Here is a 115,343-nt window from a genome sequence, read left to right as displayed (position 1 = left end):
ATATTTTGGCCGTGACACTGCCGACCTTTGTGCTGGAAACGCTGCATGGCAGCCAGAAGGGCATCGGCCTTGTGACTACGGTATTCGTTATCGCTGCGGTTATCTTCCGGCCCTTGGCCGGCAAGTGGCTGAACGAGCTGGACAACCGCAAAATCATGAGTGCCTCGCTCATTCTGTTTGCGGTCTGCAGCGCCCTATATTTGATTGTACGCGGCATTGCGCCGCTGCTCGTCCTCCGCGTCATTCACGGGGCGGCTTTCGGCGTCGCGGCGACGACCACCTCGGCGATCGCGATCAAGCTGATTCCGGAGAATCGCAAAGGTGAAGGGATCGGCTATTTTACGCTCTTCATGAGTCTCGCAATGGTTTTCGGGCCGTTCCTTGGCTTAACCATCGTCACCCACTTTAATTTCCCCGTGTTATTCATCATGTGTCTTATATTCTCGGCGCTCTCTTTGGTCTGCGGCCTGCTGCTGCAAATCCCTGGCGATCCAGAACCGAAGAAACCTGGCGCTGCCTCATCATGGCATTGGAGCAACTTCATCGAGACGAAGGCGATTCCGATTTCCATTTCCGGCTTTATGTTGGCCTTCTCCTATGGCGCGATTTCTACGTTCATTTCGGTGTATGCCAAAAGCCTGGGAATGGAGCCGTTCGCCAGCTATTTCTTTATCGTGTTCGCCGCCCTTATTCTCATTTCCCGGCCTTTCACCGGGAGGTTGTTCGACCACAAAGGCGAGCATGTGCTGGTGTATCCGGGCATACTCTTCTTCGTCATTGGCATGGTTTGGCTCAGTCAGGCTGATACCACCTTTGCCTTCCTGGCGGCCGGCGGCGTGATCGGTCTTGGTTACGGCGCTCTGCTGCCCAGCTTTCAGGCGATTGCCATCAAATCGTCGCCGATTCAGCGCAGCGGGCTGGCTACGAGCACCTATTTTGTGTTTTTTGACGCGGGTTATGGGGTTGGCTCCTATGTCCTGGGTGTGGTAGCCGCGATGACCAGCTACGGAACGATGTATTTTGTCGGTGCGATGGTGGTCGCTTTCACCGCATTGTTGTATTATGCGCTGCATCACCGGAGACAGCGCAGAGAGCGGTTGGATGAGACATCTGCATAGGCGCGGACAGGATAGGAATAGCTGCTCCCAGATTCAAAGCTTTGGCTTATAGGGTAAAAAGAGGTCAATACCGTAAGCCAAGGGAGGGAGCGTTTGATGCGCAAGAGAGCGTCCCAATTGCTGCAGCAGATCATTTTTGTCGGACCATCGACTATATTTTTTATATTGATCGTGGCTGCGCCTTTTGTGCTCGGCCTGTATTACTCATTTACGAGCTGGAACGGGATTTCGCGCCATGCCGACCTTGTCGGTGTGAGCAATTATCTGCATATATTCACGCGAGATCTCGCTTTCCGCAGTTCGTTTGTGTTTACCGCGAAATTTACGCTGCTTAGCGTCCTTCTAACGAATGTCACAGCATTTATCCTCGCTTATTTGCTGACGAAGCCTTTCCGAACGCGGAACGTCATGCGTACCGTATTTTTTATGCCCCATGTCATTGGCGGTTTGCTGCTCGGTTTTATCTGGCAGTTTATTTTTGTGCGGGGTTTTAGCTCGATCGGCGAATGGACCGGGCTAAGCTTCTTCCGGCTGTCGTGGCTGGGCACGGAATTCACCTCGTTCTGGGCCATCATTATCGTATTTGTCTGGCAAAATGCTGGATATTTGATGGTCATTTACATCTCTGCAATGAACAACGTGCCGAAGAATCTGATGGAGGCGGCGCAGGTGGACGGCGCTGGCAAACGGCAGGTGCTCGGCAAAATCATCGTGCCGCTGATCATGCCTGCGGTGACAGTCTGTCTGTTCCTGGCGATTTCCTGGTCGTTCAAGCTTTTCGATCTCAATTTGTCCTTGACCAAAGGCGGGCCGTTCAAATCAACGGAATCCGTCGCGCTTAATATTTATAATGAAGCTTTCAACATCAGCCGGTTTGGCATGGGCTCCGCGAAAGCGATCCTGTTCTTCCTTATTGTGGCGATCATTTCCATACTTCAAGTATGGGCGACAAAGAGCAAGGAGGTGGAGATGTGATGGAGACGGCAAAGCGATATAACGGAAAAATCGTGCTGGTCGAGCTGTTGATCATCATCGGCGGCCTGCTGTTCCTTGTTCCGTTTTATTTTCTGCTGGTCAACTCGCTCAAGAGCTTTGGAGAGATTCTGACCGATGCGGCCGGCTGGCCGTCGGCGTTCCAATGGGGGAATTACGCCGGAGCATGGGAAAAGACATCTTTTCCCAAAGCCTTCGGGAACTCGCTGCTCATTACCGTCCTCAGCAATCTGCTGCTCGTGCTGATGTGCGCGATGGCTGCTTACCGGATGGCCCGCAGGCCAACCTGGTTTAACCGCATACTGTACATGGCTTTCGTGGCGGCGATGATCATTCCGTTCCAGGCGATTATGATTCCGCTCGTCAAAGTGACGAGCATGCTTGGCATCATGAACTCGCGAACGGGGCTGATCCTTTGCTACCTTGGGTTCGGCGCGCCGCTGACGGTGTTTCTGCTCCACGGATTCGTGAAGTCAGTTCCGCTCGATATCGAGGAAGCCGGGCGGGTGGACGGCTGCTCGCCTTACGGCATCTTCTTCCGGATCGTCCTGCCGCTGATGCAGCCGATTGCGGTAACCGTCGTCATTCTCAACACGCTGTGGATCTGGAACGATTACCTGATGCCTTCGCTGATTTTGCAGAAGCCGGAGCTGTTTACGATTCCGATCGAAACCTTCGCATTTTTTGGACAGTTCACGAAGCAGTGGGATCTGGCCTTGCCTGCGCTCGTACTGGGCATTACCCCGATCGTGATTTTCTTTCTGTTTATGCAGAGATACATCATCGACGGCATCGCCCAGGGCTCGGTCAAAGGATGATGATATGAAGATCATGATCGATGGACGGGAGGTTGAGCTGATATGAGAGCTAGAAAATACATCGGCAGGTCGGTCCTATTACTTCTGCTGGCCGCATTGCTTGCAGCGGGCTGCGGGAGCCGGAAGGAAGCCGAAATGCAAGACGGGCGCAAGGTGCTGCATATTTTCCAATTCAAAGTAGAGATTGCCGAAGCGTTGGAAGGTCTGCAGAAGGAGTTTGAGCAGGAGCATCCGGACATCAAGCTGGAAATCCAGACGGTGGGGGGCGGCAGCGATTACGGCGCGACACTCCGCTCCAAATTCGCCTCTGGGGAAGAGCCCGATATTTTCAATATCGGCGGATACCGTGAGATGGAAATGTGGGAAGAATACCTGGAGGATTTATCCGATCAGCCTTGGGTCAAGGATGTCAAGGAGCTGGCCAAAGAGCCGATGACCAAGGACGGCAAATTATACGGACAGCCGATGAACCTGGAGGGCTACGGCTTTATTTACAACAAGGAGCTGTTCCGTCAGGCCGGCATTACCGAGCGCCCGATCACGCTCAGCGGGCTGCGGGAGGCGGCACAAAAGCTGGAAGCTGTGGGCATTATCCCGTTCTCCAACGGGTATCAGGAGTCGTTCGTGCTTGGCAACCATAACATCAATGCCGCCTTTGCGTATCAGACAGACCCAGCGGCATTTATTCAGCAGTTAAACGAAGGGACGGCGAAGTTCGCAGATGATCCGGTCGTGCAGCAGTGGTCGGATCTGTTGGAGCTGACGCTGGAATACAGCAATCCGAACCCGCTCACCACGGATTACAACACACAAGTGACGCTGTTCGCCAGCGGCAAAGCCGCGATGATGCAGCAGGGCAACTGGACGCAGGGGCAGATCGATGGGATCAACCCGAATCTCGACCTGGGAATACTGCCTATGCCGATCGATGATACGGCCGAGGATAATGATGTACTGTTCGTCGGGGTGCCGAACAACTGGGTCATCAACAAGAATTCCCCTGTCAAAGAGGAAGCGAAAACCTTCCTCAACTGGCTGGTCTCCTCCGAGACAGGCAAGAGGTACATTACCGAGGAGTTTCAGTTCATTCCGGCCTTTGACAGCATCGAAGGCAAAGAAGAGGATCTCGGGGCGCTCGGCATCGAGGTTCTGAAATACACCGATGCAGGTCAAGCGCTGACCTGGAACTGGTTCCGGTTCCCGAATGGCATGTCGGGCGAATTCGCCAGCAGCATTCAGGCCTACATCGGCGGCAAAGTCACAAAACCCGAGATGTACGAGCAGTTCCAGCAGAACTGGGACAATTTGAGCGTGGAATAGGTAGACTCAGAAGCGTTGATTGCAATCGATCAATGCTTCTTTTTTTTGGCGAAAATGAGGAGAGTCTATTCATCTGCTTTGTTCTTTTGCTAAAATGCATTAGGATGAATAGGGAGAATGATCAGCTATTGAGGGAGCTATGTATGAACAGAATACTGCGATTTTTACGCCGTTTCATGCTGCAAAAAACGATTTATCGGACGTTCCTCGTTTACTATTTGCTCGGTAACCTGCTGCTGCTCGTGCTGCTTGGGATGTTATCCATTCGCGATTCGACCCGGATGATTACGGAAGAGGTGATCCGGTCAAGCAACAAGGTAATGGAGCAGGCTGCTCAAGGCTTAAGCTTCAACCTGGAGGAGACGAAGCGTTCGCTGCTGGTGCTGGCAAGCAACCAATCCGTCGGCGCAATCATGCGGCATGCTGAAGTGCCTGATATGGCCTATTTGCTCCAGCATGAACGAAATATTTCCGAAATTACGCAGAGCATCAATACGTACCAGTCGTTAATCAGCGATGTACTTATTCTGGGGAAAAACGGATATGTCAACAATTTGAACGGGCGGAGCTCGCTTTGGTGGGAATATTCCTTCGGGGCGCAGCCGTGGGCACAGGAATCCTTTCAGCTCCGGCAGGGAGATTATTTTTTTAGCCTGGGCATACATCAGCAGGATTATTATTTGAGCTCGGACATTTCTCGATATGGACGTCCTACCTTGTCCGTAGCTATGCAGGTCAAAGGCTTTCGCCGCGAGGTCATCGGCTCGGTCATTGCCAACCTGGATTTGCAGAAAGTAAACAGTATGTTCGAGCGCAATAACTATCAGAACAGAGGGAGCATCTTTCTGATCGACGAGAACAGGAGAATCATCGTTCACCAGAACAACGAAGAAATCGGCCAAATCATGGACATTGCTGGAATCGATGAGATATACGAACAGAAGTCGGGCAATTTCCGCACGCCATTATACGGGGAGGAGCATTTGATTATTTATCAACCGACGGCTGTTGAAGGCTGGATGATGATCTCCGCCGTGCCGATGAGTGAAATCACGAGCCAATCTGCTCCGCTAAAATCGAACCTGGCGCGAATTCTTTACCTGTGCCTGATTCTAAATGTGCTGATTAGCCTGGCGGTCACCTTTCGCATTTCCCGGCCGATGCAGGGCCTGCTGAAGACGCTCGATAAAATCGGGACCGACGACATGCTGTACATTCACGATAAAAACTACCAATATCACGAAATCAATCAGATTGGCATGAAATTCAAAGAGCTTATGGACCGGATCGACCTGCTCATTCAGCAAAACTATCTGACTCAGATCGCGCTGAAAGAAGAAGAGCTGAAGGCGCTGCAGGCTCAGATCAATCCTCATTTTCTGTTCAATACGCTGCAGTTGCTGCAGACGGAAATTGTATGCGGTAACATTGAGTCCTCCAATCATATCGTGCTTTCCTTAAGCCACATGTTCCGTTATTCGATGAGGCAGTCGGGTGAGCTCGTGGAGCTTAGAACGGAACTGGAGCACGTACGGAATTATCTTTATATTATGAATAAAAAATACGATGACCGCTTGCAGGTCGACGAGTACATTCCAGATCAGCGCGTATTACCGTGCAGAATACCCAAGCTGCTGCTGCAGCCTGTCGTGGAGAACTGTATCCGGCATGGATTCGGTGAGGATCGGCGGGAGGGTGCGGTTCGCATCAGCGTCACCACAGTGAAGAGAGGACTGCTTATCGCCATTTGTGACAGCGGCAAAGGGATGGATGCAGATGAGCTCAAACGGTTGAGACGGCAGCTGAACAAGCCGGATGAGAAAAACGGCAATATCGGACTTTATAATATCAATCACCGGATTAAGCTGAATTTCGGACAGGATTTCGGAATCCGGGTTCGCAGCACAAGAGATGTCGGCACCTACGTGTATTTAGTTGTGCCGAGAATCGAATAAGCTCGCCTTTACGAGGGGGACATGCCATGAAATTGCTAATAGCGGATGACCAAACTTCCCTGCACACTTTTTTGGATAAGACGATGGACTGGACAGCCTTGGGGATTACAGAGATCAAACATGCCTACGACGGCCGGGAAACGCTGCAGCAGCTTGGAGAGTACCTGCCGGATATCGTCATTCTGGACATTCAGATGCCATTTATGAGCGGGATCGAAACCTTGCAGCAACTGGATCATTCCGTAAAGAAGCCGAAAACGATCATTGTAAGCGCTCATGATGAATTCACCTATGCGCGGGAGGCGCTGCGTCTGGACGTCTATCAGTATTTGCTGAAGCCCGTGGATGTCGTATTGCTGAAGAAAACCATTCTTGAGCTTACATCCGCCATACATGCAGAGCAGCAATCTGTTCTGGCCCATGAATTCGGGAAGCTGGTGCACTCCAGGTCTGCGTATGCCAATAGCCTCGCCGTCGTCGAGCGGGCCTGCTGCTTGCTGAAGTTCCAGCAATGCGCCGTCCTCCAGATCGAAGGGGAGGGCCTGAGCGAGCCGATGCTTGCGGAATGGCTGCTGCAGGCGCAGTCGTCGCTGATTCCGGTAGTTTACCGAAAGAGCCGGAATAAATACAGCTGCCTGCTGGGAATAACCGCTCCCATGCCGGAATCCCGGTTGCTGGAGCTATGTCAGGAGACGTTACCCCGTATCCAAGCTCATACAACCGAACTTGCGGTGAGCATCGGGGTAAGTCGCATGATGGAAGGATGCCATGCTGATAAGCTGCCGCAGCTGCTGGAGGAGAGCGAGGAAGCCGGACTGCTGAGCTTTTATACCTGTGAGCCCGTGAGTGCCTATCAGGAGGAGGCATTCAACGTGGCATGGGGCATGCAGCACTTTCAGACCTACGAACAGGCCTTTCGGGAGATGGTAGTCCGCGAATTCGCCCCGGAGGCCGCCAGGAAGCTGACCGCAGAAATGTTCGATTATTTCCGCAGCTCGCGGATTCCGCCGGAGGATGTCTATTCTCTAGTTCTTCATTTTCTGTACGTCATTGCCCAATCGATTCCGTCTATGGGCAGGTCAAGTGCGAAGCTCGACAACATCACGATGGATGACCTCAGGAGCTGTCGCAATGTCCAAGAGCTGGAGCGATTTTTTATGAGCTTAATCGACCATATCGCCAGCATCATGAAAGGCCCAAACCTGACGGAAGATATCGTCATGAGAGTGAAGCAATATGTCGACCTCAACTATGGAGAGGACCTATCTCTGCAAATGGTGGCGGATCGCTTCGGTTTAGACCGCTTTCAGTTAAGCAGGCTGTTCAAGCAGGAAATGAATGTGAACTATTGGAATTACGTGATTCAGATTAGGATGGAAAAGGCCGCCGAATTGTTGCTCCGCACGGAGGAGAAGAACAGTGTGATCGCTTCGGTAACCGGATTTGTGGATGAGAGTCACTTCAGCAGGACGTTTAAAAAACACTACGATGTGTCCCCCAAGCAATATCGTCAGCTTCATCGAGGCGAGAAATATTAGGCCGTGCAACGAAATACAAGAAGTTGCGCAACAATATGAATTCCGCCACGAAGGGAATCAGAGTAAGCTTTGAAGTGAATGTAAGTGCTTACAATGTTGAAATATAAGGGGGAACTACACGTGAAAAGAAAGTCACTGCTGTTGATTATGGTTATGATCGTCACGATGGTGCTCAGTGCCTGTGGAGGCAAAGACAGTTCTGAAAGCGCAGCCAGCGGTGCTGAGGGCGGGCAAAGCAAGCAAAAAGTGAAGCTGAGCATTCTAGCTTGGAACAATGAGTCCGAAATGAAGCCGGTGCTGGAAGGATTTAAGAAGAAATACCCGCATATTTCTTTCGATTTCCAATTTGCTCCGCCGGTCAAAGACTATATTTCGAAATTGCAGACGATGCTGCTGTCGGATTCCGCGACGGATATTTTTATGATCGCTGCCGAGAACCGCAATGAAATTATCGATGGCGGACACGCGATCGATCTGACGGACTACCCGTTCATGGATGTAATGCTCGACAGTAATAAACCGATGCTGAGCAAGGACGGAAGAACCTACGCCTTTACGCAAAACGGCTGGGTAGGCGGTTGGTTCTACAATAAAGCACTATTTGAGAAAGCAGGTATTACGGAGCTCCCTGAAACCTGGGATGAATTCATCGCCGTGTGCTTGAAGCTGAAAGAGGCAGGAATTGTCCCGATTTATGATACTATGCAGGATTTGACGCAAATCCATTCTGCTCTATACGGGAACATGGTTCTGTCCCAAGACCCTGAGTTTGATGAGAAGATCTTTGCTGGCGAAAAAACATTTGCCGATGGATGGACAGAAGTGTTTAAAGTGTGGAAAAGAGATTTGATCGATACGAAAATTTTGACCTCCGATATGATTGGCCTGACTGGAGATCAAGTCGAAAGCGAGTTTGCGCTTGGCAATGTCGCGATGTTCTTCAGCGGTCCATGGGTGATGGATAAATTGACGCAGGTGCCGGACCTGGATTTCGGAGTTATGGGTCTGCCTGGATTCGAGAAAGGCCAGAGCTACTATGTCGGGGCGCCAGGTGTAGGGTTTGCGGTGAATAGCAAGACAAAAAACAAAGAGGAAGCGCTGCTGTTCCTGGAGTACCTGAGCAGTGAAGAAGGCCTGCAGTTGTTCTATGAGGGCACGAATTTAATTATGACGGCCAAAGGCTTCGAGGCGGAAGTGCATCCTGCCCTGCAAAACGCATATGAGGAAGGCCTGATGCAAGGCAGAATCTATTTGCCTATGGTGACTTGGCCAAGATACCAGGAAGCGCTCAGAAACCAATTCGTGGTTTCGACCCAGGATATGGCTGTAGGTAAGATTACGCCGGAGGAAGCTGTTCAAGCCATTGATAAGAAATTCATTGAGATGGAGAGTTACTAAGATCTAGCTCACTGAAAGGAAGATCAAACTTGGGTAAATTCATGCGACAGCTGCAATACCAGGTGTTTCTGATTCCGATTCTAATCATCTACACGTTGTTTACGATTTACCCGTTAATCCGCTCATTTATGCTTAGTCTGACTAACTTTAACGGGTATTCCAAGAACTATGACTTTATCGGCTTGAAAAATTATGCGCGCTTGTTCTCCGACAATGCGATCGTATCGGGAATATCATTTACGATATTGTTTGCGGTCGCAACAACGGTGCTGGTCACTTTACTTGCGATTCCGCTAGCGCTTGTTCTGGATCAGAATTTTTTCAGCAAAAATGTGCTGCGGGCGGTTTTTTTCTTCCCGTCCATTCCGAGCGGCCTGCTGTTGGCCTTTATCTGGGGCTTTATCTTCGCGCCGATCCCGTCGGGGATTCTAAACACATTCCTGCGCGAACTGTTCGGGATGTCGGCACAGCCCTGGTTATCCGATCCTTTGCTGGCCAAGATTTCGACGATTGTCGTCGCTGTTTGGGCCACGACCGGATGGCACGCGGTCATTTATCTAGCCTTCCTTCAGTCGATTTCCAAGGACTTCTTCGAGGCAGCGGCGATCGATGGAGCCAACAAGTGGCAGCAGATCCGCTACATTACCATTCCGCTGCTGGCTCCGGCGATGACGGTGAGCGTGCTGCTCTTAATCACTAACGGCTTGAAGGTTTATGAGGTCCCGTTTGCATTAACGAACGGTGGACCTGGTTTTGAGACGCATACGATTACGCAGGTGATCGTGCTCCGGGGGATTTCCGAAGCTCAGTTCGGCCTCGCGTCTGCGATTTCAGTCATCTTCTTCCTTATCGTGCTAGTGATTGGCTTCGTCCAATTCAACCTGATGCAGAAAAGGGAGGAGCGCATGCAATGATAGGATCCAAACGGAAATTATGGATACTGGATGTTCTTATGCTTCCTTTCGGACTGCTCACTTTTTTCCCTTTTTACATTATTATCGTCAATACGTTTAAAAGTGAGTTCGAGACAGCAACGAAGCCGGTCAGCTTGCCTACAAGCTGGAACTTCTCGAACTATGCCAGAGTCTTTGAGGAGACGCCGATACTGCGCAGCTTTGGCAACAGCTTGTTTCTGACCGTAACGGCCGTTATCCTGATGGTGCTGATCGGAGCCATGGCAGCGTATCCAATCGTTTATAACCGGACTCGCGTAAACCGGGTCATTATGGGATACCTGTTACTTGGGTTCATGGTTCCTTTTCAGACGCTGCTCGTGCCGCTGTTCCAGTTGATGACCAACTTGAAGCTGGTGGATAAGCTGTATGGATTAACGATGATGTATTTAGGGGGCTCGGTGTTTGTCTTCTTCCTGATCCTGGGGTATATGAAGACCATTCCGAAGGATTTGTCGGAGGCGGCCATTATCGATGGCTGCTCGATCTGGGGCATATTCTGGAAGATCATCCTGCCCTTGCTGCAGCCGATTACAGTCACCTGTGCCGTGCTGCAAACGATGTGGATTTGGAACGATTTCCTGTCCCCGATGCTATTCCTTAGCTCCCGGGAGAATACGACGCTCGTTCTGGAGATTTATAAAGCCAAGGGAGAGTTCGCGGTCAATTGGCCGATGTTCATGACGATGACGGTCATTACGCTTGCTCCTGTCTTTATATTCTTTATCGCCATGCAGAAGCAAATCGTAGAGGGGATCGTAGGCGGGGCTGTGAAAGGGTAAACCCGAGTAATACGACCAAATTCAGCTGAACTGGGATAATAAGAACGTGGAAATAGGCTAGAAATTGAATAGGAACTACAAGCTGGAAGCTACCTTCAACGTGATGTTGGGGTAGCTTTTTTTTGTTAATCCAACCAGATAAGGGACTTTATGACTATACATGATCAAATGTAAGTTAGCCGATAAACATTATACATATTAATAAATTTGGGAAATGGAGGAAATGAGTTGAATCTTAGAAAAATCGTTTTGCTTGTTTTGACTGTCCTGCTGCTTCTAGGAAGTTTGGGTCCTGTCTCAACATTTGCTGAAGGAGAAGCACTGCCTATAAAGGTGCATGGTCAGCAAATGGCAGAGCATGCAGTTCAACCTTTAGATGAAGGAGTACTTGCTGAGAAATTCATTCCTATTGATGATGCTCCACTATTAACAGAAGAACTGACGGTAACAGACAGCACCTACATGTCTTTGCTCGCCGCTGAGAAAGTCAGCGTGATCATTTATCCCGGGGAGAGCGTCCAGTTTACGAATGACACATCCACCACAACGACCTTAACGACAGATGCTAAGTCGACGAATAATATTCGCGTTGATTATGTCTCTTACAACGCAGATGGAAAAGTAGTTTCGGATGATATGTCGTTCACGGGTAATCCGCTTGTTTACTCTAAAGGGGGGTATACTGTCGTTTCTGCGGATTACGGTTACCCGGTAACGGTAACTTTTAATGACGTACTTACTTATTCTTACGTACAGGTTCCCGCTTTACTAAAAACAACATTGAATCGTGGTGAGAGTTATTTATTCTCTAACGAATCGCTTGCTGTGAGAAGCATCATAAGCGACGCAACATCCTCCAACGGGATGCGTTATGACTTTGCCGTCTATAAAAGCGATGGCTCCTTAGAAAAGTCGAGTTTTGATGCATATTCCAAGCCTTCTTTTAGTGTAGGAGACACGATTGTACTTACTGGAGCTTCCGACATAACGGTTACTATTGCCGTTCCATACGAAGGCTTTTATGGCTATGAAACCGACGAGCCGGCATACGATAGCCTCGTATTATATCCCGGAGAGAGCCACGAGTTTACCAATGTCGGGACGAAGTCCGATCGTCCGGAGCATGCGGGAACCTCCAAAGATAAATTTGATTATGTCGTCTACTCGCCAGATGGTTCAGAGGTTTCCAGGGGAACGAATACGACCACTTTACCGTTGGTAGCGGTAGGAAGACGCGTAGCGATTACTTTGGTTACCGAGAATCCGATTCGCGTCGGTGCTCCATTCCGCACCTTTATGAGAGGAAACCGTGCGGATGAGGCACTCAGCAGGGTTACTGTATCGCCAGGGGACTCATATATCTTCACGAATAACGGTACGCTTCGAAATAGCGTTAAGAATGATGCTAGAGCAGTGAAAGGCCGATACGATTACGTCGTATACAACGTAAATGGAAGTTATGTTTCTCAAGGCTTTAACTCTTTGGCTACACCAACTCTATCACCCGGGTCGATCGTCATCTTTACGGTTCGGGACAGCACCCCGGTTACCTTCGAGTACGCCGACGATTTCTCAGCAGAGTTTAGCGATGAGCCATCACATTTCAGGGTGACTCTATCCAGGGGAGAGAGCTTCGAGTTTAGAAATATCAGCTCCGCTGCCAGATATTTGTACAGCATTGCTTCTTCCAGCAGCCGCTTCGACTGGGCGGAATACTACCCGGATGGCACGCAGCAAGGGAGGAGAGCTAACACCTATACTAATCCACAGGTTGCGAAAGGCAACAGCATCGTTGTGACTGCGGTGTCCGATATACCGGTTACGTTTGGTGCCATATACCGCTTGTTTGATTGGAAGGACAAGGAAGGCGTAGCCATTTCCAAGCAGGTCGTGCATAACGGGGAATCGTACCTGTTCATAAATATCGGCTCCAGGTCAAGAGCGATTACTAGTGATACCGCTCAAAGCGGCGGAAAATTCGACGTTGCGATATACAACAATGACGGGAGTGTGGATCGGGGAGGCTTTAACGATACAGGCAGCGTATTGATACCTGCCGGAGGTTATGCAATTGTAACCGGACAATCTGTGAACCCGGTAACATTCTCTTTTACCGATTCTTTTTCAGCCGATCAGTCGGCATTTCCTGCGATGCTGCGGGCTACTGTACTGCCGGGTAATTCCTATACTTATGTGAATATTAGCGGTCAGTCGGAATACTTGTACAGCGATGCAACCTCTTCGAAGGAATTTGCATATGTCCTAAGACGGCCAGATGGAACGATTCGGGGAGATAATTCAAGCCGTTATACTCCCGTCTCAGTTCCTGCGGAGCATTCTATTACAGTTGCACCATTAACAGAGGCCATCACCTTTGGAGGAGTCTATACGTCCTTTACGGGAATGCCTGGGGAAAACCCTGCGGTCAACAAAGTGACCCTATCTAAAAATGAAAGCTATTTATTTGTGAATTTGCAATCCTCATCGCAAACCCTAACCAGCGACGCATCTAATAACACGCTGTCTATGTTTGATTACGCTATTTACGCTGCAAATGGGGAGCCGCTGGAAGCCGGGTTCGACCAGCAAGGCAACCTTTCCGTTCCTGGCGTGGCGGAAGTGGTCGTAACGGTCGTATCGGATCAGCCAGTCACGTTTACGTACGGGCAATCCTTCCAGGCAGTACCAAGTCTGGAGCAAGCGTTGCTGAAAAGCACATTGTCCACAAATCAGAGTGCAGGATTTAAGAATATAGGCAGCTTTGCCGCGAAGTTGACTACAAATGCGAGTACATCGGGAAATCGTTACTTTGATTATACGATCCTGGATGCAAACGGGACAGTGATCAGGGAAGGTGAGAAGGCGACGGTATCTTATCCGATCCCTGCTGGTGGAACTATTCAGGTGAGGACAGCACTAGGGAACCCGGTCACATATGCAGCTCCTTACCGGACATTTGAAGCGGTCGACGTACAGGAGTATATCTTTGAAGATCTTTTGCATCGTCAAGTTGCATACGTGTATAAAGCAGCCGGACAAAACGGGTATTATCGCTTTGTCGCACCGGAAACGGGACAATATCGCTTCGCCACCAAGGAATTGCGGAATTACTCCCAGCAGCCTGAACTGACATTATATGATCAGCCGGAGCTGACAACGCCTATATCGCCGAGGGAGAATAGCGAACAGGAATTCGGTGTGGATTACACGGTATGGGAGTTCGACTTAGAGGGCGGAAAGACCTACTACTTGAAGCTAGCTGAGAAAAACTCGCTGCCATTCGAATTTCAAATCATGGTGGCCCTAATGGAGATAAGACCTGAGGCATCTTTTAAATATAGACCGGATGGACGGCTGACTCAAATCATTTATCCGTCAGGGGATATTCTCATTTACGACTATGATTCCAAGGGCAATTTGAAGCAAAGAACGAAGAAAATATATCCGTTTTAAGGTTAGGGCTTTTTTAAGAGAAAAACTGAGGTGAAATCATGAAAAGAATAATATGTTTCGTTCTGTGCTTGACCTTGATCAGCGCCAGTCTGCTGGAAACTGTCGTATATGGAGCATCGGAACAAGGCAATACATCTGCAGTTGAAGCGCAATCCGCTAGTGGAAGTGTACTGACGGTGTCAGGGATTCTCCGGCAATTTGATGTCAGCGAGGATTGGCTGGATGAACAGTTGTCTAAAGGTTATACGTTGTACCAAATTTACACGGCTTTACAAGGAGGAAAAGCGGGTTATGAGGCGGCTATTTCCCGTTATGAAGTAACACGTGCTATCGGGGAAGCAGACCTTCTTGTGCCGCAAGCGGAGGGCAGCGCCAATTACTCTGCGCTAGTCCATGATTTTTCAGCGGCTGCCCAGTCCCTTGAGTATGATCAAGCGGCGGTAGAGCATTATTCCTTACAGGATGATTCCTCTTTATATGAAGTAGGGTATGGGGCGGATTCAATTTCTACGGCGACCGGTGAAATGAAGCTCCGTTATATGGATTTCTCGCTGCCGGGGGCGCTATCGTTTCCATTGATCCGTGTATATGACAGCGCCAGAGCTCATGATGAAATCGGCGTTAAGCACGAGAATGGGGTCTACATCAATGAAATCCGCATTCGCAGGGATGAGCTGGACACGGCTATTGGCCGAGGATGGAGATGGGAGATTCCGTATATTGATACTTATGGCGATTCGCGGATTCTAGATTTCCCGGGAGTAGGCCGTTACAAGCTGTCTGAAGATTTACATCTGGAAGGCTACTTATGGAACGATCTTAAATTGACAACAGACCGCACGCAAACGGTTGGAAATTCTACAAGCGAAATAAAACTGTCCGTCCGCAATGGAAATCAATATTATTTCAATTCCTCAGGGTATCTGATCCTGACTGCGGACAACTACGGGAATAAAGTATATTTCCACTATGCTGCGCAGGGCGAAGGTACGGCTTTGTCACGAGTCGTCAATAGCGACGGCAATGAATTGGTCTTCTCCTATTCGGGAGAACAAGTAACAGTAACCCAATCCGGTACGAATCGAAAAATGGAATACTTCCAGAAGGAAGAGTACGGACAGAAGATTCTCAGCGAGGTAAAGGACGCCGCAGGACGTAGCACGAAATATTACTATTCCTACCCGGAGTCCCGATTTAACTTCCTGGCCTCGTTAATCAATCAGGGGGAACTTCAGCCGGTCAAATCATCTGCGCTGCTGTTCAGAATCGTTCGCCCGGGTTCTGGGATGACCGATTTCAATTACACTCCGGCACGGAAGCAGATCGGGGATTACGCAACCGACTTTGTATTTAAAGTTAGTACCCGTCAGGACTCATACTCTACTACGGCTGGCGACGAAGTTCTTCATCCGGTAACATTCCGTTATTCGGGTGAGGATTTGAACAGCTACGGAGCAACGGCAGCCTGGACGACGACGATGGAAGCTTCGCGTTCCAAGGATACGCGAGTCTTTAATAAAACCTTCCAATCGAGCCGCAAGCCGGATATCCACTACTTAGGCGAGCAGCGCAGCGAAGAAGGGAGCATGCAGTACAAGCAGCAATTCACTTACGATGAAACGAAGGGCTGGAACGCTCCTGTTCAGATCACCGAAAGCTACGTGCAGGGAGGCCGTGCTTCAGAGCCATTCTCCGTTAATTATCAATACAATGATGAGGGACTGGTGAAGGCGGAGAACTGGAGTACGGGACAGGAAATAAGCTATGAATATGCTGTATCCGCTGCTCCGTTCTTCTGGGCGCAGCCAAGTAAAATCAGCACCAAGCTCAGCAGTAGTCAGTCAAGGGTGGAACAATATCAATACAATAACCAGGGGAGCGTACTGCAATCCAGTGTTAGAGAGAATAGCGCAAGCGGTAAGCTGTTGGCTCAAACCGATTTCACCTACGATGCTTACGGAAATATCGCCTCCTCCAATGTGAATGATGATAAAAGAACGAATACGGTGAACTATGCGTACCAATCTCCTTATGGGAAGCATTTGCCGACAAAACGCTCGATGATCGTTCATTCCGTGGATGGTTTTTCTACTGAAATTAGCCAACGTTATGAATATACTTCAGCGGGTGAACTAAAGTCGGCAGAAGATGCGGCGGGAGCGGTGACCTCATATACTTATGATGTACTTGGCCGCCTGATCGAAACACTTTACAGTGATCGGACCAAGAAGACGGTGAGATATGAGGATGAGCTGAACACGGTCACGACTACGGGCACGGAAGGCATTGTCATCGTCGAAAAATTTAACCCGCTTGGACTGCTCGTTCAGGAGAAGGTAGACGACGCTCTTTTCCAATACGTATATGACCAAGAAGGGAATATGAAGGAGTCTGTAGACGCCGAACGAAATAAAACCAGTTATGTCTATGATGGCTTCAATCGCCTTACGGGTACTATCTTTGCAGACGGTTCTCAGGATAGAATCGAGTACGATATGGTTGGCCGTACGACGACTTACACCGACCCTGCTGGCGTGAAGCATCAGGAGAAGACGGATCTGCTCGGAAATGTACTGTCGTTCGAGGAATCGAGAAACGGGGCATATGTTCCTTTGGAGCAGACGTTCTACGATTTGGAAGGCCATCCGGTGATCGTCACAGACGGAAATGGCGGACAGACTCGATATGAATATGATGCGCTTGGGCGTATCGTATCAGTCACCGATCCTGAGCAGCGTTCGACACTTTATACGTACAGCCTGGCAGGTTATCTGACCAAAATTCAGTATCCGGATAATACGTATGTGGAGAGAGAATACAACCAAGCAGGCAACCTGATCCGGCAAATTAATGAGGAACGACTGGTTAAGGCTTTCTTTTACGATTCGCGAGGAAACCTGATCAGGTCGCTGGATCACGCGAGTCAATTTACGGAATACGAGTATAATAGCGATAACTTGCTCACCCAGATCAAAGCGCCTGGCCAGCAGATAAAATATAGTTACGATGCGATGGGGCGCCGTACCGGAATGACCGATGGTACAGGGAATACGACGTATAACTATGATCCACAAAGCGGGTTGCTAACGAAGATCGCCTATCCTGACGGCATGCAAATCGAATATTCCTATAACAAGCAGATGCGGACGGGATACACACTGAAGGATGCGTCCGGTAAAACGACAGGCGCTCAGTATACATTGGATGCCATGAACCGGGTTAGCGCTCTGGATGTAGTCCATGATGGCTCAGGCAATGGAAGAATGGCGGCTTTTACTGCCGGGTCCGGGTCACCCGTTGATCGGATGACCTTCGACTACCAAGCGAACGGACTGCTGCAAATCCAGTCTTCCAGTAATGGACTAAGTACCTCATACACGTATGAAGGCTATGATTTAACGGCGATGACTCTCACGCCTGGGGCGGCGGGGAGAACGCTGAGAAGCGGCTCTGCAGCTCTTATGGGCGAGGTGAACGGGAATGCAGAAGTACAGCGTGCTGCGGGTTCGCAGTTCACTTATCAATACGACGACAACAAGAACATTATTTCCCGCAGCCAGGACGGAGCTGCCGATACCTTCGCTTATGATTCGTTGAATCGAATCCAAGAGGAGAATGGGCAAGACCTCAGCAAGAAGTACGTCTACGATGAGCGCGGCAATCGCCTCGAGGTAGAGGGCCAGCAGGTTCGGGGCATGACGAATGCCGAATTCACCTTCGATAGCCTCAATCGTCTAACGAAGGTAACAGGCGAAGACGGCACAGCAGTCAGCTACAGCTATAACGGCGACGGCTTGCTCTACGAGCGGGCTGAAGGTACCAAGCGTACCCGCTATTACTATGATGAACAAGCGAAACTGATTGCAGAAGCGAACGTAAGCAATGGTACACCAAGCTTAACCTACACCTACATCTACGATTTAGCCGGCCGGCTATGGTCCCGGGTTGATCAAGCAACCGGAGCAGTCCAGTATTATCAGTTTAATGGTCATGGCGATGTAGTAGGTCTGGTCGATAGCGCGGGGAACCAGCTGAACAGCTACACTTACGACATTTGGGGCAACCCGGAGCTTGAGGAAGAGACCGTTCCGAATATCTTCCGCTACTCTGGCGAGTACTGGGATGAAGCGACGGATTTGCAGTATCTCCGGGCCCGCTGGTATGACCCGAACGCGGGAAGATTCGTATCGAAGGATAGCTATGAGGGGGACATTACTAACCCGCTGAGCCAGAACTTGTACACGTATGTGCATAATAATCCTTTGATTTATACGGATCCTAGTGGGCATTATATAATGCCCATGGCACCAACTCCTTCGTTGATATGTGCAGCAGATATAGAAAATTGCAAAACAAACATTGATGCACAAGTAGAGGCTTCAAAGAAGAACATTGAAATTTTTTATCTCGATGATGTTAGAACATTAATAGATAAAGAAGCCAGTAGTTTTGACAAGGGAGTAATCATCGTTGAAAATTTACCTCCTGTTAAAGCGTTAAAAGTATTCAAAAAAACGCATAAAATAGCGGAGGAAGCCCAGGACATAAAAAAAGCAATAAAACGAATTGAATGTAACTGTTTTACTGCGGGGACAGAGGTGTTAACAGATGAAGGGGAGAAGAATATCGAAGACATTGAAGTCGGAGATAAGGTTCTCGCCAAGGATGAGAATAACCCTGACGGGGAGTTGGCTTATAAGGAGGTCACTAATCTTTACCGTAACCAACGTGATGATATAATTAAATTGCATGTTGGTGAGCAGATCATTGAGACGACAGACAACCATCCGTTCTGGGTAGAAGACAAGGGTTGGGTCTTCGCGGATGAGCTTCAAGTAGGCGATAAACTACAAAAAGCTGATGGAAGCAATCCGACGATTGACAAGGTAGAGTTTGTTAAACTGGATGAGCCAGTTACGGTTTACAACTTTACGGTTGCTGACTTCCATACGTATTATGTAACGGATATTGGGATTTGGGTGCATAATACGAATTGTCCTTTTGGAAAGTATGAAGATGCACCATATCATGGTGCTACCAATAGTGGGAAGAAAAATAAAGCACCAATAGACGGACAAACTGCATTAAATAATTCATTGTCTATTGGACCAAACACTGATCGAAGAATAGGTATAAGTAAGGGAGAATTCGTTGTCCTTGATAAAACGAGCGATGGGCTTTACCATGGACATGTAAGGTCATGGAGTGAGCTTGATCAAAAAATGCAATCTATTCTTAGAAAAGCAGGTTTGGTCGATAAGAAAGGGAATATTAAATGAGTATCTATTGTTCCATTAGTTTGACCGATGAAATTCAACTTGAATTAATATCAAAACATCCAATAAAAACCAGATTCGATGAAATATCTGTATTATTTCGAGACAAATTCGATAAAGTGTGTATTTTTGAAGATGTAATTCAAGAAGCTGTAATTACACTTTACAATGGTTTATCAAAGTGTATATCTAATCAAATAACACTTACATCTGAATTGGAAGTGGGATTGGTTGGTGAAAGATGGAATAGTTGGACATATAGCTTATCAGATGAAGTAGCAGAAGATGAAGAGGATATATTCCAATATTATTGGATTTGGTCAACCAGAGACTTCCAAACATGGGTTTACCAGAAAGATGGTAGGTCATATATTGAAGTCAGTCCTAGTTACAGGTGGCACTTTGTAGAACCAACTGAAAATGAGAAAGTAACACCTTTTGATGAGTTTATGCAAAAGTACAATTCTTTAATCGTTGAACTTTCATTGGACCAAATTAAAAAAATTCTTAAATCACTAGAAAAAATCAAATGTGATTTAGAGATTTCTTAGTTATTTAGGCCTTGGGTGCGATAATCCTCAAGGTCTTCTTCTTATACCCCGACCTAGTGCCGAATGGATCGAGCGGTGCGTTCGAAAAGAACTTAACCCTCATCACCTCCGAGGCCCAGGATATAAAAAAAGCAATAAAACGAATTGAATGTAACTGTTTTACTGCGGGGACAGAGGTTTTAACAGATGAAGGGGAGAAAATTATCGAAGACATTGAAGTCGGAGATAAGGTTCTCGCCAAGGATGAGAATAAACCTGACGGGGAGTTGGCTTATAAGGAGGTCACTAATCTTTACCGTAACCAACGTGATGATATAATTAAATTGCATGTTGGTGAGCAGATCATTGAGACGACAGACAACCATCCGTTCTGGGTAGAAGACAAGGGTTGGGTCTTCGCGGATGCGCTTCAAGTAGGCGATAAACTACAAAAAGCTGATGGAAGCAATCCGACGATTGACCAAGGTATGAAAAAAGTTAAAAATAATAAACGTTCAACATGGTTAGATGGAAAAGGGAATTATTGGCAGTGGATAGTAAGAGAGGTACATTAGAACGATGGCATAAAAAGCAGAAAAAACATTTAGGGGAATACGACCCTGTGACTGGTGAAAAAATTAATGATGGAATTCCGAGTAGAAGATTTGACGAATAGAGGTGATTTTAGCTTTGCACGGACAACGATTTATTGACGAATATCCTGATTACGGTGAGAAGTTGTCAAAGCTTTACCTAGAAAGGCAACTTGATGATTGGTATAAGGAAAAGTGTAAGTCCGAATTTATCCTACCTGATGAAATGTATGAGATACAAGGTGTCAGCAGAATAGAAGTTAGAAATAAAAACTGGCCGTCTACAGAGATTTATATTTCTTTGAATGAACTACCTGAGGATTCATTCACGTTCTTACAAGAGATACAAATTAGATTATCCAAAGTATTACCACTCTATGAAATGTCATTTCTTCATAGTATAAAACACGAGTCACTAGAATCTAACTTGGACTTATGGGGCCCACCTCAAACATTCGAGCTATTAAAAGTTGTTGATGTTATTCGGGATATTTTATCGAACTTAGGGTATCAAGAATTAAGTGAACTATATGATTTGCATGATACAATATTTGAATGGCATGAGTTAAAAGGTATTGACGAGGTAAATAGACGGTTGATATTGAAAGACGCTATATTCACTGACGTACTAGAATTATGTAATTAAATTTATTGACCTTGGGGCGACCTCAAGGTCTCTTTTACCTACCAACGCATAGCAACAACTTAGGCGGGATAAGACAACTGAAGGGTGGTTAGAAAGGGAAGGAAGTATGAACAATAGTCTCCTTTTAAAAATAAGCGAATCATTGGATAGTGATCAGCTAAGTTTAAGTGAACTGGCTGCTGAAATTAATGATATCATTTCGGAGCATGAGCTTAGTGAACAGCTAGAGCTAAATGGAAGTATTAATAAGAAACAATTAGCTCGACTCTATAGTGTTCTTCACTTAGTTGATTTGGATTCATCAGTGAAAGAGCATATAGCATGGGATTATTTTAAGAATAAATATGAGGAAACGAATACAAGGTATATCAGCGAAGATTTGCTTGAAGAAATCGTTGAGACTTATACGAAAAGTAAGTATTTAGGGCTGGAAAGTGTAATTATTGATGCATTGAAAACAGACAGAATTCAATTAAATCAAATCTTAAATTTAGAAAAAATCTTTTTTAGTAAGGCATTTATAAAAGAATCGGTTGCTTTTAAGTATAGAGAAATTGTCCGAAATGGAGGAATCCTTGACAAGGAACAGGTCGTAACACTATTAAAATACCGAGCGTATACATCGCTTGAATTTGCAATAGATCAGCATGCAGTTTCTAATGATGCCTTACTTGAAATTCGCAAACCAAGCCCTCAAGAAAATGATAGAAAGCTGAGAGAAAAATTATTTTATAAGGCTCAAAAACTCTACAGCCTTTATGATTGCAGAGGTGATTAAGATGCAGTATTTTACAGACGAATTGTGGTCTAAGATAAACAGTGAAGGTGAAGAAGAACGAAACGAAGCGAACCGCAAATGGGATGAAAACGAAGCTCTATACAACCAGCGATTTCAAAAGTTAAAAGATAAATTGCCAAGACAGGTATTTGATTTATATAACTCTAGGAGCTTTCATGATTCCAATCTGATCGAAGTTAAAATTATTCAACTAGATACAAGCATTAAAAGACCGATGAATGTAGAAATAACATTAACGGACGGAGAGAGTTGTTGGCGTATTCTTTATAAGAAGATTATCAAACTTCAAGTTGATTATTCTGAGAATGATGCTGCAGTTAGACCTCATGGATTTGGTGATTGGGGGTACGAGGAAATACTAGATGTAAACGAGGATGTCCTGTCTCACGAAATTCTATTTTCATCAGGATCTAAGATTCTCGTACACTTTAGCAATAAAATGATTGAAATATCTAAAATATAGAGAGGGATGCCAATTTGAGTCTAAAAGGTAATTGCACGATTAGTTTTATTGATAGCTCACTAACTATGGACGAAATACATAACATACTAAAGATAACCCCTTCAAAAATTATTACAAAAGGACAAGTCATTAGTGAAGCAATTAATACAAGAGCTGATTCAAATAAATGGATGTATAAAGAAGTTTTAAATGAGGGAGAGGAGCCTTCCGAAGTAATCACAAGACTTCTCAATCAGCTACAAAAAGAAAACGTACAACGCATAACACAAACCTGTAATGATGCTGTTATAGGATTATATCTTAACTCTGAGTATGGATAAATGGGATTTGAGCTATCCATAGAAAACATTGCAATATTGTCTGAGCTAAAGATTCGGTTTGAGGTTCATATACTTTCTTTTGGTAAGATAGATTAGTCGCAATAGTCACAATATAGTTTACTATTCCCTTGCACGGAAAGAACGATTTCTGCCTATACCTTTGAGATGAGGCAGGTAGTTATTAGTGGAGTTGATAAGAAAATATGAATAAGGATGTATTACTAAAATTATCAGAAAGTTTAAATATTGAATATGAGATAGGGATTTGGTCAGAGACAACGGACCTCCTTGAAAGGCAGGATAATATCGCAGACTATTCTGTTAAATATAATGATGGTCAGTATAATATTGTGATTAAACTAAAAGAGTTTAACTTAAATGCGTCTAGAACAATTTTCGCTACACTAGTAAGATTTATAGAGTATAAATCGACATTCTATGTGAGAGAAGATAAAAAAGATTCATTCGTATACTACCTACTCTCTTCAACTGATAACAAAAAAGCTTTCTTGTTTTATATTGTTTTTCAATAAGGTTAAGATGGGGGCGGCAATCCTCAAGGTGTTCTTTTATCCCCACCCAGTGCCGAATGAAACGGGTATTTGTTACTATAATATTCCCCCTCTTAACCCTGAGGGTGAGGTTATGGACGATGTTTTAAGTTTTGAAGATAAGTGAGAATAAAAGATGGTAAATCCTCGGACATATACTTGAAGTGTTTGAAAAAACACATATATAAACTTCCGGAGGTACTTTATGGAGAGTCTCATTGAAGTTACATCTATGAAATTATGGATGGATAAAATGCAGGTCGTAAGGAGAGCAATTGAGGGTTTTTGGAAAAATATTAAATTGTACAGTGAGGAGGATCCCGAAGAATTTGAAGAGAATTTCCCGAATTATGATCCAGCGTTTTTAGAAGTCGAAGTTCAATCAGTATCAATTACATTTGATAATTTTCCAGAACTTAATTACAATCATGTTCATGTTGTCATCCCCATAAGATACAAGGGTAAGAACATTGGCATGTATAAGATCTTGTTTACTTTTGATGGTCATATAGAAGATGATTTTTTTATAATTGATTAGTAATAAATTTTAAATTAATTATAACATCGGAACTATTTACAAGTGGTGAGAGAAACCAGTAGAAAGATTACACCCTTAGTCTACACTTGATTGAAAATTTTTGGTCATGCTCGCTTACAGCCACAACAGTATGAATCAGAGACAAATACAATACTTTATTAGGTTATCGGTGTGCTCTTACTTAAATAAAATCTGACGAAGTAAGAGTAAGTGTAAGACTTCAAAAGAATAATACAGATGCGAGCGAAAAGCCTGCCCCAAGGGTCGAACTTGGGACAGGCTTTTTGCCGTAAAATTGCCCCTCAAGGGTGCTGGGATTCTGGCAATCCCATCGATTTATAAATGCCAAGTGCGCTCATTCGGGTGAGCTGAAGGGCCATATGGTGCGGTGAGTAGATTTTATCGTCCGATAACCATTTTTCCATAATGCCGCCGGTGGACAGGCTGATATAATCGAGCAAAAGATCAAGCGGCACCTGCAGCTTCTGATCCAGATCCAGCTTCGACAGCCGCTCAAAAAAACCTTCGCGGATAATTTCGATGAATTTGCTCCGAAAATCGCCAGCGGGGGATTTCGAAAGCATCACCCGATAGAAGTAGTCATGTTCGGACACATGCTCGAAAAGAGTCAAAAAAATCGGATCGGGCGCATGAAACGACGGAACAACTGCGGAAGGAGCCGCGCAGCTTCTAATGGATTCGGTGAGCAAATCCAGCTTATCCGCCATCATTTTTTGCAGCAGGTCGGCTTTGTCAACGAAATGGGCGTAGAACGTCGACCGGTTGATATCCGCTTTTTCCGCAATATCGATCACACTGATTTCCTCATACGCCTTCCTATGCAGCAAACGCAAGAACGCCTCATAAATCATCATCCTTGTACGGATAATCCTCCGATCCCCCGCCCGAAGACTACTCATCCCAATCACCTCATAGACAACCGTTTAGTTTTTTGACCCGCGGCCCCCACTTTGCACCGAATTGTGGATTATTGGGGCGAAAACCGACGGAATGCCGATATCTGTTCGGTAACCGTCAAATCCAGAAATACTGATTATTGATAGAAATTGGATGATAGCTATAATAATCAATAAATACGTAAAAATCAATCGGAATAATTAAGTTTAAAAAGGAAGGAGGGTTCATTTGCGGGGAGATCAGTTTATAGAGAGCCTTCATGACGGACGCAGTGTGTGGCTGGAGGGCAAGCAAATCGCTCACGTTCCCGAGCACTCGGCCTTCAAAGGGACGTTGTCCACCATTAAAACCTTGTTTAATATGCTGGATGATCCTTCACAGCAAGATAAAGTAGGTTACTGGGTAACTGAAAAAGAGCGGTATGCCCACAGTGCGTTCCTCGTTCCGTATACGCAGCTGGAACTGCAGCAGAGAAGCCGTTCCTTCTCTTGCTGGTCGGCGGAAACGAACGGCATGATGAGCCGATTATCCGATTATGCGCGGTCTCTTATTACGGGATGGTACGCGGCACGGGAACAGCTTTCCACGTTGGACCCGGCGTTTGGGGTGAAAATTTCGGCGTACTATGAGGAAGCTAGGGACCGTGATTTGTTTTTGACGACGGCTATCATCGATCCGCAAATTGACCGCTCAAGTGGGCTCGACGATCAGCGCATTGCCGAGCGATTCCTGCATGTCGTGCGGGAAACATCGGAAGGCATCGTAGTCCGGGGAGCCAAGATGATCGCAACGGGCGCGCCATATACACATGATTTTGTCATCTTTTCCTTTCTGCAGTTTCAAGCCGAGCACCAAAAACATGCCCACGTCTTGATCGTGCCGGCGAACTCGCCGGGATTGCATATCGTCTGCAGGGAATCCTTCGCCGATGCGGGCGAACAAAATCATCCGCTTAGCTACCGGTACGACGAAATGGATGCGGTGCTATTTTTCGATGATGTCCTCATCCCGTGGGAAAGGGTGCTGCTGTACGGCGATCCGGAGAAAGTGCTTGCCCTTCGGGCCAATCGGACGGCTAACGGACTGGCATTCCACCAAAATGTCGTGCGTTTTGTCGCCAAGCTGGAGTTTGTCGCCGGCATCACGTTCGCAATCGCGGAAGCCATCGGGGTCACGGGATTTCTTCATATCCAGGAGAAGTTAGGGGAACTGCTCACGCAGATCGATGCGATCAAGGCGCTGACTATTGCGTCTGAAGCGAAGGCGGTGCCGGATGAATCAGGGGTATTGGTGCCGGACTTGTCCTATATCGAAACCGCCCGAAGTCTGGGAACCAAGTATTATCCTAGAGCGATCGAAATTTTGCAGCAAGTGGGAGGCGGCGGCTTTGTCCAAACTCCGTCGGGGATCGAAGATTTTTACGGACCGATCTCGAAACTGATGCATCTTTACTTCGAAGGAGCGAGCGTGAGTGCGGAGAAAAAGGTCGAGCTGTTTAAGCTGGCCTGGGATCTGATCGGCAGTCCGCTCGGGGCAAGGCATCTTTTGTACGAAAAGTTTTATGCCGGAGATCCGATTCGGGGCTTGGCCAATCACTACAACCGCTTCGACAAGGAGGCGTTGACCGATCCGATCTGGAGGCTCTTGAAAGCCAACAGCAAGGGCAGCTTGATGATCTAGTAAAAACCGGAAGGCCGGAAATAACCGCATATCCTATGCCGATTAGTCCACTAAAGGCGCCTGAAGCAAGACGGTCAGGTGTCTTTTCTTTGCCGCTTTGTTAGAAAAGGGCTGATGCTCTTGTCTATAAGTTTTAATTCAAAGGAGAGGTGATTCGTTATGTCTTTAAAGTTTGCTTATTGGGTACCGAATGTAAGCGGGGGCTTGGTCATTTCTAAAATTCCGCAAAAAACGGGCTGGTCCTTCGAAGACAATGCGAGGTACGCGCAGTTGGCCGAGCAGGCGGGTTTTGAATATGCACTGCTTCAGACCCGATTTATCGCCAGCTATGGGGCAGAGAACCAGCTGGAAGCCATCGCGCTCGCGTCGGCGTTGGCTCCGGTCACGACGAAGCTGAAGCTGATCGCGGCCGTCCTGCCGGGCTTATGGCATCCCGGAACGATTGCCAAGGCGATATCCACCATCGACCAGATCAGCAAAGGAAGAGCGGCTGTAAATATCGTCAGCGGCTGGTTCAAAGGCGAATTTCATGGTTTCGGCGAGCCTTGGCTGGATCACGACGAGCGGTACCGGAGGTCGGAGGAATTTATCCGTGTGCTGAAGGAACTGTGGACTGAGGAGGAAACGAACTTTCAGGGGGATTTTTACCGGATCCGGTCGGCTCCTCACAAGCCTAAACCGCATGTCGTCCCTCCGGTGTTTCAGGGCGGAAATTCCGCGGCGGCTCGCCAGATGGCGGCCAATGTGTCGGACTGGTATTTCATGAACGGCAACACGCTTGAAGGATTCCGCAGCCAGGTTGAGGAGGTGAATCGTTTGGCTGCCGCGCGGAATCGCAAGTTGAATTTCGGTGCGAACGCCTTCGTCATTGTTAGGGATACGGAGGAGGAAGCGCGGCAGGTTCTGCGCGAAATTATCGCCCATGCCGATCCCGAGGCGGTCGAGGGCTTCCGCAGCCAGGTGCAATTCGCGGGCAAAGCTTCCCCGGAAAGGGAGGGCATGTGGGCGAACTCGAATTTCGATGATCTGGTCCAGTACAATGACGGGTTCAAGACCGGGCTGGTCGGGACGGCCGAACAGGTGGCGGACCGCATCATCGAGCTTAAAAAAGCCGGCGTCGATCTCATTCTTACGGCCTTCCTGCACTACGATGAAGATATCCAGGCGTTTGGAGAAAAGGTACTTCCACTCGTAAGGGAGAAGGAAGCGGCTTTGCTTAGTGCGTCGGCTACTTGAGCTTGTAGTAAAAATAAAACGTTAGGAGGAATTCATGTATGAGCACACATCTTCGTCAAACCGGCGCAAGTGGCATTCAGCCGGATTATGAACAGCTTCGCGATGAAATCCGTACGATTGTCGATGGGGTCATCAAGCCTCGCGCGGAGGAAATCGACCGGGAGGGGAAATTCCCGAAAGAAAATTTGGAGGCGTTGGCGGAGGCCGGCTGGAACGGTGTCCTCATTCCCCAGCGTTTTGGGGGAAGAGGTCTCGATCATGTTGCCTTTGCAATCGCCGCGGAGGAAATCGGCAAAGGCTGCCCTTCGACTTCGCTGGTCTATGTCATGCATGTCGGAGCCGTGCAAACCATAGCCTTATACGGCAATGAAGACCAGAAAGAACGCTGGCTTGGGCCTGTCCGGGCAGGCTCGATCGGTACTTATTCGACCAGTGAACGAGCTTCGGGCGGACATTGGTGGTTTAATTTCAGCGAAGCTTCGCGGGACGGCGAAGACTATATCCTGAATGCGGAAAAATCGTTCACGACCAGTTCCGGTCAAGCGGATTTCTATGTATTTCAAACGAGGTCTCCGGGGGCGCAAACACCGACGGATGTCAGCTTTTTTATTGTCGACAGCAAGCTTCCGGGAATTAAGCCGGGGGTTTGGGAAGCGCTCGGCGTGCGCGGCAACCACAGCGGACCTATTACGTACGAAGGGGTTCGGGTCTCTTCCCAGGATAAGCTTGGAACGGAAGGGCAAGGCCGCGAAATTTTGGAAAGCGGCGTCTCTCCGGTATACCTGATCGGGCTGGGCTCGACTTGGCTTGGGGTCGCGGAAGCCGCATTGGAAGCCTCGGTCAACTACGTAAAAGGAATGGTCCACCGTGATTTCAACAAGCGGCTGGCGGACTATCAGATTATTCGCCAGCAGCTGGCGGAAGTAAAAGTACTAGTCGAAAGCTTGAAGCCGTGGCAAATTTCGCTCGCGAAGCAGTTGGATGAGCTGCAGGCGCAGGGACGTCCGCAGGTCGAGCTGCTCCTCCCCTTGGTGGAATTCAAAATCCATGCGGCTGAAGTAGCCAACAAAGCGACGAAGGCCGCCCTTGACGTGACGGGAGGCTATGGATATAAAAAAGGCATCTTCGAAAGATTGTTCCGGGATGCGCGGGCGGGAATCGCGATGGGGCCCTCCAATAACATCGCAAGGGAATGGATTGGAAAAGCGTTGGTCGGTCTGCCGTTGGAGCTGTGGCACGAGGGAGGAGATTAAGTTATAAGATGACTATTAGGCTTAATTAGAAATCTACACAAGCAAACGCCCGTTACCACGGCTAATGTGGAAACGGGCGTTTGTGCTTTATATATTTACTGTTCTCCTGTACACGGGAAGAACAACTTTGGTTCCTGCTCAGACTACAACCACAATCATTTTCTAAAACAACAAAAGCCCTACCTCTCTTTTGTCCTTGCGGCTCCGATGACCGCGCCAGTGTGAATCAGAAATCCATTAAATCCTTACTTTGGGTCATTCAAAGGAATTTTCATACCTGGTCAGGTATAGGAGGGCTATAATCTTGTGAGGAACTACATTTTAAAAGCGGTTTGCAACTCAAATTATCATTATACTATAGTTCAACCGTTAAAGCAAGAGTGTTTCGTGAAAATAAAATCCCGCTCCAGTCATAACTGAAGCGGGAAGGTGGGATGCGGGCATTCCGCTTCAGTCATGCACTGTACACTGCGTATTCAGCATGACGATGGTCTGCCGACGCGCAGGCTGAGCATGGGCATTACGAGTCTATCATCGGGCCATTCATCCCGCGGCTAGTTGGCAAAGGAATAGCTGTCGTTCGTTTTATTCAACATGTCCTTGAAACCGGACGTAGCATACAGCTTCTTCTCCTTGGATATGAACAAGGCCTCCGTATCCGGCGTATCTTCGATGAACTTCAATCCGTCCTCGATGCCGAGTACGAATAGCGACGTGGACAGCGCATCTGCATCGGTAGAGTACTTTGTCACGATGGTAACGCTGCTGATGCCATTGTCTACCGGATAGCCGGTCCCTGGGTCGAGGATATGCTGATAAAGCTTACCTTCCTCGATAAAAAAGCGCTCATAGATGCCTGAGGTGACGATCGTCTTGTCGGCCACCTGAATTGTGCCGATAGAGTTACCGCGTTCTTTGCCCGGGTCCTGGATACCGATGTTCCACATCTTGCCCCCTGGTTTCTCGCCCATAGCAAAGATGTTGCCGCCGAGATCGATGATCGCGCTGCTGAAGCCTTGCGCCTCCAGATACTCGTAAATCGCGTCTGCCGCGTAGCCTTTGCCGATGGAGCCGAGGTCGATGGCCATGCCTTCTTTTTGCAAATAGATTTCGTGCGTATACTCATTCATTTCTATTAAATGATAGTCGCTAAGCGCTTTGGCGGCTTCGATCAGATCAGCGTCTGGTACCTTGGCGCCTTCATGGCCGATATTCCACAGCGTAACCAGATTGCCGATGGCGGGATTGAACTTTCCGTCCGTCCGCATCGCGTAGTCGAGTGCTTTCTCGACCAGCTCGAACGTCTCGGGGGAGATCTTTACGGGCGTCTTCCCGGATTGGCTGTTCACCTGGTAAATTTCACTGCTCTCCAGCGTGCGGCTGATTTTGCCGTCGATGTCATTCAGCAAGGCTTCAATCTCGTTAAAATGCTGCCGTGTTGCGCGATCATCGTATATTTTCACGTTGACGACGGTGTCGAATATGAAGAACGTCTCTCCCATTGGCTTCATAGTCTCATGCGCATTTGCCGTCTTATCGCCGGATGCGCCGGAATCCTTGGGCAGGCCTGAATTTGTGCCGCAGCCAGCCAATAGAGCCGTTGATAGTAGTAGCGTTAATCCTAAAGTAAGTAGTCTATTGTGCTTCATAAACGCCGCCTCATTTCATTTGCTTCTAAATTGATTCATTCAAATTTATTGTATCAAGGGTGGGAAAATGTTTAAAGTGCTTTTTTTCACAAAGTAATGATTATTCCATTAAAATCCTTATAAAGTGAGGGATTTGTGACAACTGGGAAAATGAGAGAAATCGCACAGGTTAGTCATTGAACAGGGGTTATAATGAGATCATCTAAGATTTATATAATCAAAAAATAAGGGAGTTTTCTCTATGAAACGTGGAGATATCCTGCTGATCGGCTTGATTGTTGTCATTGCCATGGCATTTCTTGTTCCAAGGTGGTTTTTAGGAAATTTAAGTGAAAACAATCACAATGACAATCCGCTTGTCGCAAATATCAAGGTCGATGGCAAGCTGGTACGATCCGTGGAGCTCACGGAAGAGGAGCAAATCATTGAAATTGAAACCGAGGATGGCCTCAACATTTTGAAGGTGCATGATTATGGCATAGAAATGATTGAGGCGGACTGTCCTGATCAGGTATGCCTGACCTTCGGGTTTGTCCAGCGCAACGGAGGCACGATCGTCTGTCTCCCGCACAAAATGATCGTGGAAATTGAAGGAGCTTCCGGGGAAGGAGATGAGATCGATGCCATCGTTAAATAAACCAGCCGCGCCGAAAACGCTTGGCGGCGAATCATCCACTCTCCTGTTGAAAAGAACGGTAATCGTTGCGATTTTCGCCGCCGTTGCGGTCGTACTGAGCCTGATTGAATCGCTGATTCCGATCAATATGGGCGTGCCTGGCGCCAAGCTGGGGCTTGCGAATATTATGGTGCTGACTTGTCTTTATTTCCTGCGGGCGAGGGACGCCTTGATGATGGTGCTGCTAAAAACGCTGCTAACCGCGTTTATCTTCGGTACGTTTTCCAGCTTCTTGTTCAGTATTATGGGTGCGCTATTCAGCTTCGCAGCGATGTGGTTTCTGCTCTTGGTAGGACGTAAGAGACTTAGCATGATTGGCATAAGTATCGTCGGGGGGATTGCCCATAACATCGGGCAGCTTACCGCCGCATCACTGTATTTCCTGACAACGAAAATATTCTATTACTTGCCGATGCTTCTCATTACAGGGGTACTGACGGGTATTGCGGTTGGGATCGCGGTTCGTTATTTGATTCCTGCGCTTTCCAGATTGTCGTTGTTTGAAGCTTTTTTGACGGATTAAGGGGGTGAGGAGATGGCTGCAGCAACATTCGCTTACGAGTTGAACGGAGTTTCCTTCGCGTATGCGCCGGATGCCCCGGTTCTGGATGAGGTGACGCTCCGCATTGGCTCCGGAAGCTGGGTGTCGATCGTCGGGCCTAATGGCTGCGGCAAATCGACCCTTGCCAAACTGCTGGGCGGTCTGCTGGCCGCAAATAGCGGCACGATCATGGTAGAAGGGCACGAGCTGACGCAGGATTCGGTCTGGGATATCCGTCCCCGGATCGGCATGGTGTTCCAGAACCCGGATAACCAGTTTATCGGCTCCACGGTGGAAGAGGATATCGCTTTTGGTTTGGAAGGGCGCTGCCTCTCCCGCGAGGAAATGATCGACCGGGTCAAGCGTTACGCCGAGAAGCTGGAAATCAGCCATCTGCTGACCAAGCACCCGGCGGAGCTGTCCGGGGGGCAGAAGCAGCGTGTAGCCCTCGCCTCGATCCTGGCGATGGAGCCAGGCATCGTAATTTTCGATGAAGCATCCTCCATGCTGGATGAGAAGGCGCGCGGCGAACTGCTGCATATTTGGCGGGACATGCGCAGCAGCGGTGATTACACGCTCATCTCGATCACGCATGATGCGGAAGAGATTATGGCCTCGGACCGGGCGATCGTGTTCCGGAGCGGGGCCATTGCTGCCGATGCAGCTCCGGCGGAGCTGTTCGAGGATGAGGAGCTGCTGCAGGCTTGCCGCTTGATCGCGCCTTACCGGATCAGGTTGCTGCAGGAATTACGGAAGCGTGGGATGGATGGAGAAGGCATTCTCCATGGCCGGCAAACGAGGAGGCGGTGACTATGGCTATTACATTCGAGGAAGTCAGCTATGCATACGATGACCGCAGCTTATGGCGAAGCGGGGCGTTGGAGGGTGTCAATCTCCATATACAGCCCGGAACGTTTATGGGGATTGCCGGCACGACAGGCTCCGGCAAGTCAACGCTGCTGCAGCACTTCAACGGTATCCTGAAGCCGACCGCAGGGTGCGTGCAGGTACTGGATTTGCTGATAGGCGCCCAGGAGAAGGCGCCGAAAATGCGCGAGCTGCGCAGGCGGGTCGGGCTCGTGTTTCAATTTCCTGAACAGCAGCTGTTCGAGGATACGGTGGAGAAGGATATTTGCTTTGGACCGCTCAACTTCGGAATGTCTCTCGCGGAAGCGAAGGAACGGGCGAAATGGGCCTTGTCCCTGCTTGGGCTGAATGAATCGATTCTGCTGAGGAATCCTTTCCAGCTCAGCGGCGGCCAGATGCGCAAGGTAGCCATTGCCTCCGTCTTGGCCATGGACCCGGAGGTCATTGCCCTAGACGAGCCGACGGCTACCCTTGATCCACAGAGCCGGGCCGAGCTCGCAGCTCTGTTGTCGAAGCTGCACCGGGAGCAGGGCAAGACGGTTATCGTCGTGACGCATCGGATGGAAGAACTGCTGCCCTACGTGGACGGGTGGATCGTGATGAAAGGCGGCCGGACGTTGTTTCAGGGGCCGACCGATGCCATGGTCAGGGAAGCCGCCTTTCTGGAGCAGGAAGGGCTGGCCCTTCCGGAATGCATCATGCTATGGAATAGGCTGGCGGCCGAGTACGGGTTAGAGGCGGAGAAGCCGTGCTTAACGCCGGAATTACTGGCTGAACGTCTTGCCGAGGTATTCTCGGGGGGAGGCGCCTTAAGAGACAGAGGGGAGAGATTGGCATGAGGGGAAAACTGCTGATCGGCCGGAGCATCGATACCGGTTCATGGGTTCACGGCCTCGACCCGCGGGCGAAGCTGACGGCTATGGTGCTGTATCTCATCGCGATCGTTGCTGTCGGCTCATGGCCTGTGCTTGGCGTCGCCGCTGTTTTTTCCCTCGCTTATATGACGGCAACGAAGATTCCTCTCAAGTATTACGTCAAGGCGGCGAAGCCTCTCTGGGTGCTGATGGTGTTTATCTTTGCCGTGCAGTGCTTTACGGTGACTGAGGGAACGGCGCTGTGGCAGATCGGCTCATGGACGCTGTATTCCGGAGGAGTCAGCCTTGGGCTGATCTCGGCTTCGCGGATGGCGCTGCTCGTATCTTTTACCGCGATTCTTACGTTTACGACGACGCCCGGGCTGTTGAACCAAGGCATGGCTGGCGTACTGAAGCCGCTTGAGACCGTAGGATTATCCGCGCAGCGTCTGACCTTAATGATGAGCATTGCGCTGCGTTTCATTCCAACGATTCTCGATGAGGCGCAGAAGATTGTGAAGGCACAGGCCGCCAGGGGCGCCGATTTGCGGGAGCTGCCGTGGAAAGAGAAAGGGAAGATGCTGGTGTCCCTGCTCGTTCCGGTGACGGTAGGGGCTTTTCGCCGGGCCGAGGAACTGGTGCTGTCGATGGAATCGAGAGGCTACCGGATCGGTGCGCCGCGCTCGGAATATCACTTGCTCGTCTGGAAGCGCCGCGACACCTGGTTCATTCTTTCATTTGCAATACTGGCAGCCGGCGTGCTGGCGTATAGAATTTTGATGTAAAAAAGGATGGGGGCGAGGGATAAACTGTGACCGCGTTCGCGAAACAAAGAGCTATTTAAATGACAGTTTTTTAGTGAAATAAATTACAAATTTACAGCTTAGATGCAGGTAGGAAGGGGAGGAACGCTGTGGCACGTTATTTTAATGGAAAAGAAGTCGAGCTGCTTGCGCCGGCGGGAACGTTTGAAATCTTCAAGGAAGTAATTCGCGCCAATTGCGATGCCGTTTATTTCGGTGGACCGAGCCTCAATATGCGCATGATGCGCAAAGGCTATAATTTCAGCCGGCCGGAGATGGAGGAGGCGATTGAGCTAGCCCATGGCTTGGGCAAAAAAGTGTTCGTCACGGTAAACAACCTGCTTAACGAAGGGGAAATTGAAGAGGCGCGGGAATATTTGTGTTTTCTGGAGCAGGCAGGGCCGGATGCCATCATTGTGCAGGATTTTGCTGTACTGGCGCTTATTCAGGAAATGGGCTTGAAGCTTCCCGTGCATTCCTCGGTCATGATGAACGTGCATAATCGCGAGATGATTGAGGCTCTGAGCCAGATGGGCGTCACTCGGGTCGTCACGTCTAGGGAGATGGATCTGATGACCACGCGGTATTTGCGGGAGACGACCGGCATGGAGCTGGAATACTTCATTCACGGCGACATGTGCTCCGTGCATGGGGCGAATTGCTACTTCAGCTCGCTTGTGTTCGGGATGAGCAGCAATCGGGGCAAGTGCCTGAAGCCGTGCCGCTGGGACTACCGGGTGAAGAAGGACGGCTTCGTGTATCCTTCCGAATATCCGCTAGCCGTGAAGGATATGTTCATGTACGAGCACATTCCTGAACTGATTCATGGCGGGGTGACGTCTTTTAAAATCGAAGGGCGCATGCGCGACACAGAGTTTGTGCTGATGCTGGTTAATGCGTATGGAGACGCAATCGACCGGTATATCGATGATCCGGCCGGTTTTGAACGGAGCCGGGATACTGAGCTGCTGTACGACAACCGCAAACGTGATTTGTCTACCGGTTATGCGTTTGGCCGTCCGGGGCTGTCCTACATTAATAAACGCTATGAGGGGACGGGTAAATTTTATAGCACGGGTAAGGTATTCAGCACGCCGACGGAAGAGCGGAGGCTCGGAGACAAACGGCTGGGCGAGGTTGCAGCGTATCTCGCCGAGGCTGCGGCAAGCAGTGGAACGGGGCAGTATGAGGGTAAACGGAGTAATTGGAACAAACAAACCGATCTAGCCAAACAAACCGAACGTGGTAAACGAATGGAACGAGGCAGACAAATGGAGCTGTCCGTGCATGTGAACAATGCGGCCCAAGCGCGAGCAGCGTTCGAGTCCGGGGCGGATCATGTTTACCTGTCGGGCGATGTGTTCGAGCCGGATCGTCCGTTCACGAAGCAGGAGATCAAACAGCTGGCTGCGATCAAAGGGAAAGCCAAGCTGTATTTGGGTCTGCCGCGAATGATGACCGAGCTGCACTTCGAGATGTACGACGGGCTGCTGTCTGGAGAACGCCTGCCGATTGACGGCATACTCGTGACGAACCTCGGGGCCATCCATAAATTCGCCTCCAAGGGATATCCGCTCGTGGGCGATATCAATTTGAATATTTTCAATCATTTGGCCGCGAAGATGTATGCGAAGCTTGGCGTAGAGCGGTTTACAGCTTCCCTCGAGCTCCCGCTCTATGATTTGGCCAAACTGCTCGGGAACGCGGCGGCTCCAATGGAGGTCGTCGTGCACGGCTCGCCAGCCCTAATGTACATGGAACATGATTTGTACGAGAACACAGAGGTGTTCGAGCCGATAGCCGAGGAGGACAATCGGTACGTCGATAACCGCATTTTGGTGCTGATGACCGACAAGGGAGAGAACCCGGTCTACCGCGACGTCCATGGCCGCTGCCATTTGATGCTGGCCAAGGAGCTGTGCTTGCTGCCCGTGATGAAAGAGCTGCAGGATGCGGGGATGGCAGTTTGCCGAATTGAAGGCGCGACCTATCAGCCGGAGCAGTTGAAGTCGATCGTTAGCGTTTATAGAGCCGCTATAGAGAAGCCTGAAACTGCCGGGGAGTTGTTTGCCGGAATGCCCCCGTTTTACGCGGGATATACGCTGGGAGCGCTGCAGTTCGACGGCGGTGCGGCGGGGCAGGCTGAAACTGCTGCAGGAGGAGCTTGTGAAGGGGAGGAAGAGCAAGAAGAGGAGCAAGAGCGAGTACAGGTGCAGGTGTAGGTGTAGGTGTAGGTGTAGGGTCAAGAACGGACAAAGGATCCAGCCAAGATGCGATAAACTAGCTGTATTTTATACAGTTAGTTTATGAGATTTCTACGATTTGGGCGGGACTAACTGCATTTCGTACATTTAATTTAGGATATATTCATTCATTTCTATCGGAAACCTGATTTTAACTGTAAGAAATGCATCTAGATAGGCGGAAATACCACAATGATTCATTTTTAACTACCTAAAATGCAGTTAGTAATCTTGCAGTCACAGCATAACGCGTATGGTAAAGGGGTAGCCCAAGGGCCAGGCTGAGCAATAAGTGACGAAAATCGATAATCCTACAAATGTTAAGTTCAAGCGCAATGTTATGCCGATGTTCTCAAGCGGAAATTAGGCAACAAAGCCAAGTACTGCAGCGAAAAAGTGATTGCCAACGTCAGTGTTAAATGCCAAAGCAATCTAAAGCGCAAAATGTTTATTGTATTGGGCCTAATATTCACCACCAAAAGAAAAGGAGTGGAAACGAAAATGGTGCAATACAGCGGACCAGATCACATACTTCAACAACGTCAGCAGCATTTCTACCCGTGCACGAGTCATTTTTACCGCACTCCGCCGCAAATCGTCAAAGGGGAAATGCAGTACTTATATGATCACGAGAAGCGGAGGTATACGGATTTTTTTGCGGGAGTATCTGTCGTAGCCTGCGGCCATTGCAACCCCGACATCGTTAGACGCACGGAGGAGCAGCTGAGAACGCTCCAGCATACGTGCACCATCTATTTGACCCAGCCGAACGCTGACTTGGCGCAGCGCATGGCGGAGGTGCTGCCTGGCGAGCTGAAGCGTACCTTTTTCGTAAACAGCGGTTCAGAGGCCAATGAAGGTGCTCTGCTGCTGGCCCGTCTGCACACGGGAAAAAGGGGCTTTATCGCGCTGGAGCAGGGCCTGCACGGCCGTACCTATTTAACGATGAGCGTGACCGGGCTGCGCATGTGGCGGACCGATCCGCAGCTGGAGGCGGATCGGGATGTGACATTCATTCCTCGGCCTTATGAACGGGGAATGAGCGGGGACGAGGCGGCACAGCGCTCCCTCGCTGCCCTGAAGAAGGTGCTCGAGGAGCAGGGCGGTGAAATCGCCGCCATGATCGCCGAGCCGATTCAGGGCAACGCGGGCATTATCGTGCCGCAGGCAGGGTATTTCGCCGAAGTGAAGGCGCTGCTCGAGCAGCACGGCGTGCTCTTCATCGCGGACGAGATCCAGACCGGCTTCGGCCGGACGGGGGAGATGTTCGCGATCGAGCATTACGGCGTGCAGCCGGATATCGTCACGATGGCGAAGGCGCTCGGCAACGGCGTGCCGGTTGCCGCATTCGCCACGACGGACGAGATCGCCGCCAGCTTCAACCGGCCTTCGGCGTCCACGTTCGGCGGTAACCCGGTATCGGCCGTAACCGCCCTGGCGGTGTTGGACTACATCGAGTCGCACCGATTGGTGCAGCGTTCAAAGCAGCTTGGGGGCATCCTGCAGGAAGGACTGCGCAGTCTGGCCGCTCGCTACCCGGAATCCATTACGGAGGTACGCGGAGCCGGCCTGATGATCGGTGCCGAGTTTCACGGGGAGGATACGGCGTGCGGTGCAGCGCTGGTAGATGATGTATTGGAGCTGATGAAGGATAAAGGATTCATCATCGGCAAAAACGGCGTGGATCGCAACGTCCTAGCCTTTCAGCCGCCGCTTGTCATCACGGAGGAGGATGTCGCAAGCATCCTGACAGCCTTGGAAGAGACGCTGCGCTCGTTAATGTGATCTCATTGAAATGAACGATCGATTTTTCTCAATATATGGCGTCATTATCAATAGAATAAGGCGGAAACGGCCCGTCTCGTGGACGGAATGGCGCCCGATGCCTACTGTGTCAAGGAGTGTGGATACTATGCAATACGCCCGCAGAGTCGGGTCCAAAATCAAGCTGTACAGCGAACTCGTTATGTTCTCGCATACGCTGTTCTCCCTGCCCTTCGCCATCATATCGATGGTCTGGGCGGCGAACGGGCTGCCATCCGCGCGTGTCATGATCTGGGGTCTTATCGCCCTGGTCGCTGCGCGCAATGGAGCCAATGCCTTTAATCGCGTCGTGGATCGGGTATACGATGCTCGGAACCCGCGCACGGCGCACCGCCATTTGCCGCAAAGGCTATTGGAGGCGAAGGAGGTGCTGCTGTTCGTCGTTATTAACTACGGCATCTTTATCGTGGCCTCCGCGATGTTGAATTCGCTGTGCTTTTTGTTGTCCCCTGTGGCGATTTTCTTGATCTCGTCGTACTCCTACACGAAGCGCTTTACATATTTAAGCCACTTGTATCTGGGATTCACAATCGCTTCTGCGCCGATCGGCGCCTGGTTTGCCGTGACCGGCAAATTCGCGTTTACACCGTTCGTGCTTGGAACAATCGTCATGCTGTGGATCGCGGGCTTTGATATCATCTACGGCTCACAGGACATCGAATTCGACCGAAATTACGGGTTGTGGTCGATTCCTAGCTTTTTCGGCCTGAAGAACGGCCTACGCATCGCTGCGGTGCTTCATCTAACGATGATCCTGCTGCTGCTCGCCCTTATCCCTCTGCGGGGGCTCGGTTGGACGTACGGCATCGGGATCGGCATTGCCGTTGTTCTCCTGCTTACGGAGCACCGCATCATTAAGCCGGGCAACCGCCAGGTGATGAAGATCGCCTCCTACAATTTGAATCAAGTGATCAGCATAGTTATTTTATTCACGACATTAATCGACTTTTATTTGGGATAATAAATAGCCTGAATACAGCAAGAGCTCCCCTCCGGCATTGGAAGGGAGCTCTTTTTTATAGTACGCCCAGCATATACATCATTCTTTATAACTTTTAAGCTCCTTCTTCTGATTCAAAAAAGTATATGAAATTATATTTTTTTTGCATGGACAGCGATGGGACTGGTCATATATTCTAATTAATAATGATTATCATTATTGGTGGTTTGTTGGAGGGATTGTTTTTATGTTAAGTCGGATGCACAGATTCATCTTTTTTATAGCTTTGCTGACATGCGGGGCCATTATTGTCGCAGGCTGTGCGAAAGGGAGCACTACAGCACTTCAGTCAGCACCGGATGGGGGGAACAGTGGGGGGAATAGCCCATCCAGCAGCATACAGGCCTCTCAGATTACTATACAGGATGCCTATGGCGAAGTGAGCATCCCTGCGAATCCTGGCCGCATTGTCGTGCTTGATATCGGTGCGCTGGACAATCTTCTGGCGCTTGGAATCAAGCCAGTGGGGGCGCCGTCCGTATTGGACCCCGGAACTCCGTATCCGGCTTATTTGTCTGACGCAAGCGGGATCGATAATATCGGCTCCGTCAACGAGCCTAATTTGGAGAGAATCGATAGTTTGAAGCCGGATCTCATCATTGGAAATAAAGACACCCATGACCAGATTCATGATCAGCTGCGCCAGATTGCCCCTACGGTATTTGTGGAAACCTTGGGGGTCACTTGGAAAGAAAACTTGCAGCTTCATGCTAAGGCTGTAGGCAAAGAGGACGCGGGAGAGAAATTACTGGCGGATTATACCCGGCGTATCGAAGAGCTCAAGGAGAAGGTAGCTGCGAAGCCGGCGCCGGTTGTAGTCTCCTTGTTCCGTACCCGTGAGGATAAAATTCAAGTATATCTGGAGCAAACCTTTAGCGGCAGCATCATGAAGGATGCAGGCATTCAGAGACCTGAGTCTCAATTGGCAGAAGGCTTCTCCAAGGATGTGACGGAGGAGCAGCTGGCGGAGCTGGATGGGGATGTCTTGATCTGGTTCTCCAGAGAGCCGGATAGCTTCGAGAAACTGCAGAAATCAGCTCTTTGGAGCAAGCTGGAAGGAGTACAAAACCAGAACGTGCATCAAGTCGATTGGGAGACTTGGATGAGCGGATTAGGCATGCAGGCTGTGAACAAGGTTGTCGATGATTTGTTTCGTTATGTCGGGGAGTATTGATTCAATTGAATATGGGGTCCGCAAGAGATTGGGTTGCCTAACGGTCAATCCAATCTCTTGCGTGTTGAACAAGTGAGTGGATGGGGTGTCAGGCAAAGTATGTTCAGATGGTTTGGAATTGGGGGACTATGTTTACTTGTTGCTGCCGCTTTTACGGCGAGTTTGATGTACGGCATTGTACATATTCCGGCAGTGACTGTATGGAATGCTTTTATTGATTTCGATGGCTCCATGGAGCAGTTAATCATTCGTGATATACGCTTGCCCCGCGCGCTGATTGCGCTTATGGTTGGCAGCTCGCTCGCGATCGCCGGAACGATCATGCAGGCGCTGAGCCGCAATGCACTGGCCGGTCCAGACTTGCTCGGGGTTAATAATGGGGCCGCACTGGCCGCAGTCATCATGATTTTTTTACTGCACTATTCTTCGCTTCAGCTTTATATCTGGTCGGCCTTTCTAGGAGCAGGAGCCGCTGGTTTGACGGTATTTTTGCTAGGATCAATGGGAAGCGGACGATTGACTCCCACGAGACTTGTGCTTGCCGGGGCCACATTGAATTTATTGCTGGCCGCACTCACGCAAGGAGTATTGATTCTGAACCAGCAATCGATGGACACGATGCGCTTCTGGCTGGCAGGTTCCCTAACAGGGCGGGATATGGGGCTTTTTCTGCAGGTGCTGCCTTATATGCTGGTCGGAACAATGGCCGCCTTGATGATGGGCAGATCGCTCAACTTAATTAGTTTGGGGGAAGAGGTAGCGGGAGGGCTGGGCCAACGCGTCGTTGCTTCCAAAATAGTACTTATCGGTATTGTTATGCTGCTGGCAGGCAGCTCTGTAGCCATCGCCGGACCGATTGGCTTTATTGGGCTGGCGGTTCCACATATCGCCCGTGCTATCGTCGGGAGTAACCACTATTGGCTTGTCCCTTACTCAGCTTGCCTTGGTGCCGCCCTATTATTGATCGCTGATGTGGCTGCTAGATTTGTTCTCCCTGGACAGGAGATTCCGGTCGGCGTGGTGACCGTTTTTTTGGGAGCGCCTTTGTTAATTTATTTGACGCAAGCAAAGGAGGTCGCATCACCATGAGGTGGAGTATATTCGCACAAAGATGGCCGTTGGTGCTGATATTGCTAATTTTACTGAACCTTGCGGTTCTGCTTCTTCATCTCATGTTGGGCGAGCGGCTGATTCCGCCTGTTGAGGCAATAAGAACAGCGCTGAGCCTGGGAAGCGGGGAATACGATTTTGCGATTCGAACGGTTCGACTGCCCCGGGCCTGCGTCGGATTACTGGCTGGCTGCGGTTTGGCTCTGTCAGGCACTATACTACAGGGCATTACGAGAAATCCGCTCGCTTCTCCGGGCGTGCTTGGACTTAATGCCGGAGCTGCCGCTGCCGCCGTGGCCGTCATTGTCTTGCTTCCTTCTTTACCTATGCGAATGATGCCTTTTGCTGCCTTTGGCGGAGCATTATTGGCCGCCGCGCTCATTTACATATTCTCCTGGAGAAAGGGAAAGGCAGGGGTCTCCGACCGTATTCTGCTTGTAGGCATCGGCATTTCAGCGATGGCAGGAGGGATCGTATCCTATTTACTGACCTTGGGCGAGGTTTTACGTGTAACACAGGCGACGATTTGGATGGCGGGGAGCTTATATGGCCGAACATGGGTTCATGTATGGCCGTTATTGCCCTGGGTCGCCGTTTTACTGCCAGTACTTGTGTTGATGTCGCGGTCGCTTGATTTATTTCAATTGGGTGAAAATACAGCAATCGGACTCGGCCTTCGTCTGGAGAAGATGCGCTTCTTGTTCATCCTGATCGCTGTTGCGTTGGCCGGGGCTGCGGTCTCAATGGCTGGAACGGTGACCTTTGTAGGGTTAATGGGACCGCATATCGCAAGAGGGCTGGTTGGCAGCCGGAGCTGCAGATTAATTCCTACGGCCGCGTTATGCGGAGCATTGCTCGTGCTGCTGTCTGACCTCGCGGGCCGGCTCGTATTTCAGCCTTATGAAATCCCTGTCGGTATCGTTACAGCGCTTATCGGCGCTCCTTATATGCTTCGTATGCTATGGCAAAGGGCTGGTGCATTCAAATGATCTTCAGGAATAAAGAAAATCATCCTATATATTTATTATCTTCGGTGCGCAAGCGCGTTCTTGCTCCGCTGTCCAAGCGCAGTCAATACCGGGTTCCGACGCATACCCTCCTCTATATTACGAAAGGCGGCGGGAAGGTACTGCTTGATGGGGAAGCTGAACAGCTTCTTTCTTATGAGCTGTATTATCTGCCTCCGGGGACAGACGTACATATTCTGGAATTATCCGAACCTTCCGAGTTATACCTCATCATGTTTAGAGCTTGCTTCATTCAAGAAAAAGCAGGGGCGCGTTCTACAATAGAGATGCTTCCTCTTATGACACAAGTACTTCCCGTTCGGAATGGATTGGATGATCCCTGCCGGACTCATCGATCCATATTAGAGATGTACCGGCAGTATAAGGGCCGTTCCGGCATGGATACGGAGGCCGCTTATTCGCTGCGCATGGAACTGGAGAAGCTGATATATGAGCTCAAATGCCAGGATCAGAAAGGTCGTCATGACATGGATCCCCGTATTGCTCGCAGCATTGCACATATGGAAAGCATGTACCCAGAGAAAATGAATATTCAGCAGTTAGCTGAAGTTGCCGATATAAACGCAGCAGCGTACTCCCGTCTTTTCAAGAGAACAATGGGGCTAGGTCCTGTAGAGTATCTTACCCGCTTAAGGATCGAGAAAGCCAAAACGTTGCTTGCAGATGAGACGAACAGGGTTAAGGAGGTTTCCGTTGCGGTAGGTTTTAGCAGCGAATTTTATTTCAGCCGTATTTTTCAGCGTATCGTAAAAATCTCTCCAGCCATCTTCATGAAAAGGGACAAGCTGAGGGTAGCTGTCGCTTCATCGTTAGGATTCCAAGAATATGTATCCTCGCTAGGAATCAAGCCGGTCAGTGTTATTGATTTGTATCCGTACCCCGGTCTTGATGCTGAGGAGCAGAATGCGATAGCGCAAAAGCAATGGGCTCAACTGCAGATGTCCCGGCCCGATATTATAATCGGCGATCATTACCATGCACCGTTCAAGGACCGGCTATCCGCCGTTGCACCGTTTGTACATATTGATTCGCCTAACTGGGATTGGAAAGCTAATTATCTAGAGGTAGCTGAGTTGGTTAACCGGGAGACTGCGGCTAAGAAGACATTGTCGCTGCTTGAGCTTCGCACGGTACAACTGCGCGGAATGCTGCATCATCAGCTGGAGGAGCACCGGGTGACCGTGATGCAGGTGACACATGATTCTGTTCGCATCCAAGGGAAGCTTAATCATCCACTCAACGAATTGCTGTATCATGAGCTTGCCTTATTGCCTGGCGCCCAAGTGCCGGTTGATGCATGGAGATGGGAGGGAAGCCCGGATGCACTGCCGCAGTTGGATACGGAGAGGCTGTTCATTCACAAGCACCATCTTCAAGCGGGAAGCGAGCAAATGTTTCGGAGGATCGCTGGAAGTCAGGCTTGGCAGAACAATGCTGCAGTACGTAACAATAATGTTAGTTTTGTATCCAACTGGTTTTTGTGGAGTTGGACACCTGCGGGAAGACTCAGAATATTAGATGATTTATCCGCCTTGAACCCTTGAACCCTTGAACCGTAGACACATTCAAATATGGCCCAAAGGTGCATAAATAAAACCAAAGCTCGCTTTGAACAAGGAAAATCCTTGATACAGGCGAGCTTTGGCTATGAACAATATAGCTGATGCTATTTTTTCACCGTTTTATTATAGTTGCCGATTTTATCTGTAATCGCTTTGGCAGCATCGTCCAGCGCTTGCTTGGTAGATTTGCTGCCGCCGAGCGCTTCTTCGATCGCGCTCTCCACAATTTGGCGGGCTTCCGGGAATACGCCCATAACGGCGCCCTGCGTTGCCAGACTTGGTTTGCTGGCATGAAGCTGATCGACCGCCGTCTGGAACTGCGGATATTTGGCCAGGTTATCCTTCACAATTTGCTCGTCGTAAGCCTTCTTCGTGATCGGGAAGTACCCGGTCGCGATATGCCATTTCGCCTGTGTTTGCGGCTCGGCGAGGAACTTAATGAACTCCCAGGCGGCCAGCTGCTCTTCTTCCGGCTTATTATTGAGAACCCACAAGCTTGCGCCGCCGATAATGACGCCTCCATCAGAGCTGCCGTCCGGCTTAGGAAGGAACGCGGTGCCTACCTCGAATTTGTCGCCCACGCTGTCCACGATGCCCCGCAGCCCTGCTGTGGAGTCGAGCGTCATGCTGACCTGTCCGGCTACAAAGGCCTTTTTCGTGTCATCGGTTTTACGGCCAAGGTTAATGGCAGCCTGGCTGTCGACGAGGCTCTTCCACCATTCCAGCGTTTTTACGCCGGCATCTGCGTTGACGAGAGAATTGGCTGCCGCAGCGGTACGGCCGTTGCCGTTGTCGACGTACTCGGCCCCTTGATTCGCAAAAAACTGCTCCATAAACCAGCCGTAAATGGCGAAGGAGGCGGGGGCTCCATTCTTGCTCAGCGCTTCGGCTGCTTTTTTCAACTCCTCGTAAGTGGCTGGAGCTTTGTCAGGATCAAGACCTGCGGCTTTGAACAAGTCCTTGTTGTAGTATAGAATCGGGTTCGAAGTGTTAAAAGGCATGGAGTACTGTTTGCCATCGAAGGTATAGTAATTCATAATATTCTCTTCCAAATGGCTGAGATCGTAGTTCTCTGCATCGATGAACTGCTGCACCGGGGTAATGGCACCCGAGTCGATCATGAAGCGGGACCCGATCTCATACACCTGAATGAGGGACGGACCCGATTTGGAGTCCATCGAAGCTTTCATTTTATTCAAACTCTCGTCGTAAGTGCCCTGAAAAATCGCTTCAACCTCTACGTTGTCCTGGGAGGCATTGAAATCGGCGACGAGCTGATCTGCAGCTTTTCCGAGCTCACCACCCATCGAATGCCACCATACCACCTTTGTTTTTCCGGCGTTGCTCTTCGAATTACCGGGACCAGCCGTATTGCTAGCCGAGGCATCTCCTCCCGTGCCGGTACTTGAATTTCCTCCGGCTCCGCCGCAGGCGGATGCGAGCATCGATAGCAGCAAAATCGTGATCAGCAAAAATGAGTGCTTAAGCTTGAACGGTTTCGGTTTCATTAGGTTTCTTCTCTCCCTTTTTGATCTGCATTAGAATCATTTATAATCATCCGCCCGTCAGGACGGGAGTTGCTATATAGAAGAGAAGAGCTATCCTTTGATCGCCCCGGCCGTTAACCCCCGTACAAGCTGCTTGAGCCCGAGGACGATGAGCAGCAGGGAAGGAAGCAGCACGAGCGCGACTCCGGCAAGAACGACATTCCAGGCGGTCATTTCCTCAAACTGCAGCATGCTGATGCCGATTTGCACGGTGCGCATATTGGCGGTGTTCGTAATGAGCAGCGGCCATAAATAACTGTTCCACGTGTTCAGGAACACGTAGACGGCCAGCGTTGCCAAGCCGGGCCTGGCCAGCGGCAGAACGATGCCGGCGAAGTAGCGCGTATGCCCGCATCCGTCGATGCGTGCCGCCTCGAACAGTTCCCGGGGCAGCTGCAGGAAAAATTGCCGCAGCAGGAATACGCCAAAAGCGGAGGCGAGAAAGGGAAAGACGAGACCCGGGTAAGAATCGAGCCAGTTCCATGATTTGATCAAAAGGAAATTCGGGATCATCGTCACTTCCCAAGGAATCATCATCGTTGATAGAAAGACCGCGAACCAGAATGCTTTGCCGCGAAAAGCGATGAAGGCGAAGGCATAGGCCGCCAGGCTCGCCGTAACCAGCTGTCCGATCATGACGAGCGTCGAGACGAGGAAGCTATTGGCGATAAAGCGAAACACCGGGATAAGCCGGACGACCGCCTCCAGGCTGCCTAAATATAAACTGGACGGGAAGAGGGCCGGGGGGAACTGGCTTGTCTCTTCCGGCGTCATGAAAACCGAGAGAAAGGTGTACAGCAGCGGATAGATAATGAACAGCGACAGCAAGCATAGGAAGAAATATACTGTGCCGTGGCGCAGCAGTGGACGGAACAGCGTCATTGATAATGCACCCTCTTCTCCAAAGTGGTGAACTGAATGAGCGTCAACGCCAGAATGAGCAGAAACAGGACGATGGCCATGGCGCTGCCCGTACCGAATTGGTAATTCACGAAGGCTTCCTTGTAAATGGAATAGACGAACACCTCGGTCGAGCCCGCTGGGCCGCCTTTCGTCAAAATATGCATTTGTCCAAACGCCTGGAACGAACCGATGACCGACACGATGAGCAGAAAAAACAGCGTAGGCGACAGCAAGGGCAGAATGATGCGGATAAACGTGCGGATAGGTCCTGCTCCGTCGACTTTGGCGCTGTCGTACATATCCTCGGGAATGCCTTGCAGGCCGCTGAGCAGTACGATGAAATTAAAGCCGGAATTCATCCAGATCGTCATGACAGAAATCGACATCAGCGCCCAGCGCGAATCGGTCAGCCATTGCACTGCGGGAAGCCCCGCCAAATCGAGGAAATAATTGAACATCCCTAGCGTAGGATGGAACAGCATCATCCATATGACCGCCGAGGTGCTGACCGAGACGGCGAGAGGAAGGGAGAATATAAACTGAAACAGGCGCATCCCTTTGAGTCGGGAATGGGCGAGCGCAGCCATGATCAGGCCGAGGGCAAGCCCGCCCGGTACGGTGAGCAGCACGAATTTTCCAGTTACCTCCAGGCTGTTCCAGAACTGGGCGGAGCCCAGGAGCTGTCTGAAATTGTCCAGCCCGACGTAAGCCGCGATATTGCCCCGCGGGTCGGTCAGGAAGAAGCTGAGGTATACCGATTTGACGAGGGGATATAAGAGAAAGAGACCGAATGGCACGATGGAAGGAGCGAGGAAAAGATAGGCCAGCATATGCTCCTTGAAGCTTGCCGTCAACCCCCGCCGATAAGCTGTTTTGTATGAGCGAGCGGTAACTGTGGCTGGAGCCGATGCGTTTCTAACGGTGGTGTTCATGTGATTCCCTCCTTGACTAGCGACTAGCGTACCAAGATCATCCCTAGTTTAGACAGGAGGAGTTAACATGGCATCAACGCAGGGTTAAGCGGCCGTTAAATTTCGGAAGAGAACGATACATAAATAGAAAAAATAGAAACTATTTTACGTATTTGCCCCGCATTCAATTCCATAGTTCAACTTATATAAATGGATTTTTAGCAGTTAGTTTCTGCGGAAAGGAAGGGAAAGCAGATTTAAATGCATTTCATGTCATTAAAAGAAGAGAGATGGCCATCCTGGGTTGGATTCTTGATTTTAGCTGCATAAAATCCATCTAATTCCATGAGACATTCGTTTAGGGCGTAATTAGATACATGAATTCCATTTAGTGTACGACACAAAGCTTAGTCTGGCATCTTAGTGTAAGACAGCTTGATATACGCATCTTAGTGGCACGCAGCTTTATATACGATGAACTACAGACGAAGGGAAGAAATGAATCCGAGGAAACGGAAAAGCCATCTGAACGAAAGCTGCATTGGGAGCATAAGCTTGTGATCGCCCATGTGCCCTTGTGCCCAGATTTCTGCCTCATATCATCCTATATCATCCTATATCATCCATGAAGTCTGAGAGAACCAGCGCAGCGAATACAGCAGCATTTTACGTACATGCCCTGCATTCATTTCAATAGTTTATCTTATATAAAAAATAGAAAAAGACACCTCAATCCCTGACAAGAGGTGTCTTCATATGAATTTAGCAGCGGGGCCGGCGCTTTATTTCTCACGGCCGCCAAAGAAGCCGAGCAGGGCCTCTAAATCCCGGTGGGCCGGGTAGCCGCCGCTTAACCGATTGATGATTTGCTGCGCCTCGTCCAGATACTGCTTACTTAACGCCTCGGTTTTCTGAAGCGCCCCGCAGCTTTGGATCGCGGTGATGACTTCGTTCGTATACCCGGCCGGTGTGTGCGCGCCGATCGCCCGAATTCTAGCGGCAAGCCCTGCATCCTGCAGGGCGAACAGGACGGGAAGCGTCACTTGGCCGCTGCGCAGGTCGCTTCCCGCAGGCTTACCCAGCTTCTCCGAAGACTGGGTGAAATCCAAAATGTCGTCGCGAATTTGGAAGGACATGCCCAGCTTCTCCCCGAAGCTGTACAGCAGGTCTGCCGTCTGCTCGTCCGCTCCGGCCGACAGCGCCCCAATTCGCAGGCAGGCCGCCATGAGCTGGGCGGTTTTATTTTTCGATTTCTCCAGGTACTGATCAACCGTTACGTCGTAATCGAACAGATGGGATAACTGCTGATATTCACCCAGGCAGAGCTGCGTCGTGACCAGGGAAGACAGTTCGTAAGCATAGCGTTCGCGTTCTGCGGAATAGACGGAGATCAGCTCGATTACCCGGGCCGACATATAATTGCCGACGTGGATCGCGCGGTTGATTCCAAGCTTGATATGCATCGCTTTGTCGCCTCGCCGAACCGGAGAGTCATCGATGACGTCATCATGGATCAGAGAAGCGGCATGGATGAATTCGGCAGCAGCGGCCAACCGCCATACTTTACCTTCGTCCGGTGCGGGGCCGAAGCGGCTTCCTACGATCACCATTAGAGGGCGTACCCGTTTGCCGCCCGAGCGAATTAGTTCGAGGATGCTGCGGGCTAGCTCCGAGGAGCGGGGAACATCTTTGTCAAACTTCACCATATTCTCGATTTCCTTATCTACCGCTCTAAGGGAGATGCCAAGCTGTGCATTCAGGTTCATCCTGTTCCCCTCCTCGTCGTAAGTGCCGCTTTAAATAGCTCTGCGGGTATGATTGCGATGATGCTCCAGGCGGAGGAATACTTCAAAGGCTGTCGCCAGGCGCTCATCTTCCGGACGTTCCTCGACGCGCTTGATTTGAATTTGCTTGACCGTAGGGGCCAAATGGGTGAGGAGATTGAATTCTTCATAGCGCAGGCATTGCTGTACATAGAAGCTGTATAAATAGTCGCCATCCAGCAGTTTTCGGGTGAGCTCGTCGCCGGGTTCAAGCAGATGGCAATCCCGATGGCGCTGGAGAGCGAGCTTAATTGCGATGTAAATGGAGAGCAAACGAATTTGCCGCTCTGCCGGCAAATCATATTGTAAGAGAAGATGGGCAACAGGCAGCGCATCCTCACGTCTCAAATCAAGGATAATGCCGGTGTCGGGCGAGATGTCGCCCTGCAATAAGTGACAAGCATCTTGAACGAGAGCAGTAATCATAAGAAACACTCCTTAACAAGCAAGTAGGGTTTGCAGGGGATTTCGCAACGGTATCGGCGGTTTCATATCCACTAACTAACGAAAGTCCTTGGTTAAAAATCAGAGTAATGCGCGGTAACCGCACATTACTCTGGAATAAGGGGCATAACTACGTGCAGTTGTAAAGCTTAGTCCGTATAAAGATACCATCTGCGAACGAGCGGTATTCTCTTCCAATGCTTCTTGAGCCAAGGCAGTACGTAGTAGTCAAGTCCAAACATGCTGCCCGATCCGCCGATCAATGCTACACCAGCCGTCATGTACCAGAGCATTTCACCTGATGCCATGCTCGAGGACCAGATCATGATGCCGAGTCCAACCGTGACGATGGAGGATGCTGCGGTGAACAGGCCGACAATGAGCAGGAGGCCGATAATGATTTCTGCAAAAACCATCCCGGTCTGGAATACGGTCGCAAGTCCGGTATATCCGCCGTCGGAAGTATAGAAGAAGAGACCCATAAACCAGTTCACCGTATTCGTAATAAATCCGGGTACCGGAAGTGCCGTAACGGCGGTAGATGCACTTTCTACTGCGGATGCGGCGGTTTGAGCATCGACGGTTGTCGTAACGGCCTGCGCCGCTTCACTTGCCGCCGATACCGCGTCGCCAGCATTTGGAGGAGCCGGGATCAGGAAGATATCGGAAGGGTTCTTGAGCACTTTAGGCAGCTTGTCGAGACCTTCCTGCAGCCATTTGTATCCGACGAATACCCGGAGCGGCAGCAGCCAGAAGTTAGGCGAACGCTTAGAGAAATGGCCGCCTACGAAGCTTCGGCGATTGTTCACGTGGAAAAATTCATGCATCATATAAGTCCATACTTTATTGAAGCCTGCCACCGTGAACAGATAGTACATATTAATCAAGTGCTTGAAGAGCATCGCCATGAATCCGCTGACCATGAACATCTTATTCGGCAGTCCGACATTCGCTACGCCGTAGCGGCTGCCGATGCAGACCATCGTACCGTGGAAGCCCGGCTTGTAAGACTTTTTCGGCTTGCCCTTGACGTCAGCATAGATGTTATGGGCAATGAGCGGACCCGCTTGCTCGGCGTTCTCAACCATTTGCGGAACCGGACGCGTCTCGCCTTCAGGGATGTAGAAAATGTTGTCCCCAACGATGTACACATCCTCATGATCCACGCTTTGCAGCTTATCGTTGGTTACGATCCGCTTGCGTCCTTCCTGCTGCACGTCGAGTTTGCCGACAAGATCGGAGCCTTCAACGCCGGCCGTCCAGACGATCGTTGCCGCTTCAAGCTCTTTCTCTCCGAGTAGGACGCTTGATTTCGTAACGCCGGTAATTTTGGCGCTTGTTACAATTTCGACGTTCATTTTGTTCAGGCGTTTGACCGCCTTGTCGATCAATTTATCAGGCAGGATCGGCAGAATTTTTGGCGCCATATCCGCTACGACGAGGCGAACCTCGCTCGGATCGATGTAGAATTCCTTGCACAGCTCATCGCGGAATTCGGCAAGCTCACCGACAAGCTCTACACCGGTAAAGCCTGCTCCGACGACGACGAAGGAAAGCTTCTTCTTGCGGATCGCCGGATCCGTTTCCTTGGCAGCTTCGCTGAACATGCGGCGAACCTGTATTTTCAATTTAACGGCGTCCTCATAGGACCATAAGGTCATCGCATGCTCCTCGGCGCCTGGAATGCCGAAGAACGTTGGCTTACAGCCGGAACCGATAACGAGATAATCGTACTTGTAAGTCTGTTTTTTGGAGCGAAGCTCTTTCGCTTTAAAATCAATGTTGTCGATGTAGTCCAGGACGACATCCACTTTCTGTCCCGCGAAAATCTTCTTCAAATCAATTTGAATGGAATCTTCCGGTGCCCGGTTTGCCGCGACTTCGTGCAATTCCGTCAGCAGCGTATGGTACGGGTTCTTGTCAATCAGCTGGATTTCGACGTCGTTGTCTTTTTTGAACAATTTGGCTAGGTGCTTCGACGTGACGACACCACCGTAACCGCCGCCAAGAACGACTATTTTCTTCAACATATTCACCTTCTTACTTTAGGCTGATAATCGTGGAGATGTATTATTTAGCTTGTTCCAGTGCTTTGGCTGCAAGATCGTAGTAGGATTTCAAGCTGATCGATACGCCGGAAATCGCGTCTGTTTTGCCTTCTTCATTGAAGCTAACTGCAGCTGGATCTTGTTTCTCGATCAGATATTGCTCGGCTTTGGCTGCTTGCTCATGCCATTCTGCTTGCGCGCCGCCATTGGCTACCATGCCGTACTTGCCGTCGATGGAGTTTTGTCTCTTGTCTTCGCCGGCTTCGTTTACGCCGCTGAAGTTCACTCTGACGATATTTCCTGCGGAGACGATGACGTCAACAGTTTCTTTCCAACCGGACTTCTCGGCGAATTTGTCTTCTTCGGCATGGTAGTTGCCGTCTTTGTAAGGTCCTAGCTGGATTGGACCTGCAGCTAGCGCTTGGTCAGCCAGGTCGAACAAGTCGTTAACGTGAATGGATACGCCGGAAATTGCATCGGTTTTGCCTTCGGCATCAAGAGTTACGGCCTTCGTGTCCTGCTTCTCGATGAGGAAAGCGATGGCTTTGGCTGCTTGCTCGTGCCATTCAGCTTGCGCGCCTGCTTTTTCCTTCATGCCGTACTTGCCTTGCTCGGAGTAAGTAACTTTGTCTACCGGAACGCTTGCGTTGGTGCCGTTCCAGTCCACGTCGGTGATTTTGCCGCCTTCAACCTGCAGCTTTACGAAATATTGCCAGCCGGATTTTGGATCTTCCTTGCCCAATGCGAAGTACAGACCATCCTGAAATTTGCCTTCTGCAGCAGGAGTTTCGGCAGCAGCGTTAGTGGAGCTGTTCTCGGTAGCTGGAGCATTGTTGGCTGGCTCCGCAGTATTAGCTTCATTTTTGGCCCCGCACCCTGCTAGAAGCCCTAACAGCAATGCGCTGCAGAGAAGAATGGATGCTTTTTTCATGATAAATGACCTCCAAATAATAAAATTGTATATATTAAAATGTGAACCATTTTAATAACGTAGGGGATATATAATAAGGAAAACTCAGGTGCCCAAAGTCCTTGAGAAAGGCTAGAAATCCTTTGTTTGAGGAAAGCTTAGCATATTAATAAAAGCATATATGTGAAATAAATCACTTAGTGTGTGACAAAAAACATCTTACACTGTTCCACAAAAGGAGGGAAGCTTGATATAGAGCCGATGGAAGCGATTCTTAATATTTTAAAATACTTTTTTAAAAATACAGTGCCAAGCTCATCTTGCCATAAATAGTTCTCAAGCTCCGGATAAAACGGAAAAAGGTGTCAATTCTTCATACTTTTGAACCGATAATGTATATACAAGGTAACATCCATTATTTGTGCTAAACGGAAGGAATGAGCATTTCATTGTCGGTGTACAAGACCTTTTATTCACGCCTATTGCTGAATTATATCGCAGGCTCGCTCGTCGCCGTAATTTCTATCTTCAGCCTCATCATCTTCACTTTCAAGGATATCCCAAGGGACGAGTATGCCTGGTCGTTTGCAGTCATTATCATCTCCATATCGATAATGCTCGGATTGGAATGGGCGGTGTTCTCCAGGCAAATCAGGCCGATTCGTATGGCATTCCATGAAGCTGTCGGCACCTTCGCTGACATGCAGACGATGTATTTGCGGACGCATCGGCTGCCCGCCCTGACCGTCAAAAGAATTCTCGGTCCCCATCTATTCGGGTTGGCCGTTCCTGCGGTAAGCTTGTCGCTAATGCTTGTGTCCACGGGGCAGTTATCGATTCCGCCATACTATGTGCTGCTGTCTTTGCTTGGAGGCATTCTACTTGCCGGCATGCATGCACTGATTGAATTCTACCTCACCTCTCATTTTATTCGGCCGGTTCTGGAAGAGCTGCAGTTTCGATCCATGCAGCTGTTCGGCAGGGAGCTTACGCTCGGCGGCCGTGTGCTTATCTCGATCAAACGCAAACTAAGATGGAGTTTTTTTCTTATGGGGGCTTCTCCGCTTCTACTATACAATCTGGCCGTTCAATTCAGGATGGGAGATTGGAATGTCGACCACTCTGCCTATTGGAAGTGGGCTGGCATCGTTCTGCTGATCGGGCTCGGCTATGCCTTCTTCGGATCGCGGCTATTGACCCGGGAGCTGGAGACGCCGATTCAGCACTTATACGAAAGAATGGCAGAGGTCAAGGTCGGATACCTGCGGACGGAGGCCAGCGATCTGTTCTCCGACGAATTCTCCCGGCTCGTCTCCGGCTTCAATCACATGCTGCGCGGGGTACGAATCCAGGCAGCACGCAACGATCAGTTGGTGGAGAGCTATTTTGCGACGCTGGCCGCAGCGCTGGATGCCCGCGATCCATATACGGCCGGGCATTCTTTAAGGGTCGCGGAATATGCGGTCCAGATCGGCAATTTGGCCAGGCTCCCTAAGCATGTGGTCGACCAGCTCCGCAAAGCGGCTCTGCTTCATGACATCGGAAAGATCGGCATTCCTGACGCTGTGCTGTTGAAAGAAGGACAGCTTGGCGAGGAGGAATGGGAACAGATCAAGGCTCATCCCGTATTGGGAGAGGCCATCCTGAAGCAAATTGAGCCAGCCGACGAAATGGCTGCATTTCTGCCGGGCGTTCGTTCCCATCATGAACGCTATGATGGCGCAGGTTACCCGGACGGCTTAAAGGGAGAAGAAATTCCGCTCTTCGGCAGAATCATTGCCGTTGCGGATGCTTTTGATGCGATGACCTCTGACCGTCCTTACCGCAAAGGCATGGATGCGGGAACGGCGATTTCCATTCTGGAGAAAGGGAAGGGTACTCAGTGGGACCCTTATTTTGTCGGATTGTTTGTGGAAGCGTATTACGAGAAGCAAACGTCTTAATGATTCCGGATGCCGCTTCATGTTAAGATGGTAGGAACAAAGAAATGAAAAAAGTTCCAATACCTTTAACATTTGAACAAAGCGGGTGGATAACAGATGGGTCTTGGAAACTCCTTCTTGATGAATTTGGCAATGCTGGTCACTGTCGCCTACTTGGCGAATGTCTTATATAAGTATTGGTTTATGAAAACGCCGCGCAGGATCAATTACGTTTTATCGTTGCTGCTTATGATTTTACAATCACCTCCGATCCACAGCGGATCGGGCAAATATTGCGCAACCTGCTCTCCAACGCTTTTAAATTTACGGACGAAGGTTATGTCAGGCTGGAGATATACAGGGCAAAGCCGAGAGCATGGAGCTCTGGAGAATATATCGCGATTGCCGTGAAGGACACGGGAATAGGCATTCCGCTGGACAAGCGCAAGGTCATCTTTGAGCCGTTTCATCAGGGGGACGGCACCATCAGCCGCAAGTACGGGGGAACTGGGTTTGGCCTGTCGATCAGCGAGCATTTGGCCCGCCTATTGGGTGGATGGATCGATGTCGAGAGTCAAGAGGGCGAGGGAAGCGCCTTTATGCTCTACTTGCCTTTGTCTCCACCTGTTCCGGCGTCTGGCTTTACTGATGCTGCACAGAATAAGGCGATGTTTGCCGGACGCGGCGTATCCGGTTAAAATTTATAGTAGATCTATGAGGAAGGTTGGGATAAGTAATGGAAAAGCAAGTGTTATCAACAACAGCGGCACCCGGAGCGATCGGGCCGTATTCGCAGGGCGTAGTCATCGGCGATGTGATATATACCTCCGGGCAGCTTGGACTCGTTCCAGAGACAGGGCAGTTCGCAGAGGGCGTGGAGGCTCAGACCGCCCAAGCGCTGAACAATGTGAGGGCGATTCTTGAAGCTGCGGGCAGCGGCCTGGAGAAGGTCGTGAAGACGACGGTATTCCTTAAGGATATGAATGATTTCATTAAAGTGAATGAAGTCTATGGCTCTTTCTTTGCCGAGCCTTATCCGGCACGCAGCGCGGTTGAGGTTGCCCGTCTTCCGAAGGACGGATTGGTCGAGATCGAGGTTATTGCACTTAAGTAGGCAGGCTGGCCGGATATCATCGGCCGGATCAAAGGTCACGTACATTACCTGAGTTATAGCAAGGGGTGTAAGTGGCCTTTTTTTAAATGCCGGTCAATCCCGCTCGCGCGAGCGCATAAGTCCGATCCACAGTGCATACAGCAATAAGATGAAGGCGAGAACGGCTGCGGTTAGGCATAGACCAGGGATGTTCTTCTGTTCAACGGCAATAGCTGCATAAGCCCAGACGAACACTAGGGGCAGCACGCCGTCGCGGGGGCGGAAGGTTATTCCGATGGCAGCAGCCGTGCCCACAGATAGCAGGATGATCCCCGCTGTTTTGGGATCCAGGCTTATCCCGAGATCTCCATGAAAAAGAATAACGGCAAGGTTCACCAGGGCAGCCACGCAAATCCATCCGAAATAAATGCTGAACGGCAGGCGGAGCAGCCAGGTCTCTCCGGAAGTTGGCCCGTAGATGTAGCGAGTTTTGGTATAGATGACGGCAAGCGATAGAAGCAGAGCGATCATGGCGGCAAAGGATAATCCGAGATATTGATACTGCCATAAGAATACCCAGGCCATATTAAAGATGCAGGATAGGATGAACCAATAGGAAATGGCAAGTACGGAGTCTTGTCTTCCGGTAATTTTTCGCAGCTGGTACACGATATATCCGGCGAGCAATAGGTAGATGATCGTCCAGATCACAAATGCGTATCCGGCCGGCGTGATGGGGGTATGGTACTTGCCGGACAATTGCCCGATAGTCATCCCGCCGAGAGGAATCGCCATGGCCAACAAATTGACAGCCAGGACAGCCGCATAGAAGAGCGCGTTCCACCAGCGAAAGGCATTGTTACGAAACATTGCTATACCTCCTGCAATACTTGATTTAGATGAAGGATGTCAGCCAATCTGTGTTTATTATATGAATATACCCATTTAAAGCGAATGATATCAGCAGGCTTGGGCGTGTGTTATCATAATCATTGGATACACGGCGAAGTGTTTGAGAATGGCCGGGTTATGGGCAAAATGGATCAGAGGAAAATGGATTAGAAATGACGGGAGATCACCATGAATCAACGTCTTTATGCGATATGGCTAGGAGAGGTATTGTTCTGTTTCTCGGGTGAAACATCTGAACCTAAGATTGATGCCTGGGTAGCGTCTCTGCGCAGGCTAGAGACAGCAGGCGGGCAGCGGCCATTTCAGCAGGCCGCGCTTCGGCTCGCCGAAGTGCGCTATCCGGCTTCCTCCGGACGAAGTGAGTTTAAATCCGGCGAGCGCAAGGGGCTGATAGGGCGAACGCTGGAAGGGCTCGCTCTGCCCATTCAAGAGGCATGGCCGCTGCTGCTTGGCTGGGACGAGGCTCAAATGAAACCGCAGGGATTCTTGCTTGGGCAAGAATTAGATTATTGGAGCAAGGCGGCAAGATTTGCGCTTGAGTTGATGAAAAAAGGGCGGATTGCCCCAGGCATGGCGGAGGTTCCCTTGACCGGGAACCGGCGGCCGAAAGGCATTGCTTCGGCAAAGGCGCTATGGGGGCCAAAGCTTAGCGATCCAGCGGATGAAGAGCGGTTTAGGCTGTTGGCCGGAAGCATGCCGCCGATTTGCCTGGCGGCCGTCCAGTTTGGGGGAGGCCAGGAAGAGGACGTCGAGGCGAGGCAGCTTGCTGTGCTCTATTCTTTCTTAAGCGCTATTCTCGATCACGAGGTTCGCAAATCCGTCGGCGGGTTGGGAAGAAAATTGAATGCGAGCCGGGCCGATTATCGCCGGGGGACTTCCCCGATTGCCGAGCTGTGGTGGAACGGCTTGCTCGCCGCGGTGCCGCATGGGGACATGCAAGGCACGGTCTCGGAGCTGTCGGAGCTTGCAGAGGGCATAGCGGATGCTGGAGGGGGCGTGCCGAAAGTTCAGCACGAGGATGACGAAGGGCGTAGCCCGGGAACATTCCGCTTATGCTTGCGGCTGGAACCAGCGGATGAGGAGGCGGCCGTGCCCGCATGGCGCCTGTCAATGTGGGCCGAAGGTGTGGAGGACCCTGGCGTCCTGCTGCCATATGGTCTGATATGGAGCTATCCGGAGCATGACATCGAGATTCGCGGCAGGATATATCACGGTGCAAGAGAGCAGCTTCTGCACAGGCTCGGCAAAGCGGCTAGGCTGTCCCGGGGAGTGAGGAAAGCGATGGAACGTCCGCGCCCGGAGGGCGCGCTGCTTCAACCGGAAGAGGTATTCGCCTTGTTAAGCAAAGAGGTAGCCCAGCTTCGCAAGCATGGCGTTACGGTGCAGATGCCCTCCCGCTGGACGAAGGAGGGCCGCCGGACTGCCGGGATCAGGCTGCGGACGGGAAGCTGGGGAGCGTCTCCAGAGTCCGGGCAAGGAGGCTCGCCGCAGCTTGGGGTCGAGCAGCTTATTGCTTACGAGGCGGAAGCGGTGTTCAGCGGAAGCCCGTTGTCTGAAGAGGAGCTTAGCGAACTGGCTGCATCCAAGTCGCCTCTCGTTTTTTTTCGCGGGGAATGGGTTGAAATCGATGTCAAGGAAATCCGCCAGGTGCTGAAGTTCATGAAGCGTTATAAGACGGGAGAGATGAGCTTCCGTGAATTGATGAACCTGACCGTGCAGGAGGAAGGCAGCCATTGGGACGGCCTGCTGATTGAGCAGGTAGAGACCACAGGACTGCTGTCGCTGCTGATGGAAGGGCATTCTCAGCTCGGCATGAATGACAGGCCGGTTCCCCGTTTGCTGTGTGGAACCTTGCGGCCTTATCAGGAACGGGGCTACCGCTGGCTGGTCATGATGCGGCAGCTCGGCTTCGGGGCTCTGCTCGCCGATGATATGGGACTTGGTAAGACAGTGCAGGTCATCACGGCGCTGCTCGACGGAATCGAGGCCGGAACGGTGCTGATCATTTGCCCGACGTCGCTGCTGGGCAATTGGCAGAAGGAGCTGTCGAGGTTCGCGCCCGAGCTGAAGCTGCACGTTCATCATGGCAGCGGACGGCTGCACGGGGATGAATTCCGGGAGGAATGCGCCAAGCAGCAGGTTGTGCTGACGACATACCCGCTCGCCGGGCGGGATATGAAAGAGCTGCAATCCATCGAATGGGCGTCGATTGTGCTCGATGAAGCGCAGTACATTAAAAATTACGGTACCAAGCAGGCGCAAAGCGTTATGAAGCTGAATGCCCCGCATCGGATCGCCATGACGGGAACGCCTGTCGAGAACCGGCTCAGCGAGCTGTGGTCCATCTTTCAGTTCCTGAACCCCGGCTATTTAGGCGGCCATTCTTCCTTCAAGGCGAAATATGCTGGGAGCAGCGAACAGCAGCCGGCAGAGCTGGCGAAGCTCCGCAAGCTGATTGCGCCGTTTCTGCTGCGCCGGCTCAAGAGCGACCCGGACATCCGCAAGGATTTGCCGGATAAAATTGAGCTGAAGTCCTACTGCCCGCTCATGCCGGCGCAAGCCGAGCTGTATCGGGAAGTCACGGAGGACTTAATGGAGCGGATCGATGGCAGCACTGGCATAGCCCGCAAAGGGATCGTCTTGTCCACGCTCACCCGCCTGAAGCAAATTTGCGATCATCCGCTGCTGCTGGACGGCACAAAAGGAGCAAGGCCGAGAGCAGAGGCGTCCGGCAAAATGGAGCGCTTGCTCGAGCTGTTGGATCTGATTACCGACAATAACGAGGCTGCGCTCATATTTACGCAGTACGTGCAGATGGGCAAGCTGCTGTGCACGGCACTCGAAGAGAAGTACGGCATGGTTCCTGCTTTTCTTCACGGCGGAGTCAGCAAGGCAGAACGGGACCGCATGGTGGAGGATTTCCAGCAGGGAGGAGGTTCCCCGTTCTTTGTATTGTCCCTCAAGGCTGGAGGGGTTGGCCTGAATTTGACGCGGGCCAATCATGTCATCCATTATGACCGCTGGTGGAACCCTGCCGTGGAGAATCAGGCGACGGATCGGGTGTTCCGCATCGGGCAGAAGCGGAATGTCGAGGTTCACAAGCTGATTTGCGAAGGGACGCTGGAGGAGCGGATCGATGAGCTGATCGAACGTAAAAAATCGCTGTCCGAGCAGGTCGTCGGTTCCGGCGAGCAGTGGCTGACGGAGATGTCGAACGAGGAGCTGCAGCATTTGATCACGCTGCAGACTTAAAGGTATGAGAAGGGGCGTGAGGACGATGGAGCAGCCTTCGGGTTACAAGGTTATGGCGGCTGATGTGCAGGTCGAGCTGGCGCCGGGCGGCTGGAGAATCGGGATTCCAGCCGCCGGGAAGGGCACAGAACAGCCTGCTTGTTCTGTGCTCCTGCTGGAAGCAGACGCGCCAGGCGCTGGCCGGCGTCTGCTCCAGTCTCTCGCGCAGCAGCCGCTGGAGCTGGCTGCGCTGCAGGAGGCCGGCGCATCGGCGATCGCCGGCCTCCTGCCCAAGACTCCGCCGTGGCAACCGGCGGAGGGCCCGCCGCGCAGCCGCTGCAGCAGCTGCGGCGCGGAAGCGCCTTGCGGCCATGCGGCGCAGGCCGCAAGCGCGGGCGCGGCAGCATGGCGCGCGGCCTCTCCCGAGCAGCGGCTAACGCTGCTCGGCTGGACGCGCGAGACGCTGCTCGCGGCAGTGCTCGCGGCATGGGCAGAGGCGCAGCCCCTGCCCGATGCCGCCGAGGCCCTGCGCGCGGCGCTGGGGCCTCGGAAGGAGGAGGCCCGCGCCCGTTCGGGCGGGCCGAGCATCGCTGAGTGGCTCGCGGAGATGGCGGAGCAGGGCAGCCTGCATGCCCCTGGCCCGCAGTTCCACGACGTCCAAATCAGTCTGGACGCCGCGGAACCCTCGCCCCCGCCCCCGGACGCGGACGCGGAGGCCTTGGCCAAGCTGCTCCCCGGTGTGCGGGGTGCAGCTAAAGGCCTCGGCCTCGTGCGCGAGGGCGTTATGCAGCGGGCCGGGGAACTGGCAAGCCAGCTGCGGCATGAGCCTCGCTAGGCCACTGCCAATGCTGGCGGCAAGCACTTGCACGCCAGCAAAACAGGACAGCCGTCAAGGTTTCATTCCTTGACGGCTGTCCTGTTCGTGCTTAGGTATCCCGGCTTAAGCCAGGCTCGGGAAGAGAGGCTTCGGCGGCGCCCATAATCTCCCTGCGCAGGCCGTGCATTTTCTTGTCGAGCGCATCGGCGGCTTTGGCCGCTTCCGTCAGCTCTTGAACGACATGCTGCGGTACCTGTTTGTCGTATTTGTAGAACAGAATATGCTCCATACTGGCCCAGAAATCCATGGCCAGCGTCCGCATCTGGATCTCCACCTTCATCCAGCGCTGTCCCTCGAACAGCGTCAGCGGCACGGCAACGATCACGTGAAGGCTTTGGTATCCATTCGGCTTCGGCTTTGCGATATAGTCCTTGATTTCAATGATTGTAAGATCTTCGCGGTGGCGCAGATGGTCCAGCAGCTTGTAAATGTCCTTTACGAACGAAAAGACGATACGCATGCCGGCGATATCGTGGATTTTGTTCACCATATTATCAACGGTCATTTCGAGACCCTTGCGTTCCAGCTTATCGAGTATGCTTTTCGGTTCTTTGATCCGGGTCTTGATATGTTCAATAGGGCTATACCCGTTAAGAATTTTCCACTCGGTTTGAATCAGCTTGATTTTGTTCTTCAATTCATCCAGTGCTAGCTGGTACAGTGTAGGAAGCTTCTTCCACTCTTCCAGCTTGCGCAGCTGGTCGTCTCCGATTTCCCATTGGTACAATTCCCGCAAATCCAACTGATTTAACAGGGAGCCTTTATCGTTTGCATCTGCTCTGTCCAGGATAATCTACTCCTAAGCTAAAAAATGGTTTCGTACTGCTCCCTTATTGTACCTTGAACGCCCCCGCAAAATCAAAGCGGCTCATCTGTTCAGAGGACTTTTGCCGTTATAACCGGGATCGTCATAATCATGATTTTGCAGCTTGCCGAGTACACCCAAGCCGATGATGGACCTGCGGGTTTGCTCGTCGCCGTACTGGTACAGCAGTGTGTAGAGCTCTATCATCCGGTCGTTGAATTGCTCCGTAGCTTCGTCATGATCCGCCGATTTATAAGGGATGGGTGCGCGTCTGAACGTGTAGATATCCTCTTCCGAGAGCTCCGTGATTTTATCGCGCAGCTTGACGAGATCCTCCTCGTCCAGCTGTACTCTGAATTCCGCGGAGTCCTGGTTAGGCACTTCCTGGATGAGGCGGTGCGCGACGGACACATAGTAGGGCTTTTTTCCTGTTTTCATTTGAACTTCCCCTCCAACCTAATTTCATTCGATTAAAATCTTTATACACAGCTGCTCTGCGGCTGAATCAAAGGAGAGGGGCCAGGATTTTCACTAGGGGGCCAAATCTGTTATGATAATTACGATTTCACAGATTGCGCAAATGGCGAGCTGTTTAATTACTGAGAAGAAACATCCAAGCATTCCCGGCTGAGGGGACAATAATAGCGTAATTACATCAGGAAGTCGAGGAACACGGGAGGAGTATGTCATGAAATTTTTGCAGCGAATTAAAGATGGTGCGGGTAAGGTAACCGATAAGGCACAGAACGCGGTCGAGATCGGACGCTTTAACACGCAGATCAATAATATTGAGCGTGAAATGGACTTATATTTTCAAAGAATGGGCGAAGTATTCTACGAAGGATACCGCAATAAAGACATGTCGGTTGCGGAGAAGGAAATGCTCGAACTAGCGAAAACCTGCGATCTGCTTGCCGAAGAACGGGATGAGATCCGGGGCAAAATCGCCGAACTCAAAAACGAGCGCCTGTGCTCTCACTGCAGCAAAGCGGTTACGGAAGAGGCGTTATTCTGCCAATACTGCGGACATAAGCTGGAGAAGCCGAATAAGTCAGCCCAGACCCGAATGGAAGCGGACGAGGAGGAGTATGAGGTCAAGAACGAGCGGCTCAGCGATCCGCTCGCGCTGCTGGAAGAGGGGGCGCTTTTCAGCCATCTCGGTCAGGAAGAGGCGGCTCCATATGAAGAGGTCGAACGGATTGACCCCGAGGAGGAGGAGCGGCGCCGGCGGGAGCTAGAACGGGAACGGGATCGCCAGGAGGAGCTGGACCGCCGGATCAGAACATGGAAAGAGAACGTGAAGCTGACGGAGCCGGTCTCTGCGGCGAAGGAATCTCTGCACGACGAGGCGAGCTGCCAAATTTGTTCGGCGGTGCTGGTGAAGGGAACGAAATGGTGTCCTCACTGCGGCTCTGAGCAAATTTAGCAGGCCGGGACAGGCCACTATGGTCAAAAGTTCACCGAGTTGTTATAAATTGTGTCCGACGCACGGGCATTTGAATCGTAGTAAATAGTAGGCGTTATTATGACTACTTTTTAGGAGTGTGGACACCGTGGAATGCATCGTTCATTTTGAAGTGGAATACAAGCAGGTGACCAAGGAGCTTCGCGGCCTTATTTTCCTTGATAAGGGCAAAGCACCGACAGAGCAGGATTTTCTATCGATGTTTGGGGATATGGGGTATAAGCTCCGGCTTGCTGACCAAGATAATTTGGTGTTTTCGCCGACCGAGCCGAGTGCGGAATACCAGAAAGTCCGAATCCGCCGTTTAGATACTGGGGAGGAGAGCTATCAGAGGGACGGGGAGCTGAAATCGATCATATCGAATCTGCTGCCGAAGGATACGCGGCCGATCTAAACGAAGCTAAATGACCGGACCACCGGTTTATTTACAAAATATTTAGCCTAATCCACGAAATACCTCTTTATTTCTATGGATTGTTTGAGTTATACTACTAATCATTGTATACACGTTTTCGACAGGAATCTTCATATGTTTCTCGTATATGTGCAGGAATCGGCCTGCATGTCTCTACCTGATCACCGGAAATGATCGGACTACGGGGAGAATTCGCATTGTCGTGCCAAGAGCGGTTATTTGAGTTTGCACTGATCCATGCTTTGACCGCAGTTTGGCATTTGGCATGCTATGCCTTGACTAGGATGAATTCTGCCAGGAAGTCCATTTCCCAGCCTTTGGGAACTGGGCTTTTTTTTATTCCGGATAACGGCAGCGAAGTATGAAGAGGATAGGAAATCAAGATGAATTTAAGGGGGAAGCGAGATGAAGCTGCTAGAAGATAAGGTGATGGCGGAAGGGATCGTCTTAAGTGATCAAGTGTTGAAGGTGGATTCCTTTCTGAATCACCAGATGGACCCGGTGCTGATGAAGGAGGTTGGCGCCGAATTTGCCCGGAGATTTGGGGATGAGCGAATTACGAAGGTGCTGACGATCGAATCCTCGGGCATCGCGCCGGCAATCATGACATCGCTGGAGCTGGGGGTGCCGATGATCTTTGCCCGCAAACACAAATCTCTTACGCTGCGGGACAATATTCTAGTGGAGAAGGTCTACTCTTTTACGAAAAAAGAGAGCAACGAGATTACCGTGTCGAAGAAATTTCTGAGCCCGGAGGACCGCGTGCTCATTATTGACGATTTCCTGGCTAACGGCGAAGCAGCCTTTGGTCTTGCCCGGATCGTAGAGCAGGTTGGCGCCAGTGTGGTCGGCATCGGCATCGTCATTGAGAAATCATTCCAGCCTGGGGCCGGACTGTTGAACAAGGCCGGATACCGCGTCGAGTCCCTGGTGCGCATCGCTTCTTTGGAGAACGGAGCAGTTTCTTTCGTCGATGAAGTCACCACGGCGGAGCAATAAGGACTTTCCTTTTAGAACTAAAAAATATTAACAAATAGAACAGATACCACTTGGGGAGGAAAAGAATTTTTTATGGAGCGGGAAGCCATTTTTCAAAGAAATAGACATCCAATCAAAACCTTATCGCTAGGCATTCAGCATGTGCTGGCGATGTATGCTGGAGCGGTTATCGTACCGTTGATTGTCGGCAATGCGTTGCAGCTCAGCCATGAGCAGCTGACTTATTTGATCGCTATCGACCTTCTGGCCTGCGGCGTAGCCACGCTTCTCCAGGTGTGGGGCAACCGCATCTTCGGGATCGGCCTGCCGGTCATGCTAGGCTGCGCATTTCAGGCCGTGTCGCCGATGATCGCCATAGGCTTGACCGACGGGATGGGCGTATCGGCCATCTATGGGGCGATTATCGCTTCAGGGCTGTTCGTTTTCCTGTTTTCCGGATTGTTCGGTAAATTAATTGCCTTGTTCCCGCCTGTGGTAACGGGCTCGGTGGTGACGATTATCGGGGTGACCTTGATCCCGGTAGCTTTAAGGGACCTTGGAGGCGGCAATCCGGGAACGAATCCTGATTTCGGAAGCCCCTTGAACTTGTCGCTAGGCTTTGGCGTGCTGCTATTTATTATTCTGATGAACCGCTTTGCCAAAGGGTTTCTGCGTTCCATTTCCGTTCTGCTCGGCCTTATCGTCGGCACGATTGTTTCCGCGATTGCTGGCGGCGTAGATTTAAAGCCGCTTCAAGAAGCGAGCTGGTTCCATACGCCTCAGATGTTCTATTTCGGGGCACCAACGTTTCACGCTTCAGCCATCCTGACGATGATTCTGGTCGCGATCGTCAGCGTCGCTGAATCTACGGGCGTATTTATGGCCCTCGGCAAAATTGTGGATAAAGATATTTCTTCGAAGGATTTGGCTCGCGGTTACCGGGCCGAGGGATTGGCGATTGTTCTGGGCGGAATGTTCAATTCCTTCCCATACACGACTTATTCCCAGAACGTAGGTTTGATTCAAATGAGCCGGGTCAAAACACGGGACGTGATCGTGGTCGCAGGCGGCTTGCTCGTCTTGATCGGTTTTGTGCCGAAAATCGCCGCATTGACCCAGCTTGTCCCGTCTTCCGTCCTTGGTGGTGCGATGATCGCTCTGTTTGGACTGGTGCTGTCCTCGGGCGTGCGCATGCTGGGGGAACAGGTGGATCTTAATCGCCATGAGAATCTGCTCATCATCGCCTGCTCCGTAGGCATGGGGCTTGGCGTTACCGTCGTGCCGGAAATTTTCCAGCATGTGCCGGACTGGCTTCGTATTCTCGTCGATAATGGCATTGTTGCAGGCAGCTTCACCGCCATCGTGCTGAATTTGTTGTTTAACGGACTCAGAGGGCATCAAGTCAAAGCGGCGCCTGCACTGGAACAACAACCGACGGCTGCCGATGAAGCAGCCTCCACGTCGGCACTATAAGTGATAAGTGATATTTAAGCGAATGACCAAGCCTATGAAGAAGGTTTGGTCATTTTTTTTGGGTCATGTCCTTAAATTATTTCGGCGCCGCTTCCTACATTCGGTTCAACTGCTTCTCGGCAAGCTCGCCGATCCAAGGCAGTTTGAGCCATTTGCCTTGCAGAGTCGTCAGCATCAGCAGCAGCCATAGAGCGATGCCAAGCGCGGTCAGCAGCAGCCCTACTACGATACCGATTAGCGGGAGGAAGCCGGCGGCGGCATGGGCGATCATAAGTCCAGCGAACAACATCACGGATTGAAGCGCATGAAAAAGAACGAAGCGGCTTCTTTTCTCTACGGCCAGGAATAAGACGCCGCCGACAAAAGCGAACAGATAGCAAAGGAAGGCCGCTACATTTTCATACAGACCCGTCGAAGATTTGAAAGGCGACATGAGCATCTACCTTCTTTCCGTCAGTCAGATGAAGGGAATAGGCTTGTTCCCTTTCTCAATAGTCAGTGTATGACGAGCCTGCTGCGCACAGAACGGATTGACATTAAAAATACGTACGGCATATACTATATTACAATACAAGGTAGTTGGAGATGTGTTATGACTTACCTTGCAGCATCCCAAACTATACTCATCTATCTTGTTTTACAAGCTAGATGAGCTACCGAATTACCGAGTTACCGAATTATAATGTCAGCTGACTGGAATGGTTTAGCTAACCGGAATGGAGAAATGAAACATGACGACCCACAGCCAGATGCTTAAGGGCATATTAGAGGGCTGCATATTGGCCTTGATGGAGAGCAAAGAGGTTTATGGGTATGAGCTTACGACATTGCTGGAGAAATCGGGCCTGTCATTTGTAAGCGAAGGGAGCATCTATCCGCTGCTGCTGCGGATGCAGAAGGAAGGGCTGATATGCGGTGAGCTGCGGCAGGATGGAGTGTCCGGCGGGCCGCCCCGGAAATATTACCGTTTAACGGATGAAGGCGCGCAGGCGTTGCGGCAGTTTCGGAAGTCCTGGGACTGGCTGCGGCAAAGCGTGGATCACGTACTAACGAAAGGGGCTGATGGCCATGAAGATTAAGCAGATGGCAGAGGAGAATAATCGGCTGAGAGCTCAAATGACACAAGAGAATGAAGCCTATTTTGAAAATATGGTTGTTTATTTGCGTTCGAGTCGAGTCGATCAGGCTAAGGCAGAGGAGCTTCTTCTCGAGACCGCTCAACACATGCTCGAGGCCCAACGGCATGGGAAGACTGCTTCGGATGTGTTTGGAGAGAACCCGGAGCAGTACTTCCGAGAGCTGCTGGAGCACTTGCCAAAAAGGAGCCTTTGGGAGGCGATATCTGAGTATGTGATGATCCCGTGGATCGCCTTAACCTGGATGTTTGCGGTGCAGGCTCTGTTTGGCTTTATCGCCATGGGACTCGGGAACAAGACGGGCATCTTCAGCCGAATCAGCCTATTTTCTGTGTTAATGCTGGTCTTTGCCTCGATTGCTGTAATTGAATTGGTACTGAGGATGCTAAAGCGCGAAAGCGTAAAGCCGGTCGGCAAGAGACGCGGCTTCAATCTAAAGATCGTCGCGATTTATGCAGGCTATCTGGTCGCAGTCATATTAACGGCAGTCTATTTGCACGATAAGCTGCCTGTTATTGAGGCAGGGCCGTGGGTAAACCTAGGGCTGTTCATCGTTGGTCTTATCGGGCAGAAGTTCATTTTTATGCGAAATAATTCATGACACTAACTATATTGGCGTTCTGCCTATAACAAGGATAACGACGTGCTGCCGGTCACCGAGGATGCAGGCGTGAACCATTGCTCGATAATGTCCTTGACGATCGTTTCGGCCGCCGCAGGCCTGCGCAAGTGATCGATCTCTTGGTATACGAGTTCTAGTCGTTCCTCGTTCATGAGAAGTCCATCGATTTGGCGGATCAGGGTTTCCGGGTCGCCTGCGATATGAGCGATTCCTTTATTCTCTAGATAAAGTGCGTTATTAAGCTCCTGACCTGGTACAGGGCGGTACACGAATATAGGAAGACGGCTAACTAGCGCTTCTGAGAGTGTAATTCCGCCTGGCTTCGTGACGATACAATGGCTCAGCTGCATCAGCTGGGCTACTTCACTTATGTAGCCGAACAGATGGAAGTTAGGGTGCCCCCCCAGTTCCTGATCCAGCTTGCGGTGGAGCTCTTTGTTCCTTCCGCAGACCGCGATGACCTGATAGCTTTCCCTAGAGAGCAGCGTCTCGCAAATATCCCGGATACCCTGCATGACGCCGAACGCCCCTGCCATGATCAGAATTGTCCGTTTTGCGGGATCGAGCTGGCACAACTGCTCCGTTACCATGCCGCGGCTAAGGCCGAAATCAGGTTTGAGCGGGATGCCGCTGACCAGCACCCGATCCGCTGGAATGCCGCGTCTGACGACTTCCTCCTTCAAATCATTCGTAGCTACGTAATAACGGTCCACGCCAGGATGAACCCAGCGCCCGTGCAGGTCAAAATCGGTTACGATGTTGATAAGGGGGAGCGTCAGTCCCGTTTTTTTCAGTAATTTCGGCATGGCTAACTGGGGAAAGGTATGAATGATGAGGTCGGGCTCGATGCTGGAGATAGCCTGCTCAAGCTTCCTCATACCAAGGGAATTGAGCACACTCAGTAAGGAGGTATCCGGCTGCAGGTCCTTTGTGGCATTGTAGACCCACCCATAGAGCATCGGCATGGTTTTGAAGCTTTGCATATACACGAACTTGGTCATTTCGTTAAGAAAAGGATGCGCCTCGGCCATCAAATCCAGCAGCACGACATCCGTTATCCCCGAACGATGAAAGCTTGCTTCAAGGGCTTTGGAAGCCTGATAATGCCCATCGCCGTAACTGGCATACATAATCAATACTTTGGGCGAGCCTGAAGGCATAGCTAAATCCCTCCCGATGAACTAAAAATGAATTACTAGTACTCCAAAAAAATGGTCATTGCGGTTAGCTGTGCTTCAAAGCAGGCATTATGAATTTTTCCAGCAGCGGCCTAGGGTTCTTCCAGCGGTTCAAATCACTGGCTGCCGTAAATACGACAACGGCATCGAGAGAAGGGATCACATTGATCTGCTGCCCCCCGTGGCCATGGGCATAGGCGTAGGGAATTCCGTTTGCCTTAGTCGTCCACCAATGATAGCCATAACGGCCGTAGCCGGGACTTTCTGCGGACAAGGGAGTCATCGAACGGGTCAGCCACTCGGCAGAGAGCAGCCGCTCACCATTCCAGACGCCGCCTTGCAGGCAGAGCAGGCCGATTTTCGCCATGTCCAATGCGGCTAAATGAAGTCCAATATGACCCATCGAATGGCCTTCGGGACTAGCATTCCAGGACATGTCTGCAATGCCGAGAGGTCCGAATAAGTTTTTTTTGGCATACTCAGCAGCGCTCAGCCCTGTCCATTCCGTCAGCAATACGGAGAGTAGATGGCTATCTACACTACAGTATTGGAACGTCCCGATTTTATGCTTCTCGATGGGGAGATGCAGAATGTATTTTGTCCAATTGCGGCTCTGGTGCAAGCGATGAATAAATGCCTCTCCCATTTTAACACCAGTTTTCCAGTAAAAGCCAGAGGTCATTGTCAGCAAATGACGCAAGGTTAGTTGTTCCCAAAGCGGATCCAGATTCGGGGCAGCGTATTTTCGCAAGGATCCGGCGATGGGTTCATCCAGTGGCGGAAGCTCTCCCCGATAGTTAGCGATTCCCAGCAGAAGCGAAAGGATCGACTTCGTGGCCGACCTTAAATCATGAAGATCGTTAGCTACAAACCCGTTATAATAACGCTCGATAAGCACGGAGCCTTGCCGGGCTACGATGAAGCTGTTCATTTTAGGGAACCGATTGACGATCTCTTCATCCACGGCGTGAAATAGGGAGGCAGCCTCCTTGCTTTGAGCAGGGGAAGTGCGGTGCAGGCCTGCGGCGTGAGCAGCGGCAGAAGTTGCAGAAATGCTGCTGGTGGAGTACATGTCATTTTCTCCTTTTCTCAGTCTTATATATCTATTGTAACCAGAATTAAGGAAGAGCAATAATCTTGCCGATTGTATTAGTACACAGCTTTCTGATTTATTTCAAAAAAGTGTGCGTATGGAAGAAAGCTGTAAGGCCCGAGCTGAATATGTTACAATATAAGAGATAGGAGGTTATTCCATCAAGTTTGGGGGCTGTCTAGATGATTTGGACACATATGCCAGCACGCTTGATACAATGGGAATTTCTATGGGTATGTAATAGTGTCAGGTGCCTGCCGAGAAGGCATAATGCAGCCTAAGACTTCATGAAACAACATCACTTTTCGGCGTTCTCGAAATCGGAGCATTAATTATAAGCGTTCTGGGAGGGAATATGTATGGCAACGAAAGGTCATAATGAAGTAAAGGAAAGTCTGCGGGAAATGACCCGGATATATAAGCCGAAAGACCCGAAAAAATTCGTAAAGGAATACGTCCGGAAATATCGCATCATGGGCGGCTACGAAGAAGAATTAACGGACCTGGTTGAACATGAGATGGGCAAGCTGAATTCAGTCAACTCGTCCGTATCTTGACGCTCCCTACCGAGCGTGAATCATTTGAAGTCGTTAATTTAATGAGGAACATTTGATATCCGTCTTGCAGCGTAATGCCGCGAGGCGGTTTTTTTCCGCTTATTCCTACATATATTATATCAGCGGTTATTAACGTGGTGTTAAAGCTCGTGAGAGGAGACGGAATATTGAAAATTAACCTAAAAACGAAGGAAGAAATAGTAAAAATCCGGGAGGCTGGCAAAATCCTTGCTGAGTGTCACGGCGAGCTCTCCAGCCGAATTCGTCCGGGGATGACGACGCTGGAAATCGATGAATGGGTGGAGAAGTATCTGGCTGGCAGAAAAGCTACGCCGGAGCAGAAGGGTTATCGGGGTTACCCGTTTGCGACCTGCGCCTCGGTGAACGACGTCGTATGCCATGGCTTCCCGAACCATCGTCAACTCCGCAACGGCGATATCGTCACCATCGACATCGTCGTGAATAAGAATGGCTGGCTCGCCGACTCAGCCTGGTCATATCGCATCGGGGAGGTCAGTGAAGAAGCCGACAGGCTGCTTACCGTCACGCTTAAAGCTCTGGAGAAGGGCATTGCGCAGGCCAAGGCGGGCAACCGCGTGGGAGACATCAGTGCCGCGGTTCAAGGCGTTGCCAGAGAAGAAGGCATCGGCATCGTGAAGCCGCTGATCGGGCATGGCATCGGCCAGTCCATGCACGAGCCGCCTGATGTGCCGAACTTTGGGCGCGCTCACACTGGACCGCTCTTGCGGGAGGGAATGGTCATCACGGTAGAGCCGATCTTGACTTCCGGCGACACGGGTGCCGTCCTGTGGGACGATGACGGGTGGACGATCCGTACGGCCGACGGAAGCCTGGGGGGGCACTACGAACATACGATAGCGATAACGAAAGGGGAGCCTGTCGTCCTTTCTTCCCTGTGAAGAGGACGGCGGGTTCTCTTTCTCAAGATATAAAGTTAAAATCCGGAGCCTCGGCTTCCTTAGATCGTAAGAGAGATTAACACATATCGTAAGAATAGCTGCCTATCACATATCGCAAGAAAGACTACCGCCAAACCCACTTTTTCCTCTTTGAATGTACGTCGATAGACGTTTTTCATATATGATGGCAGAGGAAGGTTAACCCCGGGGTTCGGATCGCACGCAAGGCTTCATCAATATCTAACGCAAACGGCAGAAATGTCGTTTTTTTTTTGCGTTTGTGGCTTCAATTTTTATCATTGACACTTATTCAAGCAAGTTTTGCAGTGATAAGGTCAGATGTTCGTCCTTTTGTTCATACAGGCGAACCTATCTTGCATTTGGTCGGAGGCCATCCAAGTATGCCCCGGACTCGCTCCGTGCAAAAGGCCTCCGACTGTTAGTCCGAAGGAGTCTAACGAATCTCATCAACGTTATTTGTACATAATTGCTAATAGTATAAATCTAACGAGTGTCAGCCACTCTATTTACGGTTTATCTTCTGTTTGGATCGGTAAAGAATGAAATAACGTTACCTAGTTTCGTTACATTTTGACAGGGGCTCTTTTTAAGCATATAGCGATCGTGAGATTCGTTAGAAAGTTCTCGGACTCGGTCTCAGTCAAAATCACGTATCGGTCTCGGTCAAAATCACGTATAAGTAACGTCACGGTCTGGATTTTGGTCACGGCGACGGCGACGGCCACGGCCACGGTTAGGTCTAAGTCTAGATTAGTTTACGATCACGCGTCTCGGCCTTACGCCACGGTCTGGATTTGGGTTTCGATCTCACGTATCGATCTTGTTCTCGCGCCTCGGTCCTGCTATCGCTATGGCGTATCGGTCCCGATCTCGTTCTCGCATCTCGCTCTCAAGTCTCGACCTCAAGTCTCGACCAAGTGTCTCGATCTCATATTTCGATCTCACGCCTCGATCTCGCTATCGCGTATAGTTCTCGATCTCACGTGCTGGCCACGTGTCTCGATCTCGCAATGGCGTATCGCTCGGTCCCGATCTTGTTCTCTCATCTAGATCTCACGTCTCGCTATCGCGCTTTGGTCTAGTACTCGTCTCACGTTACGGTCCTGGGGAACTGTAGGTGCGGAAACGTAGTACGCTCTTGCGATTAGCAGGAATTGTTTGTTAACAGGCTGGCGAAAGGTGGAATTTTCGATCAAATGTGACAAGAAATTCGCTGAAATGTCGAAAATGGTTCAAAATGTTTTGGCCGAGGGCAAAATGGGAAAGCGTCCCTCGCAGTCTAGCGGCAAGAAACGAGGCACAGGAGGAATTAGAAGAGTGGAAACGCTCGCAAACCCTGTTGCGACGGGCTTTTTCAGACATTTGAACAATTTGTGAACTCCCTTGATCTCATTGACAAAAGAGGGGTTCACTCTTATATTTAATAAGTGATTGTTTTAATTGACAGGATTGCAGTTTCCATGCTAGGGCAGGCAAGTTTTTCCCGGGCAAGGGAGAAACCCTGTAATCATCGGAAGAATACGTAAAAGTGGGGTAGATCAATGATGAAACGGTGGAAGGCTGGGAGGCTTGTTCCTTTGTTTGTTGGGCTGATGCTCTTGCTGTCCGCTTGCGGTCGCGAAGACTTGTCAGCACTCAGACCACAAGGCCCGGTGGCACAAGGACAGTTCGATTTGATGAAGCTGTCGATTACGATCATGTTATCGGTAGTCGTAATTGTATTCGGTATTGCGGCCTATGTATTGATTAAATTTCGTCGCAAGCCGGGGGATAAAGAAATGCCGAAGCAAGTGGAAGGCAATCACCTGCTGGAGATTATCTGGACAGGGATTCCGCTGATCCTGGTTCTCGTTCTTGCCATAGCGACGGTCCAGAAAGTGTTCGCTTATGGGGAGAACTACTGGGAGGATAAAGATGCCGTTCGGGTAAAGGTAACCTCGCATCTGTTCTGGTGGGAGTTCAATTATCCGGACTATGACATTACGACAGCTCAGGATTTGATTATTCCTACGAATAAGAAAATCGCATTTCAATTGAAGACGGCAGACGTCATCCACTCCTTCTGGGTACCTTCGCTTGGAGGTAAGACGGATACGAATACCGAGGGAACGATCAACACGGCATGGCTGGAGGCCAAGAACGAAGGCGTTTACCTCGGGAAATGTGCGGAGCTGTGCGGACCGTCCCATGCTTTGATGGAATTCAAGGTGAAGGCGGTAAGCCAGGAATCGTTCGAAAATTGGGTGAATGTGATTAAGCAGCCAGTTGAACCGATCCAGGACCCTGCTCTTGCAGAAGTGTTCAAGACACAATGTTTGAGCTGTCATGCGGTAGGTGATCAAGGCGGACCGATGGGGCCGAACTTGACGGGTATCGGCAATCGCGAGACGGTCGCCGGTATTCTGATTAATGAGGAAGGCTCGAACAAACCGTTCCCAGGCAAGCCGGTCAAAGACAATTTGATCGAATGGTTGACCGATCCGCAAGCTGTCAAGCCAGGTAACCACATGCCTTCGCCGAAGGAAGACCTTGGACTGACCGACGAAGAAATTGAAGGAATTGCGGAGTATTTGGCTAACACCAAGCTGAATTACTAATTTCAGCTTATCAGACGGCATTGATGCACAGGACTTTAAAGGGGGTACAAACCTTGGCTCACGCTCACAGTGTCAAGCGGCACAAGGGTTTGATGGATTGGTTGACAACGGTTGACCACAAGAAAATAGCCATTCTGTATTTGATTGCAGGTGGGTTCTTCTTCGGAATAGGCGGGATCGAAGCGCTTTTGATCCGCGTCCAGTTATGGAAGCCAATGAACGATTTCGTGACCGCTCAGCAGTTCAACGAGTTGATCACGATGCACGGAACAACAATGATTTTCCTTGGGGTAATGCCGATTATTTTTGCGATCATGAACGCGGTTATCCCGCTGCAAATCGGGGCTCGCGACGTTGCGTTCCCGTTCTTGAACTCGCTCGGCTTCTGGACGTTCCTGTTCGGGGGATTGCTGCTTAACCTTAGCTGGTTTATGGGGGGCGCTCCGGATGGAGGATGGACGGCTTATGCACCTCTATCTTCAACGACATATAGTACGACGCACGGCGTCGACTTCTATACGATCGGTCTGCAAATTGCCGGTCTTGGTACGCTCATAGGGGGGATTAACTTCCTCGCTACGATTATCACAATGCGTGCTCCGGGCATGTCCTTCATGCGCATGCCGATGTTTACCTGGACGACATTCGTAACATCGGCGATGATTCTGTTTGCTTTCCCGGCGATTACGGTCGGTTTGGTACTTCTCAGCTTTGACCGGATTTTGGGAGCTAACTTCTTTAACGTGTCAGGCGGGGGTAACCCTGTTCTCTGGCAGCATATATTCTGGATCTTCGGGCACCCTGAGGTTTATATCCTCATTCTGCCTGCGTTCGGGATTATTTCCGAAGTCGTGAGTACATTCTCGCGCAAGCGCCTGTTCGGATACAGCTCGATGGTATTCGCGACCATCCTGATTGCCTTCCTCGGCTTCATGGTATGGGCTCACCATATGTTTACGACAGGTATGGGACCGGTAGCGAACGCATTGTTCGCGATCGCGACAATGTTGATTGCCGTTCCTACGGGAATTAAAATCTTTAACTGGCTATTTACGATGTGGGGCGGGCAAATTACGTTCAACACGGCGAGCTTGTTCGCCATCGGATTTATTCCAACCTTCGTAATGGGTGGAGTAACCGGGGTTATGCTCGGATCTGCTCCTGCAGACTATCAGTTCCACGATACTTATTTCGTCGTAGCGCATTTCCACTACGTTATCGTTGGCGGTCTTGTGCTGGGATTGTTCTCCGGCCTGCACTACTGGTGGCCGAAGATGTTTGGTCGGGTATTGAACGAAACGCTTGGAAAACTGGAATTCTGGACGTTTATCATCGGATTCCACTTGACCTTCTTCCTGCAGCATTTCCTTGGCTTGGTCGGAATGCAGCGCCGCGTATTCACATATTTGCCGAACCAAGGCTTTGATCTAATGAACATGCTGAGTACCGTTGGTGCGTTCTTGATGGGTGTAGGGGTTATCCTATTCTTGATTAATATCGTAATTACGGCAAGAAAGCCTGTCGGAGTTGAGAACGATCCTTGGGGAGATGGACGGACCCTGGAATGGGCAATTCCGTCGCCGCCGCCGGAGTACAACTTCAAGCAGCTTCCGCTTGTGCGCGGTATTGACGCATACTGGAAAGAGAAGATGGCTGGACATAAGGAGATGACTCCTGCTGAACCGGTAGGTTCGATCCATATGCCATCGCCAACGATTATACCGTTTGTAATGTCCGTAGGTCTGTTCATTGCCGGCCTTGGCTTCATGTTTACGACGGATGATTTCGGCAACAGCTTCCTGAATTTCTTGTTCAACAATTACATCGTAGTTATTATCGGTTTGGGTATTACCTTTGGATCGATGATCGTTCATTCCCTATTCGATGATGCGGGATGGCATATTGAACCAGAAGAAATCGATGGGAAGGGGGTAGAAGCATGACCACTCTTCATACAGAGCAAGCTACAAACAAGTTACCCCATGAACCGGAGAAAGCAACCTTAGAAGGCCGCAATAAAATTTTGGGCTTCTGGCTGTTCCTTGCAGGGGAAGCAGTTCTGTTCGGTACGTTATTCGCAACATTTTTGACGCTGCGGAATCAAGTGGCTGACGGTCCGTCAGCCTCCGAGCTGTTCAGCTTGCCGATTACCGCGGCAGCGACGCTGATCCTCTTGGTGAGTAGTTTGACGAGCGTATTCTCGATACAGGCCATGCACCGGGGCAACGTGAAGTCGCTCTTAACTTGGCTGACGGTTACGGTATTGCTGGGTTTAGGCTTCCTAGGCTTGGAAATCTATGAGTTTTATGAGTATGTTACTCATTACGGGTACGGAATGACGACAAGTGCTTTCAGTTCCTCGTTCTATACGCTCGTCGGATTCCACGGAGCGCACGTTATTTTCGGTATCTGCTGGATTTCGATTCTGATCGGGCAAGTTGCGAGAAAAGGACTGACGGTAGTCACTGCACCGAAGATTTATGTTTCGGCTATGTATTGGCACTTCGTTGACGTCGTTTGGGTGTTCGTCTTTACGGTAGTTTACCTGCTTGGAAAGGTGGTAGGCTAAACGATGGTGAATCAGCATAATAATGAAGGTTCAGTGGTGAAGCATCGGCACCGCCATGAAGGGCCTCAGAAGCATGTTGTGGCCTTCATATTCTCGATCGTGTTGACTGCAATCGCATTTGCGACGGTCGCAGCTGGAGGCGTGAACACGGCGTTTACGGTCTTGCTGCTGATCTCGATGGCTGTTCTTCAAGTACTCGTTCAGCTTGGCTATTGGATGCACTTGAAGGATAAGGGACATATGATTCCGATCATATTCATGGCTGGTGGATTTTTTGTCGCCGGGCTGTGCATTATTGCGGCACTTTACTGGATGTGGTGGTAAAATAAGAAGAGGCGGGCTTGTATATAAGCCCCCTCTTTTGTATATTATGGGACTAGTTCACAATTTGGACAGATTTCCAAGCGGCGGAGGGAGTTTTTAAATTGCTGGGATTACAATATTTTAGTTTTAGTGATGTTTGGAGTCCCGTATTTATGTCATTTATGCTGTTAATTACAGCCGGTTATTTCTTAATTGTAGGCCCGCTTAGCGAAAGGTTCACTCAAAGCGAACCGACATCGGCTGGCCGCAAAGTGATGTTCGTTGCGGGGATGTTTTTGATGCACTTGGCCCAGGGAGGCCCAGTCAATTTGCTTGGACATACGATGTTCAGCTTTCATATGTTGAGCATGGCCTTGTCTTACATCGTTGCTCCGCCGCTTCTCATGTTGGGAATCCCGCCATGGATTTGGCGTTCTATTGTACGTCTATTTGAACATACTCCACTAAAAAAGCTGAAATTCATGGTTCATCCCGTCGTCTCTGCTGTCTTATTTAACGGATTGTTCTCAATCTATCACCTCCCTGTGGTTCATGATTATGTTATGCTTAACTTTGGGGTTCACCGCCAGTATTATTTAGTCCTGTTCATAGCAGCCATACTGATGTGGTGGACGTTCGTCAGTCCGATCCCGGAACGCGCGACTCCACAGGGCCTGAAGAAGCTCGGCTTCATTTATTTGAATATGGTGCTGCTGACGCCGGCCTGCGGCTTGATCATCTTCGCCAGCGAGCCGCTTTACGCTACGTACAGCGATCCCAATATATGGGCCAAAGCGATGGGGTACTGTGTACCCGGGGGAGACCCGGCTGCCCTGCTGAGCCAATTCGGCGGCCCTGAGTTTTTTGGCTTTCTGGAGACCCGCGTGGATCAACAGGTCGGCGGCATACTGATGAAATTTATACAGGAACTTATTTTCGCGTCGATGCTGGCTTATGTATTTTTCCAATGGTATCGGCAAGAGAATAAAGAGGATGAAGAGGATGAGCTCATCGCAGATGTGCCTCCGCATGAATTGAATCAGGCATAAGATCAATAAGACAAATGGAGGATGGAAATGGACTTGTTTACCCTATTCCCTACGCTAAGCACGTCATTTATCGTCATCAGTGCTATACTGGTGGCCATTGGCTGGGGACAGATCATTAAGGGCAAAAGAGAGGCCCATAAGAAAACGATGATCGCGGCGGCGATCGCGGCAATTATTTTCTTTATCATTTATACGTCGCGCACGGCCTTTATCGGTAATACCGCTTGGGGCGGCCCGGAGGAGCTTAAGCCTTACTACCAGACGTTTCTTATTTTCCACATTGTTCTGGCGACAGTGGCTGCCGTGTTCGGCATTACGACCCTGACGCTAGGCTTTAAGGAAAAATATGCAAAGCATCGCAAATGGGGCAAAGTAACTTCGATCATCTGGTTTTTCACGGCGATCACTGGGGTAGCTGTGTATGTATTGCTGTACATGCTGTATCCGGGCGGGCATACGAAGCCGGTATGGGATATTCTGCTTGGCACATAAGGAATAAATGACAAGACCTCGATCTTGAGCGGTATACGCTTGAGAGCGGGGTCTTTATTTTTTTCCAAAAAAGGGATTGACGTATAAAAACGACCCGTATATACTGTGTATGAAGATATACACAGTAAGCACACATATATACACACTGAACATTAAGGATAAATATGCGAAATGCAATTCTAATCAGCGAAGGAAGGTTGATCTGCTTGAACAACACCTGGAAAGACGCATGGTTCATTTTTAAAAGAGATTTAAGGCTGGATCGGCTGTACTTGTTTTGGAACGTAATCTTCATGATATATTCGGGAGCTGCGGTTGCGATATTGGCGACTCCATCAAACAACTCGGGAGCATACTTGAATCCATTGCAGGATTTTATGCTGTTTGTGATAATCCCCATTACTGGGTTTTATTTCTCCAGACGGTCTTTTAACTACCTTAAGGAAGATACGTATACCCGCATGCTTCAATATTACCGGACACTTCCCATCCCTGCGATTACGGTGATGCGCGGGCGGATCATTCAATTGCTTACAGCGACACTGTTAAATGGCCTGCTTTTTTATTCGACTTACTATCTGATTACGGGATTCACCAGCAACTGGCTTAGCGATGTGGGGAGGATGATCACCTTCGCTTTGACATGGACCGGATACCTACTATTCGTCAACGGAATATATATTTACTTTGAATTTCTCAGCACAGGGCGCAGATATCTCTGGATCAGTACTCTTATCGCGCTCGCAGCAGGCTTCGTGGCGTTTCTGATTCACTGGTTTGACGGGAACATGCTCGCATACACCCTGGAGCAGTCCAAGCGGTATTCACTCCTATCGCCTATGATGTGGGGAACGTTGATTTTTGGTGGATCATCCTTGGCTCTATTTTGCAAAATTACATTAAGCAAGATGGGAAAGAGGGACTTGATATGATCGCGGAAATGATTTCCGACAAGGATAAGCCGGAGGTGAGACAGAAAGGTGTGGATCCCCATTCAAATCAATGAGAATAGTGCGGAGCCGTTGTATTTTCAAATTGAGACGCAGTTGCGCTCTCTCATTGTTAGCGGGCAAATTGAAGAGGGAACGCTGCTTCCTTCCATCCGGGAATTCGCCAGCAGCTTAAAGTGCAGCGTTATTACCATCCGAAGGGTATACCAGGACCTGGAGAATGAAGGGCTGCTGCTTACTAAACAAGGAACGGGCACCTTTGTGGCCCGGGTTGGACAGAGCGAGAGGAGTGAATACCGCAGGATGGTCGTACAAGAAGCCGTCGAAGCCGCCGTCGATGCGGGTTTATCCGTTCAATATAGCGAGGAAGAGCTGAGGGCTCTTTTTCTGGAAATCATTAAAGACAAATACCGTTCACATGCAGGGGAGGGAAGTTAGAAATGAACGAAACTTTGGCGCTGGAGTTCAAAGACGTCGTAAAGAAACGCCGGCGGAAAACGATTGGACCCATCAATCTCCAAATTCCCCAGGGATACATCGTCGCGCTGGTCGGCACCAACGGCTCAGGGAAAAGTACGATTCTTCATATGCTGACTCGGAGCCTTATTCCGGATGATGGGGAAATCAAGTGGTTTGGAGAAAAAAGTGCCGGTGATCTGCCGCAGGAAATCAGAACCAAAATCGCTTATGTGTCGGAAAATCCGGTCACAGAGGAAAACTACCAGACCGCGGAGCAGGCCGCGAGCTTTCGGGCCCACTGGTATCCATCCTGGGATCAAAAGAAGTTTGAGCGATTGATGGCACACTTTGATGTACCGCGGAATGAACGGCTGAATCGCATGTCCAAGGGTGAGCGCCGCAAATTCGAGGTCGCTGCTGCCCTGGCCACGAAACCTAAACTGCTTATTCTCGATGAACTATCGTCCGGGCTTGATCCGTTTGTCTGGAAGGATATGCTCGCAGAGCTTCAGGATAGCATGCTGGGGGAGGATGTCACCATCATCATGGCGACCCATATCGTCGAGGAAGTAAAGCGGCTTGCCGATTACATCGTATTGGTGCATCAGGGCAAGGTGCTGGGTATGGCGGAGAAAGATCTGCTCTACGGAAGCTGCTATGAGGTATGGGTTCGCGGAAATTTAGATGAATGGAAGGGAAGACGTGAGCTGATTCGATGCGACGAGGATGAACCGTCGATGCATAAATTGGTTGTCCGAGATGAAGCTTTCATCAGCGAGCTGCAGCAATCCAAGGATCTTCAAGTATTGCGAACCCGGGCCCTTGAACTGGAAGAGGTGCTTGAACTATGGATCCAAGGGTATGCTCCGGAATATAAATGATGTTCATTTGTTGACTTGATTGAAATAGAAGCATGGAACAAGGAGGCTGAAACGATGGCTACACCATTGGTATTGGAACAGGTAACGAAGCAGTTTGGAGATAAAACAGCGGTAAACGGCATTTCCCTTCAAGTGGAGGAGGGAGAAATATACGGGCTGCTCGGTGGCAATGGAGCGGGTAAAACGACGACGATGCGAATGGTGCTCGGGTTAATCTATCCGGATGACGGACGAATTCTCTACCATGGGCAAGAGTACAATAGCGAATTGCAGCACAAGATGGGCTATTTGCCGGAGGAGCGCGGTTTATATCCGAAAGTAAAGGTCAGCGATCAAATCATTTATTTAGCCCGGCTGAAGGGGATGTCGGCTCGAGAGGCGGATAAAAGTCTGCGATATTGGCTGGAACGCTTCGAGGTGCCGGATTATTACAACAAGAAGATCGAAGAGCTCTCCAAAGGAAATCAGCAAAAAATGGGCTTCATCGCAGCTGTCGTGCATAAGCCTAAAATTCTGATCCTGGATGAAGCCTTTAGCGGACTCGATCCCGTCAATGTCGAACTGCTCAAAGCGACGGTGAAGGAGCTGCGGGATGAAGGAACGAGCATCCTGTTCTCAACCCACCGCATGGAGCACGTGGAGGAGCTGTGCAGCAATATTACGATTCTGCAGCGGTCCAATACGGTACTGCAAGGAAATATTCGAGACATCAAGAAGCGTTATCCTCGCGAGGAGGTTCTTCTCCATACGACGGGAGAGGTTTCCGGGCTGGAAGGCATTCCAGGTGTCGAGCGGGTCGAACGCGGTGAGCGCGGCTATTCTCTGCGAATTTCCGATGTGGCAGCCGCACAGGACATTCTGCGCCGGGCAATGGAAGAGAGCACCGTCGAGCATTTTGAAATCAAGGAACCAACATTGAATCAAATCTTTATTAAAGAGGTAGGTGAATCGCATGAATAAGCTGTTGCCGATCATTAATTTTACCTTTACTAATAAGATTAGGACAAAATCCTTCGTCGTCACTACTATTATTTTCGCGGTATTGTTATCTGTCGGCATCCATGTGCCGTATTTCATTCAATTATTCACAGGCAACGAGTCCGCTGAATCGCAAATCGGCCTTGTCTATGGCAACCAGCCTGAGATTGCGGAGTCGCTGGAAGCCTTTGTCGACAAGCAGCCGGATGGCAAAATCAAGCTCGTAAAATACGAACAAGTGAATGAACAGTCGCTTATTCATGATTTCGAGAACGGAACGATCAAGGGCTATCTGGAGTTTGGAGAAGCTGCTGGACTGCAATTTCCGAAGGTCATTTATACCTCGAAAAAGGACAGCATGGATTTGACGCTTCAGTCGATGCTCCAGCCAGCACTAGAGAACGTGAAAATGCAGTACGTAACTCGTGGAAGCTCCCTTACGGATGAGCAAATCGCTGCGATAAGCGCGCCAGTCGTCATCGAAGAGCTGAAGGCCGAACAGGCCGCCGGGACGGGCAGCGCTGCCGATGTAAAGGAAGGCTCTAGGCCGGCGGCGATCAATTACGTTATTGTATACGGGCTGATCGTTCTGTTCTTCATGACCAATACGATGACGGGCAACATGATTGCTGCAGAAGTTACTTCGGAGAAAAGCTCGAGGATTATGGAGATTCTGGTGACGAGTGTCTCGCCGCTGACGCAAATGTTCGGCAAAATTCTGGGCATGTTCCTGATCGGACTGCTGCAGATTGCCATCTTCATCGCCGTCGTTGCCGCCAATCTTGCATTGCCGTACAATCAGGGTTCCTTGGCCGAACTGAATTTGGATTTATCGCAAATTAATTTTCAAATTGTTATCGTGGGACTTCTCATCTACATCTTGGGCTACTTCCTGTATGCTACTTTGTATGCCGCGGTCGGCTCGATCGTCAGCCGCACCGAGGATCTCGGCCAGGCAGTCATGCCGATTACAATGCTGTCGTTGGCGGCGTTCTATATCGCGATGTTCAGCTTGTCGACGCCGAACTCCATGCTTCTCAAAGTATGCTCTTATATCCCATTTGTATCTCCGGTAACGCTTCTGCTCCGGTTTGGCGTGGGGGATGCAACGTTCCTGGAAGTCGCATTGTCCCTAGTTATTCTACTAATTGCGATTTTCTTCTTCAGCTGGCTAGCCGCCAAAATTTATCGCACCGGCGTCTTGCTGTACGGCAAGCGTCCGACGTTGAAGGAGCTGCGCAAAGCGATGAAGGCCTACAAGATTTAATTCAGTATGAAATACAAAATAAAACGATATACAAAGGAGAAGGTAAACATGAAGAATTGGAAACGATCGCTCTTATCTCTCTTGATTTCTGTAGGCTTACTCTCTACAGCAGCTCCGGCAATAGCAGCTCCACAGCAAGCGTCGGTAAAGATCAACAACAAGAACGTTGAATTCGTAACGAATGCGCCTATTGTTGATCAAGGAACAACGATGGTACCACTGAAATCAACGCTGCAAGCGATGAATGTGGAGCTAAGCGATGTGCAGGATGATACGATTCATGTCGTTATTGACGGCAAGGAGGTTACGCTGAGCAGCAAGACGAAGCTGATTAACGGCGAGACGTACGCTCCGATTAGAGTCGTTGGGGAAGCGGCAGGTTACAAAGTACATTGGGATCAGCATTCCCGGACGGTGCTTCTTATCTCTAAAGCAACGGGTGAAGGTGCCCGCGGCTTCATGTGGGAAGTCAAAAATGACGGGAATACGGTGTACCTGGTAGGGTCGATGCATATTGCGGACGACAGCTTTTATCCGCTGCGTTCGGAATTCGAGGAGGCTTTTGCAGAAGCTGATTATTTGGGAGTAGAGATTGATCTTAGCAAGGCTGCGGATGAAGCTAATCAGAAGCTGATCATGGATATCGGGATGTATCAGGATGGTACGACCCTGAAAGATCATGTGTCCAAGGAGACATATGCGAAGCTAGAGGATACTTTGAAGCAAAACGGTATGGAGCCAACCGCCTTTGATGCCTTCAAGCCTTGGGTTGTAGAGTCCACCATCAGCACACTTAAATCGATGGAGGCAGGTTATGAAGCAACTGCTGGAGTAGACCTATATTTCATTCAGAAAGCCATGGAACGCAAAGTGCCGGTTTTGGAGCTGGAAACCTACGAGTCCCAATTGGGCATGCTCGACAGTTTCTCCAACGAACTACAGGAGAAGAACCTAAATACGGCGTTGGATAACTTCGATGTTTCGGTTGAACTTGTGGACGATATGGCTGACATGTGGAAATCAGGGGATGACGAGAGACTGCTTGAGTTCACTGAGAGCATGATCGAGGATCCGGAGTATTACAAAGCGATGCTGACCGACCGGAATATCGTTATGGCCGACAAAATCGATGGATACCTGAAAAGCGACAAAAAAGCGGAATATTTCATTGTTGTTGGCGCCGCGCATTACCCAGGCAAAGACGGTATCGTTCAGCTGTTGAAGGATAAAGGTTATTCTGTCGTTCGCAAATAATAGTTTTAATAATCTTGTCAAGCTGATTATGGTAAGTTATAGTGAGAGTAACTGAATATGGAGTGCGGGTGCTGGATGAAGTCCGGCTGAGATTGGAACCTGATGTTCCGGACCGTTAATCTGATCCAGGTAATGCTGGCGTAGAGAACATATCGAATTTAAAGCCATTCGTGTATTCTCGAATGGCTTTTTTGTGTCTTGCAGCCGGTAAATACAAAACGGAGGTAGAGTTAGCAGATGAGAGATTTTCGTTTGTACGCTATTACCGATGAGAAAAGCCATCCCGGCAGGGAGCTTGCCGAAGTGATGGAGGAGGCTATTCTTGGCGGCGCCGATATCGTGCAGCTTCGGGATAAGCACAGTGATCGGGCGGATGTACTGGAGAAGGCAAAGCGGCTTCGCGAATTGACCCGCCGGTATGATGTCCCTTTTATCGTCAACGATTATATCGATATTGCGCTTGAGGTGGATGCGGATGGCATTCATCTGGGCCAGGGCGACACGCCGCTTACCGTGGCCAGGAAAATGGTCGGCGGCAAAATCATCGGCATTTCCACGCATGCGATCGAGGAAGCGCTGCTGGCTGAACAGCAGGGAGCGGACTATATCGGCGTCGGTCCCGTATACTCGACGGCTACGAAGGCAGATGCAGCACCGGTGACGCTCTCCTATGTTCGCGAGGTGGCGGCGAAAATCCGCATTCCATTCGTAGCGATCGGAGGCATCAAGCTGCACAATGCGGATGAAGTAATTGCTGCCGGGGCAACGCGAATTTGCGCGGTGACCGAAATTGTAGGCAGTTCGGACGTAAGAGGAACATGCGAAGCCTTTATTCGCAAACTGGAGCAAGGGGGAGCGGTTCATGGGAAATACGCAGATGGTTGAGCTGAAGGTGAATGGAGTTAAGCACAGCTTGGAGGCGGGAACCGTTCAGGATGTGATCGCCCATTATGGCTTGTCGGGCAAGCCGGTTATCGTGGAAGCAGACGGTGTGATTTTGACACCTGAGCAGTGGGCGGATACAACGGTTGCCTCGGGGATGGTCATCGAGCTAGTTCATTTTGTGGGAGGGGGTTAAGCGGATGCGGGACGATGCTTTGCGTATCGGCGGCCGTTCGCTGTCGTCGCGTTTTTTTATTGGCACAGGGCTGTTTCCCAACCCGTTCGTACAGAAGGAAGCGATCAAAGCTTCCGGGGCGGAAGTGCTTACGTTTGCCATTCGGCGGATCAATCTGGACGCGGTAGAGGATGATTCCATTTTGCAGCATATTGAGGATGAGGCCTATCAATATTTGCCGAACACCTCGGGCGCAAGCACGGCCGAGGAAGCGGTCCGGATCGCGCGGCTCGCTAGAGCCTCGGGTCTGAGTGATTGGATCAAGGTCGAGATTAGCGCGGATGCAAAGACGCTTCTGCCCGATCCGATCGAGACGCTTAAGGCGACGGAAATGCTGGTCAAAGAAGGATTTACGGTGCTGCCGTATATTTCCGACGATCCAGTTACCTGCCGCCGGCTTGAAGAAGCGGGAGCTGCCGCGATCATGCCGGGAGCAGCGCCGATCGGTACGGGGCTCGGTATATTGAATCCCTATAATTTAGGGCTGATCGTAGAGGAAGCTGGCGTACCGGTCATCGTCGATGCGGGGCTTGGAACGGCCAGTGACGTGACGAAAGCGATGGAGCTGGGTGTGGACGGGGTGCTTATGAATACTCCGGTAGCCAAGGCGAAGGATCCGGTCATGATGGCGGCCGCCATGAAGCACGCGATAGAGGCTGGGCGTCTTGCTTATTTATCCGGACGAATTGCCCGGAAGAAGTACGCTTCCGCGAGCAGCGGTTTAGAACAATTCATATTGGAATAGCCCTATGAAAAATAGCGGCTGGGAGCGATAGCATGATGCAGAATATAGTGATTATGGGCGGCGGTATTATCGGATTATCCTGCGCCTTTGAATTACGGAAACGAGGCCATAACGTCACCCTGCTGGAGATCGGCAAATGCGGCGGGCAGGCCTCGGGAGCAGCCGCTGGCATGTTGGCGCCTTACTCTGAAAACCTGGAAGAGCCGGACGAATTTTTTCGGTTGTGCCTCGACAGCCTGGGGCTGTATCCGGCATGGCAAGAGGATGTCAGGCATATGTCGGGGCAAGCTTTTGAATATGCCAACTCCGGCAGTCTTTATGCAGTGTACCATGAGGCCGATATCTTGGCCTTAGAGGGCAGGCTGCTGTGGCAGCGAGCGTTCGGCTCCTCCGGCCGGATTGTTGAGGGTGAGGAGCTCAGGGAGATCGAGCCGGGGATCTCCAGCGAAGTCAAGGCGGCGCTATACACGCCGGAGGAGAGCCACATTTATGCCCCGCATTATGTGCAGGCGCTAGAACAGGCTTGCCGGGATATGGGAGTGCGTATCTTCGAACACTTGGAGAGCGTGGATATTGTCGATTGGCAACCAGAATCGAGGAAAATACCGGAGCAGACGCAATTTCTACGACGCGAAATTGTCGTGAGATCCTTGGATGGCCGAAAATTCGCGGCAGATCGCTTGGTGGTATGCTCCGGCGCATGGGCTCAGGAGCTCTCCGGGACGATTGCGCTTCCCATTCCGATTTATCCGATTCGCGGGCAAATATGCGCTTATCATAACGCTCAGCATACGGTGAGGGGTATGGTCTTCAACAATCAAGGCTACGTGGTTGCCAAAGATAACGGCACCGTCGTATGCGGCGCATCCGAGGATGTTGCCGGATTCGATACTTCGGTTACGGAGAAGGGCATAGAGCGGCTGCGCAAATGGAATAAACGGTTGTTTCCCTCTCTGGAAGGGGAAATCCCTTTTCACAAATGGGCGGGACTTCGCCCTTCCACCCAGGATGGCCGTCCTTTGCTAGGAGCGCTTGAAGCTTCGGATCAGATTGTCTTTGCGGCTGGCCATTACCGCAATGGGATATTGCTCAGCCCGGTGACAGCTAAAATCGTCGCGGATGTCATCGAGGGTCTTGAATTGCCTAGTTATTATCCGGCATTCGCGCCGGAAAGATTCAATCATATGATGATGCGGTAAACGCAGCGTTAACGTAATCACCTCTTCTTGTGGCGGGTATCGCCTTTCGCAAGAAGAGGTTTTTTGTCGTGGCAATCATCACCAATGCAGAATTTGGTCACCCTTGTTGACAACCTAAAGGTTCTGATTTATGATTTATACCCATAGGGGTATATGTATAATGCAAAGCGATAAATCATGATGAAAGGGAGGAATCGAATTGTTCGCATCCAAAGAGATTCAAGTCGATCAAACGCTGGACTGTAAAGGACTGTCGTGTCCTTTGCCCATAGTAAGAACCAAGAAAGCCATGGATGGAATGGATCACGGTCAAGTGATCGAGGTTCAGGCCACGGATGGGGGCTCGCTGGCAGATATTCAAGGCTGGGCCAAAAATACGGGTCACCAATATTTGGGGACCATTGAGAAGGATGGCGTCCTCAAGCATTATCTTCGCAAATCGCGCCCCGACGAGATTGAAGAGGAACAGAAGTACCCCTATATCGCTTCCAATGATGAGTTGCAAGCCAAAATCTTAGCGCAGGAAGCCATTACGATTCTTGATGTGCGCGAGCCTGCGGAATATGCCTTCGGCCGCATTCCCGGAGCCAAGTCCATTCCGCTGGGAGAACTGGAGCAGCGGGCGGGCGAGTTGAATCCGGACGAGGATATCTATGTTGTGTGCCGGACAGGCAGCCGCAGCGATCTAGCTTGCCAGCTTCTTGCCGATATAGGCTTCAAGCTGGTGAAGAATGTGATACCGGGAATGACGGAATGGAACGGGCCTCAGGAACGGGCACTGGAGAAGTAACACTTTTTTAAAATCAAATAAATGAAACCCATGGAGGTATTATGATGTCCACAAAAGTAGCAATCATTGCAAGCAACGGTGGTTTATTCGACGCATACAAAGTATTCAATATCGCTACGGCCTCGGCGGCAACGGAGGCTGAGGTAGCCATCTTCTTCACGTTTGAAGGACTGAACCTGATCCACAAGCAAGGGCATCAGCAATTGCCGCTGCCGGCCGGGAAAGAACATTTTGCCGAAGGCTTCAAGAATGCGAACGTTCCTTCAATCCCGGAATTGGTCAGCATGGCTCAGGAGCTGGGCGTGAAATTGATCGCCTGCCAGATGACGATGGATGTTATGAACCTGCATAAAGAAGATTTCGTTGACGGCATTGAAGTCGGCGGAGCTGTAACGTTTCTCGATTTTGCGAAGGATGCGAATGTATCCTTGTCATTTTAAATAACGATCATTTATCGAAAGGGGATAACTCGAATGTCAGCAACTACTTCACCATTGCAAAAAATGACGGCCGGCGAGTTGACCCGGCGGATTCTGAGCAAGGAGCCTTTATTCATTCTTGACGTTCGCAATAATAGCGACGTAGCCGATTGGCAAATCGAAGGGGAGAGTATTGAGCTGGTCAACATTCCTTATTTTGATTTGCTGGAAAGCGTAGATGCTGCGCTGGAGCGGTTGCCGGAGGACAAAGAAGTTCTCGTTGTCTGTGCCAAGGAAGGTTCCTCCAAGTTCGTGGCCGAGCAGCTCGTGGAAGCGGGAATAAGCGGCGTGTATTATTTGGAAGGCGGCATGAAGGCATGGAGCGAGCATTTGGAGCCTGTGCTGATTGGCAAGCTGCAGGATGGCGGCTCGCTGTACCAATTCGTGCGAATCGGCAAAGGCTGTCTGTCCTACATGGTCATTTCCGCAGGAGAAGCCGCGGTTATTGATGCGGTAAGAATGGCTGGGGTGTTCAAGGATTTTGCCGCAGTGGAGGGAGCAGCGATCAAGTACGCGCTCGATACGCACCTGCATGCCGACCATATCTCCGGCGGCCGCAAGCTGGCGGAGCAAACAGGGGGAACGTACTGGCTCCCTCCAAAGGATGCGGGAGAAGTTACGTTTGAGTACGAGAAGCTGGAGGAAGGAACCGTCGTCACCGTGGGAAATACCAAAATCGAGATCCAGCCGATATACTCCCCGGGACATACGATCGGCAGCACTTCTTTCATTATTGATAACAGGTATTTACTGACCGGTGATATTCTGTTCGTCGAATCCATCGGACGCCCGGATTTGGCTGGCAAAGCAGAGGATTGGGTTGGGGATCTGTATACTACCTTGCACGAACGCTATAAATCGTTATCGGATGAATTGATCGTGCTTCCTGCCCACTTTGGCAAGATGACTGAGCTGGGAGAAGACGGAGCTGTCTCTGCGCGGCTCGGGGATCTCTACAAGCACAATCCTGGCTTGCAAGTCGCTGCCGAAGCAGAATTCAGACGGATGGTCAGCGAAAATTTACCACAGTATCCAAACGCTTATCAGGAAATTCGCCAGACCAATATGGGCAAAATACACCCAGATGAAGAGCAGCAGCGCGAAATGGAAATCGGTCCGAACCGCTGCGCCGTGCATGATAAATAGCCCGCGATTGAACTACGGGGTCTATATTTTTCTGGTGAAAAAAAATTAAAAGAAATAAGCGAACATGGTTTAACCCACTGTTCGCTTATTTCGAATCGTAGACGATGCGCACGCCGAGGCTGGCATAAGTCTCTTCTTTATAGTGGCCTTGCGGGCAGGATTTCAGCACGCGCAGGCTATCCTGCCGGGATTGCATAGTTCGTTGGCATTGGGGACAACGATCGGCGAAGAGGGTGCGAAGCGCTTGTAGCATACGACATCACCTTTTTCATATAAGTTTACTTGGTTTTAAGTATAGCCTTTTGTTTTCAATTCGTACAGTCATAAATGTTGGGATACAGCTCGGTAAGCGATTGGAAAGGAGGGAGCTATGGACTTTCTGTTATTTATCGTCATGCTGCTGCTCGGGTTAATTGGTTCCTTCTTCTCGGGGTTGCTGGGAATAGGGGGAGCGATCGTCTCGTTTCCGTTACTGCTATTCGTTCCTTCGGCGCTTGGCGTAGCGAATTTTACGGGTCAGGAAGTTTCTTCAATCAGCATGTTCCAGGTGTTCTTTGCCTCGCTTGCTGGCGTACTGGTGTATTTCAAAAACGGCAAAAATCAATCGGCCGTCATTCATAAGGGCCTTGTCATAAATATGGGAGCCGGGATTTTGTTCGGCAGTCTTACCGGAGGACTTGCCTCCGGATATCTTAACGGCGAGATCATCAACATCATTTACGGAGTGCTGGCTGTCATAGCGGTTATCCTGATGCTGATCCCCAGCAAGGGCAAAGAAGGGGAGGCGGTTGGACAGCCTATCGTATTTAATCGGACATTCGCTGTCATTATATCTTTTCTGGTCGGCATCGTCTCGGGGATCGTTGGCGCCGGCGGTGCATTTATCCTTATTCCAGTCATGCTGACGGTCATGAAAATTCCGACCCGGATTACGATCGCTTCTTCCCTGGCGATCGTGTTCGTCTCCGCGATCGGCGGAGTAGCCGGCAAATTGGCCACTGCGGCTATTCCCTGGGAAGCCACGCTGTTCACGGTCATTGGAAGTCTGTTTGGCGCACCGCTCGGCTCGTGGCTCAGCGGGAGAATTAACGTCAAGTATTTGCGGTACGGGCTTATTGTTTTAATCGCATTGACCGCCGTTAAGGTATGGATGTCGATATTGTAAGGTTTATGGGCGTTATTTCCTCGGCTGCTTGCGGTTGGTGATTGCGTCAGCCGTTATTTTCGAATAATATACCCTTAGGTGTATAGGTTATGTGAAATGAAATGGAGTGAGCCCTAATGGAATACAATTATAACGAAGATTTGAAACGCCGCTTGAGAAGAATAGAAGGACAAGTGCGGGGAGTTCTCCGCCTGATGGATGAAGGCAAATCCTGCAAGGAAGTGGTAAGTCAGCTGTCCGCTGTCCGCAACGCTTCGGACCGGGCTATCGCTCAAATCGTGGCCGAGAATTTGCAGCAATGCATTTTGGAGGAGCAATCAACCGGCGGGGACACCAATAAAGTCGTGAAGGAAGCGATCGAGTTGCTGGTCAAAAGCCGGTAGTATTTCGAAAGTAATTTTAAAAGATACGAGGGAGAGATAACGATGGCAGGACGGGTAAGTAAAGAGATTTCGCCGCAAGAACTATCCACACGTCTGAAGACAGGTGAGGATGTTAAGATGCTGGACGTCCGTGAACCTGAAGAATGGGCGGCCGGCCATATTCGCGGTGCGAAGCATATTCCGCTTGGACAAGTACTGGAGAGACTGAATGAACTGGACGCGGCGGGTGAGGAACTGGTCGTGATTTGCCGCAGCGGCAACCGCAGCGGATTAGCCTGCGAGCTGCTGGAAGAGAAGGGCTTTAACGTCGTAAACATGACGGGCGGGCTGTTGGCTTGGGAAGACGAATTGGTCTAAGCCACTATAAGCTATTATAGGAGGATAAATGCTCATGTGGCTGATTGTTTTATTAATAGCCGGTCTAGGATACTTGGTGCTCCGCAATTTACTGCCTGTAAAAGGGCTGGCCTATGTCGATGTGAACATACTGCATAACGCCTCGGAGCTGCCGGAAGAGACGAAGATGCTTGATGTCCGGGACGAAGTGTTTTTCCGGGAGTGCCACGTACAAGGGGCCATTAACATCTCGATCGGGCGTCTTCCTTTCGTATGGAACAACGAATTGTCACCGAGTGAACCAATACTGATTCTCTCAGACAGCAAGATCAAGAGCAAGCGGGCGGCGCGCCTGTTAAAAAGCCGGGGCTTCCGGCGGCTATACGCGGTCCGTGGACATTTCTGTGCGTAATAAGCAGCGAAAGCGTGGTTAACCATTATGGAGACTGGTACAATAATCAATATAGTATTCATTCTATTAATTGTTTGGTTCGCATATACTCGTTTCCGGCCTACACCCGGCTTGAAGACGCTCCGTGAGGAACAGTTCAGAAATGAAATGCAGAGCTCCAAGGACCGGGTGGTCATCGATGTTCGGGAAACGAGCGAATACATGAGAGGGCATATTCCTGACGCAAAGAACATTCCGCTCTCTCAGCTGCAAGGGCGGCTTGGCGAAATTCCACAGAATAAGGATCTGCTGCTTTACTGCCAAAGCGGGATGCGCAGCAAGAATGCGGCTCGGATCCTCAGCAAGAACGGCTACAGCAGGCTGTCCCACCTCGCCGGCGGAATTAGCTCTTGGAGAGGCAAGATTACGAAGTAGTTGCCGGCGTGGTAATAAAAAAAGGACTAGGGATTTCCCTAGTCCTTTTTTTGTGCTGGGGGTTTTGGCAATGGGTATTGGTAATGCTAACGGACCATGGTTCCGCTATTCGGCGAAAATACCTGTAAAATCGAAGTTAACGGACACAGGTTCCGCTATATCGCTAAAATAGAGGGAAAATGGGATGATTAACTCCAAATAAGGGCTTCCCTGTCCGTTAGCATTTATAAAAAGGAATATCACCACAAATAGCGGATCTCATGTCCGTTAGCAGCTCCTCAGCTCCTCAGCACCTAAGTTCCTAAGTTCCTAAGTTCCTAAGTTCCTAAGTTCCTAAGTTCCTCAGCACCTCAACACCTCAACACCATACAGTTACCCAGTCCCACTCTTACTTAATGAACACTCCGCCGAACGGAATGGCCTCGCGTAAGAAGCGCTTCACGATGCCGTCCTCGTTCTGCAAATCGCGTTCCAGCTCGCGATTGCCGGAGCCGGCTTGGATAAGGACATGGCCGCGTCCGGTCATTTTCCACTGGTAGCGCATATGCTGGCTGGCAAGATGATTGCCGTAAACAGACAGCTCCAGTTTGGCGTTTTCGGGGTAAGCGATGACGCTGCCAGCCTCCACGTAGATCGGTTCCTCGGGATCGAGCGGCAGCTCCAGCACCTGGCCTTGAGTCAGAATTCCGATAAGTCCCTCACCCGAGAACTTCATCTTAATCGCATCGCGGGTGATCATCATGTTTTTCATGCTGAGAATTCGTGTTTCCATCTTCACGCCTTCGGTATAAAAGAACAAATGCTTGAAGTCGTACAGCAAATCGCTCCCCGCCATAAGTGTAATCGGCTTCATCGTAATCGAAGGGGGGAGAGAGGCGACAAATTGGCAGGGGCCCTGGATATCCGCGCGGATCAGTTTGCGCTTCCTGTACATCCCTTTAATGTTCATTAACTTATCGCTGCGCAGGCTGCTCGCTCCCCGAAAGGCAATAATTTGCCCCGGATGCAGCACATGAGCGAGCTCCCCGTCTTTCAAATGAAAAGTAACCGCCTGCCCGCCCAGCAGGGCGGATTCGTTATTATACTCGATGTTCAACCGTTGATCCCCCTTCCTCCCCTCTCAAGGATTACTTCCGCAGCACAACACGGATCACGCGAAGGAGAATGAAATAACCTGCAATAAGAGCGGCGCCTGTAATCAGCATAATTCGCGTTTTGTGGGCTTTGGCATCGCGGATTTCTTGGGCTTCAGTCAAAGCGGTTACCGTTGCGGCCAACTCCTTATTGCTGGCCATAAGTTCTTCGTTCTGCTGACGATAGGCCTCCAGCGTTCCTTGCGCTTCCTCCAGCCTGTCCAAGGTGACCTGATAGTTTTCCTTAATTTCATTTATATCATTAGGGAGCTCGGACAACACCTTGACACCTTTGAAAAAATCGTCGAAATATCCCGCCTCTGCATAAGAAGCATTCGTTAATCCGGCGAAAAATACAGCTGCCATTACGGCTGAAACGATGCGCATCAAACCTTGTTTCATTCTCTCTTCACCTCCGGTGACATCCGTTCAAATTATGAGTTTCCTATTATGAGATATTACGTAGTATTTGCTCGAAAAGTTTCCATATGCAATGTCGAAGCAGTTGCGCTTTGTGTACTATTATAGCAAAAAGACCGCTTATTGCCGGGGGCATAAAGCCAATCCGGGAAAAGAGCGGTCAATTCAAAGCACCCTCCAAGTGCCTTGCGCATTATACAGGTTCTATCAAGCACTATCAAAGCATCATGAGGCATTATCAGGCATCATCAGGCTCCATCAAGCGCCATCCAATCCTGCAAAGGCTATTAATCGCCAAGCGAATACTAGGCCTGGGCAGCTTTGCGCATGTACATAATGGCAACGGTGCGCGGGCCGCAATGGCAGGAAATCGCGCAGCCGCCTTCGATAATGGCTACTTCCTTTGCATCCGTCTGCTCCAGCAGCGTTGTCCGGATGTAATCCGCAGCTTTCTCGGCAAGCGTCTGGGCCACGATGATTAAATCACGGTCGATCTTTTGAAAATTATCGAGGAAATTCTGCAGCATCCGCTGAACAGCCTTCTCCGTTTTGCCTCTATATTTATCGGCGGAAATGACGATGCCATCCTTGATTCGCAGCACGGGGCGAATTTTGAGCAGGCTGCCGATCATATGCTGAACACTGGATACGCGGCCGCCCCTATGCAAGTAATCAAGGCTATCCACAAGCACTTCCATCTCAACGCGCTCACGCCACTCTTCTACGAGCTCAACGATCTGCTGCGGGCCGGCGCCGTTCTTTGCCGCCAATGCCGCTTTGAGGACGAGAAGCGCGACACCGCCGGATACGTGCATCGAATCAACGACCCGAACACGTCCGGCCGGGAACTCTTCGGCAGCAATGAGTGCGTTCTGATAGGTGGAAGAGAGTTTCGAGGACATGCTGATAAATACGATGTCCTTCCCTTGCTCGATGCAGGGTGCAAAGGCTGCGACAAAATCAGCAGGCGAAGGCGCTGCCGTCCCGGGCAGCTCTCCGTATTCATCCACCCTGCGGTAAATGTCGGTTGTGGTGATTTCGATTTTGTCCTTATAAGCGGTTTCACCGAACACGACATATAGTGGAACGATACCGATATCATGCTGTTCGATCCAAGAGCTCGGTACGTCAGAAATACTGTCCGCGAATATTTTAACTTGTGTCAACGTATTTCCCCCAGTAAAAGGTTTTGGTCATGTTGAAATAATTGCAGAGACCTATTTGAATTATAGTAGAGTTGATGTGCTATAGCAAAGAATCATGTCACATTCTGTCGCATTGGATAAAATTACTGATGGATCCACGCAAAGCGCTGCCGATACTTCCGCGGGGACAGCCCCTCAATTTTAGTAAAGCTGGCGGTAAAATAGGCGGGGTGGTTGAACCCGACCTCCTCGGCGATCCGCTCCACCGTGTAATTGCTTTGCAGGAGCAGCAGCTTGGATTGCTCGATCCGGTAACGCTGCAGATAGGCAGCAGGCGAGCAGCCGAATACTTTCTGCATGCAGCGGGCGATGTAGACCGGATGGAAGTTGATGCTCTCGCCGAGCCGCTTGGCCGAGAACTGCTCCTTGTAATGCTCCCTTAAATACGAGGCGGCGCGCTCCGCGCAGATCGATTGCGGCGACGGCCCGTTCATGCCGATGGAGGCGGACAAGAGGGAGATCACTTCCTGGAACAGCGTTTGCTGGCGCAGCTTCGCACCCGAGATATGCAGGCTCCGGTTCAGTTCAGTCAGCTCCGTAATGGTGTCGCTCAGCTTCTGTGGCTGCACTACCTTCGTAAATTGGGGGACCGGCACACTGAATGTCCATGTGGAGAAAGCCGATGCCGGCATGTATCCCGGACGATCGTCGCCCGAGGAGAAATGCTCGCCGCATCTCTCCGTCTCGATGGACCAATTGGAGCTCGTATGAAAATGAAGCCAATGATAGAGCGTATCCTCCTTGCAGTCGGCTACTGCATAGTGATAGCTGTCCGGCCGCAAAATGAGCGCATGCCCTTCGCTGACCTCATAGCTGCGTCCTTCCTCGCCCATGTAAAGGCAGCCTTTGTCGACGAGGAGAAGATCGAACACATCGATATTTTGACGGCTGGGATGTTTTTGTCCCGGACTCAGCAGAGACAAGCCGCTGGCGATATAGTGGGGCAGGGGAGGAACCGTAAATTGAATGACTGACAAGTGAACTACCTCCTAGTACAATTGCATTCAGGTTTGAATATTTAAAGATTCAGTTGGTTGAGTGATACATCCATTCCAATATAACATCTATAATGTGTCTCATGCTAAAAGTTAGTTAAAAAGTATGATTGTCAGGCATCTGCATCCTGATTGCTTTTGAAGGAGCGCGGCGGCTGGAAACCAGCACCAGCTTAAAGCGAATTCCCGCCTGAAAGCGAAATGGGACTTTTATAACGGCTTTTACAAGTTATATTACGGATGGTTGATATCTTCTCCGCCATACTGGAGGTTGTAATAATGAAAAAAATACGGAGTAGAGAGAAAGATAAATTCGGCCTTTGGGTGCTGACCTGGCCGATCTTCATTGAAATGTTCCTGCAATTCCTGCTGGGCGCCGTCGATACGCTGATGGTAAGCCGCATCTCGGATGACGCCGTAGCGGTCGTCGGCTTCTCCAATCAGCTCTTCAATGCATTGACGACGCTGTTTGCTACTGTAGCGAGCGGAGCCGGGATCGTCATCGCCCAGAAACTTGGCTCAAGGCGCGAGGAAGACGCTAGAACGGTCGCCGTCATCTCGGTGAAAGTAACGGCATTGATCGGCCTCGGGCTAAGCCTGATGCTCGTGGCCTTTCCCGCTCCTATAGCAAGAATGCTGCAGCTGCCCGAGGAGCTGATGCCGCTGGCCATGACGTACATTTCGATCGTCGGCGGCGGAATGATCCTGACCGCGCTTATGTCTGCGCTCAGCACCGCGATTCGCAACACCGGCAATACGAAGGGGCCGATGTACATTGCCGTAGCGATGAACATCATCCATATTGTGATGAACTATGGCTTTATTTTTGGAGAGCTTGGATTTCCGCAGCTTGGCCTGACCGGGGTCGCGATTTCGACGGTAACGAGTCGTTTGCTGGCTACGGTGATGCTGCTCCTTATGTTCCTGGTTGCCTTCGAACGGAGAATCGGCCTTCGCGACATCACCTTGTTTGATCGCAAGTTGTTCAAGGAAGTGCTCGTCATCGGCTGGCCGCTTGGGGTCAACTCAGGCAGCTGGGTGTTCTCGCAGCTCATCATTTACTCTTTCATAGCGACGCTTGGCTCCATGGAGCTGGCGGCAAGGACGTACATGAGCACATTGGAAACCTTCTGCTTCCTGCTAGGCTTCTCTCTTGCCCTCGCCGTACAGATACAAATTGCCCATCTATACGGGGCAGGCCGGACGAAGGAAGCCTACAAGGCGGTATACCGCTCGTTGTCGGCAGGGCTGCCGCTGGTCATTATCAATACCTGGCTCCTGGTCTTGTTCGGCAAACATATATTGGGCCTGTTTACACAGGATGAAGGGATATTGCTGATTTGCGGATCGCTGCTCTGGATGAATCTGGCGCTGCAGCCTGCCAAAGTCCTGAATATGACGCTGGGGAACGCGCTGAATGCCGTAGGGGATACGAGATATACGATGTACGTATCGCTGACGGTCATGTGGATCGTGGCTACTGGCTGCTCCTATGTCCTGGGGATTTCGATGGGCTGGGGAATCGTCGCCATTTACGGCTGTATGATTGCGGATGAGTATATCCGAAGCATCTTCTGCTACATTCGCTGGCGGAACCGGAAATTTTTGCGAAAAAAAGAAGCAGAACTCCAGGCAGCTTAAATGCAGGAGCGCCCTGGAATGCATTCTACTAACAAAATAAGCGGCGCACATTCATGTGCAGCCGCTTATTTTGCTTTACTGGGAAATATGAGGGGCAGCACGCCCGTTTGTCTAAAAAGTCATTCTACAGGTACATCTGGAAGCTGACGCACGTAGCTGTCGGACAGATGCAGCAGCTCCAGCGCGCGGTCATACTCTTTTTGCGTAGATAAATTGTGCGCAGCCTGAGATCCGTCACCGTCATAAGTGAAATGGATTCCGTCTTGGTATTCGATACCGGGAACGAATAAGGCTTTATCGTTCAGGAATGAGCCCGAAGGCAAATAGTAGCGCTGCGGCAGCAGGTTATACGTCTGGTTGAACAAATCCTGGCCGAAATGGATCTGCTGGTCAAGCGATATGCCAAGCAGATTCGCCAAGGTCGGCAATACGTCGACCTGACCGCCGATCGTATTTACAACTGCTGGTTCGGAAACGTTAGGCGCTGAAATAATCAATGGAATGTTAATCATATCGTTATAGCTGTATTCTTCGCCGTAGATTTCCTTCATCAGCTCCAGGCCCTGTTTGTCCAGGGAGTACATCGGCAGTCCAAGATGGTCGCCGTAAATGATGACGATGCTATCGTCCCAAATGCCCCGCTGCTTCAGATCGTCGATAAATTCACCCAGCGCGTGATCCGCATAATTTTGCGCCTGGATATAGTCGCCGACCATGTTGTCCTGATATCGTTCAGGGAGCGGGAACAAACGCTTCTCATCCGGGAGGGTGAACGGATGGTGTGAGGTCATGGAGATCACTTGAGCGTAAAATGGACGATCCGCATCATGCATCATTTGGAGTTCATCGCTCGTTTTTTTGTACAGCACCTCGTCGGAAGGACCGAAGAAGACGGTATCCTCGCTCCCGAAAAACGTTTTATCGTAGAAGCGGTCGAATCCCAGCGCCTCATACAACGCACGGCGGTTCCAGAAGTCCACCACATTCGTATGGAAGGTAGCCGTATCGTAGCCCTGGGCCTTCAGCAGCTTCGGCAGGCTCGGGAGCTGTTTGTAGGCGTAATTCTGCGTAGCCGCTTCGTTGTAAGGAATATAGAAGGACGTGTTCACCACGAATTCGGCATCAGAAGTGTTGCCCTGACCAACCATTTGATAGAAGTGCTTGAAATAAGTATTTTCCTTGGCAAGCTTGTTCATCGTCGGAGTGACTTCCCGGCCGTCGAGCTTGAAATCGATCAGGAAATTCTGAAATGATTCCATTTGAATGATGATCACGTTCTTGCCCTGGGCCGCTCCGAAATGAACAGGCTCCGCGACTGGAGCGGTGATGCCTTTGATTTGGTCGATTTTGGCCTGCGTAATTTCTTTCTTGTCGGTGAGCTCGGAATCCTTGCTTTTGAAAATGGCATACGTCTCGTAATTGAGAATCCCCATTTGCTCGGCCTGCTTGATTTCGTTCATGCTGGCCCGGTTCGGCCAGATATTGAAAATGCAAAGCGCCAAGGAGACTGCAAAGATTACGGCAGCCACGCTTCCGCTTATCCGATTTAAATTGAAGAAGCTTTTGAGTTTATGGGCCCGTTTTTTGCGCATCAGCCAGAAGGCCAAAACCACAATGTCCAGAAAAATTAACAGGTAATGCGGAGAGAGCAATGAAAAGACGCTGTTCTTGACCGCGGTGACCTGATTGACCTGCTGCAGCGCGTGATAAGTAACGATGACGCCGTAATACTTGTAATACATAATCGCGGCGAACAGAACGGCCGTAATCAGGAGATTAACGGCGAGATAAATACCGATTTTCCGCTTGGACGAGAACCATTCGATCAGCGAGAACGTGACCCAAATGAAGGGGATTTCCTTCAGCAGCGGCCCCCAGGGCTGTGCCCCGTCGAAGATGGCGAGCCAAGCGATATAGATTTTCAAAATCATAATAATGGAGAAAAAAACAAACGGCTTTGTATGGATCCCACGGATTCGTTGCAATAAGGACAACTTATTCCCTTCCTTTCGATCATAGCTGGAAGCGTAAGGCCGCGGCATGCCGCTTACACTCCGTTAACATAAGTGTGTAAATACCTTAATATAATACCTCATATTACAGGGAGATGAAAATGTCGCTGAAAGCGGCTGGTCATTGACTACAGGCCATATTAGCTGTTAAATTAGACTTAACCTCGCAAAAGGAGAGATTTTGATGTTGGTGGCCGTTCTTAACTAGTGAATTCCATATGGACTGTAATCCGAACGGGAGAAGTGCCGTTGCTGTCGCAACGTGCGCCAGGTTTCGTGTACCCGAATTACAGTCTGCGAATTTAGTTAAGAACACGCAGGACATCATACGGCGCCTTTTTGCTGTTTGTATCCACCGAAGGATGAATCCCGTGCTGTAGTTCAGCGCGGTTTTTTTGTTTTCGGAAGGTATAGGCGGCGAGGAATCAAGGGCTAAGGATGCGCTATGTGCATTCTTACGCCCTTTTTTTGTTGTGCAAAAAATGAACCCGAAGAAACGGAGGTTGTACACAATGATGGAACAATTTACATTCGGCATGCTGGAATACGGAAGCATTAAGGAGGAGCTGGCGAGCTATGCGGTCTCCTATGAAGGGCGGTTACGCATTCAAAAGCTGGTACCGATGGAACGGAGAGCGCAAATCGAGCAGGCGATCGAGGAGACGGCGGAGGCCAAGGGGCTGCTCTTGACGGGGGCTAGCGTTCCACTGCCTTCGCTGGAGGGTATTGATACGGTCATGTCCTTGATTGGTACGGGATATCTGTTTACGGAGAAGGATTTTACCGCGATCCAGACGTTTCTATACAGCTGCGGCCAGCTAAAGAAGTACATGGCGTCCAAAGGAACGCTCGCGCCGCGGATCGGCTTATATGCCGCTTCACTATATGAACTGGCGCAGCTTCAGCAGGAAATACTGCGCTGCATCCGCCATGGCGCCATTTTGGATGGGGCGAGCCGCGATCTGGAGCGAATCCGCCGGAAGATGGCGATGTTAAAAGAGAAAATCCAGAAAAAGCTGCAGGCGGTCATGTCTAGGCATGCATCCATTTTGCAAGAAAATCTGGTGAGCATGCGGGGCGGAAGATACGTAATTCCCGTAAAGAAGGATTATTACAAGCAGGTCAAGGGAAGGACGCTGGATCAGTCTACGAGCGGACAGACGGTGTTTGTGGAGCCGGATGAAGTTGCGTCGCTGCAGGCCGAGCTGGAGGTGCTGGCAGGAGATGAGGCGCGCGAGGAAGCCAAAATACTGGGATATTTGACGGAGCTGGTAGAGAAGGAGGCGCACGAGCTGTCGCAAAATATTGAGATCACGGGCACGTACGACTTCATATTCGCCAAGGCGAAATATGCAGTCGCCATCGGGGGAGCGGCGGTTCGGATTAGCGAAAACGGCACTAGCAGAATTACCGGAGCGCGGCATCCGCATCTGCTCAAAACGATGGTACCGCTGAACCTGGAAATCGGCTCTGCTTACAGGACGCTTATTATTACCGGTCCAAACACGGGCGGCAAAACCGTCGTGCTGAAAACCGTCGGACTGCTCACTCTAATGGTGCAATCGGGCCTGCTTGTCCCCGTTGATTCCGGCAGCAGCTTTGCCATTTACAACCGCATTATGGCCGTGATCGGCGACGGCCAAAATCTGGAGCAGTCCTTAAGCACCTTCTCCGCACAAATCCGCAGTCTGGTCCATATGATTCAAGAAGCGGGCCCGGACGCGCTGCTGCTGATCGATGAACTGGCCGCGGGAACCGATCCCGGGGAAGGCATAGCCTTATCCACGGCGATTCTTGAGGAGCTTAGCCGCAAGGGAGCGACGGTTATGGTTACGACTCATTTTAATGAGCTCAAGACGTTTGCTGCGCATAGGGAAGGTTTCCAGAATGCGCGCATGGAGTTTGACCCGGAGACGCTGATGCCGCTGTACCGCCTGACGATCGGTCAGGCCGGCCAAAGCTATGCGATCGAAATCGCCAGTAAGCTCGGGATATGTCCGGAGATTATTGAGCGCGCAAGGGAAATGGCGGAGCAGCAGGAAGATGAAAAGCAATCCGAAACAGGGGCAGATCGCTTTGAGGGCAGGTACACGTACCCTGAACCTGAAGTTAATCATCCTGTGACAGATGCCCGGTGTACTGAAGAAAATAGCAGCGTAATTGCACCCGTCCCAGATGAAGCCGCTGCTAAAAAGCCTCTACACCCCGTGTTTGAAGTTGGAGATGCAGTATGGGTCACCTCCTATGGCAAAATCGGCATCGTCTACGCGGCAGAGGATAACCGTGGCCAGGTCGGCGTCATGATCCAAAAGCAGAAGTGCAAAGTGAACAGGAAGCGCTTGAAGCCGTATATCAAGAAGGAGGAGCTGTATCCGGAAGATTACAATATGGATATCATTTTTGAGACGAAGGAGAATAGGAAGAAAAGCAAACTGATGCGGAAGCGGCATGTGGAGGGGCTGGAGATTGTTCGCAGGCCGGAGGATGATTAACAATATAACGAACCGGGAGTTGAATTTGAAAGGCCAGGGGACGATCGTCCCCTGGCCTTCTTCATCTCCTAAAGATCGACAAATAATGTTAATATTTTTCTATTTTTCAATATATGTTTTTTGTCATCACGGGTTATGATGATGTAGACCAGTAGAGAGAAGGTGAACTTATGGCTTACAAGGCACTGAAGAGCATGGGCCGGACCACCAATCGCCCCAAAGTCAGCGGGGAACTGATGGACACCATCGAGAATCTGCGCGCGGAGCTAATGAATGCTGCTGGAAATAGCAACTTTAGCAGTGAGACGGTGCTGGAATTAAGCCAGCGTCTCGATAAATATATTGTACAAGCTCAGAATCAAATGCTTGGCAAACAAGATTTTGCGGCTGAAGTAGCTAGCGCTTCGCAGATAAAGGAGTGCACTTCCTCCGAGTACCGTTTCGGATCGACGCTGTAGGCGTCCGCATGTACTGCTCCGTCCACGAGCAGCAATCTTTTGGGCTCCGGCTTATGTTCATAGAGATCTTTGCTCATGTGGGTAGGTACATAACGGTCTTCCGTACCATGAACAAACATAACGGGTAGAGAGCTTTGTCTAACCGCTTTAAGCGGACTTACCTGTTTTAATCTAAACCCCGCCTTCCGTTCCAGCTGCCTGTCAATCAGGGAGAGGAGCGGGAAGGCGGGGATTTTGTTTAGCACGCGCAACTGATACCGCATCAGCTCCGTTAAATCGGAGTAAGGGCAATCCGCGATCACGAATCTGACATTCGGATGTGCGATGGACAGATATTCCAGAACTGTTCCCCCGCCGAAGGATTGGCCGTGCAGGCCAATCGTAATATCGCTGCCGTAATGATCGAGCAGCCAGTTGACCCAAGTTTGCACATCGTATTTTTCGTGATAGCCATAGGTCGTGTATTCTCCCTCGCTGTTGCCGTGGCGACGCTGGTCGATGAGCAGAACGTTGAAGCCTTCCTGCTGGAACATGTCCACGTACTGTGCAGATACATGCGAAGATACGGTATAGCCGTGCACGATAATAACCCATTTGTTCGAATCAGGATCGGTGTCTAGAACGTAGCCGCTCAAGGAGAGTCCGTCTTGCGAGGTGACCTTCACTTCCTTTTTGGCAAGTGCCTCGAACCGCTCCCGCGAATAAATTCCTGTTTTCTCCAGGTAATTGAATATACTCTCGTATGTCTGCAATTTCATCTGCGTAATTTGGCGAAAGCCAAAACGCGTCAAGAGACTGGCAGCCAGTATAACTACCAGTATGATAGCGACTAATACGGTGTAAACCATGTGCAGGTATCCTCCTATATTCCTTCCGGTTTTGTCTCTTTGTCACTATAGTATCACCGAAACGAGGACAAGAAAATCGAAGAAGCTCGAAATATTTTACACAAAGAGAGTAGTAAAATATCTTTGACTCGCCATCCATGTTTGTGATTAGCTATATACGGGTTACGAAAGGAGTGGTATGAATGTACAGATGCGGGGGGCATATCCCTGTCATTGAAAGCGAGAGGCTGCGCCTGAGAAGAATGGAGCGGTCGGACGCAGAGCGGATGTTCCTCTTCTGGAGCGATCCTGAGGTCGTTAAATACATGAATATTCCGCCGTTTGCTTCGGTGGAGGATACTCTGGAAATGATTCAACTGCTAAACGGGCTGTCGGAAAGCGAAGACACCTTGCGCTGGGGGATCGAGTTGAAGGAAGAAGGGCAATTGATCGGCAGCTGCGGCTTCAACGTGTGGGAGCTGTCAGGGGCTTATCGCGGGGAAATCGGATATGACCTCGGCAGTGAATATTGGGGATTCGGTTATATGTCGGAGGCAATGCGCATGCTGCTGCCTTACGGCTATCAGACGATAGGGCTGAATAGGATCGAAGCGCTGGTGGACCCGCGCAATGCCGCTTCCAGAAGGCTGCTGCAAGCTTTTGGCTTCGCTGAGGAAGGGCTGCTTCGGCAGTATCAGAAGACGGAGGAGGGCTTCGTCGATTTGTTGATGTTTTCCTTGCTTAGGCAGGAATATTATTCGGGAGGAAAAGCATGGTGATGCAGCAAGACAGAAACAACAAATTCCCATTGCAGCGGCTTGATCCGCTTAGCAAGCTGGTCGCCTTGTTCTGCCTGGCTATTCTGGCAATGAGCATCGACCAGCCGCTTCCGCAGGCTGTGATGCTGTTGTTTGTCCTTGCGGCGGCTGTAGCCGGAGCGGGTATGAATGCAGCGCGGCTTGGGCGGCGGGCTTTATTTATCGCAGGCTTTGGACTGCCGCTGTTTATTCTGACTTCGATATCTGCAGCGGAAGGACAGGCTTACTTCAGCCTGGGGCCGCTTCCGGTTACGGAAGGCGGGGTACTGTATGGAGCGGCGGTTACGCTGCGGATGATGGTCTTGTTTCTCTCATCGCTCATTTATATAGAATCCACAGATGCAAAGGACTTTATCGTCATTATGGCTCAGCGCCTGAAGCTGCCTTACCGCTTCCTGTTTGGCGTATCGATGGCGCTCACGTTTCTGCCTATGCTGGAAGCCGAGGCCAAAATTTCAAGTGCCGCACGCCGGATTCGCGGCGGTCGAGCCCCTCGCGGTGTAGCAGAACGCGTGCAAATGTGGCGCAGCCAATTGTTCTCGATTTTTGCCGGGGCGATCCGCCGTGTGCAACAGACCGCCGGTGCAATGGATGCCAAGGGATTCGGAGCCTACGGGAATCGCACTTATCTTCGCGAGGTGAGGATGGGGGTCAGCGGTTATGCCGTTTCCGCAGCCAGCGTCGCAGCCCTGGTGATTCTCATGCTGGTTTAAAAAAAAGTCTTGACGAATTGTAATTGTTAACCTAAATTCATGTATGTGGTTAACAATCGAGAATGAGAGGAAGATTAACAGTGAACAAAGGAAACGCAGCAAGAACAGTCTTCGCCGCTTTTACGACGATGGATATCGTGCTGATGGCGATGCTGGCCGCGGCGAATGCGGTAATGACGGTATATTTGTCTCCCGTCAATCAGGCGCTGAATAGTATCGGGGGGCCGGTGCTAACCTCCACGATAACCGGGTTATATATGATTTATGGTCTTCTTGCTTATTATATTATCCGTAAACCGGGAACTGCGGTCATTACATACAGCATCGGTGCGGTTGTCCAATCCTTTATGGGAACCGCCTATGGGATCGTTTCGTGTTTTGCGGCAGCAGCTTGCTACATGATTATTGCGGAGCTCATTTTCGCTATTTTCAAATACCGCAATTGGGGCTGGCCGGTGATGCTGCTGGCCGGAGGAGCGATGGTGCCGATCTGGTTTTTTGTCGCCGCACAAATGTACGGATACATGAAGTGGGGAATAAATATTCTGCTGATCGCCCTTGTTGTCCGGACGATTAGCGGCGTGGTGCTGTGCGGCTTGCTGACGAAGCTGCTGGGAGACGCCTTGGCTCGAAGCGGATTACTCCGGCGATTTGCTGTTAGCAGCAAGGGATGATGGAATTGGAATTGGAATTGGAATTGGGGGCAGCGATGGAGACAGCGGCATTGGAACTGCAGAGCGTAACCTTTCGCTATGAGGCTGATGACGAGAAGCCGGCGGTAGAGAATGTTACTTTGGCTGTACACACCGGGGAGTGGATTGCGATCACCGGCCACAGCGGGAGCGGGAAATCGACGATCGCTCAACTGCTCAGCGGCTACTTACCGCGGGCGGGCGGGGGCTTTCGCGAGGGTGTTCTGCTTGTGGACGGGCTTGATCCAGCCGAAGCGGCTATTGCCGAGGTGGTGGAGCGCATCGGGATCGTGTTCCAGGACCCTGATGCCCAGCTGGTGCAGGGCCGGGTGGAGGACGAGGTAGCCTTCGGTCCCGAGAACCTGCGCCTGGACGTGGCCCAGGTCGATGAGCGGGTCACGGACGCGCTTGCCGCGGTGGATCTCGCCAAACGCCGCCATGACAGCGTTCATGCGCTGTCTGGCGGGCAGCGGCAGCGGACGGCCATCGCGGCCGTGCTGGCGCTGGCGCCGCCAGTGCTCGTGTTCGACGAGCCGGTGGCGAGTCTGGACGCGAAATCGCGGCGGCGGTTTCTGGCTCTGCTGCGCCAGCTGCACGGGGAAGGCCGGACGATCGTTACGGTGTCCGGCCGGCTTGACGAGCTGGCGCAGGCGGCGCCGCGGCTTATTGTAATGGGCGGCGGCAAAGTCGTGCTGGACGGGCCGACTTCAGAGCTGCTCCGCATGCAGCGTACGCGCTTGGCCGAACTTGGCGTGTTGCCGCAGGAGGTTTCTGTTGAGCCAGGGGCGCTGCCTCAATCAGAAGAGCTGCCATTAACGGCGGCGCCCAGCTCCATAAACCAAGAAGCTGCGGGCCGCAGCCGCCAGCGCGAATCAGCGAGTGTGCCGCTGCTTCAGATCCAAGGGCTGTCCTTTGCCTATGGCAAGGCTAGCCCGGCGGTGCTGCAGGATGTGAACCTGACGCTGGACGCCGGGGAGTGGCGCTTGCTCTGCGGGGACAACGGTTCAGGCAAGACGACATTGTCCCGGCTGCTCATGGGGCTGCTGTCTCCTCCACGCGGAACGATATGGTGGAGAGGGAAGGACGCTGCGAAGCTGAAGCTGTATGATCTCGCCGCAGATATCGGATATGTCTTTCAGCAGCCAGAGCACCAATTCGTGGCCGCTACGGTGACGGAGGAGCTGTTGTACGGCGCGCGATTTCAGCTCGGCTTGAAGCGGGGGGAGGCGTTGCCGCAGCCTGTCGCCGAACGAGCCCAGGAGCTTCTGCAGGCGATTGGGCTTGCCGGGCGTGCTGAGGATTCTCCTTATCTGCTCAGCGGCGGGGAGAAGCGCTTGCTCAGCGCGGCTGCTGCGATGATGCAGCGGAGGAAGCTGTATATATTGGATGAACCTACCGCCGGAGCGGATTACGGGGGAGCGAGGGCCCTCGCTGCGTTGTGCCGCCGTGCAGTAGAAGAAGGAGCGTCCGTGATCATCATCACCCATGAGCCCGAATGCTTTGCGGGTGAGAATCTATCGATCTGGACGATGGACCGGGGCAGGCTGCAGCTGTAGCCTGCTTCTTCCATTTTATTGGGGCTTCCTTTATACTATTAACTTACATACTTTCGCTCGAAAGGAAGTCATCTCTTTGAACAAGCCATTGAAACGAAACTATATATTAGGCGGCCTAATGCTGTCTACGTTCCTTGCGGCCATCGAAGGCACCGTTATCGGACCAGCGGGCCCGAGGATTGTCGGCGATTTGGGCGGGGTGGCCCTCCTCAGCTGGGTGTTTACTGCCTATCTGCTGACGATGGCCGTCACGACCCCGATTTTTGGCAAAATGAGTGATCTTTATGGCAGAAAGCCCGTTTTTATTATCGGGTCTTTACTGTTTTTGGCGGGATCATTGCTATCCGGGCTCTCGCAAAGCATGGAACAACTGATCATATTCCGTGCGTTGCAGGGGATCGGAGCAGGCGCGCTGATTCCGGTCACGTTTACGATTATCGGCGATATTTATTCGATTGAGGAAAGAGCAAAGGTACAGGCCTTGATCAGCTCGGTGTGGGGAATCTCCTCGCTCGTCGGACCGCTGCTAGGCGGGTATGTCGTCGATTCCTTCAACTGGCGGTGGGTATTTGGTTTTAATGTTCCATTCGGTCTCTTATCGTTGGTATTTATAATGAAGTTTTTGCATGAGAACATCGAGAAGCGCAAGGTTAAAATCGATATAAGCGGAGCGATAACCTTTACGGTAGGGGTCACAGCGCTCTTGTTCGGACTCGCTACGGGCGGGCAGCAGTTTGCCTGGACGTCCCCATGGTTATTGGCTATTTTGGCGGTCGCCGTTATCTCACTTACTCTATTTCTGATCGTGGAGAACCGTGCGGAAGAGCCCCTTGTGCCGCTGAAGCTGTTTAAAGTCAAAGACATCGCTTACTCAAATATTGCGAGTCTCGTAGGGAGCGCCCTGCTGATCGGCCTGACCTCCTACCTGCCCCTCTGGATCCAGGGAGTGCTAGGGAAGAATGCCACGATGTCCGGGCTCATTCTGGCGCCAATGTCGATTGGCTGGCTGTTTGGCTCCGTATATGGCGCACGCTGGATTATCAGCAGAGGCTCTCGCTACACTTCTTTGATCGGCATGGTGATGATTGCCATCGGGGCGGCGGGAATCGCGTTTATGACCGAGAATACGCCGCTTTACCTGCTGCTGTTATTCAACGCGATGTACGGCGTCGGCTTTGGCTTATCCTTTACGGTATATACGATCATTGCCCAGTCATCGGTCGGCTATAGCTTAAGGGGAGCGTCAAACGCCCTTAACACGTTTACGAAATCGATCGGGCAGACGATCGGGGTTGCTGTGTTCGGCACGCTGATCAACTTGCGAATCGTGGCCCAGACTTCGGCTGGAACATCGTCCGGACTTGAGGTATCCCAGGATGACATCAACAACCTGCTGTCTCCAGATAAAGTCCATGCGCTGTCACCGGAGCTGTGGAGCGAGCTCAAGCATGTGCTGCAAAACAGCCTGCACACGCTGTTCATCGTCATGGCTGTGCTGGCGGTTGCCGGGGTGATCTCGGTATTTGGCCTGAGAAACAGCGCGCCCCAAGCCGCCGAAGAGGACCATGCATAAAATAGGTACCATCTGACACACCTTAACAGGAAAGGGGAGGTGTTAGGATGAATGAGGATTGGCACGTCGATCAAGGAACTTTAGTCGAGGCCTGGCAGCAGCAATTGCCGGATTATCTGAATCCGGGTGATACAACCATCGTCCAGGCTGATCTTGTCGACCCTTACCGTTTGCGGATACATATCAATGCGGAGGGGCGTCAGGATTATTCCTTTGACTTTCAATGTACTTACATGGATCGGCGGGAAGTGAAGGTGGAACTGGTAGATGTGGAGCGGGAGGACTGGACGGTGAATGAGCAATCCGAGCAGGTCCAGAATCTGACGGAGGATTACGTTCGGCATATTCATGAGTGCGCACAGGCGCTTCATCGCATCACCAATCCATAATAGGAACGAATGCTGCAGAATACAAAAAAGGCTGCTCCCCGCCCAGCGGAAGGATGCAGCCTTTTTGCGTTTGAATCTAGCGCGGCGCCAACTATTTGCGCTCGAACTAAGCGCAGCTCAACTATTTACGTGCAAGAGGCGCGAGCTTCTCGGCCTCTCGGCCCATCTTCTTCAGCAGCGTGATCATAAGCTGCTTCTCATCTTGATCCAGACCGCTCAGGGCATAATCGATCCGTTCCGAAAATTCCGGATACAGCTTGTTCATCAGCTCATTTCCCTTCGGAGTCAGCTCGGCAAATATGACCCGCCGATCCCGCGGACAAGGCTGCCGCTGCAAGTACCCTGCCGCCTCCAGTTTGTCGATGACATAAGTGACGTTGCCGCTCTGAAGCGGCAGCTTGGCCCCGATTTGCTGAATGGGTTGAGGCCCTTTGTAATAGAGTACCTCCAACACGGCAAAGGCTGTCGGATTGAAGCCTTGAATTTTGCTTCCCGTTACGGCATGTTCATTAACACTTTTGAAAGACTTGGCAAATACCCGGTATAAGTGCAGTGATAAATCAGTTCCGCGCTCCTCGGTCTTCAACATCATCATCCCGCCTTAATCTATATTTTCATAAAGCCATAGAAAGTAGATCACTTCGCGTTTGCTTCACACTTATCATGTTAGGGGACTGCAATTTTTTAAAAAATATAATTTATCACAATTTACGGTTTTCATATTTAAAACTTGAATAAAAAATGAAAAGTTCATGCTTTATCCAAAATTCGGGACGCAATCTGTCCTTGTTCATAAGCCGATTGCTGGTTTGAGTCTAACGAATCTCACCAACGTTATTTGTACCTATTTGCGGATATTTTACATCTAACGAGTCTCAGCCACGCTATTTACGGGTTATCTTCTGTTTGGAGCAATAAAGTCTGAAATAACGTTACCTGGAATCGTTACACTTTGGCAGGGGGTAATTCTAAACAAATAGTGATCATGAGATTCGTTAAAAAAACGGAAAAGTTCATGCCTTATCCAATATTCGGGACGCAATCTGTCCTTATACGTATATATTGCTAAATAAACGGATCACTGAAAGGGATGAGGTTGAATGAAAACATTGCTTGAAGCCGATATCAGCCAAGCGGGTTATGAGCTTGGGGATCCGAAAATCCATGACATATCTCTGGCGATTCGTCCCGGTAAGCTGACGGGATTAATCGGAGCGAACGGAGCGGGCAAGAGCACGATACTGAAGACGATATTGGGGCTTATTCCTTATGCGGAGGCTTCTGTCCGGTTCGTGTCCGGCAGCGGGCAATATGCATATATTCCGGAGCATCCGGTATTTTATGAAAATCTAACCTTGTGGGAGCATCTTGACTTGGCGGCCGCCGTTTACGGACTGGAGCAGCACGAGTGGGAGACGGAAGGCGAGCGGCTGCTGCAGAAATTTAGGATGGCTGATGTGCGGCATCATTTGCCTGCCGGGTTCTCTAAGGGCATGAGGCAAAAAATGATGCTGATGATCGGTTTTTTGAACCGCCCTGACATTTATATTGTGGATGAGCCGTTTATTGGTCTTGATCCGAGAGCGATTAAGGACTTTCTGGGGCTGCTGGAGGAAGAGCGGCAGCGGGGGGCTGGAATTCTCATGTCAACGCATGTGCTCGATACGGCGGAGCGGATTTGCGATGATTTTATTATGATCTCACAGGGAAGAACCGCTGCCCGGGGAACGCTCGATGAGATCCGCCTTACTGCGGGCCTTCCTAATGCACCGCTGTTTGAGTGCTTTGATATGCTTGCTGAATAATATGCAGGAAGGGGGGAAGCAATATATGTCTGGTCGAGACGGGCTTCGAAGCCAAATCCACGGACACTTCGTACGGCGTTGGAAAGACTATCTTCGCGAACAGTATGGCGTCGTTCGTTCCGTAGTTGATTCGGCGGTTTTGTTCTATATCGTGATTCCGGCTCTGTTGATTTTTGGGCGGAGCAGCTATAGCTTATGGCAGGAGGAGCTGCCGGATTGGCTGCTGCAGCTGCCGTATGCGGTTATCCCGGTATTGCTATACATTGTTATTTATGCCGGGGGAGGCCTAATGACTTATCAGTCTGCCGCTGACGTATTGTTTCTGAGGCAGAGTAAGGAGTGGAGGCAGGGAATTATCTTTCGAGGTATTTTGGCAAGCCTTTTAGCACAATGGTTAATATTGGGGCTGGCCGTTCTTATTCTCTTGCCCGTGCTGATCCGCGTATTTGCATTTGATGGAATCGAAATAATGCTCTTATTTTTCATGGGCTCGGCTGTTAAGGCGGTTGCAATGTTAGGCAGCAATTTGATAGGCATTTTAACTGCCGGGTGGAGAAGGACGCTGCTGGAGTTGCTGCTTGTGGCTGTTTTGGGAGCCGCATTTATTCCGGGGGCGTTCATGCTGAGACAGAGCTCGCTGGCCTCATTCATTTTAAGTCTGGCACTCCTTGCGCTGGCTGCCTGGCTGATCCGTTTCAGAATACGAATCGATCGAAAATTTGAAGCGGAGATACGTATGGAGGAATACGAGAAAACGAGGCTGACGGCGATAATTCTTTCCGGAGCCGTGAGCCGCCCCAGAAAGGCAAGAGCTCGGCCTTGGTTGTTCCGCCGTTCCAATCCCGTGCTGAAATCCCGTCTTCCCGAAGACAGGGTTGCTGTGGTAACAATGAAGTCGTTTTTTCGCGGAAGCGAGCTTGCGTTGTATGCCCAGTATACAGGCCTCGGAATGGCTGCGGTGATCGTTCCGCCATTTCCGGTCAATGCCGTGGTATTTACCTTGCTGATCGCTTTGCTGTATTACTGGGTAAACGGGTACCGGAAGTTATTTATGGAAAGGGAGCTCATGGCCATGCTGCCGGTAAGGCCAGAGCTGAAGCTGCGTTCGTCTATGCCCACGAATCGGCTTCTATTGCTGCCTGGTATCATCTTTATCAGCGCAGCCCTAGGCGTCTCCCTGTTTGGCGGTATTTGGGGCCTAGTCCTGGCTGTTCCTGCTGGAACCTTCATAGCGTTGATCCCCTGGATATATAAGATGACGTTGGGACGTAAAAAAAGGGAGTGAGCCGAGGCTCACTCCCTTTTCCCTGCATGATGGCCCGCGGTATAGCCGGTGGCGAAGGCGGCAGTGATGTTGTATCCGCCAGTATAACCATGCACATCCAGTATCTCTCCGCAGAAGTACAGGCCAGGCATGACCTTGGAACCCATCGTCTTGGGATTGATCTCTTTCAGCTGCACGCCGCCGCCTGTCACGAAGGCTTCCTCGAACGGGCGGGTTCCGCTCACCTGAAGGGTGAAATTTTTGAGCTGCTGAATCCAGGCTAGCCATGCTTCCTTCGGCAAATGCTCATAGGTCGTCTCTCCAGAAAGGTCGGCTCGTTCAAAGAGCAAGGGAAGCATTCGCTCGGGAATGGTGCCTTTAAAAACGTTTTTGAGCGCCTTTTTTGGCTCGGCTGCGGCCAGCTGGCGCATATCCTGCTCCAGACTTCCTATTTTCTTGCCTGGAAACAGATCGATGGACATCGTGACCTGGGACACGTTGTGCTTCTTCTTGACGCCCCGGATAAAACCGCTACAGCGCAGGGCAATCGGTCCGGACAAGCCGAAATGGGTGAAAATCATATCTCCCTGGTGAGCGATGACGATCTTGCCCTTCGGATCGATGAGCGACAGCTTTACATCCCGCAGCGAGAGCCCTTGGAGCTCCCGGTTCGTAATGAACGGCTCTTTGGATACGATCGGTGTTTCGGTCGGATACAGCTCCGTAATTGTATGTCCTGCCGCCTCGGCCCATGGATAGCCATCCCCGGTCGATCCAGTATGCGGTACCGACTTGCCGCCGGTAGCTACGACGACGGCCGGGGCTTTGATTATTTTCCCGGAGCTCAGCTTCACGCCTTCTACGTGGCCGTCCGTATAAATAATTTCCTGAACCGGATGGTGTACGAGCAGGGCAACGCCCAGCGATTTGGCTTTGCCGATCAGAGCGTTGACCACGGTTTTGGCTTTGTCGGACACGGGGAACATTCTTCCGTTATCCTCTTCCTTAAGCGGAATACCAAGCCCCTCGAAAAAAGTAATAATATCGCGATTGCTGAACAGGGAGAAGGCGCTGTGCAGAAAGCGCCCTCCTCCCGGAATATAGGTAATCAGCTCGTCGATTTCCTTTGCATTCGTTACGTTGCAGCGTCCTCCCCCGGATATCCCCAGCTTGCGCCCAAGCTTGTCCCCTTTGTCCAGGAGCGCTACAGCCGCGCCTTGCTCCGCTGCGGCGATGGAGGCCATCAGTCCAGAAGGACCTCCTCCTATCACGATTACATCATAATTGTTCATAGGATGTTCCTTTCATTTGTACTTTTTAGACTCTTTTTCGGATAAAAACGCAGAAATCAATTTCATTAAACATGAAATATTGTAAAACTTTGTCGGCTGTGCTTTAATCGAATTTAGTATAGTATTCTTCCGCCTGAGGAGGGAGAACTTGGATGCAGTAAAAGAGATTGTGATGCAAGTTCTGATTGCCGGTTTGCCAGCATTCCTGTTTCCGTTGCTATACGGGAAAGGGAGCAATTCCGGGCGGCGGTTCGCCAGCTTTGCCCCGGAGACGATCCGTTCTATGATGCTAGCGGTTCTTTGCACTGCCAGCATGCTGCTTTGCGCCCTGTTCTCCAGTCCTTATGATCATGTTATTCCGATGGAATTCGGGAGCCTGCCTTTGTTTGCACTATTGTTATACGGCGGACTGCGTGCGGGGATCGCCGCAGCCGTCTTCCGGGTAGCCCTGTTTCCGCTCTATGCCGTCAATTACGATTTTACGGGCTTGTTGTTGGAAACGGGGCTGGTGCTGTATCCCTTCATCTTGATATTGTCCAGGCGGTTTAAAGGCATGCAGCGTCGTGACAAGGCGGTAGCCCTGTTTCTATGGTTCGCTGCGGCTCAAATGGCGGCTATGGTCTCTCCGTTATTGTCCGGCAGCATTCAACAGACTCATGTTCCCGACCTCATTCTTGCTGTTATTCTCCATTTGGCTGCTGCAGCCATCGCGGGCGGCTTGTTCAGCTATTACGTGGAGGGTGCAACCGAGATGGAGCAGTTGCGCGGACAGGTGGCGGAGCTATCGATGAAATATATCGGAGAAGCGGACAAACTGCAGCAAATCATGGATGCCGCTCCGTTAAATATCATTTTGATCGATCGGCAGGGCTGCCTTGTCTCAGTTAACGACACATTTCTTCAATTATACCGGAATGAATATCCTTCCGCGACTAGGGAAGATTTAATCGGCAGAAAGCTCGTCGGGGAATGCGGCGGATTCGATATAGCCCTGATCGCTTCGCGGGTCGAGAAGACACTGGGGGAGGGTGCCAAGACGACGGAGCTGCTGCAAAAAGAAGAGAAAGTATTCTTTACGAGTACCTCGCCGATTATTGAAGGCTGCACCAGCGAAGTGATTGGCGTTGTGGTCATCGTACAGGATATTACCGAACTCGAGACGCTGCGGATGGAGCTGATCCATGTGGAACGGCTAAGTCTTGTCGGTCAAATGGCGGCCGGAATCACCCATGAAATACGCAATCCGATGGCGGTGGTCAGAGGCTTCCTGCAACTGATGCGCGAGAAGAGCGCGAATGATCTGGATCATTATTATCGGATCGTAATG

The 115,343-nt window shown here is 50.5% G+C and carries 107 protein-coding genes and 2 riboswitches (2 of these 109 cut by a window edge); of the genes, 83 read left to right on the top strand and 24 right to left on the bottom strand.

The window, feature by feature from the left end; all coding sequences use genetic code 11:
* From ACYUJT_RS07660 to ACYUJT_RS07565, 20 genes are all read left to right on the top strand, one after another.
* Positions 1–1,118, top strand: the 3' portion of a protein-coding gene (locus tag ACYUJT_RS07660; RefSeq protein WP_460320175.1) for an MFS transporter. Its footprint begins 76 nt before the window's first position; only the last 1,118 of its 1,194 coding nucleotides appear in the window; the start codon falls outside the window, past its left edge; its stop codon occupies positions 1,116–1,118.
* Positions 1,119–1,211: 93 nt separating this feature from the next.
* Positions 1,212–2,093 carry a carbohydrate ABC transporter permease gene (locus tag ACYUJT_RS07655; protein WP_460320173.1) on the top strand — a complete coding sequence of 294 codons (882 nt, stop codon included), beginning with the start codon at positions 1,212–1,214 and terminating at the stop codon, positions 2,091–2,093.
* Positions 2,093–2,929, top strand: a complete 837-nt coding sequence (locus ACYUJT_RS07650) for a carbohydrate ABC transporter permease (protein ID WP_460321569.1) — start codon at positions 2,093–2,095, stop codon at positions 2,927–2,929. The genes ACYUJT_RS07655 and ACYUJT_RS07650 overlap by 1 nt, the downstream gene beginning before the upstream one ends.
* 42 nt (positions 2,930–2,971) lie before the next feature.
* Positions 2,972–4,249: an ABC transporter substrate-binding protein gene (locus ACYUJT_RS07645; RefSeq protein ID WP_460320170.1), complete on the top strand. Its 1,278-nt coding sequence runs from the start codon at positions 2,972–2,974 to the stop codon at positions 4,247–4,249.
* Between the two features lie 143 nt (positions 4,250–4,392).
* Entirely contained in the window at positions 4,393–6,204 is a 1,812-nt protein-coding gene (locus ACYUJT_RS07640; RefSeq protein ID WP_460320168.1) for a sensor histidine kinase, read from the top strand.
* A 26-nt stretch (positions 6,205–6,230) separates the two neighbouring features.
* Complete coding sequence (locus ACYUJT_RS07635; protein WP_460320166.1) at positions 6,231–7,742, top strand: response regulator transcription factor; 1,512 nt, start codon at positions 6,231–6,233, stop codon at positions 7,740–7,742.
* A 120-nt stretch (positions 7,743–7,862) separates the two neighbouring features.
* A complete protein-coding gene (locus tag ACYUJT_RS07630; protein ID WP_460320164.1) occupies positions 7,863–9,140 on the top strand; it encodes an ABC transporter substrate-binding protein in 1,278 nt (425 codons plus the stop codon).
* Positions 9,141–9,169: 29 nt separating this feature from the next.
* Positions 9,170–10,054 carry a carbohydrate ABC transporter permease gene (locus ACYUJT_RS07625; RefSeq protein ID WP_460320162.1) on the top strand — a complete coding sequence of 295 codons (885 nt, stop codon included), beginning with the start codon at positions 9,170–9,172 and terminating at the stop codon, positions 10,052–10,054.
* A complete protein-coding gene (locus ACYUJT_RS07620) occupies positions 10,051–10,875 on the top strand; it encodes a carbohydrate ABC transporter permease (protein WP_460320160.1) in 825 nt (274 codons plus the stop codon). Before ACYUJT_RS07625 ends, ACYUJT_RS07620 begins: the two co-directional genes overlap by 4 nt.
* A gap of 228 nt (positions 10,876–11,103) precedes the next feature.
* Positions 11,104–14,328, top strand: coding sequence for an RHS repeat domain-containing protein (locus tag ACYUJT_RS07615; RefSeq protein ID WP_460320158.1), 3,225 nt, complete (start codon positions 11,104–11,106; stop codon positions 14,326–14,328).
* A 68-nt stretch (positions 14,329–14,396) separates the two neighbouring features.
* A complete protein-coding gene (locus tag ACYUJT_RS07610; protein WP_460320156.1) occupies positions 14,397–19,607 on the top strand; it encodes a polymorphic toxin-type HINT domain-containing protein in 5,211 nt (1,736 codons plus the stop codon).
* Positions 19,604–20,155 (top strand): hypothetical protein, encoded by a 552-nt coding sequence (locus tag ACYUJT_RS07605; protein ID WP_460320154.1) that lies wholly within the window; start codon positions 19,604–19,606, stop codon positions 20,153–20,155. Before ACYUJT_RS07610 ends, ACYUJT_RS07605 begins: the two co-directional genes overlap by 4 nt.
* An 11-nt stretch (positions 20,156–20,166) precedes the next feature.
* Entirely contained in the window at positions 20,167–20,709 is a 543-nt protein-coding gene (locus ACYUJT_RS07600; protein WP_460320151.1) for a polymorphic toxin-type HINT domain-containing protein, read from the top strand.
* Positions 20,655–20,810 (top strand): colicin E3/pyocin S6 family cytotoxin, encoded by a 156-nt coding sequence (locus ACYUJT_RS07595; RefSeq protein ID WP_460320149.1) that lies wholly within the window; start codon positions 20,655–20,657, stop codon positions 20,808–20,810. The genes ACYUJT_RS07600 and ACYUJT_RS07595 overlap by 55 nt, the downstream gene beginning before the upstream one ends.
* Before the next feature lie 14 nt (positions 20,811–20,824).
* Complete coding sequence (locus ACYUJT_RS07590; protein ID WP_460320146.1) at positions 20,825–21,373, top strand: hypothetical protein; 549 nt, start codon at positions 20,825–20,827, stop codon at positions 21,371–21,373.
* A 106-nt stretch (positions 21,374–21,479) separates the two neighbouring features.
* Positions 21,480–22,151, top strand: coding sequence for a hypothetical protein (locus ACYUJT_RS07585; protein WP_460320144.1), 672 nt, complete (start codon positions 21,480–21,482; stop codon positions 22,149–22,151).
* Positions 22,132–22,635 (top strand): hypothetical protein, encoded by a 504-nt coding sequence (locus tag ACYUJT_RS07580; protein WP_460320143.1) that lies wholly within the window; start codon positions 22,132–22,134, stop codon positions 22,633–22,635. The genes ACYUJT_RS07585 and ACYUJT_RS07580 overlap by 20 nt, the downstream gene beginning before the upstream one ends.
* 14 nt (positions 22,636–22,649) lie before the next feature.
* A complete protein-coding gene (locus ACYUJT_RS07575) occupies positions 22,650–22,955 on the top strand; it encodes a DUF4279 domain-containing protein (RefSeq protein WP_460320140.1) in 306 nt (101 codons plus the stop codon).
* Positions 22,956–23,158: 203 nt separating this feature from the next.
* Positions 23,159–23,488: a hypothetical protein gene (locus ACYUJT_RS07570; RefSeq protein WP_460320138.1), complete on the top strand. Its 330-nt coding sequence runs from the start codon at positions 23,159–23,161 to the stop codon at positions 23,486–23,488.
* A 223-nt stretch (positions 23,489–23,711) separates the two neighbouring features.
* On the top strand, positions 23,712–24,044 hold the full coding sequence (locus tag ACYUJT_RS07565) for a hypothetical protein (protein ID WP_460320135.1): 333 nt from the start codon (positions 23,712–23,714) through the stop codon (positions 24,042–24,044).
* Positions 24,045–24,346: 302 nt separating this feature from the next.
* Here ACYUJT_RS07565 and ACYUJT_RS07560 read toward each other — a convergent pair whose 3' ends face one another.
* A complete protein-coding gene (locus tag ACYUJT_RS07560; protein WP_460320133.1) occupies positions 24,347–24,964 on the bottom strand; it encodes a TetR/AcrR family transcriptional regulator in 618 nt (205 codons plus the stop codon).
* A 226-nt stretch (positions 24,965–25,190) separates the two neighbouring features.
* Here ACYUJT_RS07560 and ACYUJT_RS07555 point away from each other — a divergent pair, with 226 nt between their 5' ends.
* The 3 genes from ACYUJT_RS07555 to ACYUJT_RS07545 all read left to right on the top strand — a co-directional run bounded on the left by ACYUJT_RS07555 (position 25,191) and on the right by ACYUJT_RS07545 (position 29,131).
* On the top strand, positions 25,191–26,642 hold the full coding sequence (locus ACYUJT_RS07555) for a 4-hydroxyphenylacetate 3-hydroxylase family protein (RefSeq protein WP_460320131.1): 1,452 nt from the start codon (positions 25,191–25,193) through the stop codon (positions 26,640–26,642).
* A gap of 159 nt (positions 26,643–26,801) precedes the next feature.
* Complete coding sequence (sfnG, locus tag ACYUJT_RS07550; RefSeq protein WP_460320129.1) at positions 26,802–27,878, top strand: dimethylsulfone monooxygenase SfnG; 1,077 nt, start codon at positions 26,802–26,804, stop codon at positions 27,876–27,878.
* Positions 27,879–27,916: 38 nt separating this feature from the next.
* On the top strand, positions 27,917–29,131 hold the full coding sequence (locus tag ACYUJT_RS07545) for an acyl-CoA dehydrogenase family protein (RefSeq protein ID WP_460320127.1): 1,215 nt from the start codon (positions 27,917–27,919) through the stop codon (positions 29,129–29,131).
* A 554-nt stretch (positions 29,132–29,685) separates the two neighbouring features.
* Here the strand turns inward: ACYUJT_RS07545 and ACYUJT_RS07540 are convergent.
* Positions 29,686–30,780, bottom strand: coding sequence for an FAD:protein FMN transferase (locus tag ACYUJT_RS07540; RefSeq protein ID WP_460320125.1), 1,095 nt, complete (start codon positions 30,778–30,780; stop codon positions 29,686–29,688).
* Between the two features lie 241 nt (positions 30,781–31,021).
* On the opposite strand from ACYUJT_RS07540, the gene ACYUJT_RS07535 reads away from it, so the two are divergent.
* The 12 genes from ACYUJT_RS07535 (at position 31,022) to ACYUJT_RS07480 (ending at position 44,444) form a co-directional block, all read left to right on the top strand.
* Positions 31,022–31,417 (top strand): NusG domain II-containing protein, encoded by a 396-nt coding sequence (locus ACYUJT_RS07535; protein WP_460320122.1) that lies wholly within the window; start codon positions 31,022–31,024, stop codon positions 31,415–31,417.
* Positions 31,401–31,979, top strand: a complete 579-nt coding sequence (locus tag ACYUJT_RS07530; protein ID WP_460320120.1) for a Gx transporter family protein — start codon at positions 31,401–31,403, stop codon at positions 31,977–31,979. Before ACYUJT_RS07535 ends, ACYUJT_RS07530 begins: the two co-directional genes overlap by 17 nt.
* Before the next feature lie 12 nt (positions 31,980–31,991).
* Positions 31,992–32,807 (top strand): energy-coupling factor transporter ATPase, encoded by an 816-nt coding sequence (locus ACYUJT_RS07525; protein WP_460320118.1) that lies wholly within the window; start codon positions 31,992–31,994, stop codon positions 32,805–32,807.
* Between the two features lie 2 nt (positions 32,808–32,809).
* A complete protein-coding gene (locus ACYUJT_RS07520) occupies positions 32,810–33,703 on the top strand; it encodes an energy-coupling factor transporter ATPase (RefSeq protein WP_460320116.1) in 894 nt (297 codons plus the stop codon).
* Positions 33,700–34,503, top strand: coding sequence for an energy-coupling factor transporter transmembrane component T family protein (locus ACYUJT_RS07515; RefSeq protein ID WP_460320114.1), 804 nt, complete (start codon positions 33,700–33,702; stop codon positions 34,501–34,503). The genes ACYUJT_RS07520 and ACYUJT_RS07515 overlap by 4 nt, the downstream gene beginning before the upstream one ends.
* A gap of 128 nt (positions 34,504–34,631) precedes the next feature.
* Positions 34,632–36,743, top strand: coding sequence for a peptidase U32 family protein (locus ACYUJT_RS07510; protein ID WP_460320112.1), 2,112 nt, complete (start codon positions 34,632–34,634; stop codon positions 36,741–36,743).
* Positions 36,744–37,265: 522 nt separating this feature from the next.
* On the top strand, positions 37,266–38,549 hold the full coding sequence (locus ACYUJT_RS07505) for an aspartate aminotransferase family protein (RefSeq protein ID WP_460320109.1): 1,284 nt from the start codon (positions 37,266–37,268) through the stop codon (positions 38,547–38,549).
* A 127-nt stretch (positions 38,550–38,676) separates the two neighbouring features.
* Positions 38,677–39,549 (top strand): UbiA-like polyprenyltransferase, encoded by an 873-nt coding sequence (locus tag ACYUJT_RS07500; protein WP_460320107.1) that lies wholly within the window; start codon positions 38,677–38,679, stop codon positions 39,547–39,549.
* Between the two features lie 226 nt (positions 39,550–39,775).
* A complete protein-coding gene (locus tag ACYUJT_RS07495; protein ID WP_460320105.1) occupies positions 39,776–40,762 on the top strand; it encodes an ABC transporter substrate-binding protein in 987 nt (328 codons plus the stop codon).
* Positions 40,763–40,861: 99 nt separating this feature from the next.
* Positions 40,862–41,851 carry a FecCD family ABC transporter permease gene (locus tag ACYUJT_RS07490; protein WP_460320103.1) on the top strand — a complete coding sequence of 330 codons (990 nt, stop codon included), beginning with the start codon at positions 40,862–40,864 and terminating at the stop codon, positions 41,849–41,851.
* Positions 41,848–42,861, top strand: a complete 1,014-nt coding sequence (locus tag ACYUJT_RS07485) for a FecCD family ABC transporter permease (protein ID WP_460320101.1) — start codon at positions 41,848–41,850, stop codon at positions 42,859–42,861. Before ACYUJT_RS07490 ends, ACYUJT_RS07485 begins: the two co-directional genes overlap by 4 nt.
* 44 nt (positions 42,862–42,905) lie before the next feature.
* Positions 42,906–44,444, top strand: coding sequence for a helix-turn-helix domain-containing protein (locus ACYUJT_RS07480; RefSeq protein WP_460320099.1), 1,539 nt, complete (start codon positions 42,906–42,908; stop codon positions 44,442–44,444).
* A 122-nt stretch (positions 44,445–44,566) separates the two neighbouring features.
* On the opposite strand, the gene ACYUJT_RS07475 is transcribed toward ACYUJT_RS07480, so the two are convergent.
* The 7 genes from ACYUJT_RS07475 to ACYUJT_RS07445 all read right to left on the bottom strand — a co-directional run bounded on the left by ACYUJT_RS07475 (position 44,567) and on the right by ACYUJT_RS07445 (position 53,069).
* Entirely contained in the window at positions 44,567–45,970 is a 1,404-nt protein-coding gene (locus ACYUJT_RS07475) for an ABC transporter substrate-binding protein (RefSeq protein ID WP_460320096.1), read from the bottom strand.
* A gap of 90 nt (positions 45,971–46,060) precedes the next feature.
* Positions 46,061–46,891, bottom strand: a complete 831-nt coding sequence (locus ACYUJT_RS07470) for a carbohydrate ABC transporter permease (RefSeq protein WP_460320093.1) — start codon at positions 46,889–46,891, stop codon at positions 46,061–46,063.
* Positions 46,888–47,844: a carbohydrate ABC transporter permease gene (locus tag ACYUJT_RS07465; RefSeq protein WP_460320091.1), complete on the bottom strand. Its 957-nt coding sequence runs from the start codon at positions 47,842–47,844 to the stop codon at positions 46,888–46,890. The genes ACYUJT_RS07470 and ACYUJT_RS07465 overlap by 4 nt, the downstream gene beginning before the upstream one ends.
* Before the next feature lie 761 nt (positions 47,845–48,605).
* Positions 48,606–49,589, bottom strand: coding sequence for a polyprenyl synthetase family protein (locus ACYUJT_RS07460; protein WP_460320089.1), 984 nt, complete (start codon positions 49,587–49,589; stop codon positions 48,606–48,608).
* 30 nt (positions 49,590–49,619) lie between these two features.
* A complete protein-coding gene (locus tag ACYUJT_RS07455) occupies positions 49,620–50,072 on the bottom strand; it encodes a hypothetical protein (RefSeq protein ID WP_460320087.1) in 453 nt (150 codons plus the stop codon).
* Positions 50,073–50,239: 167 nt separating this feature from the next.
* Positions 50,240–52,117 (bottom strand): FAD-dependent oxidoreductase, encoded by a 1,878-nt coding sequence (locus ACYUJT_RS07450; RefSeq protein ID WP_460321566.1) that lies wholly within the window; start codon positions 52,115–52,117, stop codon positions 50,240–50,242.
* Between the two features lie 43 nt (positions 52,118–52,160).
* A complete protein-coding gene (locus tag ACYUJT_RS07445) occupies positions 52,161–53,069 on the bottom strand; it encodes an FMN-binding protein (protein WP_460320085.1) in 909 nt (302 codons plus the stop codon).
* A 416-nt stretch (positions 53,070–53,485) separates the two neighbouring features.
* Between ACYUJT_RS07445 and ACYUJT_RS07440 the strand changes: the two genes are divergently transcribed.
* The 3 genes from ACYUJT_RS07440 to ACYUJT_RS07430 all read left to right on the top strand — a co-directional run bounded on the left by ACYUJT_RS07440 (position 53,486) and on the right by ACYUJT_RS07430 (position 56,084).
* The gene (locus ACYUJT_RS07440) at positions 53,486–54,991 is read left to right on the top strand and encodes an HD domain-containing phosphohydrolase (RefSeq protein WP_460320083.1); all 1,506 of its coding nucleotides are present in this window, start codon (positions 53,486–53,488) and stop codon (positions 54,989–54,991) included.
* A gap of 176 nt (positions 54,992–55,167) precedes the next feature.
* A complete protein-coding gene (locus ACYUJT_RS07435) occupies positions 55,168–55,668 on the top strand; it encodes an ATP-binding protein (RefSeq protein WP_460320080.1) in 501 nt (166 codons plus the stop codon).
* 38 nt (positions 55,669–55,706) lie between these two features.
* Entirely contained in the window at positions 55,707–56,084 is a 378-nt protein-coding gene (locus ACYUJT_RS07430; protein WP_460320078.1) for a RidA family protein, read from the top strand.
* A gap of 93 nt (positions 56,085–56,177) precedes the next feature.
* Here ACYUJT_RS07430 and ACYUJT_RS07425 read toward each other — a convergent pair whose 3' ends face one another.
* A complete protein-coding gene (locus ACYUJT_RS07425) occupies positions 56,178–56,933 on the bottom strand; it encodes a TspO/MBR family protein (RefSeq protein ID WP_460320075.1) in 756 nt (251 codons plus the stop codon).
* Positions 56,934–57,143: 210 nt separating this feature from the next.
* Here ACYUJT_RS07425 and ACYUJT_RS07420 point away from each other — a divergent pair, with 210 nt between their 5' ends.
* Entirely contained in the window at positions 57,144–60,227 is a 3,084-nt protein-coding gene (locus ACYUJT_RS07420; protein WP_460320073.1) for a DEAD/DEAH box helicase, read from the top strand.
* On the opposite strand, the gene ACYUJT_RS07415 is transcribed toward ACYUJT_RS07420, so the two are convergent.
* The 3 genes from ACYUJT_RS07415 to ACYUJT_RS07405 form a co-directional block, all read right to left on the bottom strand.
* On the bottom strand, positions 60,211–60,516 hold the full coding sequence (locus ACYUJT_RS07415) for a hypothetical protein (protein WP_460320070.1): 306 nt from the start codon (positions 60,514–60,516) through the stop codon (positions 60,211–60,213). The genes ACYUJT_RS07420 and ACYUJT_RS07415 overlap by 17 nt on opposite strands.
* 616 nt (positions 60,517–61,132) lie before the next feature.
* Positions 61,133–61,819: a GTP pyrophosphokinase gene (locus tag ACYUJT_RS07410; protein WP_460321563.1), complete on the bottom strand. Its 687-nt coding sequence runs from the start codon at positions 61,817–61,819 to the stop codon at positions 61,133–61,135.
* 132 nt (positions 61,820–61,951) lie between these two features.
* Positions 61,952–62,326: a hypothetical protein gene (locus ACYUJT_RS07405; RefSeq protein ID WP_460320068.1), complete on the bottom strand. Its 375-nt coding sequence runs from the start codon at positions 62,324–62,326 to the stop codon at positions 61,952–61,954.
* 250 nt (positions 62,327–62,576) lie between these two features.
* Between ACYUJT_RS07405 and ACYUJT_RS07400 the strand changes: the two genes are divergently transcribed.
* The 4 genes from ACYUJT_RS07400 (at position 62,577) to ACYUJT_RS07385 (ending at position 66,219) form a co-directional block, all read left to right on the top strand.
* Positions 62,577–63,314 carry a zinc-ribbon domain-containing protein gene (locus ACYUJT_RS07400; RefSeq protein ID WP_460320065.1) on the top strand — a complete coding sequence of 246 codons (738 nt, stop codon included), beginning with the start codon at positions 62,577–62,579 and terminating at the stop codon, positions 63,312–63,314.
* A gap of 127 nt (positions 63,315–63,441) precedes the next feature.
* Positions 63,442–63,747 (top strand): hypothetical protein, encoded by a 306-nt coding sequence (locus ACYUJT_RS07395; protein WP_460320063.1) that lies wholly within the window; start codon positions 63,442–63,444, stop codon positions 63,745–63,747.
* Between the two features lie 122 nt (positions 63,748–63,869).
* A riboswitch (purine riboswitch) is annotated at positions 63,870–63,970 on the top strand.
* Positions 63,971–64,173: 203 nt separating this feature from the next.
* Complete coding sequence (locus ACYUJT_RS07390) at positions 64,174–64,767, top strand: xanthine phosphoribosyltransferase (RefSeq protein WP_460320060.1); 594 nt, start codon at positions 64,174–64,176, stop codon at positions 64,765–64,767.
* A gap of 72 nt (positions 64,768–64,839) precedes the next feature.
* Entirely contained in the window at positions 64,840–66,219 is a 1,380-nt protein-coding gene (locus tag ACYUJT_RS07385; RefSeq protein WP_460320058.1) for a nucleobase:cation symporter-2 family protein, read from the top strand.
* A 94-nt stretch (positions 66,220–66,313) separates the two neighbouring features.
* Here the strand turns inward: ACYUJT_RS07385 and ACYUJT_RS07380 are convergent, their stop codons facing one another.
* Positions 66,314–66,652, bottom strand: coding sequence for a DUF4870 domain-containing protein (locus ACYUJT_RS07380; protein ID WP_460320055.1), 339 nt, complete (start codon positions 66,650–66,652; stop codon positions 66,314–66,316).
* A gap of 298 nt (positions 66,653–66,950) precedes the next feature.
* Between ACYUJT_RS07380 and ACYUJT_RS07375 the strand changes: the two genes are divergently transcribed.
* Together ACYUJT_RS07375 and ACYUJT_RS07370 are read left to right on the top strand one after the other, a co-directional pair.
* Complete coding sequence (locus ACYUJT_RS07375) at positions 66,951–67,298, top strand: PadR family transcriptional regulator (protein ID WP_460320052.1); 348 nt, start codon at positions 66,951–66,953, stop codon at positions 67,296–67,298.
* Complete coding sequence (locus tag ACYUJT_RS07370) at positions 67,288–67,956, top strand: DUF1129 family protein (RefSeq protein WP_460320049.1); 669 nt, start codon at positions 67,288–67,290, stop codon at positions 67,954–67,956. The genes ACYUJT_RS07375 and ACYUJT_RS07370 overlap by 11 nt, the downstream gene beginning before the upstream one ends.
* Before the next feature lie 23 nt (positions 67,957–67,979).
* Here the strand turns inward: ACYUJT_RS07370 and ACYUJT_RS07365 are convergent, their stop codons facing one another.
* Both ACYUJT_RS07365 and ACYUJT_RS07360 read right to left on the bottom strand, forming a co-directional pair.
* Positions 67,980–69,137 carry an MGDG synthase family glycosyltransferase gene (locus tag ACYUJT_RS07365; RefSeq protein ID WP_460320046.1) on the bottom strand — a complete coding sequence of 386 codons (1,158 nt, stop codon included), beginning with the start codon at positions 69,135–69,137 and terminating at the stop codon, positions 67,980–67,982.
* Between the two features lie 64 nt (positions 69,138–69,201).
* A complete protein-coding gene (locus ACYUJT_RS07360) occupies positions 69,202–70,227 on the bottom strand; it encodes a serine hydrolase domain-containing protein (RefSeq protein ID WP_460320043.1) in 1,026 nt (341 codons plus the stop codon).
* 380 nt (positions 70,228–70,607) lie between these two features.
* Between ACYUJT_RS07360 and ACYUJT_RS07355 the strand changes: the two genes are divergently transcribed.
* The 26 genes from ACYUJT_RS07355 to ACYUJT_RS07230 all read left to right on the top strand — a co-directional run bounded on the left by ACYUJT_RS07355 (position 70,608) and on the right by ACYUJT_RS07230 (position 92,731).
* The gene (locus tag ACYUJT_RS07355) at positions 70,608–70,805 is read left to right on the top strand and encodes a hypothetical protein (protein WP_155611864.1); all 198 of its coding nucleotides are present in this window, start codon (positions 70,608–70,610) and stop codon (positions 70,803–70,805) included.
* Positions 70,806–70,972: 167 nt separating this feature from the next.
* Complete coding sequence (gene map / locus ACYUJT_RS07350; protein WP_460320038.1) at positions 70,973–71,725, top strand: type I methionyl aminopeptidase; 753 nt, start codon at positions 70,973–70,975, stop codon at positions 71,723–71,725.
* Between the two features lie 1,562 nt (positions 71,726–73,287).
* Positions 73,288–74,343 (top strand): cytochrome c oxidase subunit II, encoded by a 1,056-nt coding sequence (gene coxB, locus ACYUJT_RS07345; RefSeq protein WP_460320036.1) that lies wholly within the window; start codon positions 73,288–73,290, stop codon positions 74,341–74,343.
* Positions 74,344–74,435: 92 nt separating this feature from the next.
* Entirely contained in the window at positions 74,436–76,286 is a 1,851-nt protein-coding gene (gene ctaD / locus ACYUJT_RS07340; RefSeq protein ID WP_460321560.1) for a cytochrome c oxidase subunit I, read from the top strand.
* Positions 76,283–76,912, top strand: coding sequence for a cytochrome c oxidase subunit 3 (locus ACYUJT_RS07335; protein WP_460320033.1), 630 nt, complete (start codon positions 76,283–76,285; stop codon positions 76,910–76,912). Before ctaD ends, ACYUJT_RS07335 begins: the two co-directional genes overlap by 4 nt.
* A 3-nt stretch (positions 76,913–76,915) precedes the next feature.
* The gene (locus tag ACYUJT_RS07330) at positions 76,916–77,236 is read left to right on the top strand and encodes a cytochrome C oxidase subunit IV family protein (protein WP_460320030.1); all 321 of its coding nucleotides are present in this window, start codon (positions 76,916–76,918) and stop codon (positions 77,234–77,236) included.
* Positions 77,237–77,337: 101 nt separating this feature from the next.
* Positions 77,338–78,264, top strand: a complete 927-nt coding sequence (gene ctaG / locus ACYUJT_RS07325) for a cytochrome c oxidase assembly factor CtaG (protein ID WP_460320027.1) — start codon at positions 77,338–77,340, stop codon at positions 78,262–78,264.
* Between the two features lie 27 nt (positions 78,265–78,291).
* The gene (locus ACYUJT_RS07320) at positions 78,292–78,756 is read left to right on the top strand and encodes a DUF420 domain-containing protein (protein ID WP_460320025.1); all 465 of its coding nucleotides are present in this window, start codon (positions 78,292–78,294) and stop codon (positions 78,754–78,756) included.
* A gap of 206 nt (positions 78,757–78,962) precedes the next feature.
* A complete protein-coding gene (locus ACYUJT_RS07315; RefSeq protein WP_460320023.1) occupies positions 78,963–79,688 on the top strand; it encodes a hypothetical protein in 726 nt (241 codons plus the stop codon).
* A 48-nt stretch (positions 79,689–79,736) separates the two neighbouring features.
* A complete protein-coding gene (locus tag ACYUJT_RS07310; RefSeq protein WP_460320020.1) occupies positions 79,737–80,144 on the top strand; it encodes a GntR family transcriptional regulator in 408 nt (135 codons plus the stop codon).
* Between the two features lie 2 nt (positions 80,145–80,146).
* Positions 80,147–81,046 (top strand): ATP-binding cassette domain-containing protein, encoded by a 900-nt coding sequence (locus tag ACYUJT_RS07305; protein WP_460320018.1) that lies wholly within the window; start codon positions 80,147–80,149, stop codon positions 81,044–81,046.
* Between the two features lie 54 nt (positions 81,047–81,100).
* The gene (locus ACYUJT_RS07300; RefSeq protein WP_460320016.1) at positions 81,101–82,006 is read left to right on the top strand and encodes an ABC transporter ATP-binding protein; all 906 of its coding nucleotides are present in this window, start codon (positions 81,101–81,103) and stop codon (positions 82,004–82,006) included.
* Complete coding sequence (locus tag ACYUJT_RS07295) at positions 81,999–83,291, top strand: ABC transporter permease (protein WP_460320013.1); 1,293 nt, start codon at positions 81,999–82,001, stop codon at positions 83,289–83,291. The genes ACYUJT_RS07300 and ACYUJT_RS07295 overlap by 8 nt, the downstream gene beginning before the upstream one ends.
* Before the next feature lie 48 nt (positions 83,292–83,339).
* A complete protein-coding gene (locus tag ACYUJT_RS07290) occupies positions 83,340–84,545 on the top strand; it encodes a TraB/GumN family protein (protein ID WP_460320011.1) in 1,206 nt (401 codons plus the stop codon).
* A gap of 54 nt (positions 84,546–84,599) precedes the next feature.
* Positions 84,600–84,709: riboswitch (TPP riboswitch) on the top strand.
* A gap of 73 nt (positions 84,710–84,782) precedes the next feature.
* A complete protein-coding gene (thiE, locus tag ACYUJT_RS07285; RefSeq protein WP_460320009.1) occupies positions 84,783–85,430 on the top strand; it encodes a thiamine phosphate synthase in 648 nt (215 codons plus the stop codon).
* Positions 85,408–85,623, top strand: a complete 216-nt coding sequence (thiS, locus tag ACYUJT_RS07280) for a sulfur carrier protein ThiS (protein ID WP_460320007.1) — start codon at positions 85,408–85,410, stop codon at positions 85,621–85,623. The genes thiE and thiS overlap by 23 nt, the downstream gene beginning before the upstream one ends.
* A 4-nt stretch (positions 85,624–85,627) precedes the next feature.
* Positions 85,628–86,407: a thiazole synthase gene (locus ACYUJT_RS07275; RefSeq protein ID WP_460320005.1), complete on the top strand. Its 780-nt coding sequence runs from the start codon at positions 85,628–85,630 to the stop codon at positions 86,405–86,407.
* A 32-nt stretch (positions 86,408–86,439) separates the two neighbouring features.
* Entirely contained in the window at positions 86,440–87,606 is a 1,167-nt protein-coding gene (gene thiO, locus ACYUJT_RS07270; protein WP_460320003.1) for a glycine oxidase ThiO, read from the top strand.
* A 199-nt stretch (positions 87,607–87,805) separates the two neighbouring features.
* Entirely contained in the window at positions 87,806–88,396 is a 591-nt protein-coding gene (locus ACYUJT_RS07265) for a sulfurtransferase TusA family protein (protein WP_460320001.1), read from the top strand.
* 44 nt (positions 88,397–88,440) lie between these two features.
* Complete coding sequence (locus ACYUJT_RS07260) at positions 88,441–88,836, top strand: DsrE/DsrF/DrsH-like family protein (RefSeq protein ID WP_460319999.1); 396 nt, start codon at positions 88,441–88,443, stop codon at positions 88,834–88,836.
* Between the two features lie 33 nt (positions 88,837–88,869).
* Entirely contained in the window at positions 88,870–90,021 is a 1,152-nt protein-coding gene (locus ACYUJT_RS07255) for an MBL fold metallo-hydrolase (RefSeq protein WP_460319996.1), read from the top strand.
* A 370-nt stretch (positions 90,022–90,391) separates the two neighbouring features.
* The gene (locus ACYUJT_RS07250; RefSeq protein WP_460319994.1) at positions 90,392–91,186 is read left to right on the top strand and encodes a sulfite exporter TauE/SafE family protein; all 795 of its coding nucleotides are present in this window, start codon (positions 90,392–90,394) and stop codon (positions 91,184–91,186) included.
* Positions 91,187–91,302: 116 nt separating this feature from the next.
* Complete coding sequence (locus ACYUJT_RS07245) at positions 91,303–91,569, top strand: metal-sensitive transcriptional regulator (RefSeq protein WP_460319991.1); 267 nt, start codon at positions 91,303–91,305, stop codon at positions 91,567–91,569.
* Positions 91,570–91,611: 42 nt separating this feature from the next.
* Positions 91,612–91,926 carry a rhodanese-like domain-containing protein gene (locus tag ACYUJT_RS07240; RefSeq protein WP_460319989.1) on the top strand — a complete coding sequence of 105 codons (315 nt, stop codon included), beginning with the start codon at positions 91,612–91,614 and terminating at the stop codon, positions 91,924–91,926.
* Between the two features lie 34 nt (positions 91,927–91,960).
* Complete coding sequence (locus ACYUJT_RS07235; protein ID WP_460319986.1) at positions 91,961–92,317, top strand: rhodanese-like domain-containing protein; 357 nt, start codon at positions 91,961–91,963, stop codon at positions 92,315–92,317.
* Positions 92,318–92,464: 147 nt separating this feature from the next.
* Positions 92,465–92,731, top strand: a complete 267-nt coding sequence (locus tag ACYUJT_RS07230) for a rhodanese-like domain-containing protein (RefSeq protein WP_460319983.1) — start codon at positions 92,465–92,467, stop codon at positions 92,729–92,731.
* A gap of 388 nt (positions 92,732–93,119) precedes the next feature.
* Here the strand turns inward: ACYUJT_RS07230 and ACYUJT_RS07225 are convergent, their stop codons facing one another.
* The 4 genes from ACYUJT_RS07225 to ACYUJT_RS07210 all read right to left on the bottom strand — a co-directional run bounded on the left by ACYUJT_RS07225 (position 93,120) and on the right by ACYUJT_RS07210 (position 96,466).
* Positions 93,120–93,827, bottom strand: coding sequence for an AIM24 family protein (locus ACYUJT_RS07225; protein WP_460319981.1), 708 nt, complete (start codon positions 93,825–93,827; stop codon positions 93,120–93,122).
* 31 nt (positions 93,828–93,858) lie between these two features.
* Entirely contained in the window at positions 93,859–94,266 is a 408-nt protein-coding gene (locus tag ACYUJT_RS07220) for a hypothetical protein (protein WP_460319978.1), read from the bottom strand.
* Between the two features lie 323 nt (positions 94,267–94,589).
* Complete coding sequence (locus tag ACYUJT_RS07215) at positions 94,590–95,450, bottom strand: DegV family protein (protein WP_460319976.1); 861 nt, start codon at positions 95,448–95,450, stop codon at positions 94,590–94,592.
* A 122-nt stretch (positions 95,451–95,572) separates the two neighbouring features.
* Positions 95,573–96,466, bottom strand: a complete 894-nt coding sequence (locus tag ACYUJT_RS07210; protein WP_460319973.1) for a helix-turn-helix transcriptional regulator — start codon at positions 96,464–96,466, stop codon at positions 95,573–95,575.
* 297 nt (positions 96,467–96,763) lie between these two features.
* Here ACYUJT_RS07210 and ACYUJT_RS07205 point away from each other — a divergent pair, with 297 nt between their 5' ends.
* The gene (locus tag ACYUJT_RS07205; RefSeq protein WP_460319970.1) at positions 96,764–98,125 is read left to right on the top strand and encodes an MATE family efflux transporter; all 1,362 of its coding nucleotides are present in this window, start codon (positions 96,764–96,766) and stop codon (positions 98,123–98,125) included.
* Positions 98,126–98,244: 119 nt separating this feature from the next.
* Here ACYUJT_RS07205 and ACYUJT_RS07200 read toward each other — a convergent pair whose 3' ends face one another.
* Positions 98,245–100,119, bottom strand: coding sequence for an LTA synthase family protein (locus tag ACYUJT_RS07200; protein WP_460319968.1), 1,875 nt, complete (start codon positions 100,117–100,119; stop codon positions 98,245–98,247).
* Between the two features lie 533 nt (positions 100,120–100,652).
* On the opposite strand from ACYUJT_RS07200, the gene ACYUJT_RS07195 reads away from it, so the two are divergent.
* Together ACYUJT_RS07195 and ACYUJT_RS07190 are read left to right on the top strand one after the other, a co-directional pair.
* A complete protein-coding gene (locus ACYUJT_RS07195; protein ID WP_460321557.1) occupies positions 100,653–102,629 on the top strand; it encodes an endonuclease MutS2 in 1,977 nt (658 codons plus the stop codon).
* Positions 102,630–102,799: 170 nt separating this feature from the next.
* Complete coding sequence (locus ACYUJT_RS07190; RefSeq protein WP_460319966.1) at positions 102,800–103,087, top strand: aspartyl-phosphate phosphatase Spo0E family protein; 288 nt, start codon at positions 102,800–102,802, stop codon at positions 103,085–103,087.
* On the opposite strand, the gene ACYUJT_RS07185 is transcribed toward ACYUJT_RS07190, so the two are convergent.
* Complete coding sequence (locus ACYUJT_RS07185) at positions 102,988–103,935, bottom strand: alpha/beta hydrolase (protein WP_460319964.1); 948 nt, start codon at positions 103,933–103,935, stop codon at positions 102,988–102,990. The two genes, ACYUJT_RS07190 and ACYUJT_RS07185, sit on opposite strands and share 100 nt — an antisense overlap.
* A 182-nt stretch (positions 103,936–104,117) precedes the next feature.
* Between ACYUJT_RS07185 and ACYUJT_RS07180 the strand changes: the two genes are divergently transcribed.
* From ACYUJT_RS07180 to ACYUJT_RS07155, 6 genes are all read left to right on the top strand, one after another.
* The gene (locus tag ACYUJT_RS07180; protein ID WP_460319962.1) at positions 104,118–104,693 is read left to right on the top strand and encodes a GNAT family N-acetyltransferase; all 576 of its coding nucleotides are present in this window, start codon (positions 104,118–104,120) and stop codon (positions 104,691–104,693) included.
* Positions 104,687–105,445 carry an energy-coupling factor transporter transmembrane component T family protein gene (locus ACYUJT_RS07175; protein WP_460319960.1) on the top strand — a complete coding sequence of 253 codons (759 nt, stop codon included), beginning with the start codon at positions 104,687–104,689 and terminating at the stop codon, positions 105,443–105,445. The genes ACYUJT_RS07180 and ACYUJT_RS07175 overlap by 7 nt, the downstream gene beginning before the upstream one ends.
* A 128-nt stretch (positions 105,446–105,573) precedes the next feature.
* Positions 105,574–106,119 carry an ECF transporter S component gene (locus tag ACYUJT_RS07170; RefSeq protein ID WP_460321551.1) on the top strand — a complete coding sequence of 182 codons (546 nt, stop codon included), beginning with the start codon at positions 105,574–105,576 and terminating at the stop codon, positions 106,117–106,119.
* The gene (locus tag ACYUJT_RS07165) at positions 106,116–107,693 is read left to right on the top strand and encodes an ABC transporter ATP-binding protein (RefSeq protein WP_460319958.1); all 1,578 of its coding nucleotides are present in this window, start codon (positions 106,116–106,118) and stop codon (positions 107,691–107,693) included. The genes ACYUJT_RS07170 and ACYUJT_RS07165 overlap by 4 nt, the downstream gene beginning before the upstream one ends.
* Positions 107,694–107,811: 118 nt before the next feature.
* On the top strand, positions 107,812–109,266 hold the full coding sequence (locus ACYUJT_RS07160) for an MDR family MFS transporter (protein WP_460321548.1): 1,455 nt from the start codon (positions 107,812–107,814) through the stop codon (positions 109,264–109,266).
* A 47-nt stretch (positions 109,267–109,313) separates the two neighbouring features.
* Positions 109,314–109,655 (top strand): hypothetical protein, encoded by a 342-nt coding sequence (locus ACYUJT_RS07155; RefSeq protein WP_460319956.1) that lies wholly within the window; start codon positions 109,314–109,316, stop codon positions 109,653–109,655.
* A gap of 121 nt (positions 109,656–109,776) precedes the next feature.
* Here ACYUJT_RS07155 and ACYUJT_RS07150 read toward each other — a convergent pair whose 3' ends face one another.
* A complete protein-coding gene (locus tag ACYUJT_RS07150) occupies positions 109,777–110,244 on the bottom strand; it encodes a MarR family winged helix-turn-helix transcriptional regulator (protein ID WP_460321545.1) in 468 nt (155 codons plus the stop codon).
* 511 nt (positions 110,245–110,755) lie between these two features.
* Between ACYUJT_RS07150 and ACYUJT_RS07145 the strand changes: the two genes are divergently transcribed.
* Both ACYUJT_RS07145 and ACYUJT_RS07140 read left to right on the top strand, forming a co-directional pair.
* A complete protein-coding gene (locus tag ACYUJT_RS07145) occupies positions 110,756–111,460 on the top strand; it encodes an ABC transporter ATP-binding protein (protein ID WP_460319954.1) in 705 nt (234 codons plus the stop codon).
* A 25-nt stretch (positions 111,461–111,485) separates the two neighbouring features.
* A complete protein-coding gene (locus tag ACYUJT_RS07140) occupies positions 111,486–112,745 on the top strand; it encodes an ABC transporter permease (RefSeq protein WP_460319952.1) in 1,260 nt (419 codons plus the stop codon).
* An 8-nt stretch (positions 112,746–112,753) separates the two neighbouring features.
* Here the strand turns inward: ACYUJT_RS07140 and ACYUJT_RS07135 are convergent, their stop codons facing one another.
* Positions 112,754–114,016, bottom strand: a complete 1,263-nt coding sequence (locus ACYUJT_RS07135) for a BaiN/RdsA family NAD(P)/FAD-dependent oxidoreductase (RefSeq protein WP_460319949.1) — start codon at positions 114,014–114,016, stop codon at positions 112,754–112,756.
* A gap of 148 nt (positions 114,017–114,164) precedes the next feature.
* On the opposite strand from ACYUJT_RS07135, the gene ACYUJT_RS07130 reads away from it, so the two are divergent.
* Positions 114,165–115,343, top strand: the 5' portion of a protein-coding gene (locus tag ACYUJT_RS07130; RefSeq protein WP_460319947.1) for an ATP-binding protein. The gene runs 534 nt beyond the window's last position; the window shows 1,179 of its 1,713 coding nt (coding positions 1–1,179); its start codon is at positions 114,165–114,167; its stop codon lies beyond the right edge, outside the window.

The sequence above is a fragment of the Paenibacillus sp. YSY-4.3 genome (assembly GCF_054767475.1).
The sequence above is the reverse complement of the archived record's forward strand: the minus strand, read 5'-3'. Positions and strand labels throughout refer to the sequence as shown.

What these genes read in the sequence shown, in the direction of transcription:
- ACYUJT_RS07405 (WP_460320068.1), bottom strand. Translation starts at nt 62,326, where the DNA reads ATGAAAACAGGAAAAAAGCCCTACTATGTGTCCGTCGCGCACCGCCTC.
- sfnG (WP_460320129.1), top strand. Translation starts at nt 26,802, where the DNA reads ATGTCTTTAAAGTTTGCTTATTGGGTACCGAATGTAAGCGGGGGCTTG.
- ACYUJT_RS07420 (WP_460320073.1), top strand. Translation starts at nt 57,144, where the DNA reads ATGAATCAACGTCTTTATGCGATATGGCTAGGAGAGGTATTGTTCTGT.
- ACYUJT_RS07470 (WP_460320093.1), bottom strand. Translation starts at nt 46,891, where the DNA reads ATGACGCTGTTCCGTCCACTGCTGCGCCACGGCACAGTATATTTCTTC.
- ACYUJT_RS07635 (WP_460320166.1), top strand. Translation starts at nt 6,231, where the DNA reads ATGAAATTGCTAATAGCGGATGACCAAACTTCCCTGCACACTTTTTTG.
- ACYUJT_RS07430 (WP_460320078.1), top strand. Translation starts at nt 55,707, where the DNA reads ATGGAAAAGCAAGTGTTATCAACAACAGCGGCACCCGGAGCGATCGGG.
- ACYUJT_RS07570 (WP_460320138.1), top strand. Translation starts at nt 23,159, where the DNA reads ATGAATAAGGATGTATTACTAAAATTATCAGAAAGTTTAAATATTGAA.
- ACYUJT_RS07330 (WP_460320030.1), top strand. Translation starts at nt 76,916, where the DNA reads ATGGTGAATCAGCATAATAATGAAGGTTCAGTGGTGAAGCATCGGCAC.
- ACYUJT_RS07485 (WP_460320101.1), top strand. Translation starts at nt 41,848, where the DNA reads ATGAGGTGGAGTATATTCGCACAAAGATGGCCGTTGGTGCTGATATTG.
- ACYUJT_RS07235 (WP_460319986.1), top strand. Translation starts at nt 91,961, where the DNA reads ATGTGGCTGATTGTTTTATTAATAGCCGGTCTAGGATACTTGGTGCTC.
- ACYUJT_RS07515 (WP_460320114.1), top strand. Translation starts at nt 33,700, where the DNA reads ATGAGGGGAAAACTGCTGATCGGCCGGAGCATCGATACCGGTTCATGG.
- ACYUJT_RS07460 (WP_460320089.1), bottom strand. Translation starts at nt 49,589, where the DNA reads ATGAACCTGAATGCACAGCTTGGCATCTCCCTTAGAGCGGTAGATAAG.
- ACYUJT_RS07155 (WP_460319956.1), top strand. Translation starts at nt 109,314, where the DNA reads ATGAATGAGGATTGGCACGTCGATCAAGGAACTTTAGTCGAGGCCTGG.
- ACYUJT_RS07290 (WP_460320011.1), top strand. Translation starts at nt 83,340, where the DNA reads ATGAAGAATTGGAAACGATCGCTCTTATCTCTCTTGATTTCTGTAGGC.
- ACYUJT_RS07355 (WP_155611864.1), top strand. Translation starts at nt 70,608, where the DNA reads ATGGCAACGAAAGGTCATAATGAAGTAAAGGAAAGTCTGCGGGAAATG.
- ACYUJT_RS07605 (WP_460320154.1), top strand. Translation starts at nt 19,604, where the DNA reads ATGAGTATCTATTGTTCCATTAGTTTGACCGATGAAATTCAACTTGAA.
- ACYUJT_RS07505 (WP_460320109.1), top strand. Translation starts at nt 37,266, where the DNA reads ATGGTGCAATACAGCGGACCAGATCACATACTTCAACAACGTCAGCAG.
- ACYUJT_RS07335 (WP_460320033.1), top strand. Translation starts at nt 76,283, where the DNA reads ATGACCACTCTTCATACAGAGCAAGCTACAAACAAGTTACCCCATGAA.
- ACYUJT_RS07305 (WP_460320018.1), top strand. Translation starts at nt 80,147, where the DNA reads ATGAACGAAACTTTGGCGCTGGAGTTCAAAGACGTCGTAAAGAAACGC.
- thiE (WP_460320009.1), top strand. Translation starts at nt 84,783, where the DNA reads ATGAGAGATTTTCGTTTGTACGCTATTACCGATGAGAAAAGCCATCCC.
- ACYUJT_RS07260 (WP_460319999.1), top strand. Translation starts at nt 88,441, where the DNA reads ATGTCCACAAAAGTAGCAATCATTGCAAGCAACGGTGGTTTATTCGAC.
- ACYUJT_RS07390 (WP_460320060.1), top strand. Translation starts at nt 64,174, where the DNA reads ATGAAGCTGCTAGAAGATAAGGTGATGGCGGAAGGGATCGTCTTAAGT.
- ACYUJT_RS07495 (WP_460320105.1), top strand. Translation starts at nt 39,776, where the DNA reads ATGTTAAGTCGGATGCACAGATTCATCTTTTTTATAGCTTTGCTGACA.
- ACYUJT_RS07475 (WP_460320096.1), bottom strand. Translation starts at nt 45,970, where the DNA reads ATGAAACCGAAACCGTTCAAGCTTAAGCACTCATTTTTGCTGATCACG.
- ACYUJT_RS07180 (WP_460319962.1), top strand. Translation starts at nt 104,118, where the DNA reads ATGTACAGATGCGGGGGGCATATCCCTGTCATTGAAAGCGAGAGGCTG.
- coxB (WP_460320036.1), top strand. Translation starts at nt 73,288, where the DNA reads ATGATGAAACGGTGGAAGGCTGGGAGGCTTGTTCCTTTGTTTGTTGGG.
- ACYUJT_RS07245 (WP_460319991.1), top strand. Translation starts at nt 91,303, where the DNA reads ATGGAATACAATTATAACGAAGATTTGAAACGCCGCTTGAGAAGAATA.
- ACYUJT_RS07385 (WP_460320058.1), top strand. Translation starts at nt 64,840, where the DNA reads ATGGAGCGGGAAGCCATTTTTCAAAGAAATAGACATCCAATCAAAACC.
- ACYUJT_RS07525 (WP_460320118.1), top strand. Translation starts at nt 31,992, where the DNA reads ATGGCTGCAGCAACATTCGCTTACGAGTTGAACGGAGTTTCCTTCGCG.
- ACYUJT_RS07175 (WP_460319960.1), top strand. Translation starts at nt 104,687, where the DNA reads ATGGTGATGCAGCAAGACAGAAACAACAAATTCCCATTGCAGCGGCTT.
- ACYUJT_RS07250 (WP_460319994.1), top strand. Translation starts at nt 90,392, where the DNA reads ATGGACTTTCTGTTATTTATCGTCATGCTGCTGCTCGGGTTAATTGGT.
- ACYUJT_RS07275 (WP_460320005.1), top strand. Translation starts at nt 85,628, where the DNA reads ATGCGGGACGATGCTTTGCGTATCGGCGGCCGTTCGCTGTCGTCGCGT.
- ACYUJT_RS07300 (WP_460320016.1), top strand. Translation starts at nt 81,101, where the DNA reads ATGGCTACACCATTGGTATTGGAACAGGTAACGAAGCAGTTTGGAGAT.
- ACYUJT_RS07195 (WP_460321557.1), top strand. Translation starts at nt 100,653, where the DNA reads ATGGAACAATTTACATTCGGCATGCTGGAATACGGAAGCATTAAGGAG.
- ACYUJT_RS07560 (WP_460320133.1), bottom strand. Translation starts at nt 24,964, where the DNA reads ATGAGTAGTCTTCGGGCGGGGGATCGGAGGATTATCCGTACAAGGATG.
- ACYUJT_RS07185 (WP_460319964.1), bottom strand. Translation starts at nt 103,935, where the DNA reads ATGGTTTACACCGTATTAGTCGCTATCATACTGGTAGTTATACTGGCT.
- ctaD (WP_460321560.1), top strand. Translation starts at nt 74,436, where the DNA reads ATGGATTGGTTGACAACGGTTGACCACAAGAAAATAGCCATTCTGTAT.
- ACYUJT_RS07230 (WP_460319983.1), top strand. Translation starts at nt 92,465, where the DNA reads ATGCAGAGCTCCAAGGACCGGGTGGTCATCGATGTTCGGGAAACGAGC.
- ACYUJT_RS07190 (WP_460319966.1), top strand. Translation starts at nt 102,800, where the DNA reads ATGGCTTACAAGGCACTGAAGAGCATGGGCCGGACCACCAATCGCCCC.
- thiO (WP_460320003.1), top strand. Translation starts at nt 86,440, where the DNA reads ATGATGCAGAATATAGTGATTATGGGCGGCGGTATTATCGGATTATCC.
- ACYUJT_RS07360 (WP_460320043.1), bottom strand. Translation starts at nt 70,227, where the DNA reads ATGTACTCCACCAGCAGCATTTCTGCAACTTCTGCCGCTGCTCACGCC.
- ACYUJT_RS07585 (WP_460320144.1), top strand. Translation starts at nt 21,480, where the DNA reads ATGAACAATAGTCTCCTTTTAAAAATAAGCGAATCATTGGATAGTGAT.
- ACYUJT_RS07205 (WP_460319970.1), top strand. Translation starts at nt 96,764, where the DNA reads ATGAAAAAAATACGGAGTAGAGAGAAAGATAAATTCGGCCTTTGGGTG.
- ACYUJT_RS07135 (WP_460319949.1), bottom strand. Translation starts at nt 114,016, where the DNA reads ATGAACAATTATGATGTAATCGTGATAGGAGGAGGTCCTTCTGGACTG.
- ACYUJT_RS07455 (WP_460320087.1), bottom strand. Translation starts at nt 50,072, where the DNA reads ATGATTACTGCTCTCGTTCAAGATGCTTGTCACTTATTGCAGGGCGAC.
- ACYUJT_RS07595 (WP_460320149.1), top strand. Translation starts at nt 20,655, where the DNA reads ATGGTTAGATGGAAAAGGGAATTATTGGCAGTGGATAGTAAGAGAGGT.
- ACYUJT_RS07520 (WP_460320116.1), top strand. Translation starts at nt 32,810, where the DNA reads ATGGCTATTACATTCGAGGAAGTCAGCTATGCATACGATGACCGCAGC.
- ACYUJT_RS07425 (WP_460320075.1), bottom strand. Translation starts at nt 56,933, where the DNA reads ATGTTTCGTAACAATGCCTTTCGCTGGTGGAACGCGCTCTTCTATGCG.
- ACYUJT_RS07400 (WP_460320065.1), top strand. Translation starts at nt 62,577, where the DNA reads ATGAAATTTTTGCAGCGAATTAAAGATGGTGCGGGTAAGGTAACCGAT.
- ACYUJT_RS07160 (WP_460321548.1), top strand. Translation starts at nt 107,812, where the DNA reads ATGCTGTCTACGTTCCTTGCGGCCATCGAAGGCACCGTTATCGGACCA.
- ACYUJT_RS07530 (WP_460320120.1), top strand. Translation starts at nt 31,401, where the DNA reads ATGCCATCGTTAAATAAACCAGCCGCGCCGAAAACGCTTGGCGGCGAA.
- ACYUJT_RS07490 (WP_460320103.1), top strand. Translation starts at nt 40,862, where the DNA reads ATGTTCAGATGGTTTGGAATTGGGGGACTATGTTTACTTGTTGCTGCC.
- ACYUJT_RS07500 (WP_460320107.1), top strand. Translation starts at nt 38,677, where the DNA reads ATGCAATACGCCCGCAGAGTCGGGTCCAAAATCAAGCTGTACAGCGAA.
- ACYUJT_RS07165 (WP_460319958.1), top strand. Translation starts at nt 106,116, where the DNA reads ATGATGGAATTGGAATTGGAATTGGAATTGGGGGCAGCGATGGAGACA.
- ACYUJT_RS07465 (WP_460320091.1), bottom strand. Translation starts at nt 47,844, where the DNA reads ATGAACACCACCGTTAGAAACGCATCGGCTCCAGCCACAGTTACCGCT.
- ACYUJT_RS07380 (WP_460320055.1), bottom strand. Translation starts at nt 66,652, where the DNA reads ATGTCGCCTTTCAAATCTTCGACGGGTCTGTATGAAAATGTAGCGGCC.
- ACYUJT_RS07150 (WP_460321545.1), bottom strand. Translation starts at nt 110,244, where the DNA reads ATGTTGAAGACCGAGGAGCGCGGAACTGATTTATCACTGCACTTATAC.
- ACYUJT_RS07545 (WP_460320127.1), top strand. Translation starts at nt 27,917, where the DNA reads ATGAGCACACATCTTCGTCAAACCGGCGCAAGTGGCATTCAGCCGGAT.
- ACYUJT_RS07640 (WP_460320168.1), top strand. Translation starts at nt 4,393, where the DNA reads ATGAACAGAATACTGCGATTTTTACGCCGTTTCATGCTGCAAAAAACG.
- ACYUJT_RS07535 (WP_460320122.1), top strand. Translation starts at nt 31,022, where the DNA reads ATGAAACGTGGAGATATCCTGCTGATCGGCTTGATTGTTGTCATTGCC.
- ACYUJT_RS07370 (WP_460320049.1), top strand. Translation starts at nt 67,288, where the DNA reads ATGAAGATTAAGCAGATGGCAGAGGAGAATAATCGGCTGAGAGCTCAA.
- ACYUJT_RS07170 (WP_460321551.1), top strand. Translation starts at nt 105,574, where the DNA reads ATGGATATCGTGCTGATGGCGATGCTGGCCGCGGCGAATGCGGTAATG.
- ACYUJT_RS07220 (WP_460319978.1), bottom strand. Translation starts at nt 94,266, where the DNA reads ATGAAACAAGGTTTGATGCGCATCGTTTCAGCCGTAATGGCAGCTGTA.
- ACYUJT_RS07565 (WP_460320135.1), top strand. Translation starts at nt 23,712, where the DNA reads ATGGAGAGTCTCATTGAAGTTACATCTATGAAATTATGGATGGATAAA.
- ACYUJT_RS07650 (WP_460321569.1), top strand. Translation starts at nt 2,093, where the DNA reads ATGGAGACGGCAAAGCGATATAACGGAAAAATCGTGCTGGTCGAGCTG.
- ACYUJT_RS07445 (WP_460320085.1), bottom strand. Translation starts at nt 53,069, where the DNA reads ATGAAAAAAGCATCCATTCTTCTCTGCAGCGCATTGCTGTTAGGGCTT.
- ACYUJT_RS07240 (WP_460319989.1), top strand. Translation starts at nt 91,612, where the DNA reads ATGGCAGGACGGGTAAGTAAAGAGATTTCGCCGCAAGAACTATCCACA.
- ACYUJT_RS07140 (WP_460319952.1), top strand. Translation starts at nt 111,486, where the DNA reads ATGTCTGGTCGAGACGGGCTTCGAAGCCAAATCCACGGACACTTCGTA.
- ACYUJT_RS07295 (WP_460320013.1), top strand. Translation starts at nt 81,999, where the DNA reads ATGAATAAGCTGTTGCCGATCATTAATTTTACCTTTACTAATAAGATT.
- ACYUJT_RS07375 (WP_460320052.1), top strand. Translation starts at nt 66,951, where the DNA reads ATGACGACCCACAGCCAGATGCTTAAGGGCATATTAGAGGGCTGCATA.
- thiS (WP_460320007.1), top strand. Translation starts at nt 85,408, where the DNA reads ATGGGAAATACGCAGATGGTTGAGCTGAAGGTGAATGGAGTTAAGCAC.
- ACYUJT_RS07580 (WP_460320143.1), top strand. Translation starts at nt 22,132, where the DNA reads ATGATTGCAGAGGTGATTAAGATGCAGTATTTTACAGACGAATTGTGG.
- ACYUJT_RS07620 (WP_460320160.1), top strand. Translation starts at nt 10,051, where the DNA reads ATGATAGGATCCAAACGGAAATTATGGATACTGGATGTTCTTATGCTT.
- ACYUJT_RS07440 (WP_460320083.1), top strand. Translation starts at nt 53,486, where the DNA reads ATGAGCATTTCATTGTCGGTGTACAAGACCTTTTATTCACGCCTATTG.
- ACYUJT_RS07540 (WP_460320125.1), bottom strand. Translation starts at nt 30,780, where the DNA reads ATGAAGCACAATAGACTACTTACTTTAGGATTAACGCTACTACTATCA.
- ACYUJT_RS07365 (WP_460320046.1), bottom strand. Translation starts at nt 69,137, where the DNA reads ATGCCTTCAGGCTCGCCCAAAGTATTGATTATGTATGCCAGTTACGGC.
- ACYUJT_RS07645 (WP_460320170.1), top strand. Translation starts at nt 2,972, where the DNA reads ATGAGAGCTAGAAAATACATCGGCAGGTCGGTCCTATTACTTCTGCTG.
- ACYUJT_RS07145 (WP_460319954.1), top strand. Translation starts at nt 110,756, where the DNA reads ATGAAAACATTGCTTGAAGCCGATATCAGCCAAGCGGGTTATGAGCTT.
- ACYUJT_RS07255 (WP_460319996.1), top strand. Translation starts at nt 88,870, where the DNA reads ATGTCAGCAACTACTTCACCATTGCAAAAAATGACGGCCGGCGAGTTG.
- ACYUJT_RS07320 (WP_460320025.1), top strand. Translation starts at nt 78,292, where the DNA reads ATGGACTTGTTTACCCTATTCCCTACGCTAAGCACGTCATTTATCGTC.